118 protein-coding genes (2 of these 118 running past the window's edge) are annotated in these 108,873 nt (G+C 72.1%); 66 read left to right on the forward strand and 52 right to left on the reverse strand.

Annotation, left to right across the window (positions count from 1 at the left end; genetic code table 11):
- From ACQP1N_RS08230 to ACQP1N_RS08240, 3 genes are all read right to left on the reverse strand, one after another.
- Window positions 1-407, reverse strand: partial view of an alpha/beta hydrolase family protein gene (locus ACQP1N_RS08230; protein ID WP_433230161.1) — the 5' end (the start) only. Its footprint begins 721 nt before the window's first position; only the first 407 of its 1,128 coding nucleotides appear in the window; the start codon lies at window positions 405-407; its stop codon lies beyond the left edge, outside the window.
- Window positions 408-494: 87 nt separating this feature from the next.
- The gene (locus tag ACQP1N_RS08235; RefSeq protein WP_067794911.1) at window positions 495-1,154 is read right to left on the reverse strand and encodes a hypothetical protein; all 660 of its coding nucleotides are present in this window, start codon (window positions 1,152-1,154) and stop codon (window positions 495-497) included.
- Window positions 1,155-1,224: 70 nt separating this feature from the next.
- Window positions 1,225-2,031 carry a class I SAM-dependent methyltransferase gene (locus ACQP1N_RS08240; RefSeq protein WP_242608810.1) on the reverse strand — a complete coding sequence of 269 codons (807 nt, stop codon included), beginning with the start codon at window positions 2,029-2,031 and terminating at the stop codon, window positions 1,225-1,227.
- 46 nt (window positions 2,032-2,077) lie between these two features.
- Between ACQP1N_RS08240 and ACQP1N_RS08245 the strand changes: the two genes are divergently transcribed.
- Entirely contained in the window at window positions 2,078-2,410 is a 333-nt protein-coding gene (locus ACQP1N_RS08245; protein ID WP_433232618.1) for a hypothetical protein, read from the forward strand.
- 87 nt (window positions 2,411-2,497) lie between these two features.
- The gene (locus ACQP1N_RS08250) at window positions 2,498-3,355 is read left to right on the forward strand and encodes a polysaccharide deacetylase family protein (RefSeq protein WP_433230165.1); all 858 of its coding nucleotides are present in this window, start codon (window positions 2,498-2,500) and stop codon (window positions 3,353-3,355) included.
- Here the strand turns inward: ACQP1N_RS08250 and ACQP1N_RS08255 are convergent.
- Window positions 3,352-3,621 carry a putative acetyltransferase gene (locus ACQP1N_RS08255; protein ID WP_067794902.1) on the reverse strand — a complete coding sequence of 90 codons (270 nt, stop codon included), beginning with the start codon at window positions 3,619-3,621 and terminating at the stop codon, window positions 3,352-3,354. The two genes, ACQP1N_RS08250 and ACQP1N_RS08255, sit on opposite strands and share 4 nt — an antisense overlap.
- Window positions 3,622-3,733: 112 nt before the next feature.
- Between ACQP1N_RS08255 and fdxA the strand changes: the two genes are divergently transcribed.
- The 10 genes from fdxA (at window position 3,734) to ACQP1N_RS08305 (ending at window position 13,380) form a co-directional block, all read left to right on the forward strand.
- The gene (gene fdxA / locus ACQP1N_RS08260; protein ID WP_067794899.1) at window positions 3,734-4,060 is read left to right on the forward strand and encodes a ferredoxin; all 327 of its coding nucleotides are present in this window, start codon (window positions 3,734-3,736) and stop codon (window positions 4,058-4,060) included.
- A gap of 84 nt (window positions 4,061-4,144) precedes the next feature.
- Window positions 4,145-5,230: a succinyldiaminopimelate transaminase gene (gene dapC / locus ACQP1N_RS08265; protein ID WP_067794897.1), complete on the forward strand. Its 1,086-nt coding sequence runs from the start codon at window positions 4,145-4,147 to the stop codon at window positions 5,228-5,230.
- Window positions 5,231-5,376: 146 nt separating this feature from the next.
- Window positions 5,377-6,003 carry a DUF4178 domain-containing protein gene (locus ACQP1N_RS08270; RefSeq protein ID WP_067794895.1) on the forward strand — a complete coding sequence of 209 codons (627 nt, stop codon included), beginning with the start codon at window positions 5,377-5,379 and terminating at the stop codon, window positions 6,001-6,003.
- Between the two features lie 2 nt (window positions 6,004-6,005).
- Window positions 6,006-6,506, forward strand: coding sequence for a DUF2617 family protein (locus tag ACQP1N_RS08275; RefSeq protein WP_433230170.1), 501 nt, complete (start codon window positions 6,006-6,008; stop codon window positions 6,504-6,506).
- The gene (locus tag ACQP1N_RS08280; RefSeq protein ID WP_067794890.1) at window positions 6,503-6,937 is read left to right on the forward strand and encodes a DUF4247 domain-containing protein; all 435 of its coding nucleotides are present in this window, start codon (window positions 6,503-6,505) and stop codon (window positions 6,935-6,937) included. The genes ACQP1N_RS08275 and ACQP1N_RS08280 overlap by 4 nt, the downstream gene beginning before the upstream one ends.
- Before the next feature lie 10 nt (window positions 6,938-6,947).
- On the forward strand, window positions 6,948-7,388 hold the full coding sequence (locus ACQP1N_RS08285) for a DUF350 domain-containing protein (RefSeq protein WP_433230173.1): 441 nt from the start codon (window positions 6,948-6,950) through the stop codon (window positions 7,386-7,388).
- Between the two features lie 116 nt (window positions 7,389-7,504).
- Window positions 7,505-9,001, forward strand: coding sequence for a polyamine aminopropyltransferase (locus ACQP1N_RS08290; RefSeq protein WP_433230175.1), 1,497 nt, complete (start codon window positions 7,505-7,507; stop codon window positions 8,999-9,001).
- A 77-nt stretch (window positions 9,002-9,078) separates the two neighbouring features.
- Window positions 9,079-10,221, forward strand: coding sequence for an acyl-CoA dehydrogenase family protein (locus tag ACQP1N_RS08295; protein ID WP_433230178.1), 1,143 nt, complete (start codon window positions 9,079-9,081; stop codon window positions 10,219-10,221).
- Between the two features lie 133 nt (window positions 10,222-10,354).
- On the forward strand, window positions 10,355-11,755 hold the full coding sequence (locus ACQP1N_RS08300) for a pyridoxal phosphate-dependent decarboxylase family protein (protein ID WP_067795001.1): 1,401 nt from the start codon (window positions 10,355-10,357) through the stop codon (window positions 11,753-11,755).
- Window positions 11,756-11,772: 17 nt separating this feature from the next.
- On the forward strand, window positions 11,773-13,380 hold the full coding sequence (locus ACQP1N_RS08305) for a xylulokinase (RefSeq protein ID WP_433230181.1): 1,608 nt from the start codon (window positions 11,773-11,775) through the stop codon (window positions 13,378-13,380).
- Here ACQP1N_RS08305 and ACQP1N_RS08310 read toward each other — a convergent pair.
- The 3 genes from ACQP1N_RS08310 to ACQP1N_RS08320 form a co-directional block, all read right to left on the reverse strand.
- Window positions 13,349-14,899, reverse strand: coding sequence for an acetolactate synthase large subunit (locus tag ACQP1N_RS08310; RefSeq protein WP_433230183.1), 1,551 nt, complete (start codon window positions 14,897-14,899; stop codon window positions 13,349-13,351). The two genes, ACQP1N_RS08305 and ACQP1N_RS08310, sit on opposite strands and share 32 nt — an antisense overlap.
- A gap of 15 nt (window positions 14,900-14,914) precedes the next feature.
- Window positions 14,915-16,288, reverse strand: a complete 1,374-nt coding sequence (locus tag ACQP1N_RS08315) for an FAD-binding oxidoreductase (protein WP_067794875.1) — start codon at window positions 16,286-16,288, stop codon at window positions 14,915-14,917.
- 139 nt (window positions 16,289-16,427) lie between these two features.
- Window positions 16,428-17,162: a hypothetical protein gene (locus ACQP1N_RS08320; protein WP_433230185.1), complete on the reverse strand. Its 735-nt coding sequence runs from the start codon at window positions 17,160-17,162 to the stop codon at window positions 16,428-16,430.
- A 194-nt stretch (window positions 17,163-17,356) separates the two neighbouring features.
- Here ACQP1N_RS08320 and ACQP1N_RS08325 point away from each other — a divergent pair, with 194 nt between their 5' ends.
- Together ACQP1N_RS08325 and ACQP1N_RS08330 are read left to right on the forward strand one after the other, a co-directional pair.
- The gene (locus tag ACQP1N_RS08325) at window positions 17,357-19,525 is read left to right on the forward strand and encodes a sensor histidine kinase (RefSeq protein ID WP_433230187.1); all 2,169 of its coding nucleotides are present in this window, start codon (window positions 17,357-17,359) and stop codon (window positions 19,523-19,525) included.
- Entirely contained in the window at window positions 19,525-20,187 is a 663-nt protein-coding gene (locus ACQP1N_RS08330; RefSeq protein ID WP_433230189.1) for a response regulator, read from the forward strand. Before ACQP1N_RS08325 ends, ACQP1N_RS08330 begins: the two co-directional genes overlap by 1 nt.
- A gap of 24 nt (window positions 20,188-20,211) precedes the next feature.
- Here ACQP1N_RS08330 and aac(3) read toward each other — a convergent pair whose 3' ends face one another.
- Window positions 20,212-21,057 (reverse strand): aminoglycoside 3-N-acetyltransferase, encoded by an 846-nt coding sequence (gene aac(3), locus ACQP1N_RS08335; RefSeq protein ID WP_433230191.1) that lies wholly within the window; start codon window positions 21,055-21,057, stop codon window positions 20,212-20,214.
- Window positions 21,058-21,223: 166 nt separating this feature from the next.
- On the opposite strand from aac(3), the gene ACQP1N_RS08340 reads away from it, so the two are divergent.
- The 3 genes from ACQP1N_RS08340 (at window position 21,224) to ACQP1N_RS08350 (ending at window position 23,899) form a co-directional block, all read left to right on the forward strand.
- Window positions 21,224-23,155, forward strand: coding sequence for an RNA-guided endonuclease TnpB family protein (locus ACQP1N_RS08340; protein WP_433230193.1), 1,932 nt, complete (start codon window positions 21,224-21,226; stop codon window positions 23,153-23,155).
- Window positions 23,156-23,269: 114 nt separating this feature from the next.
- Entirely contained in the window at window positions 23,270-23,425 is a 156-nt protein-coding gene (locus tag ACQP1N_RS08345) for a hypothetical protein (RefSeq protein ID WP_157419231.1), read from the forward strand.
- Between the two features lie 126 nt (window positions 23,426-23,551).
- Entirely contained in the window at window positions 23,552-23,899 is a 348-nt protein-coding gene (locus ACQP1N_RS08350) for a hypothetical protein (protein WP_433230196.1), read from the forward strand.
- 567 nt (window positions 23,900-24,466) lie between these two features.
- Here ACQP1N_RS08350 and ACQP1N_RS08355 read toward each other — a convergent pair.
- A complete protein-coding gene (locus ACQP1N_RS08355; RefSeq protein ID WP_067800150.1) occupies window positions 24,467-24,682 on the reverse strand; it encodes a hypothetical protein in 216 nt (71 codons plus the stop codon).
- 156 nt (window positions 24,683-24,838) lie between these two features.
- On the opposite strand from ACQP1N_RS08355, the gene ACQP1N_RS08360 reads away from it, so the two are divergent.
- The 3 genes from ACQP1N_RS08360 to ACQP1N_RS08370 all read left to right on the forward strand — a co-directional run bounded on the left by ACQP1N_RS08360 (window position 24,839) and on the right by ACQP1N_RS08370 (window position 26,192).
- Complete coding sequence (locus ACQP1N_RS08360) at window positions 24,839-25,651, forward strand: helix-turn-helix domain-containing protein (protein WP_433230199.1); 813 nt, start codon at window positions 24,839-24,841, stop codon at window positions 25,649-25,651.
- A gap of 74 nt (window positions 25,652-25,725) precedes the next feature.
- Complete coding sequence (locus ACQP1N_RS08365; RefSeq protein WP_433232621.1) at window positions 25,726-25,854, forward strand: DUF397 domain-containing protein; 129 nt, start codon at window positions 25,726-25,728, stop codon at window positions 25,852-25,854.
- Between the two features lie 17 nt (window positions 25,855-25,871).
- On the forward strand, window positions 25,872-26,192 hold the full coding sequence (locus ACQP1N_RS08370; RefSeq protein ID WP_433230202.1) for a DUF397 domain-containing protein: 321 nt from the start codon (window positions 25,872-25,874) through the stop codon (window positions 26,190-26,192).
- A gap of 272 nt (window positions 26,193-26,464) precedes the next feature.
- Here ACQP1N_RS08370 and ACQP1N_RS08375 read toward each other — a convergent pair whose 3' ends face one another.
- Window positions 26,465-26,914: a MarR family transcriptional regulator gene (locus ACQP1N_RS08375; RefSeq protein WP_067800162.1), complete on the reverse strand. Its 450-nt coding sequence runs from the start codon at window positions 26,912-26,914 to the stop codon at window positions 26,465-26,467.
- Between the two features lie 80 nt (window positions 26,915-26,994).
- Here ACQP1N_RS08375 and ACQP1N_RS08380 point away from each other — a divergent pair, with 80 nt between their 5' ends.
- On the forward strand, window positions 26,995-27,540 hold the full coding sequence (locus ACQP1N_RS08380) for an N-acetyltransferase family protein (protein ID WP_433230206.1): 546 nt from the start codon (window positions 26,995-26,997) through the stop codon (window positions 27,538-27,540).
- Between the two features lie 63 nt (window positions 27,541-27,603).
- Here the strand turns inward: ACQP1N_RS08380 and ACQP1N_RS08385 are convergent, their stop codons facing one another.
- The 5 genes from ACQP1N_RS08385 to ACQP1N_RS08405 all read right to left on the reverse strand — a co-directional run bounded on the left by ACQP1N_RS08385 (window position 27,604) and on the right by ACQP1N_RS08405 (window position 33,013).
- Complete coding sequence (locus ACQP1N_RS08385; protein WP_433230208.1) at window positions 27,604-28,455, reverse strand: DUF6082 family protein; 852 nt, start codon at window positions 28,453-28,455, stop codon at window positions 27,604-27,606.
- Between the two features lie 3 nt (window positions 28,456-28,458).
- Window positions 28,459-29,061, reverse strand: coding sequence for a DUF6879 family protein (locus tag ACQP1N_RS08390; RefSeq protein WP_433230211.1), 603 nt, complete (start codon window positions 29,059-29,061; stop codon window positions 28,459-28,461).
- Window positions 29,054-29,323 (reverse strand): hypothetical protein, encoded by a 270-nt coding sequence (locus ACQP1N_RS08395; protein ID WP_433230214.1) that lies wholly within the window; start codon window positions 29,321-29,323, stop codon window positions 29,054-29,056. Before ACQP1N_RS08395 ends, ACQP1N_RS08390 begins: the two co-directional genes overlap by 8 nt.
- Before the next feature lie 148 nt (window positions 29,324-29,471).
- Window positions 29,472-29,600 (reverse strand): hypothetical protein, encoded by a 129-nt coding sequence (locus tag ACQP1N_RS08400; protein ID WP_433230216.1) that lies wholly within the window; start codon window positions 29,598-29,600, stop codon window positions 29,472-29,474.
- 8 nt (window positions 29,601-29,608) lie between these two features.
- On the reverse strand, window positions 29,609-33,013 hold the full coding sequence (locus ACQP1N_RS08405; RefSeq protein ID WP_433230218.1) for a BTAD domain-containing putative transcriptional regulator: 3,405 nt from the start codon (window positions 33,011-33,013) through the stop codon (window positions 29,609-29,611).
- 207 nt (window positions 33,014-33,220) lie between these two features.
- On the opposite strand from ACQP1N_RS08405, the gene ACQP1N_RS08410 reads away from it, so the two are divergent.
- On the forward strand, window positions 33,221-34,609 hold the full coding sequence (locus tag ACQP1N_RS08410) for an FAD-binding oxidoreductase (protein ID WP_433232624.1): 1,389 nt from the start codon (window positions 33,221-33,223) through the stop codon (window positions 34,607-34,609).
- A 210-nt stretch (window positions 34,610-34,819) separates the two neighbouring features.
- Here ACQP1N_RS08410 and ACQP1N_RS08415 read toward each other — a convergent pair whose 3' ends face one another.
- Entirely contained in the window at window positions 34,820-35,170 is a 351-nt protein-coding gene (locus tag ACQP1N_RS08415; protein ID WP_131732799.1) for a HEAT repeat domain-containing protein, read from the reverse strand.
- A 50-nt stretch (window positions 35,171-35,220) separates the two neighbouring features.
- Between ACQP1N_RS08415 and ACQP1N_RS08420 the strand changes: the two genes are divergently transcribed.
- Window positions 35,221-35,790: a DUF6879 family protein gene (locus ACQP1N_RS08420; RefSeq protein WP_067800178.1), complete on the forward strand. Its 570-nt coding sequence runs from the start codon at window positions 35,221-35,223 to the stop codon at window positions 35,788-35,790.
- Here ACQP1N_RS08420 and ACQP1N_RS08425 read toward each other — a convergent pair.
- Window positions 35,701-36,405 (reverse strand): hypothetical protein, encoded by a 705-nt coding sequence (locus ACQP1N_RS08425; protein ID WP_131732798.1) that lies wholly within the window; start codon window positions 36,403-36,405, stop codon window positions 35,701-35,703. The two genes, ACQP1N_RS08420 and ACQP1N_RS08425, sit on opposite strands and share 90 nt — an antisense overlap.
- 113 nt (window positions 36,406-36,518) lie before the next feature.
- Between ACQP1N_RS08425 and ACQP1N_RS08430 the strand changes: the two genes are divergently transcribed.
- On the forward strand, window positions 36,519-36,800 hold the full coding sequence (locus ACQP1N_RS08430; protein WP_067800181.1) for a hypothetical protein: 282 nt from the start codon (window positions 36,519-36,521) through the stop codon (window positions 36,798-36,800).
- 96 nt (window positions 36,801-36,896) lie between these two features.
- Entirely contained in the window at window positions 36,897-37,163 is a 267-nt protein-coding gene (locus ACQP1N_RS08435) for a hypothetical protein (RefSeq protein ID WP_067800184.1), read from the forward strand.
- 20 nt (window positions 37,164-37,183) lie between these two features.
- Here the strand turns inward: ACQP1N_RS08435 and ACQP1N_RS08440 are convergent, their stop codons facing one another.
- Window positions 37,184-37,894 (reverse strand): polysaccharide deacetylase family protein, encoded by a 711-nt coding sequence (locus ACQP1N_RS08440; RefSeq protein ID WP_433230224.1) that lies wholly within the window; start codon window positions 37,892-37,894, stop codon window positions 37,184-37,186.
- A 31-nt stretch (window positions 37,895-37,925) separates the two neighbouring features.
- Here ACQP1N_RS08440 and ACQP1N_RS08445 point away from each other — a divergent pair, with 31 nt between their 5' ends.
- Window positions 37,926-38,990 (forward strand): MGDG synthase family glycosyltransferase, encoded by a 1,065-nt coding sequence (locus tag ACQP1N_RS08445; protein ID WP_433230227.1) that lies wholly within the window; start codon window positions 37,926-37,928, stop codon window positions 38,988-38,990.
- On the opposite strand, the gene ACQP1N_RS08450 is transcribed toward ACQP1N_RS08445, so the two are convergent.
- The 4 genes from ACQP1N_RS08450 to sigJ form a co-directional block, all read right to left on the reverse strand.
- On the reverse strand, window positions 38,968-39,834 hold the full coding sequence (locus tag ACQP1N_RS08450) for a DMT family transporter (protein WP_433230230.1): 867 nt from the start codon (window positions 39,832-39,834) through the stop codon (window positions 38,968-38,970). The genes ACQP1N_RS08445 and ACQP1N_RS08450 overlap by 23 nt on opposite strands.
- Window positions 39,831-40,724, reverse strand: coding sequence for a DMT family transporter (locus tag ACQP1N_RS08455; protein WP_433230233.1), 894 nt, complete (start codon window positions 40,722-40,724; stop codon window positions 39,831-39,833). The genes ACQP1N_RS08450 and ACQP1N_RS08455 overlap by 4 nt, the downstream gene beginning before the upstream one ends.
- 161 nt (window positions 40,725-40,885) lie before the next feature.
- Window positions 40,886-42,520 (reverse strand): GMC oxidoreductase, encoded by a 1,635-nt coding sequence (locus ACQP1N_RS08460; protein WP_433230235.1) that lies wholly within the window; start codon window positions 42,518-42,520, stop codon window positions 40,886-40,888.
- 170 nt (window positions 42,521-42,690) lie between these two features.
- Window positions 42,691-43,596, reverse strand: a complete 906-nt coding sequence (gene sigJ / locus ACQP1N_RS08465) for an RNA polymerase sigma factor SigJ (protein WP_433230238.1) — start codon at window positions 43,594-43,596, stop codon at window positions 42,691-42,693.
- A gap of 162 nt (window positions 43,597-43,758) precedes the next feature.
- Here sigJ and ACQP1N_RS08470 point away from each other — a divergent pair, with 162 nt between their 5' ends.
- Complete coding sequence (locus ACQP1N_RS08470) at window positions 43,759-45,225, forward strand: MFS transporter (protein ID WP_433230241.1); 1,467 nt, start codon at window positions 43,759-43,761, stop codon at window positions 45,223-45,225.
- Here the strand turns inward: ACQP1N_RS08470 and ACQP1N_RS08475 are convergent.
- The 3 genes from ACQP1N_RS08475 to ACQP1N_RS08485 form a co-directional block, all read right to left on the reverse strand.
- Complete coding sequence (locus ACQP1N_RS08475; protein ID WP_067800210.1) at window positions 45,218-46,489, reverse strand: MFS transporter; 1,272 nt, start codon at window positions 46,487-46,489, stop codon at window positions 45,218-45,220. The genes ACQP1N_RS08470 and ACQP1N_RS08475 overlap by 8 nt on opposite strands.
- Window positions 46,468-47,643: a glycosyltransferase family 4 protein gene (locus ACQP1N_RS08480; RefSeq protein ID WP_067800214.1), complete on the reverse strand. Its 1,176-nt coding sequence runs from the start codon at window positions 47,641-47,643 to the stop codon at window positions 46,468-46,470. Before ACQP1N_RS08480 ends, ACQP1N_RS08475 begins: the two co-directional genes overlap by 22 nt.
- A gap of 67 nt (window positions 47,644-47,710) precedes the next feature.
- A complete protein-coding gene (locus tag ACQP1N_RS08485; protein ID WP_242608923.1) occupies window positions 47,711-48,628 on the reverse strand; it encodes a hypothetical protein in 918 nt (305 codons plus the stop codon).
- A 44-nt stretch (window positions 48,629-48,672) separates the two neighbouring features.
- On the opposite strand from ACQP1N_RS08485, the gene ACQP1N_RS08490 reads away from it, so the two are divergent.
- Window positions 48,673-49,509 (forward strand): 2,3,4,5-tetrahydropyridine-2,6-dicarboxylate N-succinyltransferase, encoded by an 837-nt coding sequence (locus tag ACQP1N_RS08490; RefSeq protein ID WP_067800218.1) that lies wholly within the window; start codon window positions 48,673-48,675, stop codon window positions 49,507-49,509.
- Window positions 49,510-49,566: 57 nt separating this feature from the next.
- Here the strand turns inward: ACQP1N_RS08490 and ACQP1N_RS08495 are convergent, their stop codons facing one another.
- Window positions 49,567-50,241, reverse strand: coding sequence for a 4'-phosphopantetheinyl transferase family protein (locus tag ACQP1N_RS08495; RefSeq protein WP_433232627.1), 675 nt, complete (start codon window positions 50,239-50,241; stop codon window positions 49,567-49,569).
- Window positions 50,242-50,276: 35 nt separating this feature from the next.
- Here ACQP1N_RS08495 and dapE point away from each other — a divergent pair, with 35 nt between their 5' ends.
- Together dapE and ACQP1N_RS08505 are read left to right on the forward strand one after the other, a co-directional pair.
- A complete protein-coding gene (gene dapE / locus ACQP1N_RS08500; RefSeq protein ID WP_067800224.1) occupies window positions 50,277-51,353 on the forward strand; it encodes a succinyl-diaminopimelate desuccinylase in 1,077 nt (358 codons plus the stop codon).
- Entirely contained in the window at window positions 51,350-52,153 is an 804-nt protein-coding gene (locus ACQP1N_RS08505; protein ID WP_067800227.1) for a TIGR00730 family Rossman fold protein, read from the forward strand. Before dapE ends, ACQP1N_RS08505 begins: the two co-directional genes overlap by 4 nt.
- A gap of 77 nt (window positions 52,154-52,230) precedes the next feature.
- Here the strand turns inward: ACQP1N_RS08505 and ACQP1N_RS08510 are convergent, their stop codons facing one another.
- Window positions 52,231-52,989 (reverse strand): hypothetical protein, encoded by a 759-nt coding sequence (locus tag ACQP1N_RS08510; RefSeq protein ID WP_433230247.1) that lies wholly within the window; start codon window positions 52,987-52,989, stop codon window positions 52,231-52,233.
- Window positions 52,990-53,091: 102 nt separating this feature from the next.
- On the reverse strand, window positions 53,092-53,589 hold the full coding sequence (locus ACQP1N_RS08515) for a helix-turn-helix domain-containing protein (RefSeq protein ID WP_433230249.1): 498 nt from the start codon (window positions 53,587-53,589) through the stop codon (window positions 53,092-53,094).
- A 208-nt stretch (window positions 53,590-53,797) separates the two neighbouring features.
- On the opposite strand from ACQP1N_RS08515, the gene ACQP1N_RS08520 reads away from it, so the two are divergent.
- The 12 genes from ACQP1N_RS08520 (at window position 53,798) to ACQP1N_RS08575 (ending at window position 65,737) form a co-directional block, all read left to right on the forward strand.
- A complete protein-coding gene (locus ACQP1N_RS08520) occupies window positions 53,798-54,037 on the forward strand; it encodes a helix-turn-helix domain-containing protein (RefSeq protein ID WP_165488421.1) in 240 nt (79 codons plus the stop codon).
- Between the two features lie 129 nt (window positions 54,038-54,166).
- Window positions 54,167-54,973, forward strand: a complete 807-nt coding sequence (locus ACQP1N_RS08525; protein WP_067800239.1) for a hypothetical protein — start codon at window positions 54,167-54,169, stop codon at window positions 54,971-54,973.
- 9 nt (window positions 54,974-54,982) lie between these two features.
- Window positions 54,983-55,336, forward strand: coding sequence for a hypothetical protein (locus tag ACQP1N_RS08530; RefSeq protein ID WP_433230254.1), 354 nt, complete (start codon window positions 54,983-54,985; stop codon window positions 55,334-55,336).
- A gap of 258 nt (window positions 55,337-55,594) precedes the next feature.
- A complete protein-coding gene (locus tag ACQP1N_RS08535) occupies window positions 55,595-55,825 on the forward strand; it encodes a hypothetical protein (protein WP_067800244.1) in 231 nt (76 codons plus the stop codon).
- Between the two features lie 36 nt (window positions 55,826-55,861).
- Entirely contained in the window at window positions 55,862-56,233 is a 372-nt protein-coding gene (locus ACQP1N_RS08540) for a peptidoglycan-binding domain-containing protein (RefSeq protein WP_067800247.1), read from the forward strand.
- 83 nt (window positions 56,234-56,316) lie between these two features.
- Entirely contained in the window at window positions 56,317-57,447 is a 1,131-nt protein-coding gene (locus ACQP1N_RS08545; protein ID WP_067800250.1) for an enolase C-terminal domain-like protein, read from the forward strand.
- Between the two features lie 31 nt (window positions 57,448-57,478).
- The gene (locus ACQP1N_RS08550) at window positions 57,479-60,652 is read left to right on the forward strand and encodes an FAD-binding and (Fe-S)-binding domain-containing protein (protein ID WP_433230258.1); all 3,174 of its coding nucleotides are present in this window, start codon (window positions 57,479-57,481) and stop codon (window positions 60,650-60,652) included.
- A 111-nt stretch (window positions 60,653-60,763) separates the two neighbouring features.
- Window positions 60,764-61,825: a S1C family serine protease gene (locus tag ACQP1N_RS08555; RefSeq protein WP_433230261.1), complete on the forward strand. Its 1,062-nt coding sequence runs from the start codon at window positions 60,764-60,766 to the stop codon at window positions 61,823-61,825.
- Window positions 61,826-61,915: 90 nt separating this feature from the next.
- Window positions 61,916-62,578, forward strand: coding sequence for a TetR/AcrR family transcriptional regulator (locus ACQP1N_RS08560; RefSeq protein WP_067804878.1), 663 nt, complete (start codon window positions 61,916-61,918; stop codon window positions 62,576-62,578).
- Window positions 62,575-63,486, forward strand: a complete 912-nt coding sequence (locus ACQP1N_RS08565) for an ABC transporter ATP-binding protein (protein WP_067804875.1) — start codon at window positions 62,575-62,577, stop codon at window positions 63,484-63,486. The genes ACQP1N_RS08560 and ACQP1N_RS08565 overlap by 4 nt, the downstream gene beginning before the upstream one ends.
- Window positions 63,483-65,084, forward strand: a complete 1,602-nt coding sequence (locus ACQP1N_RS08570) for an ABC transporter permease (protein WP_067804872.1) — start codon at window positions 63,483-63,485, stop codon at window positions 65,082-65,084. The genes ACQP1N_RS08565 and ACQP1N_RS08570 overlap by 4 nt, the downstream gene beginning before the upstream one ends.
- A gap of 50 nt (window positions 65,085-65,134) precedes the next feature.
- Complete coding sequence (locus tag ACQP1N_RS08575) at window positions 65,135-65,737, forward strand: TIGR00730 family Rossman fold protein (protein WP_242609029.1); 603 nt, start codon at window positions 65,135-65,137, stop codon at window positions 65,735-65,737.
- Window positions 65,738-65,781: 44 nt separating this feature from the next.
- Here the strand turns inward: ACQP1N_RS08575 and ACQP1N_RS08580 are convergent, their stop codons facing one another.
- Both ACQP1N_RS08580 and ACQP1N_RS08585 read right to left on the reverse strand, forming a co-directional pair.
- Entirely contained in the window at window positions 65,782-67,590 is a 1,809-nt protein-coding gene (locus ACQP1N_RS08580; protein WP_433230266.1) for a thiamine pyrophosphate-requiring protein, read from the reverse strand.
- A gap of 34 nt (window positions 67,591-67,624) precedes the next feature.
- Complete coding sequence (locus tag ACQP1N_RS08585; protein WP_067804866.1) at window positions 67,625-68,644, reverse strand: SDR family oxidoreductase; 1,020 nt, start codon at window positions 68,642-68,644, stop codon at window positions 67,625-67,627.
- A 99-nt stretch (window positions 68,645-68,743) separates the two neighbouring features.
- Between ACQP1N_RS08585 and ACQP1N_RS08590 the strand changes: the two genes are divergently transcribed.
- From ACQP1N_RS08590 to iolD, 3 genes are all read left to right on the forward strand, one after another.
- Window positions 68,744-69,217, forward strand: coding sequence for a CBS domain-containing protein (locus tag ACQP1N_RS08590; protein ID WP_433230269.1), 474 nt, complete (start codon window positions 68,744-68,746; stop codon window positions 69,215-69,217).
- Between the two features lie 63 nt (window positions 69,218-69,280).
- Window positions 69,281-70,114 (forward strand): inositol monophosphatase family protein, encoded by an 834-nt coding sequence (locus ACQP1N_RS08595; protein WP_433230271.1) that lies wholly within the window; start codon window positions 69,281-69,283, stop codon window positions 70,112-70,114.
- Complete coding sequence (gene iolD, locus ACQP1N_RS08600) at window positions 70,111-71,967, forward strand: 3D-(3,5/4)-trihydroxycyclohexane-1,2-dione acylhydrolase (decyclizing) (RefSeq protein ID WP_433230273.1); 1,857 nt, start codon at window positions 70,111-70,113, stop codon at window positions 71,965-71,967. Before ACQP1N_RS08595 ends, iolD begins: the two co-directional genes overlap by 4 nt.
- Window positions 71,968-71,995: 28 nt before the next feature.
- On the opposite strand, the gene ACQP1N_RS08605 is transcribed toward iolD, so the two are convergent.
- The gene (locus ACQP1N_RS08605) at window positions 71,996-72,313 is read right to left on the reverse strand and encodes a hypothetical protein (RefSeq protein WP_067804854.1); all 318 of its coding nucleotides are present in this window, start codon (window positions 72,311-72,313) and stop codon (window positions 71,996-71,998) included.
- A 65-nt stretch (window positions 72,314-72,378) separates the two neighbouring features.
- Between ACQP1N_RS08605 and ACQP1N_RS08610 the strand changes: the two genes are divergently transcribed.
- From ACQP1N_RS08610 to ACQP1N_RS08620, 3 genes are read left to right on the forward strand one after another with little or no spacing between them, the layout of a single operon-like run.
- The gene (locus ACQP1N_RS08610) at window positions 72,379-72,807 is read left to right on the forward strand and encodes a hypothetical protein (protein WP_131732992.1); all 429 of its coding nucleotides are present in this window, start codon (window positions 72,379-72,381) and stop codon (window positions 72,805-72,807) included.
- Complete coding sequence (locus tag ACQP1N_RS08615) at window positions 72,804-73,232, forward strand: SRPBCC family protein (RefSeq protein WP_433230276.1); 429 nt, start codon at window positions 72,804-72,806, stop codon at window positions 73,230-73,232. The genes ACQP1N_RS08610 and ACQP1N_RS08615 overlap by 4 nt, the downstream gene beginning before the upstream one ends.
- A 14-nt stretch (window positions 73,233-73,246) precedes the next feature.
- A complete protein-coding gene (locus tag ACQP1N_RS08620) occupies window positions 73,247-73,813 on the forward strand; it encodes a DNA-3-methyladenine glycosylase I (protein WP_067804841.1) in 567 nt (188 codons plus the stop codon).
- A gap of 16 nt (window positions 73,814-73,829) precedes the next feature.
- On the opposite strand, the gene ACQP1N_RS08625 is transcribed toward ACQP1N_RS08620, so the two are convergent.
- Window positions 73,830-74,615 carry an enoyl-CoA hydratase-related protein gene (locus tag ACQP1N_RS08625; RefSeq protein WP_067804838.1) on the reverse strand — a complete coding sequence of 262 codons (786 nt, stop codon included), beginning with the start codon at window positions 74,613-74,615 and terminating at the stop codon, window positions 73,830-73,832.
- A 178-nt stretch (window positions 74,616-74,793) separates the two neighbouring features.
- Here ACQP1N_RS08625 and ACQP1N_RS08630 point away from each other — a divergent pair, with 178 nt between their 5' ends.
- Together ACQP1N_RS08630 and ACQP1N_RS08635 are read left to right on the forward strand one after the other, a co-directional pair.
- Window positions 74,794-74,961, forward strand: coding sequence for a DUF3117 domain-containing protein (locus ACQP1N_RS08630; RefSeq protein ID WP_083946426.1), 168 nt, complete (start codon window positions 74,794-74,796; stop codon window positions 74,959-74,961).
- Window positions 74,962-75,062: 101 nt separating this feature from the next.
- On the forward strand, window positions 75,063-76,523 hold the full coding sequence (locus tag ACQP1N_RS08635; protein WP_067804835.1) for a leucyl aminopeptidase: 1,461 nt from the start codon (window positions 75,063-75,065) through the stop codon (window positions 76,521-76,523).
- Here the strand turns inward: ACQP1N_RS08635 and ACQP1N_RS08640 are convergent, their stop codons facing one another.
- Both ACQP1N_RS08640 and ACQP1N_RS08645 read right to left on the reverse strand, forming a co-directional pair.
- Window positions 76,524-77,165, reverse strand: a complete 642-nt coding sequence (locus ACQP1N_RS08640; protein WP_067804830.1) for a hypothetical protein — start codon at window positions 77,163-77,165, stop codon at window positions 76,524-76,526.
- 3 nt (window positions 77,166-77,168) lie between these two features.
- Complete coding sequence (locus ACQP1N_RS08645; RefSeq protein ID WP_067804827.1) at window positions 77,169-77,834, reverse strand: O-methyltransferase; 666 nt, start codon at window positions 77,832-77,834, stop codon at window positions 77,169-77,171.
- A gap of 173 nt (window positions 77,835-78,007) precedes the next feature.
- Between ACQP1N_RS08645 and sigE the strand changes: the two genes are divergently transcribed.
- The 5 genes from sigE to ACQP1N_RS08670 all read left to right on the forward strand — a co-directional run bounded on the left by sigE (window position 78,008) and on the right by ACQP1N_RS08670 (window position 82,919).
- Window positions 78,008-78,751, forward strand: a complete 744-nt coding sequence (sigE, locus tag ACQP1N_RS08650) for an RNA polymerase sigma factor SigE (protein ID WP_207394223.1) — start codon at window positions 78,008-78,010, stop codon at window positions 78,749-78,751.
- 63 nt (window positions 78,752-78,814) lie between these two features.
- The gene (locus tag ACQP1N_RS08655; RefSeq protein ID WP_067804822.1) at window positions 78,815-79,447 is read left to right on the forward strand and encodes an anti-sigma factor family protein; all 633 of its coding nucleotides are present in this window, start codon (window positions 78,815-78,817) and stop codon (window positions 79,445-79,447) included.
- Window positions 79,448-79,482: 35 nt separating this feature from the next.
- On the forward strand, window positions 79,483-80,586 hold the full coding sequence (locus ACQP1N_RS08660) for a MucB/RseB C-terminal domain-containing protein (RefSeq protein ID WP_433230281.1): 1,104 nt from the start codon (window positions 79,483-79,485) through the stop codon (window positions 80,584-80,586).
- 101 nt (window positions 80,587-80,687) lie between these two features.
- Entirely contained in the window at window positions 80,688-82,463 is a 1,776-nt protein-coding gene (locus tag ACQP1N_RS08665) for a S1C family serine protease (RefSeq protein ID WP_433230284.1), read from the forward strand.
- Between the two features lie 99 nt (window positions 82,464-82,562).
- Window positions 82,563-82,919 (forward strand): sec-independent translocase, encoded by a 357-nt coding sequence (locus ACQP1N_RS08670; protein WP_067805111.1) that lies wholly within the window; start codon window positions 82,563-82,565, stop codon window positions 82,917-82,919.
- A gap of 54 nt (window positions 82,920-82,973) precedes the next feature.
- Here the strand turns inward: ACQP1N_RS08670 and ACQP1N_RS08675 are convergent, their stop codons facing one another.
- Window positions 82,974-84,113, reverse strand: coding sequence for an Mrp/NBP35 family ATP-binding protein (locus tag ACQP1N_RS08675; protein WP_067805114.1), 1,140 nt, complete (start codon window positions 84,111-84,113; stop codon window positions 82,974-82,976).
- A 109-nt stretch (window positions 84,114-84,222) separates the two neighbouring features.
- Here ACQP1N_RS08675 and ACQP1N_RS08680 point away from each other — a divergent pair, with 109 nt between their 5' ends.
- Window positions 84,223-84,678 carry a MarR family winged helix-turn-helix transcriptional regulator gene (locus ACQP1N_RS08680; RefSeq protein WP_084263372.1) on the forward strand — a complete coding sequence of 152 codons (456 nt, stop codon included), beginning with the start codon at window positions 84,223-84,225 and terminating at the stop codon, window positions 84,676-84,678.
- Here the strand turns inward: ACQP1N_RS08680 and ACQP1N_RS08685 are convergent.
- Complete coding sequence (locus tag ACQP1N_RS08685) at window positions 84,675-85,154, reverse strand: DUF1003 domain-containing protein (protein WP_207394226.1); 480 nt, start codon at window positions 85,152-85,154, stop codon at window positions 84,675-84,677. The genes ACQP1N_RS08680 and ACQP1N_RS08685 overlap by 4 nt on opposite strands.
- A gap of 14 nt (window positions 85,155-85,168) precedes the next feature.
- On the reverse strand, window positions 85,169-86,467 hold the full coding sequence (locus ACQP1N_RS08690) for a magnesium transporter MgtE N-terminal domain-containing protein (RefSeq protein WP_067805120.1): 1,299 nt from the start codon (window positions 86,465-86,467) through the stop codon (window positions 85,169-85,171).
- Between the two features lie 152 nt (window positions 86,468-86,619).
- Here ACQP1N_RS08690 and ACQP1N_RS08695 point away from each other — a divergent pair, with 152 nt between their 5' ends.
- Window positions 86,620-87,525, forward strand: a complete 906-nt coding sequence (locus tag ACQP1N_RS08695) for an RNA polymerase sigma-70 factor (protein ID WP_067805122.1) — start codon at window positions 86,620-86,622, stop codon at window positions 87,523-87,525.
- 1 nt (window position 87,526) lies between these two features.
- Here ACQP1N_RS08695 and ACQP1N_RS08700 read toward each other — a convergent pair whose 3' ends face one another.
- On the reverse strand, window positions 87,527-88,027 hold the full coding sequence (locus tag ACQP1N_RS08700) for a hypothetical protein (RefSeq protein ID WP_433230292.1): 501 nt from the start codon (window positions 88,025-88,027) through the stop codon (window positions 87,527-87,529).
- A gap of 40 nt (window positions 88,028-88,067) precedes the next feature.
- Here ACQP1N_RS08700 and ACQP1N_RS08705 point away from each other — a divergent pair, with 40 nt between their 5' ends.
- Both ACQP1N_RS08705 and ACQP1N_RS08710 read left to right on the forward strand, forming a co-directional pair.
- Window positions 88,068-89,006 carry an HpcH/HpaI aldolase/citrate lyase family protein gene (locus ACQP1N_RS08705; protein WP_067805129.1) on the forward strand — a complete coding sequence of 313 codons (939 nt, stop codon included), beginning with the start codon at window positions 88,068-88,070 and terminating at the stop codon, window positions 89,004-89,006.
- Between the two features lie 400 nt (window positions 89,007-89,406).
- On the forward strand, window positions 89,407-90,399 hold the full coding sequence (locus ACQP1N_RS08710; protein WP_131732998.1) for a CPBP family intramembrane glutamic endopeptidase: 993 nt from the start codon (window positions 89,407-89,409) through the stop codon (window positions 90,397-90,399).
- A gap of 22 nt (window positions 90,400-90,421) precedes the next feature.
- On the opposite strand, the gene ACQP1N_RS08715 is transcribed toward ACQP1N_RS08710, so the two are convergent.
- The gene (locus tag ACQP1N_RS08715; RefSeq protein WP_067805136.1) at window positions 90,422-90,811 is read right to left on the reverse strand and encodes an NUDIX hydrolase; all 390 of its coding nucleotides are present in this window, start codon (window positions 90,809-90,811) and stop codon (window positions 90,422-90,424) included.
- Window positions 90,812-90,893: 82 nt separating this feature from the next.
- Here ACQP1N_RS08715 and ACQP1N_RS08720 point away from each other — a divergent pair, with 82 nt between their 5' ends.
- The 4 genes from ACQP1N_RS08720 to ACQP1N_RS08735 are packed head-to-tail and all read left to right on the forward strand — an operon-like array spanning window position 90,894 to window position 93,965.
- Window positions 90,894-91,541, forward strand: a complete 648-nt coding sequence (locus ACQP1N_RS08720) for a DUF6758 family protein (RefSeq protein ID WP_067805139.1) — start codon at window positions 90,894-90,896, stop codon at window positions 91,539-91,541.
- Window positions 91,541-92,407, forward strand: coding sequence for a PHP domain-containing protein (locus tag ACQP1N_RS08725; RefSeq protein WP_067805142.1), 867 nt, complete (start codon window positions 91,541-91,543; stop codon window positions 92,405-92,407). Before ACQP1N_RS08720 ends, ACQP1N_RS08725 begins: the two co-directional genes overlap by 1 nt.
- Window positions 92,408-92,417: 10 nt before the next feature.
- Window positions 92,418-93,125, forward strand: coding sequence for an MBL fold metallo-hydrolase (locus ACQP1N_RS08730; RefSeq protein WP_067805145.1), 708 nt, complete (start codon window positions 92,418-92,420; stop codon window positions 93,123-93,125).
- Window positions 93,126-93,128: 3 nt separating this feature from the next.
- The gene (locus ACQP1N_RS08735; RefSeq protein ID WP_067805148.1) at window positions 93,129-93,965 is read left to right on the forward strand and encodes a RecB family exonuclease; all 837 of its coding nucleotides are present in this window, start codon (window positions 93,129-93,131) and stop codon (window positions 93,963-93,965) included.
- On the opposite strand, the gene ACQP1N_RS08740 is transcribed toward ACQP1N_RS08735, so the two are convergent.
- The 4 genes from ACQP1N_RS08740 to ACQP1N_RS08755 form a co-directional block, all read right to left on the reverse strand.
- Window positions 93,962-94,870, reverse strand: a complete 909-nt coding sequence (locus ACQP1N_RS08740) for an oxygenase MpaB family protein (RefSeq protein WP_433230299.1) — start codon at window positions 94,868-94,870, stop codon at window positions 93,962-93,964. The genes ACQP1N_RS08735 and ACQP1N_RS08740 overlap by 4 nt on opposite strands.
- A 138-nt stretch (window positions 94,871-95,008) precedes the next feature.
- Complete coding sequence (locus ACQP1N_RS08745) at window positions 95,009-95,305, reverse strand: hypothetical protein (protein ID WP_067805155.1); 297 nt, start codon at window positions 95,303-95,305, stop codon at window positions 95,009-95,011.
- Between the two features lie 5 nt (window positions 95,306-95,310).
- A complete protein-coding gene (locus ACQP1N_RS08750; protein WP_217999850.1) occupies window positions 95,311-95,496 on the reverse strand; it encodes a DUF1059 domain-containing protein in 186 nt (61 codons plus the stop codon).
- Between the two features lie 244 nt (window positions 95,497-95,740).
- A complete protein-coding gene (locus tag ACQP1N_RS08755; protein ID WP_433230302.1) occupies window positions 95,741-96,616 on the reverse strand; it encodes an alpha/beta fold hydrolase in 876 nt (291 codons plus the stop codon).
- A gap of 59 nt (window positions 96,617-96,675) precedes the next feature.
- Here ACQP1N_RS08755 and ACQP1N_RS08760 point away from each other — a divergent pair, with 59 nt between their 5' ends.
- Window positions 96,676-97,359, forward strand: a complete 684-nt coding sequence (locus ACQP1N_RS08760; RefSeq protein WP_067805167.1) for a glycerophosphodiester phosphodiesterase — start codon at window positions 96,676-96,678, stop codon at window positions 97,357-97,359.
- 112 nt (window positions 97,360-97,471) lie between these two features.
- Here ACQP1N_RS08760 and ACQP1N_RS08765 read toward each other — a convergent pair whose 3' ends face one another.
- Window positions 97,472-98,938 (reverse strand): DEAD/DEAH box helicase, encoded by a 1,467-nt coding sequence (locus ACQP1N_RS08765; RefSeq protein WP_433232630.1) that lies wholly within the window; start codon window positions 98,936-98,938, stop codon window positions 97,472-97,474.
- A gap of 456 nt (window positions 98,939-99,394) precedes the next feature.
- On the opposite strand from ACQP1N_RS08765, the gene ACQP1N_RS08770 reads away from it, so the two are divergent.
- Entirely contained in the window at window positions 99,395-101,227 is a 1,833-nt protein-coding gene (locus ACQP1N_RS08770) for a serine/threonine-protein kinase (protein WP_433230304.1), read from the forward strand.
- An 87-nt stretch (window positions 101,228-101,314) separates the two neighbouring features.
- On the opposite strand, the gene ACQP1N_RS08775 is transcribed toward ACQP1N_RS08770, so the two are convergent.
- The 6 genes from ACQP1N_RS08775 to ligD (ACQP1N_RS08800) all read right to left on the reverse strand — a co-directional run bounded on the left by ACQP1N_RS08775 (window position 101,315) and on the right by ligD (ACQP1N_RS08800) (window position 105,237).
- Window positions 101,315-101,605 (reverse strand): GlsB/YeaQ/YmgE family stress response membrane protein, encoded by a 291-nt coding sequence (locus ACQP1N_RS08775; RefSeq protein WP_067807631.1) that lies wholly within the window; start codon window positions 101,603-101,605, stop codon window positions 101,315-101,317.
- A 122-nt stretch (window positions 101,606-101,727) separates the two neighbouring features.
- A complete protein-coding gene (locus tag ACQP1N_RS08780; protein WP_242608860.1) occupies window positions 101,728-101,979 on the reverse strand; it encodes a DUF3107 domain-containing protein in 252 nt (83 codons plus the stop codon).
- A 108-nt stretch (window positions 101,980-102,087) separates the two neighbouring features.
- Window positions 102,088-102,717: a TetR/AcrR family transcriptional regulator gene (locus ACQP1N_RS08785; RefSeq protein ID WP_067807624.1), complete on the reverse strand. Its 630-nt coding sequence runs from the start codon at window positions 102,715-102,717 to the stop codon at window positions 102,088-102,090.
- Between the two features lie 232 nt (window positions 102,718-102,949).
- Window positions 102,950-103,141, reverse strand: a complete 192-nt coding sequence (locus tag ACQP1N_RS08790; RefSeq protein ID WP_067807621.1) for a hypothetical protein — start codon at window positions 103,139-103,141, stop codon at window positions 102,950-102,952.
- A 223-nt stretch (window positions 103,142-103,364) separates the two neighbouring features.
- Window positions 103,365-104,273 carry a non-homologous end-joining DNA ligase gene (gene ligD / locus ACQP1N_RS08795; protein ID WP_067807618.1) on the reverse strand — a complete coding sequence of 303 codons (909 nt, stop codon included), beginning with the start codon at window positions 104,271-104,273 and terminating at the stop codon, window positions 103,365-103,367.
- Window positions 104,263-105,237 (reverse strand): non-homologous end-joining DNA ligase, encoded by a 975-nt coding sequence (ligD, locus tag ACQP1N_RS08800; RefSeq protein WP_067807615.1) that lies wholly within the window; start codon window positions 105,235-105,237, stop codon window positions 104,263-104,265. The genes ligD (ACQP1N_RS08795) and ligD (ACQP1N_RS08800) overlap by 11 nt, the downstream gene beginning before the upstream one ends.
- Window positions 105,238-105,348: 111 nt before the next feature.
- Here ligD (ACQP1N_RS08800) and ACQP1N_RS08805 point away from each other — a divergent pair, with 111 nt between their 5' ends.
- A complete protein-coding gene (locus ACQP1N_RS08805; protein WP_433230311.1) occupies window positions 105,349-106,215 on the forward strand; it encodes a Ku protein in 867 nt (288 codons plus the stop codon).
- Here ACQP1N_RS08805 and ACQP1N_RS08810 read toward each other — a convergent pair whose 3' ends face one another.
- The gene (locus ACQP1N_RS08810) at window positions 106,216-108,372 is read right to left on the reverse strand and encodes an MMPL family transporter (RefSeq protein ID WP_433230314.1); all 2,157 of its coding nucleotides are present in this window, start codon (window positions 108,370-108,372) and stop codon (window positions 106,216-106,218) included.
- A 119-nt stretch (window positions 108,373-108,491) separates the two neighbouring features.
- A protein-coding gene (locus ACQP1N_RS08815; RefSeq protein ID WP_433230317.1) for an MMPL family transporter crosses the window boundary here: on the reverse strand, window positions 108,492-108,873 show its 3' portion. It continues 1,769 nt past the right edge of the window; 382 of the gene's 2,151 nt are visible here — the last part of the coding sequence; its start codon lies off the right edge, out of view — the gene reads right to left on this strand; its stop codon occupies window positions 108,492-108,494.

A 108,873-nucleotide genomic window follows, 5' to 3' on the forward strand; every position in this document is an offset into this window, starting at 1 on the left:
ACGTCTTCAAAGGGCAGCCCCAGGGCCTTCTTAGGGTCGCCCTCATACAGCCAGTGGTCCATGGCCGCCGGTGCGCCCTTCACCAGGGCACCTGAGACGACCGATGCCACCTTCCGCACGACGTGCGCATCGTCACCGCCGACGACGGGCCCGAGCAGGGCGCGCCCGTTCTTCCAGACGAGCGCCCATGTTCCCGGGCGCTCCGTCTCCAGCTCCCGCGGCAGCGTGACCGTGCCGTCGCGTGCGTCCACGATGGTGAGCGGGTATTCGGCGGCATGGTCCACCTCGATGGCGACGCCCGCGAAGTACCAGCCGGTACCGCCGAGGGCCGCGCACAGCAGCACGGTGAGCGCGAGGGACACCGCCATCAGCGGGCGGGCGCGGCGGCGGCGCCGTGGGCGGGCCACCGGGGCCGGTGACTCTGGAGCTTCGGTCGGCACGGCATACGAAGTTAGCCCTTCCAGGGGCACCGGCGGCACCTTCAACGAAGGTGATCAGACGCTCCCGATCGCCGACACCAGGCCCAGCGCCAGCACCATGTCCAGGTGGATGAACGTCTCCAGCTTCGCGCCCGGCGGGACGTCCGGGTCCCCGGCGAGCCGGTCCAGGACGGTGAGCGCGCCGGCGCTGTCCAGGTCGTCCGCCAGCGCGGCCTCCGCCCGCGCCGCGTAGTCCCGGCTCATGGGGCGGCCCGGCGAGGTCGCCCACTCCGCGAGCTTGCCGCGCCACGCGTCCAGCCGTGCGCTCGCGGCCGACAGGCGCTCGTCCGACAGTTCCACCGGCTCCCGGTACGCGGCCTCCAGCATCACCAGGCGCGCGGCCAGCGCGTCCGGCGGCTTCACGCCGGTCTCGGCGGGCACGGCCAGGCACAACGCGTCGGCGTCCGCGCCCGAGGAGACGTAGACGTCGGCGTCGGCCAGCGGGTCGTCGAGCATCTCGAACGGCGCGACGCCGTAGTCCGCCCAGGCGCCGTCCGGGGGCACCGGGGTGCTCACCAGCCGGACGCGGCGCCCGGACCGCTGGACGATCCGGCGCAGCAGATCGGCGACCACCAGCGTGCGGTACCCCGCGCCGGGAAGGATCTGGACGCGCAGGCCCGGCCCGGCGGGCAGTGGCTCCGCACGTCCCGTCCGATGGTCGTACAACCGCAGCATGCCCCCACCCTAGGCGGGACGCGGCCGGATCGGAGCGGCCGGATCGGAGCGGGCGGATCAGACGGGCGGGTCAGAGCGGCCGGTCGGACGCCGGCGGCCCGAACGGCGTCGGCGCGGCGCCGTCCGACCGGCGGACGGCCGCGAACCGGAGCCGCACGTAGTCGGCGACCCACCCGGACTCGCGGCGCAGCGCGGGCGCGGCCAGGTCGTTCACCCGGTCGAGCAGCGGGTCCACCAGTTCCGGCGGGACGTCCGCCAGCGCGCGGGCCGCGTAGGCGCGGACCCAGTCGGCGGCGCCGTTCGGGCCCTCGGTCATCCGGGTCGGGCGGTCGGCGTGCTCCAGCAGCCGCAGCGTGAACCCGGCCTCCTCCAGCCTGGTCGCGTACGCGGCCGGGCTCGGGAAGTACCAGGGCAGCTCGGGCTCGCCGAGGCCGAACACCCGCCACGCCGTCTGCATCGCGACGATCAGCTCGGCGCAGTTCCCGGCGCCGCCGAGTTCGCCGACGAACCGCCCGCCGGGCCGCAGCGCAGCGTGCACGCGGCTGATCACGGCGTCGGGGTCGCGGGTCATCCAGTGCAGGGCGGCGTTGGAGGCGACCGCGTCGAAGGAGTCGCCGACGGTGAAGTCGTGGGCGTCTCCGACGACGAAGGAGAGGCCCGGGTGCAGCGCGGTCGCCTGCGCGACCATGTCCGGGCTGCCGTCGATGCCCAGCACCTCGGCGCCGCGCTCTGCGATCTCCGCGGTGAACGTCCCGGTGCCGCACCCGAGGTCGATGATCCGCTCGCCGGGCTGCGGGTCGAGCAGATCGACCAGGGGCGCACCGTGCGCGGAGACATACCCGAAGGCGGAGTCATACGTCGTCACGGCCCAGTTCACTGTCATAATTTATCCGAGAAAGTCCTGCGAGGAGGCGGTCTTGCGCATGGCGGACGTCACGTCCGAGGTCCGGATCGTCGGTGCTGAGCGGCCGGACGGGCTGACGCTGCGCACCGTCGGGCTGTCCGCGCGGGGCCTGCCCGAGGTGCGCGTCGAGGCTCTGCCGCCCTATCTGGGGGACGGCTGGGCGCGCGTCCTCGGCACCCTGGCGCGGCATCTCGCGGCCACCGGGGAGCCGCCGGGGGAACTCGCCCCGGGCGTCGAGGTCCGGTTCAGCACGGCCGACGACGGCGCGCTGATCCTCGCCCCGCCGCCGGGCCGGGACGCCGGGTGGCACCGGGACGTTCTGATCCGGCTCTTCCCCGAGGCCCGGATCTGACCTGCCGCTTCCGGATCTTGGCGGCGTGTGTCACCCAGGTCACGGAGGGTATGAGGCGGGCTGAGACGACACGTTCGGGGGTGCGTGGTGCGGATCAGGAAATTCGCCGTCTTCGGTGCCGGGCTGCTGCTCGTGGCGGGATGCAGCCATGCCGGCGAGCGGCGGGCGCGGACGGCCGGCCAGCAGGCCACGCTGAGCCACCGGCCGCGGGCGGCCCCGCCGCCGGCGCCGCCTCCGCCCCGGAGGATCGACTGCGACCGGGTCGCGTGCGTCGCGCTCACGTTCGACGACGGGCCCGGCCCCTACACGGCGGGCCTGCTCGACACGCTGAAGAAGGACGGCGTGCGCGCCACGTTCTTCATGCTCGGCGAGAACGTCGGCGCCCACCGCGACGTCGTCCGCCGGATGACCCTCGAAGGCCACGAGCTGGCTGACCACAGCTGGTCGCACCCGCAGTTCACCTCGCTGTCGTCCGCCGAGGTCCGGTCGCAGATCCAGCGGACGCAGAAGGCCATCGCGGAGGCGTCCGGCGGGGTGCGGCCCACGCTGATGCGGCCGCCGTACGGGGCGACGGACAAGCGCGTCGGGCGGGCCGTCGGGATGCCGCTGATCCTGTGGAGCGTCGACACGCTCGACTGGCGCTACCACGACGTCGCCCGCAACATCAGGGTCGGGACCAGGGAGCCGAAGCGCGGCGGCATCATCCTGTTCCACGACATCCACAAGACGAGCGTCCAGGCCGTCCCGAAGGTGGTGGAGGGCCTGAAGAAGCGCGGGTTCACGCTCGTCACGGTGTCGGAGCTGCTCCAGGGCAGGACCCTCAAGCCGGGCGAGACCTACAGCGAGCGCCTCCCCGCACCCGAGCGGGTGAAGACGAGCCCGCCGCCGACCGGATCGCCCGCAGGCCCGCCCCGCACGCGCCCGGTGCCCACCGGCTCCGGCTAACCGGCTCCCGGCTCCGCGCGGCGGGGACGGCGGCGCGGCGGCGGCTGCGGCGGGACGACCTTCGCCGCGACCATGGTCTCCTCCGGCACCTCGACCAGCTCACCGGTGCGCCGGCGCACCGTGAGGGTCTTGTTGGACCACGATTCGAGTACGCCGACGACGTCGCTGTACTCTCCCGTAGGCAGGCGGCGGCGCAGCGAGATCCGCTGGCCCACGTCCGCGCCACTGATGGAGACCACCAGCCGCGCGGCGAAGCGGGCTGACATCTGAGGACCCCCGTGTCGAATCGACCGAGCCGTGATGGCAATACTATTCACAGCGAGCTTGCGGTGAGCCGTGACGTGCGGCGGGGCCGGAAATCCGAGAGGAGTCACTGACGTGACCTACGTCATTGCGCAGCCCTGCGTGGACCTGCTCGACAAGGCATGCATCGAGGAGTGCCCGGTCGACTGCATCTACGAAGGGAAGCGTCAGCTCTATATCCACCCGGACGAGTGCGTCGACTGCGGTGCGTGCGAGCCGGTCTGCCCGGTCGAGGCCATCTACTACGAGGACGACGTCCCCGAGCAGTGGAAGGACTTCTACAAGGTGAACGTGGAGTTCTTCGACGACCTCGGCTCGCCGGGCGGCGCGTCCAAGGTGGGGAAGATCGAGAAGGACCACCCGATCGTCGCCGCGCTCCCTCCGCAGAGCCACGACGACTGAGCCGGGCCCCACGCTTTCCGGGCCGTGGTCTCCCTGCTTCGGGAAGGCCGCGGCCCGCCGGGTCTCCAGAGGAGGAACAAGGTCGTGTTCACGTTGCCGGACTTTCCGTGGGATCGGCTCGCGCCCTACAAGGAGCGGGCGCTGGCGCACGCGGACGGCATCGTCGACCTGTCCGTGGGGACGCCCGTCGACCCGACGCCCGAGCCGGTCAGGGAGGCTCTCACCGCCGCGGCCGACGCGCCCGGCTACCCGCAGACGTACGGGACGCCGGAGTTGCGCGAGTCGGTCGCGGGCTGGCTGCGGCGCCGCGCCGGCGTGTCCGGCGCCGACCCGGACGCGGTGCTGCCCGTCATCGGCACCAAGGAACTGGTCGCCTGGCTGCCGACGCTGCTCGGCGCCGGCCCCGGCGACAAGGTCGTCTTCCCCGCGCTGGCCTACCCGACCTACGACGTGGGCGCGCGGCTGGCCGGGGCCACCCCCGTCTCGACCGACGGGCTGCTCGCGCTCGGCCCGGTCAAACCGAAGATCGTCTGGGTGAACTCGCCGTCCAACCCGACCGGCAAGGTGCTGCCGGTCGAGCATCTGCGCAAGGTCGTCGCGTGGGCGCGCGGCCGGGGCGCGCTCGTCGTCAGCGACGAGTGCTACCTGGAGTTCGGCTGGGACGAGGGGAATCCGCCGATCTCGATCCTGCACCCGGACGTGTGCGACGGCTCCCATGAGGGGCTGCTCGCCGTCAACTCCCTCTCCAAGCGCTCCAACATGGCGGGCTACCGCGCCGGGTTCGTCACCGGCGACATCGCGCTGGTCAAGCGGCTGCTGGAGGTCCGCAAGCACGCCGGCATGATCGTCCCGGCGCCGGTGCAGGCCGCGATGACCGCGGCGTTCGCCGACGACGCGCACGTGGACGAGCAGCGCGCACGGTACGCGCGCCGCCGCGCCGCGCTGCGCGCCGCGTTCGAGGGGCACGGCTTCCGCGTGGACCACTCCGAGGCGTCCCTGTACCTGTGGGCCACGGGAGACGAGCCGTGCTGGGACACCGTCGCCCACCTGGCGTCCCTCGGTATCCTCGTCGCCCCCGGCGAGTTCTACGGCCCGGCCGGGGCCCGGCACATCAGGATCGCCTTCACCGCGACGGACGAGCGCGTCGCCGCCGCCGTCGACCGCCTCTGACCCGGGGGCGGCCCGGTCCCGCTCTCGCAACGGATCACCGATTCCCGCGTGCAACCCGTGGTGCATTTGATACGTCTCATCGCGGTATGGGCTTGATAGGCCGCAGTCGATAGGATCCGCTGGTCTGCGCCCATATCGACGAAACGATGGAGGTGTCCGTGGGCGGAACGGCGATAGTGATCCTGCTGGCGCTGATCCTGGTCGCATTGATCGTGCTCATCCTCGTCCTGCTGCGGCGCCGTTCGGCTCCTGCGGCCCCCGCCCCGGTGGTCCCGCGCGACCCGTTCGCCCCCGAGGACCAGGTGGCCGGCGACCCGCGGGCCCTGAAGGCCGGCGACATGGTCGAGTACCTCGGCACCCGCTACTTCGTGCGCGGCTCGCTGCGGCTGAAGGAGGGCGGCTTCACCTGGAGCGAGCACCTCCTCGACGCCGACACCATCGAGGGCACCAAGGTGTGGGTCTCCGTCGAGGAGGACCCGGACCTTGAGGTCGTCTGGTGGACGGAGTACGACGCCGGGGACCTCACGCCCGGTGAGAAGACCATCGTCGTGGACGGCGTGGAGTACCGCCGCGACGAGCACGGCACCGCCGACTACACCAGCGAGGGCACGACGGGCGTCGGCGTCCAGGGCCGGGTCGAGTACGTCGACTACGAGGGCCCGCGCGGGAAGTACCTGTCGTTCGAGCAGTACGGCGGCGGCCCGTGGGAGGCGGGCCTCGGCGAACGCGTCCCGGCCGGATCGATGACGATCTACCCGGGTGGCGGTAGCTGACCTTGCGCGCGACCCTCGACACCCCCTACGCGGACGCGCGCGCCGACGGGCTCTCGTTCGCGCTCGGGCTGCCGCCGCTGGACGCGCTCGCCGTGCTGCCGGCGGAGCGCGCCGGCCTGACCGTGGAGCTGCGCCTGCTCGGCGCGTCCCACCAGGTCATCGCCGGTCCGCTGAGCGAGACGGTGGCGTGCCTGCCCGATGCCGCCGAGCCGCTGCCCGGACATGCCGCGACGCGCGTGCCCGGCTGGGCCTACGAGTTCACCGCGACGACCGCCGCGCACCGTGACGGGACGGCGTTCGCCCGTGCCGTCGAGGCCGTGTGCGCGCGGCTCGCGGACCGCGGTGACGCGCTGACCGGGGCGTTCCCCGGTTCGCCGCACGCCGTCACCGCACTGGCACTGGAAGAGACGCGGGAGCCGGGATTCGGCTGGCGGACCTGGCACGCCTACCCGCAGACCCGGGAGATCGTGATGACACGGAGCCGGCTGGTGAGACCATCGTGAACAGCAGATACCGGGTGGCGGGCGCGGTGCTCGCCGCCGCCGTGACCACCGCGGCGCTCGGCGGCTGCGGCCAGTCGGAGTCGTCGTGGATCGCCGACAAGTACTCCCGGGCGGGGGCGGGCACCTACCGCTCCCCGAAGGCTCCGTACACGGTGGCCTCGGAGATCGGCCGCAAGTTCAAGCCGATCGACCGCGTGGACGACATGGCGGCGATGGGCGCGGCGGGCGGCATCTTCATGCGCTACCCCAATCTCGTCGTCGGCGTGCTGCCGGACGGCGCGGGCAGCCGGATCACGGTCGACAATCCCCGCAGCGGCTACGGCCGCTACTACTCCCATGTCGGCGGGCGCTGGGCGAGCCCCGGAAGCCACGGATGGAACAGCAGAGGCGCCGCGTCGTTCCGGGGCGGCGGCCCAGGGTCGGGCAAATGAGGAGCGGCACATGAACGACGACATCCTTCGGGAGATCGGCGCGACCTTCGCCTACGGGGCGGTCGGGATCGCGCTGATGGCGCTCGGCTACCTGGTGGTGGAGGTGACGACGCCGGGCAGGCTCGGCAAGCAGATCTGGACCGAGGGCAACCGCGGCGCGGCGCTGCTGCTCGCGGTCAAGCTCTTCGGCATCGGCATGATCGTCACGACCGCGATCGTCACCAGTGACAACGACCTGGGCGCCGGCCTGGTCGACACCGCCGTGTTCGGCGCGATCGGCATCGTGCTGATGGTCGTCTCGTTCTTCCTGCTGGACGTGATCACGCCGGGCAGGCTCGGCGCGACGCTCGTCGACGCGGACGGCGGCGGCACCGCCATCCACCCGGCCGGGTGGGTCGTCGCCGCCGCCGACCTGGGCGTCGCCGCGATCGTGGCCGGGGCGGTCTCCTGACGACCCGCGATCTGGACCGGGCCGTCCGGCCGCCCGACCCGGAACCGTCCCGGGCGGACGGGCCGGGAAGGCCGCGCGTCCCGGTACGGTTCGCGCGCACCCTGATCCTCGCGGCCGTGTTCACGTGCGCGGCGTGCGGGCTGGTGTACGAGCTGGCGCTGGTCGCGCTGGGCAGCTACCTGGTCGGCAACTCCGTCACGCAGGCGTCGATCGTGCTGTCGGTGATGGTGTTCGCGATGGGCGTCGGGTCGCTGGCCGCGAAGCCGCTGCAGGGCCGCGCGATCGTCGCGTTCGCGGTCGTGGAGGGCGCGCTCGCGCTGGTCGGCGGCGTCTCCGTGCTGGCGCTGTACGCGGCGTTCGCGTGGCTCGACCTGTACGTCCCGGCGCTGGTGGTGGTGGCGTTCGCGGTCGGCGCGCTGATCGGCGCGGAGATCCCGCTGCTGATGACGCTGCTGCAGCGGATCCGCAGGCAGGACGCGGGGTCGGCGGTCGCCGACCTGTTCGCCGCCGACTACGTGGGCGCGCTGGTCGGCGGGCTGGCGTTCCCGTTCCTGCTGCTGCCGGCGTTCGGGCACATCAAGGGCGCGCTGCTGGTCGGCGTGGTGAACGCGGTCGCCGGGGTCGCGGTGGTGCTGTGGCTGTTCCGCCGCGAACTCGGCCGGGTCGCGCGGGCCGCGCTGGCGCTCGGCATGGTGGCCGTCCTCGCCGTGCTCGGCGGTGTCTACGCGCTGGCGGACGGGTTCGAGGTGTCGGCGCGGCAGGCGCTCTACAGCGACCCGATCGCGGTGGCGGAGCGCACGAGGTACCAGGAGATCGTCATTACCCGGCAGGCCGGGCTCGGCCCGCCGGACCTGCGGCTCTTCCTGAATGGCGATCTCCAGTTCTCCTCGGTGGACGAGTACCGGTACCACGAGTCGCTCGTTCATCCGCTGATGTCCGGGCCGCACGGCCGGGTGCTCGTTCTCGGCGGCGGGGACGGGCTGGCGCTGCGCGAGGTGCTGCGCTACAAGGACGTCCGGAGCGCGACGCTGGTCGAACTGGACCCGGAAATGCTGCGCCTGGCCCGCACCTACGGGCCGATCGCGTCCCTCAACCACCGCTCCTTCGAGGATCCGCGCGTGGAGACCGTCACCGCTGACGCGTTCTCCTGGCTGCGCGGCCTGAACGAGCAGTACGACGCGATCATCGTGGACATGCCCGACCCCGATGACGTGGCCACGGCCAAGCTGTACTCGGTCGAGTTCTACGGGATGGTGAAGCGGGCCTTGGCGCCGGGCGGGCGGATGGTCGTCCAGTCGGGTTCGCCGTACTTCGCGCCCAAGTCGTTCTGGAGCATCCAGAAGTCGATAGCCGCCGCCGGTCTCGCGACCACCCCGTACCACGTGGACGTGCCGAGCTTCGGTGACTGGGGGTTCGTCCTGGCGTCCCCTACCAAGGAACCCCCCGCGCTCAAGCTCGCACCCGACCTCACTGGGCTTCGCTTCCTTGACAGTGCGGTCCTGCAGGCGTCGACGGTTTTCCCCAAGGACCGCCGTGGCCGGGACGTGGAGGTCAACACCCTCGTCCACCCGCGCCTGGTCGAGTACGAGGGCGAGGAGTGGAAGAACGCCTGATCAGGTGGGCACCGACCGGCGGACGGCAGATACATTGGCCCTGTATCAGCACTCACTTACTTGAGGGAGACCGCCGGATGGGACGCGACATCTACACCGACGAGCACCACGCCTTCCGCGACATGGTGCGCTCCTTCATCGAGAAGGAGATCGCCCCCCACCACGAGCAGTGGGAGAAGGACGGCATCGTCTCCCGTGAGGTGTGGCTGGCGGCCGGACGCGCGGGCCTGCTCGGCATCGACATGCCGGAGGAGTTCGGGGGCGGCGGCAACCCCGACTACCGCTACTACGTGATCTTCAACGAGGAGCTGGCGAAGGCCGGCGTCCACGGCCCCGGGTTCGCCGTCCACAACGACATCAACGGCGGCTACCTGCGCCAGCTGTGCACGGACGAGCAGAAGCGGCGCTGGTTCCCCGGCTACTGCTCCGGCGAGATCATCACCGCGATCGCGATGACCGAGCCCGCCGCCGGATCCGACCTGCAGGGCATCAGGACCACCGCGGTCGGGGACGGCGACGACTACGTCCTGAACGGGTCGAAGACGTTCATCTCCAACGGCATCCTCGCCGACCTGGTCATCGTGGTCGCCAAGACCGACCCGGCCGCCGGGGCGAAGGGCGTCAGCCTCCTGGTGGTCGAGCGCGGCATGGCGGGCTTCGAACGCGGCCGCAACCTCGACAAGGTCGGCATGCACGCCCAGGACACCGCCGAGCTGTTCTTCGACAACGTCCGCGTCCCGAAGGCGAACCTCCTCGGTGAGGAGGGCATGGGCTTCATCTACCTGATGCGGAACCTCGCCCGGGAGCGGCTGTCGATCGGCGCGACCGCGCAGGCCGCCGCCGAGACCGCGTTCGAGCAGACCCTCGAATACTGCAAGACGCGGGAGGCGTTCGGGCGTCCCATCGGCAAGTTCCAGCACAACCGCTTCACGCTCGCGGAGATGAAGACGGAGCTGACGGTCTCCCGCGCCTTCACCGACGAGTGCATCGTCAAGGAGAGCGCCGGCGAGCTGACCGCCGACGAGGCCGCGATGCTCAAGTGGTGGAACACCGAGCTGCTCAAGCGGGTCGTGGACCGCTGCGTCCAGCTCCACGGCGGCTACGGCTACATGACGGAGTACCCGATCGCGAAGGCGTACCAGGACGTCCGCATCCAGACGATCTTCGGCGGCACCACCGAGATCATGAAGGAGATCATCGGCCGCGGTCTCGGGGTCTGACCGCCCCGCCCGGGCCCAACGGCACCGGTCAGGGGGGACGAAAGCCCCTATGCCCCGCCGGTGGATCGGTTCCACGATCGTGCCTACGGCGCTCCGTGACGAGGCGGACGCGCGGGAGCGGAGGGCGGCACACGTGACGGACTACCCCTACGCCGGCCGGTTCGAGGTCCACCGGAGGCTCCCCGAGGAGGGGCGGCCCCCGGTGGAGATCCTCGCCGAGCTGCGGGAGATGGCGGCCGGAGAGGACGCCCTCTGGGAGACGGGCAAGGCGTCCGGGACGATCTACTGCGGCGACCACGACCACTACGCCTTCATGACCGAGACGTACGGCCTGTTCGGTCACGCGAACGCCCTGCAGCGGGACATGTTCCCCAGCGCGACGAAGTTCGAGGGCGAGATCCTCGCCATGACCTTCGACCTCATGCACGCCGGCGCCGTCACCGGCACCACGCCGGGCGGGGTGGTGACGACCGGCGGTACCGGCAGCATCCTGCACGCGATGCTCGCCTACCGGGACGCCGCCGCCCGCCATCGCGGCGTCACGCGTCCGAACATCGTCAAGCCGGAGACCGCGCATCCCGCGTTCGACAAGGCCGGGCACCTGTTCGGCATCGAGGTGCGGCGGGCGCCGGCCGACCCCCGCACGACCCTGGTGGACGCCGGGGCCGTGGCCGGGCTCATCGACGCGGACACGATCGCGGTGATCGGCTCGGCGGGCAACTACGGGTACGGGACGATCGACCCGATCGCGGAGCTGTCGGAGCTGGCACTGGCCCGGGGCGTCGGCCTGCACGTGGACGCCTGCCTCGGCGGGTTCATCCTCCCGTTCGGTGAGGAACTGGGCCTGGACGTCCCCGTCTTCGACTTCCGCCTGCCGGGCGTGACCAGCATCTCCGCCGACACCCACAAGTACGGGTACGGGCTGAAGGGCACGTCCACGCTGCTGTTCCGCGACAGCGGGCTGCGCAACGAGCTGTACTTCCTCAACGCGGGGTGGAGCGGCGGGAAGTACCTGTCGCCGGGCATCGAGGGCTCCCGGTCGGGCGGGCTGCTCGCCGCCACCTGGGCGGGGATGGTCAAGCTCGGACGCTCCGGATACCGCCGCCACGCCGAGCGGATCTTCGCCACCGCGCGGCAGATGATCGACGCGGTCCGGTCGCATCCCGAACTGCGGGTGCTGGGCGACCCGACGTTCCTGTTCAGCTTCACCTCCGACGAGTTCGACATCTACCACGTGTACGACTTCATGGCGGGCCGCGGCTGGCGGCTCAACGGCCAGCAGTATCCGAACGCCGTCCACATGGCGGTGACCCGGCCGCAGACCCGGCCGGGGGTCGCCGAGACCTTCGCCGCCGACCTCGCCGCCGCCGTCCGGTACGCCGCCGAGAGGGAGGCGGCGGGGGAGAAGCCCATGTCGGGCGCGGTGTACGGGGGCGTGCCCGGCGGGCTCACCGAGGAGGCGGACGACTTCATCCGGCAGATCATGGCCGGGATGCTCGACACCCAGCAGTCGCTGCCCCCGGCCGCCCGCTGACCCGGCCGGAGCCACCGATGACATCCGTGCCGCAGAAGCAGTACGTCCTCACCGTCGATCTCGGCTCGACCGGGCTGAAGGTCGGCCTGGTCTCGCTCACCGGGGAGATCGCCCGCTGCGAGTTCGCCCTCCTCACCACCCGCCGGCCGGGCGGCGGCGCGTCCACCCAGGACGCGGGGGAGTGGTGGCGGCTGCTCACCGAGGCCGCCCGGCGGGTGATGGCCGCCGGTGCGGTCCGTCCCGACCAGCTCGTCGCGGCGTCGTGCACCGGGCAGTGGGCCAGCACGGTGCCGGTGGACGCGGCGGGCCGCCCGGTCGGCGACTGCCTGCTGTACGACGACACGCGGGGCGCGCCCTACTCCCGGGCCCTGATCGCCGGGCCGGTCGCCGGGTTCGCGCCGCGCAACGCGCTGACCTGGGTCCGCAGGACGGGCGGGGCGCCGTCGCCGTCCGGCGCCGACCCGATCGGGCATCTGCTGTTCCTGCGCCACGACATGCCGGAGGTGTACGCGGCGGCGCGCTGGTTCCTGGAGCCGGTCGACTACCTGACGATGCGGATGACCGGGGTCGCCGCCGCCACGCACGCCTCGATGACGGCCGCCTGGCTGACCGACAACCGGCGCCCGGACGTGCTGCGCTACGACGCGGACCTGGCCCGCCGGGCGGGGGTGGACGCCGGCAGGCTTCCGCCGCTGTGCCCGATCGGCTCGGTGGTCGGCACCGTCACCGGTCACGCGGCCGGCGAACTCGGGGTGCCCGAGGGGCTGCCGGTGGTGACCGGCCTGCCCGACCTGCACGCGGCGGTCTGCGGCGCCGGGACGCTGGACGATTTCCAGGCCCATCTGGCGATCAGCACGACGTCCTGGATCGGGCTGTCGGTGCCGTTCAAGAAGACCGACGTGCTGCGGTCGATCGCCAGCGTGCCGGGCCTGTCGGCCGGCTCCTACGTCGTCGCGAACAACCACGAGACCGGCGGCCGGTGCCTGCAGTGGCTGAACGAGACCGTGCTGGGCGCGCCCGCCACCGGCGACTCCGACTACGAGCGGCTGGTGACCCGCGCCGCCGCCGTCCCGCCGGGCAGCCACGGCGTGCTCTTCACCCCCTGGCTGGACGGTGAACGCTCACCGGTCGACGACCGCGACGCCCGCGCGGGCTTCCACAACCTGTCCCTGACCACGACGCAGGACGATCTCATCCGCGCCGTCCTGGAGGGCGTCGCCTACAACGACCGGTGGCTGCACGAGGCGGTCGAGCGGTTCGCCGGACGCCGCCTCGACCCGATCAGGGTGATTGGCGGCGGCGCCCGGTCCGATCTGTGGTGCCAGATCCACGCCGATGTGCTCGGCCGCACCGTCGAGCGCGTCGCCGATCCGATCAACGCGGGCCTGCGCGGCCAGGCCGTCTTCGCCGGGCTGTCGCTGGGCGCCGTCCGCCGCGAGGACGTCCGGATCGGCGTCGACCGCGTCTTCCGCCCGGACCCTTCGGCCGCGGCGGAGTACGAGCGCCTCTACCGGGAGTTCCCCGGCCTGTACCAGAGCCAGCGGCGCATGTTCCGCCGCCTCGCGCGGGGCCGGGTGCCGGACCCGTCGGGGCTTACCCCAGCGGGGGCACGACCGCCTCGATGAGGTGCGGGCCCGGCTCGGCGATCGCCCTGCCGAACTGGTCCGCGAACTCCTCGGCCGTGCGGGCGCGGGACGCGGGGACCCCCATGCCGGACGCCAGCGCGACGAAGTCGAGGGAGGGCCGCGACAGGTCGACCATGTCCCGGGCGATGGTCCCCGCCGCGGGCGGTGCCGCCATGGCGCCGACGCGTGTCGTCTCCATCGACAGGATCGCGTAGGCGCCGTTGTTGAACACGACGGTGGTGACGTCCAGGCCCTCCCTGGCCTGCGTCCACAGCGCCGAGATCGTGTACATGGCGCTGCCGTCCGCCTCCAGGCAGATGACGGGACGGTCCGGGCGGGCGACCGCGGCGCCGGTCGCGACCGGCAGGCCCTGGCCGATCGCGCCGCCGGTCAGCGTGAGCCAGTCGTGCGGTGGCGCGCCGGCGGTGGCGCCCGCGAGCCACAGCCCGGACGTGTTCGCCTCGTCCGACACGATCGCGCCGTCGGGGAGCAGCGCGCCGATGACGGCGGCGGCGGTCTCCGCGGTGAGCGCCCCGGTCGGGATCTCCGGCCGCGCCGCGGCCTGCCGGGGCGGACGCGCGTCCCCGGCGACCGCGTCGGCGAGCCCGGCAAGGGACTCGGCCGGGTTCGCGCCGAGGTCGTGCACCTGGCAGCCGTCCGGCACCAGGTCGCCCGGAAGATCCGGATAGGCGAAGAACGTCACCGGCCGCCGCGCGCCCGCGAGCACGATGTGCCGGGCGCCCGCCAACTGTGCCGAGGCCATCTCGCCCAGGTAGGCGAGCCGCTCCACCGGCGGGACACCGGCGCCGCGCTCCAGCCGGGCGGGGAACGTTTCGCACAGCACCCGCGCCCCGGTCGCCGCCGCGATGCGCCCGGCGGCCTCCAGCCCCGCGCGCCGGGTCGCGGCCCCGCCGATCAGCACGACGCACGGCTCACCGCCGGTCAGCGCGGCGGCGACCGGTTCCAGCGCGTCGCCGGCCGCCGGCGCGGGCGGCGGGGCGGGCCGGGCCTCGGCCACCGTCCCGCCCTCCGACCAGGCGGCGTCCGCGGGCACGATCAGCGTGGCGACGCCCCCCGCCCGGGCCGCCGCGACCACGTCCGCCGCGGCCGGGCCGACGTCCGCGGCGGTCTGCGGCAGCCGCATCCACGCCGACACCGACCCGGCCACCGTCGCGATGTCCGACTGCAGCGGCGCGTCGAACCGGTGATGGTGGGTGGCGTGGTCACCGATCACCGTGACGACCGGGGTCTTCGCCCGCCGCGCGTTGTGCAGGTTGGCGAGCCCGTTCGCCAGCCCCGGGCCGAGATGCAGCAGGACGGCGGCGGGCCCGCCCGCCATCCGCCCGTACCCGTCGGCGGCGCCCGTCGCGACCCCCTCGAACAGGCACAGCACACCTCTCGCCCGCGGCTCGCCGTCCAGCGCCGCCACGAGGTGCAGCTCGGACGTGCCCGGATTCGCGAACCACACGCCGACCCCGGCGTCCGCCAGCGTGCGCACCATGGCCTGAGCGCCGTTCATCTGCCTCTCCCCAGCTCAGCCGAACAGGACCCCGGGGTTCAGTATCCCGTCCGGGTCGAACGACGTCTTGATCCGCCGCATCAGCTCCACCTTCACCGGATCCTCCAGGGCGCGGAAGTGGCGGCTCTTCTCCCGCCCGATGCCGTGCTCCCCGCTGATCGCGCCGCCGCACTCGACGGCCGCCGCGAGGATCTCGTCCATCACCCGGGCCAGCGCGTCCGCGTCCGGCTGGAACACCGACAGGTGCACGTTGCCGTCCCCGGCGTGCCCGCACCCGCCGATGAGCGCCCCGCGCCGCGCGCCGATCCGCTGGACGGCGGTGAAGAACCCGGCGAGCACGGCGCGCGGCACGACGGCGTCGACGATCGCGTCCGCCCCGGCGCTCCGGGCCGCCCAGAACGCCTTCTCCCGGGCCGTGACCAGCTTCCGGAGGGGCCCGTCCGCAAGGACGTACACGTCGGCGGCGCCCAGGTCCGCCAGCTGCCCGCCGAGCGCCCGGACGTCCTCCTCCAGCCGCTCCGCCGAACGGTTCTCCAGCACGACCAGCAGATAGGCGCCGGCGGTGTCGCGGACCTCCTGCGGCACGCCGAGATCCAGCCCGGCGTTCTGCGTGATCGCCGCCATGGCGAGGACGTCCACGTACTCCAGGACGAGCGGGTCCAGCCCGCCGCCCGTCAGCCGGGGCACCGCCGCCGTGACCGCCTCCACGCGGGCGAACGGCGCCAGCACCCCGGCCCGGTGCGCGAGCCGGGGCCGCAGCCGCAGCGTCGCCTCCGTCACCAGCGCGAGCGTGCCCTCCGACCCCACGATGAGCTGCGTCAGGTCGTATCCGGTGGAGGTCTTCACGTACCGGCCGCCCGTCCGGATCACCTCCCCGGTGGCGAGCACCGCCTCCAGCCCGAGGACGTGATGCCGGGTCACCCCCTCCTTCACCGCGTGCATCCCGCCCGCGTTGGTGGCGATCGTCCCGCCGAGGGTGGCGCCGTCCTCACCGGGAAAGATGGGGTACACCAGGTCCTTCCCGGCGGTCGCCCGGTCGAGTTCCCCGAGTGTGACGCCCGGCTGCACGACCGCGACCTGCCCGTCCGCGTCGATCTCCAGGACCCGGTTCATCCGCTCGAACGACACCACCAGCCCGCCGGCGCAGGGCACCGCCGCACCGGACAGGCCCGTCCCCGCCCCCCGCGCGGTCACCGGCACCCCGTGCGCGGAGGCGACCCGCAGCACGCCCGCGACCTGCTCGGTGTGCGCGGGCAGCACCACCGCGTCCGGCCGCACCCCGGCGACGCCCAGCGACTCGTCCCGCCCGTAGTCCGGGGGCACCGCGTCGCCCGACAGCACATGTTCCGCACCGACGACCTCCGCCAGCGCCGTCCGGACATCCGTCATGGCTTCCTCCCACCGGCAGGTCACGTCGGCAAGTGTGACGCCACCCGCCCGCCCCCGGTAGGGGGACTTCCGGCCCGAACCCGCGGGCCGAAGGTCCCCCGCGAACCGCTCCGCCCCGGGCGGGCGGCCGGAGCGCCGGTCAGCGGGGTGCCAGGACGTCCGCCGGGCGCAGCGCCAGCCACACCCCCACCACCGTGTAGGTGCCCAGCAGCCATGCCGCGCTGACCAGGGTGGCCGCGCCCCCGCCGGCGGCCTGCCCCGCCATCGACACCGGCAGCCACAGCCCGCACAGCGGGAGGTACCAGCGCAGCGGGCCGCGGTAGCGGCCGACCTTCAGCACCGCGATGCCGAGGACCAGCATCCCCAGGTTGGACAGCGGCCAGCACGCGTCGATGATCGCCAGCCAGGGCGGCAGGTCCTCGTACGTGTGGCCCACATACGACATCGAGAGCAGGTTGAACAGGAACGCGCCGGGCGTCAGCGCCAGCACCGCGATCGGGAACGCCCGCCCCTTCCGCGCGCCCGTCCCCCCGGTGTACAGCACGACCAGCGCCAGGCAGAACAGCCCGGCCACATAGCCGAGCCCGGTCACGCAGTCCACCAGCGTGATCCCCTTCTTGACCTCCTCCCCGACGACGACGAGCCCCACCGCCCACACCGCCGCGCCGGCGGCCAGCATCACCCCCGCCAGGCGCACCGCGGCCGCCGTCCGCGGCGCGGGCAGCCCCGGCCCCCCGGAGGCCGCGGGCGCGCCGGCCCGGCCGGCGTCGGCGGCCTGGCCCATGTTGACGAGCCTGCTGCGTTCCACGCGGACCGGCGGCTCCGCCGGGTGCGGGTGTTCCGTGGGGTCCTGTCCCATCGGCCGTATCGACATGCTCACTCCACGATCTTCGGTGCGGCGCCCCCTGCGCCGCGGTACGTCCACCATCGGCGGGGGACGTCCCGGGCGGGCAGGGGCGGCGCGCACTCCGCCGTCCCGGATCTGCCCGGCCGGACCGGGATATCGTCCCCGCTGGTCAGGGGCGCCCGTCCCGGCCCGCGGGACGGCGGGCATGGGATCCTCGGTGCGTGAGAAGACCGCTCCCTGCCTCCCGTTTCCGGTGGTCCGGGCGGTGGCTCACGACCGCGGCGGTGGCCGCGGCCGTCGCCGTCGCCGCGGGCACCGCCGCCGGGTTCTGGCTCGACGCGCTGAACGGCGACGGCCGCCGTCCCGAGCCCCTGGCCTGGTCGGCCTGGGGCTCCACGGTGCCGGGCCTGGCGCTGGCGCTGGCCGGCGCGATCCTGGCCACCCGCCTGCCCCGGCACGTGATGACCTGGCTGCTGGTCGGCGGCGGCGTGCTGGCGTGCGGCAACGGCGTGGCCGCCGCGTACGCGTCGTTCTCGCTGCTGGAACATCGCGGCGCCCTGCCGCTGACCTCGCTCGCCGCCTACATCGGCGGCCGCACCGGCCCCTCGCTCAACCTCATCCCGCCGCTGTTCCTGCTGTTCTTCCCCGACGGGCGGCTGCCCTCGCCGCGCTGGCGGTGGCCGGTGGGCGTCTCGCTGGCCTGCACCGGGCTGGCGCTGCTGTTCGGCCTGACCGCCCCGTGGCGGGTCTTCGTCTCCGCCGAGGGCGAGAGCCCGGACGCCCCGAGCATGGCCGGCCTGGCACTGGACCCGACCACGCCGCCGCTGCCCGACGCCGCATGGCGCACGCTGCTCGGCCTCGTCCTGCCGCTCATCGCCGTCAGCCTGTTCGTGCCGGTCGCGGCGTTCGTCCGCCGGTTCTTCGGCGCCGACCCCGAACGGCGGGCGCAGCTGCGGTGGATGCTGCTGGCCGCGCTGCTGAACCTCGCCCTGATGGCCATCCCGCTGCTCGCGCCGGGGAACTGGGTGAACGACGCCGCGTTCGCCGCCGGGCTGGTGGCGCTGGCCGCCGCCGTGCTGATCGCGGTGTCCCGGTACCGGCTGTACGAGGTGGACCTGCTGCTCGGCCGCACCCTGCTGTACGGGGGGCTGGCGGCCGCGGTGGTCGCCATCGACATGGCCGTGTTCCTGAGCGTGGGCACGCTGCTCGACGAGCCGCTGGCCGCGATCACCGGCGCCGGCGTCGTGGCCGTGCTGTACGCGCCGCTGCGGGCCCGGCTGCAGCGCTCCGTGGACCGGCTGGTGACCGGCCGCGGCGACCCGTACGACGTGGTGTCGGCGCTGGCGCGCCGCCTGGAGGACTCCAGCGGCTCGGGCGAGCTGCTGGTGGAGGTCGCGCAGGCGGTGGGCGCCGCGTTCCGGTCGCCCTACGTGCGGGTGGAGATGAACCGCACCGACGGGCACACCGTCGTCGCCGAGCACGGCACCGCGAGCGCCGGCGCGGTGGTCCTGCCGGTGGCCTACCGGGGCGTGCCGATCGGCCGGCTCACCCTCGTGCCGCAGACCGGGACGCGCCTGTCGGACGCCGACCAGCGGCTGCTGGCCGACGTGGTCCGGCAGGCCGCCGCCGCCGTCCGCGCCACCGCGCTGACCGAGGAACTGCAGCGCAGCCGGGAACACCTGGTCACCAGCGTGGCCGAGGAACGCCGGCGGCTGCGCCGCGACATGCACGACGGGCTCGGCCCCGCCCTGGCCGCCGCCGCCCTGAAGATCGAGGCCGCCCGCAACCTGGCGGCCCGCGACCCCGCCGCCGCCGACCGGACCCTGGCCGACGTGCGCCGCGACCTGTCGGCCGTGCTCGCCGACGTGCGCCGCCTGGTGCACGACCTGCGCCCGCCCGCACTCGACCAGTTCGGGCTGGTCGGCGCCGTCCAGCGGCAGATCAGCCGGTTCGACGGCGCCGGCCTGGCCATCACCCTCGACCTCGGCGCACCGGGCGCCGCCGGCTCCGGCGAGGTGCTGGCGGACCTGCCGGCCGCGGTCGAGGTCGCCGGCTACCGCATCGTCTGCGAGGCGCTGGCCAACGTCACCCGGCACGCAGCCGCGAGCCGCTGCACCGTGCGCCTGGCCGCGCCCGCGGACGCCCTGGAGATCGAGATCACCGACAACGGCCGCGGGATAGCGCCGGACGCCGTCGTCGGCGTCGGCCTGCTCGGGATGCGCGAGCGGGCCGAGGAACTCGGCGGGCAGTGCACGGTGACCTCTCCGCCGTGCGGCGGGACACGGGTGCACGCCGTCATCCCCTACCGCGCCTCGGCGCGGCGGCACGACCACGAGAAACGGGACGCCGGGATAGAGTCGCTGCCGGCCGCCGACCTGGGAGGAGCCTGATGACCGCTGCGGAACGGCCGCGGGTGCTGCTGGCCGACGACCATCCGATCTATCGCGATGGCCTGTCGCTGATGCTGACCTCCACCGGTGCCGTGGAGGTGGTCGGCACCGCGGCCGACGGCGTCGACGCCGTCGACATGGCGCGGCGGCTGCAACCGCACGTGGTCGTGATGGACCTGCAGATGCCCAAGCTGGACGGCATCGAGGCGACCCGCCGCATCACCGGCAGGCACCCCGGCATCGCGGTGCTGGCGCTGACGATGCACGAGGACGACGAGAGCGTCCTGGCCGCCATGCTCGCCGGCGCCCACGGCTACCTGGTCAAGGGCGCCGACCAGGCCGAGATCCTGCGCGCCATCACCGCCGTCGCCAACGGCGAGATCATCTTCGGCCCGGCGCTGGCCGCGCGGGTCACCGCGTACTTCGCCAGGCTCGCCGCCCCCCGCGCCGCCGAGCCGGACCCGTTCCCCCACCTCACCGCGCGCGAACGCGAGGTGCTCACGCTCATCGCCGGGGGCCTGACCAACCGCCAGATCGCCGACCGGCTGTCGCTGTCGCCCAAGACGATCCGCAACAACGTCTCCGCCGTGCTCGCCAAACTCCAGGTCGCCGACCGCACCCAGGCCGTCCTGCGCGCCCGCGAGGCCGGCCTCGGCCCCTGACCCCGCCCGCCGCACGCGCGTTCGTCAGCGGAGTCTGCTCTCGATCCAGGTGACGGCGTAGTCGACGGCCTGCGACGCCTCGAACAGGTAGCTGTCGGCGGCGCCGACCCTGCCCTTCCGGCCGATTCCCTCGGCGAGCATGTCCTCGGCGATGACCGCGAACGGGTCCCGCCCCTCGGGCACCACGGCGGAGTAGTCGAAGGCCCCGTCCTCCGAGTCGATGTCGTGGAAGCGGCGCCAGACCCGCCGGCCGTCCACGAGGACGGGCTGTTCGTAGTCCACGAACCTTTTGCCGGGCGCCTCGGCGAGCGCCTCCGCGTGATGCAGCAGCGTCATGGTGTCGAGAGGAGCGCCCAGCAGCAGGACCCGGCCGTTATGGGCCACCAGCCGCGCGAGCGGGCTGTCCGCGCCATGGGGGTCGTCCCACGGATGGTCGGCGGTCAAGTCGGCCGCCGCCGCTCCCAGGGCCGCGAAGCTGACGTCCGGGTGCCGGCTGCGCACCGCCCCCGGCCACCGGCGCAGCGCCTCGGGGAGACGTCCGTTGCTGTGGTCGGCCTCGCTGAGACCGGGGTCGTAGGCGGGGTGCTCCGCGCGCAGGGCGTCCTGCCAGGGCTGAGGCCAGGTGACGAAGTCATAGGGCGGTGCGTCGTTCCAGCCGCAGTACGTCATGAGCGTGCCCCGCGGTCCCACCACGTCACCGAGCGCGCCGATGACGGTCTGCGGCCCGCCGGCCACGTAGCCGATGGCGGACATGCGGGTGTGGAACATGACCGCGTCGCCGCGGCCGAGGCCGAGCGCTTCCAGGTCGCGGCTGATCCGGCTCCGGGTCACCGGCCCGCCGGAACCGGCGAGCAGGCTCATCTCGTCCATGATCGCGATCATAGGCGGGACCGTCCGGCCGGAGCGCGTTCCCTTCCGGTTGGACGAGATCCGGGAAAGCTGGGTTTAATCGGCCGAGTAAATGATCATGGTGGAGAGGGCGAGGACAAGCGCAGAATCGTGCTTCTTCCGATGTCGGCCGCGATGGTGGTGGCCGGTGAAGCGCCGGGGTGTCAAGCACGTGCGGCTGCTCATCGTCGGGGGCGTCCACCACCTCACCGAGCCCATCGTCTGGGACTACTCCCCGAAGGGGTCGAGCGTCGTCTTCGACACCGCCTCGGGCACGGGCCGCGTCGTCTTCGACGGGTCGCGGATGAACACCGCGCGGGCCGCCCGCTACCCCGGCGAGACGACCTGCGCGACCTACCTCCTGTGCATCAAGGCCGGGTACGGGAGCTTCACCATCTCCGGCAAGACGTTCCAGAACGCCCCGAACGGGATCAGGCTGAAGGGCAACACGAATATCACCATCACCGGGAACGTCTTCAAGAATCTGAGCGGTTCCAAAGGGTACGGCGGAATTCACACGGAGAGCTCCTCCGGGCTGAAGATCAAGAACAATCTGTTCTCCAAACTGAAGAACTCGGGCAAGATGCACGGCATCTACCTCGTCCGGACTTCGAGGAGCACGATCTCCGGCAACAGGTTCGAGTACGTGACGGGCGACCCCGTCCGCGTCCGCGTCAGCAGCAACAACCTCGTCAGCGGCAACAAGTTCTATCGCTCGGGCTCCTACGCCACGTTCAGCGAATGGCGGGACACCACGAAGGGTGAGGGGTGCGGCAAGGGCAACGTCTTCAGCATCTTTCTAGTGAGGAACCCCGGCCCATCGGGGCCGGGAGGAATCGCTTCCCTGGTGCGCGGCGCGTCGGCGCCGCCTCGCCGGGTTCCCCGCATGCTGGGGAACGTAATGGTAATGTCACGGATTGTGAAACTGGTGGTGCAGGTGAAGCTGCTGCCGACGCCTGAGCAGGCGTTGGCGCTGGAGGCGACCCTGCACGCCGTCAACGTCGCCGCCACCCGGGTGTCGGCCGTGGCCTTCGACAAGTTCGGGCTTCGGTGCCGCGAGACGCCGCTGCGGCGGTTGTGTTACGCCGAGTTGAAGGCCGCCGGGCTGGGGGCGCAGGCCGCGCAGCATGTGATCAAACGGGTCGTGGACGCCTACACCGCCCTGCGGGCCGGTATCCGCAACGGCAATCTCGGCGGCCCGGCGTCCCGGCGGCGCCGCAAGGCCGAGTCCAAGCCGGTCGTGTTCCGCCCGGACGCGGCGCACACTTTTGACGACCGCAACCTGTCGTGGCGGTTGGACGCGGGCACCGTCAGCATCTGGACCGTTCATGGCCGGTGTAAGAACCTGCGGCTGGCCTGCTCGCCCGAGCAGGCCAGGACACTGGCCGCGCACCGGCACGGCGAATCGGACCTGGTCCACCGGGACGGCATGTGGTTCCTGCTGGCCACCTGCGACATCCCCGAACCGGACGTGTACGAGCCCGCCGACTGGATCGGGGTGGACCGCGGGATCGTCAACCTGGCCACCACCAGCGATGGCGACAACCATCAAGGACGACGCCTGGGCCGGTACCGGCGGTGGCAGGCCCGCAAGCGGGCGGAGATCCAGGCCAAGCGGACCCGTTCGGCGGCCCGGCTGCTGAAGAAGCGGGCGCGGCGTGAGGCGCGGCACGCCCGGCATGTCAACCATAAGATCTCCAGGCAGGTCGTCGCCGTCGCGGCACGCACCGGCCGCGGAATCGCGCTCGAAGAGCTGGGTGGGATCCGCGAACGGGTCACGGTTCCTCGCGACCAGCGGGCGCGCCTGTCGTCCTGGCCGTTCCACCAGCTCGGCGAGTTCCTCGAGTACAAGGCCCGCCGTGCCGGTGTGCCGTTCCTGCAGGTGGATGCGGCCTACACCTCGCAGCGCTGCCCGCGCTGCGGCCACACCGCCAGGAACAACCGTCCCTCGCGGGACCATTTCTGTTGTCGCCGGTGCGGTCTCGCTGGACCCGCCGACGTCGTCGCCGGGGTCAACGTGCGTGACCGCGCGCGCTCGGCGTGGGTATTCGTCAACATGCCCGCACCGGCCCCGGCATAGCCCCGGAACCTGGTGGATGCGACCCGTGACCGCCCCGCCGTAGCGGGCAGTCGGGAGCGTGAACAAAGCCCACAAGGACCCAGCTGACAAGCGCGGTCCTTCAGGGCCGAGTAGTTGACCAAGAACATTTACGGCAACAGCTACGGCAACAAGAAGAAGCCCATGATCCTTTGGGGCGGTAAGGGCAGCCCGCCGGTCTGGGGCAAGTGCTCCACCCCGTCGATCAAGAACGGCGGCGGCAACAAGTACAGGACCACCAAACCCTGGTAACCCGCCCGCGCGCCCGACCTCTGGGGACCTCACGCCCGCGTCCGGGCGTGGGGTCCCTGCCGTAGGTCGCGGGCGCCCGGACATCATGGTCGCTGTCCGACGTGCCGAGACAGGGAAGACGATGCGGTGATCCCGATTTACACGACCGATGGCGTCCCGATCGCGAACGCGGGACCGGTAGAGCGCGCCTGGCCGGTCTGGACGGACGAGGCCGAGATCGGGCACGGCCTCGACCGCCTGGCGTACCAGGCGGCGCAGCAGGGCGCGCACGCCATTGTGGCGTTGAAGATCACCGCCTACTGGGTCCCGGCCGGGGACACCTACTTGATGCCCGGCAGGACAGTGCAGGACCTCATCCCCCGCGCACGGCACGTCCTGTTCGGCACCGCCGTCCTCCTCGGCGCTCCCGAGCCGTCCCGCCACCACGTGTCGGCGTCCGGCGAGGACAGTCCCGGGCTGGGGCCGGTCGCGTAGGAGCGACGCCTGCCTGCGCTCCCGGCGGCTGCGCAGGCAGGTGGGGTCGCTGGAGGAGCGGCAGCCGTTACGGGGGAGTTGGACGTGGCGACTGCGCGGGCGCGTGTCGTGAGGTGGGCGTTCGCCCGGAATGGGCGGCCCCGGAACGGTTGCCGGTCGGGGGGACTGTCGGCGGCCTGCGCTCAGAGGGTGGGAGCGCAGGTACCGGACGGCAACCGCTCCGGGAGTTCAATGGCGCTTCACTGTCGGAAGCCGCCTGGGAAGCGGCGTGTTGCCCTCCCCCCACCCAGAGGGCAACACGCCGCTGGTCAAGGAAGCCAGCAGGCTGGCTGATGTCTACCGGCTACGTTCACTGGCGGCGTGTTGCCTTCATCGGCGGTCGGCCGGATAAGGGCAACACGCTGCGAGTGAACGCGAACCACGGTGCCGACTTGGGGAAGGTATGTCGGCATTAGCGGTGTTTTCCGGTGTAACTGTGGTCGGTGATTGCCATGCCGACGAAGAGGGCCAGCAGCCAGATTGCGAAGAATGCGAGGAGTGAGGCGCCCGTGATCGCCAGTTTGGCGATCACAGCGTGCCCTCGATCTCACGTTGGTTGGCGAGGGCCTCGCTGAGCAGCTCGTACGTGTCCTCGACGAGGGTTTCGCATAGGCCGTAGTAGATCTCCTTCTGGGTAAGGGGACGGCCGAGACGAGTGGCCAAGAGACATTCCATCGTCGGCGGCCGGCGGATGCGCCAGAACGGGTACTGCTCCTGAAGACGTGCGAGTTCTCGATCGTTCACGGGTCGGGGTTCCCTGCGAATTGGTCCGGCGTTTCGCAGGAAAGCCTTGCAGGGAAGAGTTACTCTGAGCCACGAACCGCTCACCCCCCGATGAGCACCCCCCAATGAGTCAGGCGCCGCCCCCGAACACACGGGCCGACACCCAGGAGACCCCCGATGGCACCCTCACGCGACGCTGCCCCCTCCGCCTACCAGGAGGTGTTCGTCAACGAGTTGCGTGCGAGGCGCGAAGCGTCCGGCCTCTCCCGGAACAAGCTCGCGGCGGCGTTGGGCTGCACGCCCCAGTGGATCGCCAAGGTCGAGACCTTCGAGAAGCCCCCGTCCGAGGGCCTCGCCGACGACCTCGACACCTACTTCCAGATGGGCGGCGCCTTCCGTCGCATGTGGGAGAAGCATGTAGAGGCGCGGAAGCATGGTTTGATTCCCAACGGCTTTCGGCCACTGGCTGAAGCGGAACCCGAGGCTTCGCACATCAGCATCTACGAACCCCTGCTGCTCACAGGTCTCCTGCAGACGGAGGAGTACGCACGCTTTGTACTTGGTGCGGGAATGCGTACGGACCAGGTGGAGGAGTTGGTCGCGATACGTATGGAGCGGCAGGCGATCCTGCGAAGGGCAGACCCGCCATGGATGTTCGTACTCATCCGCGAAGCGGTCATACGGGATCTCAGATGGGAATTTCGGACGGACCAGTGCAAGCGCCTGCTGGAAGTCATGGACCATCCCAAGATCGCGCTTCAGGTCATCCCTACAGATGCTGCAGTGTTTCAGCCGTGCGGATTTCAGTTGCTTGGGTTTAAACAAGCACCGGATGTTGCGTACGTGGACGGAGTGGGGCGACACGGTCAGGTGCTCACGAACCCACGCGATGTTCAGGAACTTGCCATACTGTTCAACGTGATCCGGACTGCCGCGCTGTCGGGTGCGGAGTCCGAAAACCTGATCCGTACGATCATGGAGAGCACGTGAGCACACTGGATCTATCGTCCGTCCGTTGGCGCAAGAGCTCTAGGAGCGACTCCGAGGGGGGCGCGTGTGTTGAGGTGGCAGCACTTGCCTCGGTTGTCATCGTGAGGGACTCGAAGGATCCGGATGGGCCAAAGTTGACCTTTGGTCGCGTGGCGTTTGGTGCGCTGGCGCGGGACATCCGTGCCGAACAGTACGACCGCTAACCAACGCTGGAGGTCGCATGGGTATGTCCATCCCCTCGTCCGTCCACTGGCGCAAGAGCTCGCACAGCGACCAGGAGGGCGGCAATTGCATCGAAGTCGCCTCGTGGCGCAAGAGCAGCCGGAGCGACGCGTCCGGCGGAGATTGCGTTGAGGTGGCGTCCTGGCGGAAGAGTTCGCGGAGCGACTCATCAGGTGGCAACTGCGTTGAGGTCGGCCGGGGCGTCTCTGTCGTGGCGGTGCGGGACTCGAAGGATCCGGACGGGCCGATGCTGACCTTCGGGCGGGCCGCCTTCGGGACGCTGGCGCGGGACATTCGCGCGGGCCACTACGACGAGTAGGCGACCCCCTGCGACACCTGGAGGGCCTCACGTCCACGATCGGGCGCGAGGCCCTCGCCTTCCCGCCGGCCGAGCCCGCCGCCTGAACCCGCGCGAACTCCTCATCGGTGAACCGCACGAGCGGCTGAGACTCCGGCCCGTCCCGCACGTCGCGGCGCCTCATCGCCGGGGCCGCTCCCCGCCGGGCAAAGGTGCTGACAGGGCCATGCTTCCGCCAGGAACCCCGCCCCGAGCACGACGCGTCGAAGACCGCGGGACACCGGCCTTCGGTCTCATCGATCCGGCGCCTGGGAACGCAGGCGGTCTGCGTGCCGGGTCTGGTTGTCCAGCGCGCGATGCAGAAACGTCTCGATGATCTCCAGCTCGGCGAAGGTGAACCGGCGCAGCTCGGCCAAGGCGTCGGTCACGATCGGCCCCCAGATCCCCTGGCCGGCCGTGTGAGCCTGGTCGGTCAGGTGGACCAGGACGCGGCGCCGGTCCGCCGCGTCGCGGACTCGCCGGGCCAGGCCGGCCCGCTCCAGCCGGTCGATGGCGGTGGTGGCCGCGCCGCCGGTCAGCCCGGCGGCGGCGGCCAGCTCGCTCGCGGTCAGCGGGCCACGGGCGGTCAGCCGGCTCAGGCACCGCAGGTCGGTGCGGTTGACACCCAGGCGCCGGGCCGCCAGCTCATCGATCAGATCGGTGGCGTCCTGAAGCTCCTGGACCGCCCTGGTGATGGCGCCCATCCTCATTTCCTTTGACAATCTAATCCTTAGATAGTTAAATTAATGAGCTCGACCAAGTCTAACCTCCGAGGGAGACCGCCGTGCCAGATCACCCGCTGCACCTGCGACAGGCGACGACGAGCGATGTTCCGGCCCTGCTGGCGCTGATGGACTCCGTCCTGAAGTGGCTGGTGGCCCAAGGGCGGCCCCAGCAGTGGGGAACGGTGCCGTTCTCGCAGCAGCCGGGTTTCCCCGACCGGGTCGCCGACTGGACCTCCCAAGGCGTCATCACCATCGCCGAGCGAGACGGCGAATGCGTCGGGCTCCTGGCCGCGGCGCCCATGGTCCCGCCGCGCATCCCCGCCGGTGTGGTCCCCGACGGCTCGATGTTCATCCACACCGTGATGACCGACCGTGGCTCCGCCGGCCGGGGCGCGGGCTCGGCCCTGCTGACCCACGCCGAGCATCTCGCCAGAGCACACGGCGCCCCCGCCCTGGCCCTGGACCACTGGGCGGGCAGCCCCGAACTCGGACGCATCTACGACGAACACGGCTACCTCCCGGTCGCCGAGTACACCGACGAGCAAGACGGAGACACCGTCCGCAACCTCGTGCGCGTTCGGAATCTCGATAGGCCCCAGGCGTAAGGGGCAATGCCCCGCGCCCCCGTATGCGGGCGGACTGGCGAACGACATGCGCAAGTGTGCGGATCACGCCGTTTTCTCGCTCGTGTCCTGGGCTGGATGCCCTCGTGCGGCGGCTCCCGTCCGTCCGGTGTGAGGATGGCGCCGATGCCGAGCCCGGGTGCCGCGAGGTGTCCGAGCTGTCCGGACGACCCGGTGAAGCACGTGCGCGAGCAGGGCGGCGGCCGAGCCCAGCGCCGCACCGAGCAGAACCCCACGGTGACGGCGGATCACTGATTCCCGCCGCCTCCCCAGATCGGGCAGAGGCGGCCCCTGCGCTTCCGCTGCCTGGTACATCTCGTCCACGATCCGGTGGAAGCGGCGTTCCCGGCGCGTGGCGGAAGTGGCGATGCGCGTCTGCCGGGCCTTGGCCCAGAACCGGCGCGCGGGCTCGCCTTTGAACAGCGTGGATGCGACCACACGCAACAGGCGCTCGTCCATCGTCTTCAACTCGAAGGACATCTGCCAGTTCGAGAAGATCAGGTTCACATAGATTTCCTGGAGGTCCGCGTCGGTGTCGTGGCCGGGGGGAAGGGGACCCCAGGCCCGGCGGTACAGCGGGTTGTCCAACGCCATCTTCAGCAGTTCGAGATGTGCCAGCCGCTGGCCCTGCTCCCGATTCACCTTGGTGTCGCGTGCTTGGAGAACCAGCGTTACCACGATGCCGGCGAGAGCGAACGCCGACAGCAGCGCGGAGGCCGCGCCGTAGGTCTGCCCGATGAAACTCAGCCGTTCCCAACGGGTCGCGTCACCCTGGAACAGGCCGAGCGCGACGGGGGACGCCCCGACCAGCCCGACCGCGAGCACGATGAGGAGGACCAGCAGGACGGTCAGCCCGGTACGCCTGCCGCCGCCCCCGGTGAACCGCGTTCGCGCCACGTCTCAATGCTGCGCGTGCGGCGGTGGCAGCGGCGCTATCTCCCGGGCGAAGTAGGAGGCGAAGTCCTCGCCGCCGTCCCAGAGCGCGGCCATCTCGGTCCGGCACTCGTCGATGACCTTCGGGTCGACGATCCGCCGGGCGCCGTTGTGCACGCCCGCCCGGTCGTAACGGACCTCGTACAGCGCCGCCGTCCCGAGGATGACGACCTCGGGCAGGAGCCCGTCTTCCTCACGGTCGCGGACGGCGTCCGCGTCCACGACGCGGATGCCCTCACCCGCCTCCGCCCGGACCCGCAACGCCTGCATCTCCCACTGGAGGTAGGGGGTGACCGGAAGTTCGGCGACACGAACTCTCCGGTACTCGAAACCTACGTTCTTGAACCGCTGCCGGAGTGCGTCGAGTCCCTGGGCCTCGATTTTCATCGCTTCGTCCCAGTCGCCGCACATGAACGCGCGGTAGCTGGCATCGCCCTCTTCCTGGAAGGTCTGCCGCCTTTCGAGCTTCCAGAAGTAGTCCTTGATGTCAGTAAAACGCGACTTGGCGTCGGACGCGTATTCTTCTGGGGTGAGGAAAGCGGCGGGGAGATTCGGTACTCGATCAAGCATCTGGGATGTCCGATTTGGCGGCTATGACCAGGTTGCGGGGCAAGATGACGATCCGCTCGTCAGGACCGACGCTCACGCCCGCGGGTAGCTGATCGCGATAAACCTCGGTCAGGTCGCGGCCTATGGCGGCCACGTCACCGTTGGACAGCTCCCACAAGTCCGGACACGTCATGTCTTCCTTGGTGTCACCCAGCTCATGTGGTGACTTGCCCAGCCGCCGCGCGAACCGCGCGGCGGGATCGGCCCCCCACATCCTCGCCATAGCGCCCCGATCGTCCGTGACAGCGGTTCAATCACAGGGTTCCATGAACATCTTATTTCAACAATGTTCCGGCCCGCTGACGCATTTTCGGTTCTGGGAATCCCGCGATTTCGGATTACCACTGGAAGATATGTCGCGTGGGCGGTCTCTAGTGGTGGCGGACGTGGTGCCGAGCCGGTTCGAGGATCTGATCCCGGTGCCGGAGGGCGTACGGAATATGAAGGCGCAGGTCGTGCCGTTCGCGGCGGGCGGGCAGCCGGACCGCCGTGTCGTTCAAGGGGCTGCTCAGGGAGTTCGGGGGCCCGGGGCCGCGGCGGCGTGTGCCAGGTGCTCCGCGGCCGTGTCCGGGCGGCCGAGCCGCCGGGCGAGCTTCGCCAGGACGGCGTGGGTGGAGCCGGCGCAGGCCAGCGCCGAGCCGACGACCTGGAGCCGGTCCCGGTACGGGTACAGCAGCCGGTACATGGCCGCCGGGTCGGGGGTTCCGAGAACGGCGGCGATCTCGCCGAGCTGGCCGTGTTCGAAGTCCGAGGCCCAGGTCTGCTCGCGCGGCAGCCGGTCCAGGCCCCAGCGGCGGAGCAGATGCCGGGCGCGCTCCCGCTCGCCCGCGTCCAGCAGCGCCAGGACGGCGGTGGGACGCAGCGCCGTGTTCTCCGCCCGCGGCGCCGCGGCGAGGAGCTCGTCGAGCCGGCCGGGGACCCGCCCCCTGACCCGGTCCAGCACGGTGAGCTGCATGAGGCGGGCCCATTGCCCGCCCCACACGCTGGTCCGGCTGTGCTGCCGGTGCGCCTGCTCGATCAGTTCGAGGGCCGTGTCGTCGTCGCCGCGGAAGATCGCGTACCCGGCCTGCTGGTAGGTGTGCTGGACCTCCAGCTCGGTGATGCCGAGGGTCTGCACCATGTGCCGGGTCCATTCGAGGCCGTCCTCGTACTCGGCGATCCGGCCGAACTTCAGCTGCACCGAGAGCAGGTGCATGCGCGCGATCACCTCGGTGGCGGCCGGCAGCCCGGCGCCCGCCAGCGCGAGCGACTCCTCCAGCGCGGCGATCCTGGCGGGCTCCCGCTCCGGGACCCAGGAGGCCATGACGTAGTTGTTCAGCGTCCGGCCGCGCAGCTCCGGGTCGCCGATCCGGCGGGCGATCTCCACCGCCTCCTCGGCCAGCCGTTCGCCCTCCGGGCGGTCGGGCCCGTAGTACAGCTCGACGGCCAGGGTGCCCAGCAGCTCGGCCCGCCGGCGCGGATCGCGCGTCTCGGCGATCAGGTCCCGCAGCAGCGCGACGAAGCCGGGGTCGACGGTGCCGTAGGGGCGCCAGTTCCACAGCGTCACGCCGCCGAGGACGGACACGGCGTCGGCGAGCCGCTCCCGGTCCCCGGCCCGCCGGGCGATCTCCACCGCCTCGTTCAGCACCGCGTCGGCGCCGCGCACGTCGCCCGCCAGCCGCAGCTCCCCGACGAGGGTCATCAGCGTCCGGTAGCGGCGGTCCTCCCCGTCCCCGCCCGGCGGCAGCACCGCCAGGGCCCGCTCGCGGTGCCGGGCCGCCTGGTCGAACGCGAGCCGCCTGCACGCCTCGTCGGCGGCCCGGGAGCAGGTGCGGAAGGCGGGCTCGGACGCGGTGCCGCCGGCGGCGTGGAAACGGTGCCGCGCCAGGTCGTCCAGGCGGCCGTCCCCTCCGTGGACGGCCTCGATGGCGTCGGCGAGGAGCGCGTGCAGCTGCGTCCGCTCGCCCGGGGCCAGCCGCGCCGACAGCGCGTCCCGGGAGATGTCGTGGACGAACCGCCACCGCCACGTCTCCTCGTCGTGCCGGAGCAGCCCGCTGTCCAGCGCCGGTTCCAGCGCGGTCACGACCTGCGCCGGGTCCATCCGGACGGCGTGGGCGAGGATCCCGATGTCGATCTCGGCGCCCGCGAGCGCCGCCAGCCGCACCAGGACGCGGGTGCGCTCGGGCAGCCGCTCGAAGCGGCGCTCCACGACGTCCCGGACGGTGGCGGGCACCTGCGGCCGGGAACGCCCGTCCACGTCGTCGTGGAACCGGAGCAGCTCGGCGAGGAAGAACGGGTTCCCGCCGGTGCGCTCCCGCACCGCCGCCGCGTCCGGCAGGCCGTCGCAGTGCCCGCCGAGCAGGGCCTCGACCTCGGCGACGGAGAGCCCGGACAGCGGGAGCCGGTGGACGGCGCGCTCGCGTCCCAGCAGGGCCAGCGTGTCCTCCAGCGCCGCCGGGTCGAGCGCGTCGGTGGACCTGCACGTCGCCACGATGCCGCACGGCAGGCCGCGCAACCGCCCGATGAGCAGCCGCAACGCCTGCAATGATCCCGCGTCGGCCCATTGCAGGTCGTCCAGGACGAGCAGCAGCGGGCCGGTGCGGGCGGCCCCGACGACGGCGCGGGCGATGGCCTCCAGCAGGCGGAAGCGCTCGATCGCCAGGTCCTGGGTCCGCGTGGCCGCGCGGTCCCCGGCGAGGCCCGCCGGACGGCTCTGCGCGCCGCCCGCGAAGGGGGGCCGTTCCACGCCCAGCTCCTGGAGCACCTGTTCCCAGAGCCAGAAGGGCGGGGCGCCCAGGTCCTCCACCGCCCGCGCCCATACGACGTTCATGTGCCGTTCGCGGGCGATCCACGCGGCGGCCTCGGCGAGCGTGGTCTTGCCGATCCCCGCCTCGCCCTCCAGCAGCACCATCGTCCCGGTGCCCCGGCGGGCGGCCTCGATCCCGGCCCGCAGCTCGCCGAGCTCGCGTTCGCGTCCGACGAGTCCCGGCACGGAGCCCGCTGCCTGCTCGTCCGGGGGCACCGCAGGCTCGGGGGCCGTCCGCCCCGTGCTCGCGGACGGCCCAGGCCGCGCGACGTCCGGCGGGATCCGCGCCTCCGGGACGGGGGCCGCGGTGGCGACCTCGCCGAGCGAGGGGTCGCGGCGCAGGATCGCGCTCTGCAGGCCGGCCAGCTCCGGCCCCGGGATCAGCCCGAGTTCCTCGTCCAGCAGCCGGCGGCAGTCCTGGTACGCCTTCAGCGCGTCCGCCTGCCTGCCGTCGCGGTAGGCGGCGAGCATGAGCCGCGCCCAGTACCGCTCCCGGAGCGGCTGTTCGCGGACGAGCGTCTCGGCGGTCGCGGCGGCCAGGTCCGGGCGGCCGCATCCGAGCAGCGCGGCGGCCCTGCAGTCCAGCGCGCGCAGCCGCAGCTCCATCATGGCCTCGGCGTGCCCGGCCAGGTCGGGGTCCTCGGCGACGTCGGCGAAGGGACGTCCGCGCCACAGCGCCAGGGCGCGGTCCACGGCCTCCAGCGCGGCGGCGTGGGCGGCCCGCTCCACCAGCCGTTCGCCGTCCGCGACCAGGGCGGCGAACAGGCCGGTGTCGACCTCGCCGTCCGCCGCGTCCAGCAGGTACCCGGGCGGACGGGTCACGATCGCGCCCGTGGCCGTGCGGGTCCTGCGGGACGGGTCGAGCAGCCGCCGCGCCTGGGAGACGTAGACCTGGAGCGTTCCCACCGCGGAGGCCGGGGGGTCACCCGACCACAGCCGGTCGACCAGCCGGTCGACCGACACGACCCGGCCGGCGTCCGCGATCAGCAGCGTCAGCAGCGCGCGCAGCTTGCCCGATCCCACGACGATGGGCGTGCCCGCCGCGTCGGTCACCTCCAGCGGCCCCAGTACCCGGAACCGCGGCACCCCGGCGGTGGCACCGGACTCCCGCTCGAAATCGCCTTCCACCCGCCCCCGCTGTGGTGCCCGTGTCCCTGTGCCGGCCTGCCCGGTCGCCACTTAAGGACGGCTTGTGTCCGGCCTTAACGGCGCCGAACAGGCCAAATCTAACCCACCGCAAAGGGTGCCCCAAGTGGTGCCTGCGAGAACGGATGTGCCGCCCGCCGCTCGGCACCGCCGAGAAGATCCCAGACAGGAGAGATCACCGTGACCACCATGTCCCTCCCGGACCTCGACGGCCTTCGTCAGCAGGTCTCCGGCCCGGTCCTCACCCCCGGCGACCCCGGCCTCGACCGGGAGGTCGCGCCGTTCAACCTGACGATCCGGCACCGTCCCGCGGTCGTCGTCGGCGCGACCGGAGCGGCCGACGTGGCGGCGGCGGTCGGGTTCGCCCGGCGGTACGGGCTGCCCGTCGCCGTCCACGCCACCGGGCACGGCTCCGTCGCCCCGGTTGCGGGGGCCCTGATCGTCAACACCGGCCGCATGCGCGGCCTCACCGTCGACCCGGCCACCCGGACCGCCCGGGTCGAGGCGGGCGTCACCTGGGCCGAGGTGATCGAGGCCGCCGCGCCGTACGGGCTCGCCCCGCTCTGCGGCTCGGCCCCCTCCGTCGGCGCCGTCGGCTACACGCTCGGCGGCGGCCTCGGACCGATCGCCCGGACCTACGGCTTCGCCGCCGACCACGTCCGGTCCCTGGAGGTCGTGACCGCCGACGGCCGCACGCGGATCGCGGACGCCGGCACCGAGCCGGACCTGTTCTGGGCCCTGCGCGGCGGCAAGGGCGACTTCGGCATCGTCACCGCCATGACGATCGGCCTGTTCCCGGTCGCGAGCCTGTACGGCGGCGGGATCTTCTACGCCGGCGAGGACTCGGCGCGGGTCCTGCACGCCTACCGCGCGTGGTCCCGCGACCTGCCCGAGTCGACCACCACGTCCGTCGCGCTGCTCCGGCTGCCGCCGGTGGACGAGCTGCCGCCGCCGCTGCGCGGCCGGTTCGTCGTCCACCTGCGCGTCGCCCACGTCGGCGACCAGGCCGAGGGCGAGCGGCTGCTCGCGCCGATGCGGTCGGCCGCCCCGCCGATCATCGACATGGTCGGCATGATGCCGTACACCGCCATCGGCGCCATCCACAACGACCCGACCGACCCGATGCCCGTGTGGGAGCGGGGCGCGCTGTTCCGCGAGCTGACCGAGGACGCCGTCCAGGCCCTGGTGGACGTGGCCGGACCGGGCGCCGAGGCCCCGCCGCACATGGTCGAGGTGCGCCATCTCGGCGGTGCGCTGGCCCGCGCACCGCAGGTCCCCAACGCGGTCGGCGGACGGGACGCCGCGTACTCGCTGCTCGTGCTCGCCCCGCCGCCCCCGCAGGACATGGCGGCCCTGGTGCGGCCGCTCGGCGAACGCGTCATCGACGCCGTCCGCCCGTGGACGACCGGCGGTGCGCTCCTCAACTTCCAGGGTGCGGCCACCGCGCCCGAGCAGGTCGCGGCGGCCTGGCCGCCCGACGTTCACCGGCGGCTCACGGAGCTGAAGGCCGTCTACGACCCGGCCGGAATGTTCCGCTTCGGCCACTCCATCGGCATCCCAAACCCCACCGCCGACTAACGGCCGCCGAACGGCGATCGTCCTGGAAGAGCCCACCCGCCCCTTCCAGGACGAAATGCCCATCGCCCCGACTCCCACCTCATCCAAGTGAATCACCGAGCGCGCGGCGTGCCACCACACCGGCGCGGGCGGGGAACGACTCCCTGACGGACTGGGCCACTACCGCATCCGTAACGTGGTGTGGTCGTCCCCGCCCGTCAAGGCGAAGGTTCATGGGCCGCCGGTGGAGAAGCCGACATAGATCTCGATGTCCTCGATCGCCTGCTCCGCATATCCCGCGATACGTGGATCGTTCATCGCTGAACGGAGTACGGGGAGCGCCCGATCGATATCAATCGACTTGTGTATTCTTGCGATATGCCCCAGGCAGGTCATGGCCGTGGCGCGGACTTGCCAAGACGGATGGTCTTTCAGCGTCAGGCACTGATCCTGTACCCATGTTCCATCTTCGTCATGGAGTGCGAGACCCACGAGCGCCTCCTGAACCGCGTCGTCATCACCATCGGTGAGTGCCCGTTGCAGTTCGTCCCGCCGCGCGGGCGGCACGTCCGCGTACTCCATCAGAGTATTTTGCCCTTCTTGTTCACGAGCCCCGCCCGCCTCCCGGCACGATGCCTCTGACCCGTCCCCACTTCCGGTATACGGCCTACCGGCTGGAGGCGCTGCAGCGCTATGACGTCTCCTACGAAAAGGAAGAGTTCGCGCTCTTCCTGGCCGGGCAGGCGCGTGGGGGATTCCCGGGGATCGCCGACTGGATCGAGGGAAACGTGCGGCCCGCGAAGAAGGCGGGGAAGCGCATGCACCGGGTGCATGTCGTCGAGGAGCCCCTTTCCGACTACGTCCGGTTCGAATGCGCCTGGTCCTACGAGCACACCGTCCCGGCTGGGGAGGATGTGCGGATCATCCCGGTCGGCCGTGGCGAGTGGCCGGAAGGCATCCCCCGCCGTGACTACTGGCTCTTCGACTCCTGCCGCTTCGTCACGATGCATTACGAGCGGGATGGAGCGTTCGCGGCGGCGGAGATCATCGATGACCCCGAGGAGATCGTCCAGGCGAACCACTGGCGGGGTGTTCGTTGTAGTGGTGACACGTCAGCATGGGTGCCAAGTTCTGCCGCCGGGTGCGTAGCAGCGCGGTCCCGTATAGCCCGGCCCGGCTCCGCCGCCGCCGGCCTTTTCTGAGCTTCTCGGCCGCTTTATATGTTCGGGCTTGTCCTTGGGGATGTCTACCTTCCATTTCTTCTTGTCATGATAAAGCGTTACCCTGCTGCCGTCGTCGAGTTCGGGTGTGCAGAAATTGATGGTGCCGTTCTCCTGGCCTCCCGGCGGGATGTCGTGCTCAAGGTCCAGTGAGTCTGTGCTGGACCACACTGTCTGACCTGCGGCGTTCACCAGGGTGAAGGGGTTCGGGAAGTTGAAACCCGTGCTCAGATGGATAGGGGCGTATCCATGGTTGAATACCTTGACGCGCGCTATTACGCAGTTCTCGCCGTCGACTTTGCCGCCTTTCGCGGAGATGACGGTGTAGCTTACGGCATCCTTGGCCGGCTCTTGTTCCTCGACGGGTGCCGGCAGTGTTCGGGGATCGTCATATGTGTAGTCATCATTACCGGCGGCCATGCAGCCTGCGATGAGCACAAAAATCCCCAAAAGGCAACCGCAGCCAGTGCCCAGTGTTGAATAATTGTCTTTGGAGCTCATTTTGAAGTGTGGGTCGGTGACCTTGAAGTCGGGCCGCCACCTGAGCGGATGCCCCTGGAAGTGTCGATGAGTGTTGTATGTTAGCGTTGTCAACACGCTGAAATCTATACCGAGACGCTCACATTACATGTAACATGCCGGGCATGGGCGTGAAGGTGTACGGAGAGGACGTTTGAGGACGCCGTCGAAAGTGCGTTGATCGCGCACGGATGGGCGCGGGGCGAGCCGGGAACTACGACCGGGAGCTGGGGCTCGGCACGGCGGAGCCGGCGGTGTTCCTCGTGCGGACGCAGCCGGAGCAATGGGAGCGGCTGCGCGGCGCCTACGGGGAGGACCCGGCGCGGCCGTTCGCGCGGCTCGTGGGCAAGGAGATCGGCGTGTGGGGCGCGCTGGACGTGCTGCGCACCGGTGTGAAAGACAAGGGCATCCGATTCCGGCTCGTTTACTTTCTGCCCGCGCACACCCTCGCGGCGGGGACGCTGGACGACTAGAACGCGAACCGGCTGACGGTGACGCGGTAGCTGCACTACTCGGCGGACGAGCCCGGTAAGTCGGTCGATCTGACGTTCTTCGTCAACGGGATCCCGGTGGCGTCCGCCGAGCTGGAGAACGCGGCGACCGGACAGACCGTCGCCGACGCGCGCAGGCAGTACCTGCACGTGGAGGACGCGGATGCGAAGGCGGGCAAGATTCCGTCCTTCAAGCCGTTCGCGGTGCACACGCAGCCGCTCATCTTCCCCCGCTACCGCCAGTGGCACGCAGTGAAGTCGCTGATCGCGGACGCGCGGGAGAAGGGCGCGAGGGCGGAGAAACGGGTGGTGGCTTCACATAGAGGGCGTGTGGTGGGGGAGTAGTAGCCGTGTGACGGCGGTTGTCAGGTGGGGACCCCGTGGTCGCGCAGGGGGCCGAGGGTCAGGCCGGTGGCGCGGCAGCCGGCCACGACCTCGGGCAGGGCGGCCAGGGTGGCCTTCCAGGCGCCGGGTGCCGAGGTGACGTCGCTGTCGTGCAGGAGGAGCGTTGCGCCGCCCCTGAGGTCCGGCGCGAGGGTCTCCAGCACGGAGGAAGGGGTGGCGGAGGCCGTCCAGTCTCTGCCCCAGGCCGTCCACAGGACGGGACGCAGATCGCTGCGGCGGGCCGCGAGGAGGGCCTCGGTGCTCAGGGCGCCGTATGGGGGGCGATACCAGGACGGGGTCACGCCGCAGACGTCCTCGATGAGGTGGACGGTGCGGCGGATTTCGGTGGTGACGCGGCCTGGGCGGGTCGTCAGGGGGTTGTCGTGGTGCCAGCCGTGGACGGCGATCTCGTGGCCGCCCGCGACGATGCGGCGGCCGGCGGACGGGTTGCGGCGGAGCATCGTGCCGAGGACGAAGAACGTCGCGTGGCAGCCGAGGCGGGCGAGTTCGTCCAGGAAGAGGGGTGTCGAGCGGGCGTCGGGGCCGTCGTCGAAGGTGAGGGCGACATGGCGGGGGCCGCCGCGGCCGGCGAGGCGGGGCGTCAGCCGGCGGACCGGGGGGAGCCAGGTCACCGCGGGCAGGGTGTGCCCGAGGAGGACGGCGGCCAGGGCGGCGGGGACACGGCACGGCATGCGGACAGTTTCACCGGGGGGAGAGCAAGCGATGGGCAAACGAGTGTTAATTCTGACGGCGGGCATGGGGGCCGGGCATGACGCGGTCGCGGCGGAACTGGCCCGCCGGATGACGGCGCAGGACGTCGAGGCGTCCGTCCTGGACGTGCTGGACCTGGTTCCGCTGCGGCTCGGGCACGGGCTGCGGCGGATGTACGCGGGGATGGTCCGGTCCGCGCCGTGGCTGTACGAGGGGATCTACCGGTCGTTCTTCGTGTCCCGCCGTCCGCCGCCCGCGTCGCCGCTGACGGCGCTGATCGCGGCGCGGCTGGAGCGGCGGTTACGGGAGCCGGCGCCGGACGCGGTCGTGTCGACGTTCCATGTCGCGGCGCAGGCGGCCGGGCGGCTGCGGGACGCGGGGCGGCTCACCGTGCCGTCGCTGGTGCTGGTCACCGACTTCGCCGTGCACCGGATGTGGCTGCACGCGGGCAATGACCGCTACCTGTGCCCGGACGAGCGGTCCGCGCGGACGGTGCTGGAGCGGACGGGCCGTCCCGCGACCGGTCACGCGCCCGTGGTGCGGCCCGAGTTCCGGCGGGCGCGGCGTGCGGGGGACCGGCTGCGCACCGTGGCCGGGGCGGCGCCGGACGACCGGCTGGTGCTCGTTTCGGCGGGTGCGTGGGGAGTCGGGCGGGTCATGGAGACGGCGCGCGGCCTGGCGGCGTCCGGGCGGTATGTCCCCGTGGTGCTCTGCGGGCGGAACGAGCGGCTGCGCCGCCGGGTCGGCGGCGTCGCGCTGGGCTGGCGGGACGACATGGCGGAGCTGATGGCGGGCGCCTACGCGCTGGTCGACAACGCGGCCGGGCTGACGTGCCGGGAGGCGTTCGCGTGCGGGCTGCCGGTGATCTCCTACCGGCCGATTCCCGGCCACGGGCGGGACGGCGCCGTGGCGATGGCACGCGCCGGGCTGAGCCGTTACGCGTGCTCGCCCGGCGAGCTGGTCGAAACGCTCGACCGGCTCAAGGACGAGGCGGTGCGCAAGAGGCGGATCCGCAGGGCCGGTGCGCTGTTCGACGCCGTCCCCGCCGAGCGCGTCATCCGCTCCGTGCTGGGGTGACGGTGTGCTCCTCGTGCAGCAGGGGGGAGCGGGCGATCCCGATGCTGCCGGCCAGGATGAGCGCGACGCCGATGACCTCCGGGACGATCCACGGGCCGCCCCGGACGTGCTCGTCGAACAGCAGGAGGCCCAGCATGATGCTCGCGACCGGGTCGGTCACCGTGAGCGCGGGCTGCACCGCGACGAGCGTGCCGGCGTGCAGCGCGCTCTGCAGCATCATCAGGCTGGCGAGGCCAGTCAGCGCCATGGCGTAGATCGGCCAGGACGTGAGCGCGGTGACGATCCCGTCCGCGAAGTCCTCGGTGACCTCCTTCATGAACGCGGCCGTCAGCGCGAACCCGAGCGAGGTGGTCACGCCCAGCAGGACGGCGCGGACGGGCCCGCTGATGAACCACGCCGCCGCCACCAGCCCGGCGGCGCAGCCCAGCGTGCCCGCCACCGCGATGATCCAGGCGGCGCCGCCGGGCTTGCCCTGGCCCCCGGACGGCGAGGCGGCGGACAGCAGCACGGCGAGGCCCACGGTGAGCAGCAGGACCGCCGCCCAGGGGACGCGCCGGAACCCGCGCGGCGGCAGCCAGGCGATGAGGATCATGGTGAACGGCAGTTCGGAGGCCAGGATCGGCTGGACCAGCGCGAGTCCCGCCTGCGACAGCGCCGCGGCCTGCAGCAGGAACGCGATGATGAGCGCGGCGATGCCGCCGAGCCACAGCGGGCGGCGCAGCATCTCCAGGATGAGGGCCGGGCTGAACGTCCCGGCGGGCGCGGTCTTGGTGGCACGCCGCTGCAGCACGGAGGCGAGGGCGTTGCAGGCGCCGGTCAGCACCCCGAGCAGGACGGCGATCAAGGGCTTCTCACCCCATCCGCTGACACGGCCACGCGCTCGCCCGGTTTGCCCAGGTACGGCGAGCGGCCGAGGACGATGATGCCCGCGACCATCGCCGCGAGCCCGAGCGTCTCCAGCGCGAGCCGGGGCGGCGAGACCCGTACCTGCTCCCCGAAGATCGCGATGCTGAGCGCGATGCCGGTGAGCGGCTCGGCCGCCGTGGTGGCGGGCAGCGAGATCCGCAGCGGCGCCGCGTCGAAGGCGCTCTGCGCGAACAGCAGCCCGAGCGCCCCGATGACCAGCAGGCCGTAGGGCTGCCAGGTCAGCAGCGCGGGGGTGAACCCGTGGTCGACGCGGAGCAGGACGCTGCGGGTGAGCGTGTCCTCAAGCCCGTAGAGCAGCCCTGCGCCGCACGCGAGCAGTATCGCGCGGACGCGCAGGTCCCGGTGCAGGCCGCCGACCGCGCACAGGGCCGCGAGCAGCAGCACGGCCGCCCCGGCCGCCCAGCGGAACGACAGCGCGCCGGGCGCGGTGCCGCCCCGCGGCAGCCCGACCCCGAGGAACAGCGCGACGCCGCCGGTGAGCAGCAGCGCCCCCTGCCATTCGGTGCGGCCGAGCCGCTCCCGGTAGATCACGTGCGCGGCGAACAGCGCGAAGATGAGATTGGTGGTGAGCACCGGGGTGACCTGCGTGACGTCGGCCATGTTCAGCGCGGCCGCGAAGATGATCTGCCCGGTGATCATCGAGCCGATGCCGGCCAGCCACAGCCGGCTGCGCAGCAGGTCCAGCAGCAGCCGCGGGTGCAGGATCTTCTTCAGCGGCTCCCGGAAGGCCGCGTGCTGCTGCGCCACGAACCCGAGCCCGATGAAGCACGCCGCCACCACGGCGATGGCCATCCCGAGAACGCTCATCCGAACCCACGATCCCCCCGGCCGGTCCGTCAGGGTCCGCCCCTACCCGAGGGGCGCGGACCGAACCGGACATCGTCCCCGGACGAGGCCGGATCCCGGCTCCGCGCGGGCGGAGAAGTCCGGCCACACGCGCCCGTGGCCGGATTTTCCGCGGCGCGTGGTCACAGGTCGGTGGTGATGATCTTCTCGATGTTGCGTTCGGCGAGGGCGGTGATGGTGACGAACGGGTTGACGCTGGTGTTGCCGGGGATGAGCGAGCCGTCGATGACGTAGAGGCCGGGGTAGCCGGGCAGGCGGCCGTAGTTGTCGGTGGCCTTGTTCAGGACGGCGCCGCCGAGCGGGTGGTAGGTGAGGTGGTCGCCCCAGATCTTGTAGGCGCCGAAGAGGTCGGTCCGGTAGACCGTCCCCTCCTTCTGGTTGATCTTGTCGAAGATCGTCTTGGCCATGTCGATGCTGGTCTGCTTCCAGGCCGTCTGCCAGTTCAGGTCGGCCCGTCCCGTCGCGGCGTTCCAGGAGAACTCGCCCCGCCGCGGGGTGTTGGTGATCGCCAGGTAGAAGGAGGCGTAGGTCTCGATGCCGGTGGGCAGCGGCGCGATCTCGGCGAACGCGCCGCCGGCGTCCCAGTTGTCGATGCCGCCGGTGGGCATGGACGACTGGAGGCTGCCGGTCGGGTCCCACATGTGGTTGGCGCGGCCGCACATGACGTTGCCGTTCTCGCCCCAACCCTTGCCGATCTCGCCGTTCAGGCCGGGCAGCGCGCCGGTCGCCTTCAGCTTGACCAGGAGCTTGCTGGTGCCGACGCTGCCGGCCGCGAAGAACACCCGGTCGGCGGTCACGGTCTTGGTCGCGGTGGTGGCGCCGGTCGTGTCGATCTGCTCGATGACGACCGTGTACCCGCCGCCGGACAGGGGCGACACCGACGTCACCTTGTGCAGGGGCGAGATGGAGACGCGGCCGGTGGCCTTGGCCTGCGCGAGGTAGGTCTGCTGCAGCGACCTCTTGCCGTAGTTGTTGCCGTAGATGACCTCCGCTTCCAGTGCCGACTTCGGCACCGCGCCCGCGGCCTCCTGCTTCATGTAGTTGAAGTCGTACACGTTCGGGACGTAGACGAACTCGAACCCCGACCGCTGGGCGTGCTTCCGCCCGACCCGGGCGAACTGGTAGCAGGCGGTGGTGTCGAACCAGGTCCGGTCGATCTCGTTGACGCCCAGGCCGGCGTTGGCGCGCGGGTAGTACACGTTGTACATCTCGTCGGCGTTCACCGAGGGCAGGATCGCGGCGAACCGCGACCGCTTCGGAGTGACCGCCATGCCGCCGTTGACGAGCGACCCTCCGCCGACGCCGCGGCCCTGGTAGACGGTGATGCCGGGGAACTCCTCGGCGTCCAGGATGCCGGTGTAGCGGGGGACGCCCTTGTCGAGCGGGTAGCCGAGGAAGTTGCTGAGCGGCTGTTTCGTCCGGGTCCGCAGCCAGTAGGACCGGTAGTCGGGCGTCCGGGTGTTGGCGAAGATCTTGCCGTCCGAGCCCGGCGTGTCCCAGGCCATGCCCATCTCGACCATGTGGACGTCGACACCCGCCTGGGCGAGCCGCAGTGCGGCCACGGAGCCGCCGTAGCCGGTGCCGATGACCAGGGCGGGCACGCGGGCGCCGTCCCCGATCGGCCCGGCGGCCGCCGGGGCGGCGGACGCACCGGTCCGGCTCATCAGCCCCAGCCCCAGAATGGAACCGGTTCCGACGAGGAATCCGCGGCGCGATACGCGGCCGGGTTCTCGTTTGGGCATGGTGAAGTCACTCATGCGTGACCTCCCTCACTGGTGCGGAGAATGGAACAGGTTCTATATGGCTGTGAAAGGGAAGTCACTAGCTACTCAAAAGTAACTTTCTTGTCGTCACGCACCTGTGTTACCAGGTCACGGACGGTTAACCAAGTGCTTGCTTGGACATCGGCGCCGGGTGCGCGCCGCCCCTAGACGTCCTCGATGTGGGCGAGCTTGTCGGGGTTGGTGACGGCGTAGATGCCGCGGATGCGGTCGCCGTCCGGCCCTAGGTCGAGCACCATGACGGCGAACGGCGCGTCCGCCTCGAACAGGACCGCCGACGGGTCGCCGTTGACCGTCCGGTACCGGATGTCCAGGTTTTCGGGGCCGCGCGTGGCGGTGCCGGCGATGACGCGCCCCACCTTGTCGGCGCCGTGGATCGGGCGGAGCGCCGCCGCGCGCTTGACCTTGCCGCCGCCGTCCGTCCACAGCATCACGTCCGGCGCCAGGAGGTCCATCAGCGAGTCCAGGTCGCCGCCCAGGGCCGCCTGGAGGAACCGCTCCGTCACCTGCCGCTGCACCTTCGGGTCGGCCTGGTAGCGGGGACGGCGCGCGTGGACGTGCTCGCGCGCCCGGTGCGCGAGCTGCCGGATCGCGGACGGGCTGCGGTCCAGGATCGGCGCGATCTCGGTGTGCGCGTACCCGAACACCTCGTGCAGGACGAACACCGCCCGCTCCAGCGGCGTCAGCGTCTCCAGGACGACGAGCAGCGCCATCGAGACCGTCTCGGTGCGCTCGGCGGACTCGTCCGCGCCCGCCTCGCTCACCAGCGGCTCGGGCAGCCACGGCCCCACGTACGCCTCCCGGCGGCGGCTGATCGCGGCCTGCCGGGACAGCGCGGTGTTGACCGCGACCCGCACCAGGTAGGCGCGCGGGTTCTCGATCTCGCCGGCGTCGCCGTCGCCGCTGCGGGCCGCCCACGCGAGCCACGCGTCCTGCAGGACGTCCTCGGTGTCGGCGACGCTGCCCAGCATGTTGTAGACGACCGAGAACAGCAGCTCCCAATGGTCGGCGAACACGCTTGTCGCGGTCTCCCCGGCGATGTGCTCCGGCATGGCCCGTCCTCCCGTGCGCTCACCCCTCAGAGAGCCCGCACGCCCGAAGTGTGACATCCCCCGGCGGAATGTGATGTGGACCTCATCCGTGGGCGACGGCGTCACACTCGGGGCCTTTCACCGCCTCCTGGGTCACGAAACCACATGGACTCGGAGGACCTCATGGCGAACTCGCAACCGTCCTTCCTCGCGACCGGGCGCGGCAAGCTGACGCTGACACTGCTGTGCACGATCGCGTTCCTGGACTTCATCGACGCCTCGATCGTGAACATCGCACTGCCCGCGATGCGCAGGGCTCTGGACTTCTCCCTCCAGGACCTGCAATGGGTGCCGTCCGGCTACCTGCTGACCTACGGCGGGTTGATGCTGCTCGGCGGCCGGCTCGCCGACCTGCTCGGCCGCCGCCGTGTCGTGGTGACCGGCACCGTGCTGTTCTCGCTGTCCGCGGTCATCGGCGGGCTCGCCACCACGCCCGGCATGCTGATCGGCGCGCGGCTCGCGCAGGGCGCCGGTGCCGCACTGATGCTGCCGGGCACGCTGTCGATCCTGACCACGATGTTCAAGGAGGGCGGCGACCGGGGCAGGGCGCTCGGCGTGTGGGGCGGCGTCGCGGGCGGCGCGTCCGCCGCCGGGGTGCTGCTCGGCGGGCTGCTGACGGAGGGGCCCGGCTGGCGCTGGGTGATGCTGGTGAACGTCCCGGTCTGCGTCCTGGTGATCGCCGGGCTGTTCCTGCTCGTCGAGGGCGACCGGCGCACCGCGCGGCTCGCGAACTTCGACGTCCTCGGCACGGTCCTCGTCACCGGCGGGATGCTGCTGCTCGTGTTCACCCTGGTCAAGGCGCCGGAGGTCGGCTGGGACGCGGCCCGCACGATCGGCGGCCTCGCCGGGTCGCTGGTCCTGCTGCTCGCGTTCCTGTTCAACGAGCAGCGCGGACGCAACCCGCTGCTGCCGCTGTCGATCTTCCGCATCCGGGGGCTCGCGGCGGCGGACGTCACCCAGCTCGTCGCCGTCGCGGGCATCGGCTCGATGTTCTTCTTCCTCAGCCTCTACATGGTGAACGTCCTCGGTTACTCGCCGCTGGAGACCGGCTCGGCCTACCTGCCGCTCTGCTTCGGCGTCGCCGTCGCCGCGGGCGTCTCGTCCCGGCTGCTCACCAGGATCGGCACCCGCCCGCTGATGGTCTCCGGGCTGCTGCTCGCGGGAGCCGGCGTCTACTGGCTGTCGCGCATCCCGGTGGACGGCTCCTACCCGACCGACCTGCTGCCCGGCCTGCTGATCAGCTCGCTGGGGCTCGGTGCCGCGTTCGTGGCCGTCACCACCGCCGCCAACGCGGGCGTCCCGCCGGACCAGGCCGGCCTCGCCGCCGCGCTGCTCAACGCCTCCCAGCAACTCGGCGGCGCGCTCGGCCTGGCGATCTTCACGGCGGTCGCCACGTCCCGCACCAACGCCCTGCTCGCGGACCGGACACCGGTGCCGCAGGCCCTCACCGCCGGGTTCTCCCGGGCGCTGCTGGCGTGCGGCGTCTTCCTGGCCGCCGCGGCCGCCGTCGCACTGCGCGCCGCGAACAGCCACGGTGAGGCGGCCGAGGCCGAGATCGCGCCGGACCTCGAACCCGAACCCGTCAGGTAGCCGACATGTTCGCCGTGCCGGGGGGACGGATGAGGAACGTGCCCGCCACCACCACCAGGCCGGACACCGCCAGCACGAACTGTGCCGGTGCCAGGCCGAGGGGGGACGCGCCGGCCTCCGTCAGGAGGTCGGCGGCGGCGCCCGACAGCAGCGCCGCCAGCGCCAGCCCGAACCGCAGCACGGCGTGGAACGCGGTCAGCGCCAGGTTGCGCTCCACCCCGTCGAGCGCCTCCTGCAGGTAGGTGATGCCGCCCACCAGGGCGCTCGTCGCGGCGGCGCCGAACACCACCGCCCCGGCCAACGACCAGGCGACCGACCCCACCAGGCCCATCGACGCGATCACCACGCCCTGCGCGGTCGTCCCGAGCTTGATCTGCGTCATCAGGTCGCCCGCCTTGCGGTGGACCAGCAGCAGGCCGGTGAGCGCGCCCACCCCGAACAGCGCCACCAGCGCCCCGAACTCGACCGGGCCCGCGTCCAGGACGTTCCTCACGAACACCACGCCCAGCGAGAACAGCGCGCCCAGCCCGAGCGCCACCACCGCCACCCCCGGCAGGACGCTCCGCACCACCGGAAGCCTCAGCGCCTTGAGGAAACCGCCCCGCGCCTCCCGCTCGGTGTGCTCCATCCGCCGCTTCTCGGCCGGACCCGGCCCGAGATCGGGAATCGACCGGATGGCGAGGTAGGAGACGAGGTAGGTCACGGCGTCCAGCCAGAAGACGACGACGTACCGCCAGTTGCCCTCCCAGCCGGCGATGCCCGACACCCACTGCAGCAGGCCGAACGCGCCCGCGCCCACCGGGATCATCCCGTACGAGGTCGCCATCGTGATGCCGTTGGCCAGCTCCAGCGTGGCGGTGTCGTGCTCGCCCTCGTTCTCCTCGATGAGGAACGGGATCGCCGCGTCCCGGGCCGGCAGGAACACCAGCCCCACCACCTCGATGAGGAACGCCCAGAAGTACACCCACCCGAGCCACGGCACGAGCGGCAGCGCCACCGCCATGCCCGCCTGGACCAGGTTCGACCACAGCATCACGCCGCGCCGCCGCCACCGCGTCACCACCCGCGCCGCCACCGGAGCGCCCACCGCGGACGGGAACAGCCGCAGCACCAGCACGCCGCCCACCGCCGTCGTGGAGCCGCTCAGCTGCAGGACGAAGTACATCAGCGCGAGCGTGCCCATCCAGTCGCCGAACGAGGAGATCGTCTGCCCGACGATGAGCCGCCGGAAGTCCCGGCGGCTCAGCTGCTCCCTGAGTCCCATACGGGCTCCATCCCCGGACTCGCGTACCGCGACGGCGCATCGGGATAGGAATCGGACAGCAGGGCGGCGAGCGTCGCGGCGGCCGTGTCCCAGCTCCAGTGCTCGCAGGTCCACCGCCGCCCGGCCGCGCCCATCGCGGCGGCCCGCCCGGGGGAGGCGAGCAGCCGGTGCAGGGTGAGCGCCAGCTCGTCCGGCCGGGTCGCGTCCACCAGGACGCCCGTCCGCCCGTCGAGCAGGGACGCGGGGCTGCCGCCCGACCGCCCGACCACCACCGGCAGCCCCGCCGCGGACGCCTCCAGCACCGACAGGCCGAGGCCCTCGGTCTGCAGCCCGCGCCGGTCGTCCCGGCACGCCAGCGCGAACACGTCGGCGGCGGCGTAGTAGCGCGGCAGGTCCGCCACGGACACCGGGCCGGTGAGCGTGACCGTCCCGGGGCCGTAGCTGTCCGCCAGCTCGGTCAGCCGGTGCCGCATCGGGCCGTCCCCGACGATCACCAGCCGCGCGTCCGGGCGCCGCCGCACCACGTCCGCCCACGCGCGCAGCAGCATGTCATGTCCCTTGCGGCGGACGAGCCGGGCCACGCTGAGCACCACCGGCCCACCGCCGAGCCCGTGCCGCCGCCGCACCGCCGACCCGTCCAGACCCGGCCGGAACCGCACCGTGTCCACCGCCCCCGCCAGCCGCACCAGCCGCGTCCGGTCCCCGACGGCGCCCGCCAGCTCCGGCAGCGTCGCCTCGGACAGATGGGTGAGCGTGTCGAACGACCGGGCCGCCGCCCGCAGCGCCGCCCGCGTCGGCGGCGCCCGGAACCAGCCCAGCTCCTGCCCGTGCGCCGACCCGACCAGCCGCCGCACCCCCGCCGCCCGCACCAGCGGCGCGTACATCCCGAACGGCGCCGCCGCCGTGATCCACCCCGCCTCGACCCCGTACCGCGCGACGATCCGCCGCAGCCCGCGGAACAGCAGATACCCGTGCCGCCGCACCACCGGGAAACCCAGCCCGGCGTCGAACTCCGCGGCCCCCGGCCCGGCCGGCGCCACCACGACCATCCGCTCCGCGGGCAGCCGCCGCACCAGCTCCCAGGTGAACGTCTGCACACCCCCGGCCTCCGGCGGAAAGTGCCCGGTCAGCACCAGGGTCCGCGGTATCTCCATGCGGTGACGACTTCCCGTGAGGACGTGAGCCAATCCTGCTGCGGGTCCCGTCAAGGCCCCTCGGTGCTCAGTGGACGATGACGGCGTCGGGCGGGGCCGCCTTGTCCTGCGTCCAGCCGTCGTGGCCCGCGTCGGCCTGCCAGTGCTTTCCGGCGTACCGGACCTCGGTCAGCCCGTACGCCTGCGCGTGCGTCACCGCCCACGCCGCGACGGCCCAGCCCGCCCGCGGGTTCGTGACCTTTACCGCGTTCCAGGATTCGGGACGGGACGGGGCGCCCTGGGTGAGGGGGCTCGGGCCGCCGACCTTGAGGCGGCTGCCGAACGCGCGGCGCATCTCCCGGATCGCCTCCGGGCGGCGGGACGCGGTCTTCTTGCCCGGCGGGTACCAGCAGCGCGCCGTGGCCGGCTCCCGTCCGGTGAACGCCGCCGCGAGGAGCTTGCCGTCCCGCTCGTGCTGGGCGTAGGCGCTGCCGTCCGCGCTGCGCTGCACCCGCTGCGCCGCGTCGTGCAGGTCACGGTCCAGATAGTCCTTCACCTTGACGAGGGCGTCGAAGAACTTGCTGGTCGACTGGACGGGGTCGCGGAGCTTGTCGGGGGAGCCCCAGCCCTGCGACGGGCGCTGCTGGAACATGCCCACCGAGTCGCGGTCGCCCCCGGCCAGATTGTGGATGTGCGACTCCTGGATCGCGGTCGCGTACGCGATCACCGCGGCGCGCTCGGGCAGCTGCTTGCGGAACGCGACCGCGGCGATGGTGGCGGCGTTGGCGCCCTGCTCCAGGTCGAGCGGCATCGTCCCCTGGCTCGTGCGCACCTCGCAGCCGGATCCGTGCAGATACGGCCGGACCCGGTCGAACAGCACGAACCCGCCGACGGCCAGCAGCATCACGCCGACGGCCAGGCCCACCGCCCAGCGCAGGCCGCGGCGGCTCCCCCCGCCGTCCGCCCCCTCCTCGGGGCGCTCCTTCAACCTCGCCCAAACAGCCACGCGAAGAAGGTACCGGGGAATGGCCCCCAGTAAGCTCATGAGGCATGACCGAAACGTTCAGCAGCCCGATCTCCGGCGGCATCGACGAGCTGTGGGAGCGGCGCGCCGACCTCACCCCGGACGACGCCGACGCGCGCGCCGCCATCGTGGCCGCCGTCGACCAGATCGACACGGGCGAGGCCCGCGTCGCCCGCATCGACCCCGCGACCGACGACGTCGTCGTCGACGAGCGCGCCAAGCGGGCGATCCTGCTGAGCTTCAAGGTTCTCGGCATGGCCCGCGCCCAGGTCGGCGACTTCCGGTACCACGACCGCATCCCGCTGAAGAGCCGGCTGGACGGCGTCCGCGTCGTCCCCGGCGCCATCGCCCGCTGGGGCGCCTACCTCGCGCCCGGTGTCGTGCTGATGCCGTCCTTCACCAACATCGGCGCCTACGTCGACTCCGGCACGATGGTCGACACGTGGGCCACCGTGGGCTCCTGCGCGCAGATCGGCAAGAACGTCCACCTGTCCGGCGGCGTCGGCATCGGCGGGGTGCTGGAGCCCCCGAACGCCAAGCCCGTCGTCATCGAGGACGAGGCCATGATCGGCAGCCGCTCGATGATCGTCGAGGGCGCCCGCGTCGGCCGCGGCGCCGTCGTCGGCTCCGGCACGAACCTGTCCGCGTCCATGCCCGTCATCGACGTCGAGACCGGCGAGGAGATCAGCCGCGGCCGCATCCCCGACTGGTGCGTCGCCGTCGGCGGCACCCGCTATAAGGAGTTCAAGGGCGGCACCTTCGGCCTCCCGGCCGTGCTGATCCTCAAGCGCCTGGAGGAGGGCCGGCGCCACGACAAGGCGTCCCTGAACGACATCCTCCGCGACCACGGCATCAACACCTGACGGAGTGCCCCCCCCCGGCGGCGTGCCCCCTGCCCGGGGCGCGCCGTGCGGCAGGCGTCAGGGGGGCGGGATCTCGGTGATCTTGAGGGGACGGGCGGTGAGGACGGCGGCGGAGGCGGCGTAGCCGGGGCCCGGAGTCAGGTCGGCCAGCCGGACGTCGGGGACGGCCGCCTCGCCGTCCCAGGCGAGAACCTCGGCGGGAGCGTCGGGGGCGGAGACGTGGATGTCGGTCATGGGCGCGGCCAGGCCGTGGCCCGTCGCCTTCAGGAGGGCCTCCTTGCGGCTCCAGTAGGCGTGGAAGCCGCGTTGCCGGTCGGCCATGGCGGCGAGGGCCTCCCGCTCGCGGGCGGTGAGGACCATCTCGGCGAGCCGGTCGATGTCGCGGTCGCTCTCCCGCTCCACATCCACCCCGACCTCGGCGCCCTCGGCGAGGACGAGCACGACGCGGTCCCCGGAGTGGGAGAGGGAGAAGTTCAGTTCGCTGCCGGGGAGGCGGGGCTTGCCGTGCTCACCGCCGCAGTGCGGGCAGCCGGTGGTGAAGCGGATCGCCTCCGGGGCCAGCCCGGTCGCCTCGGCGAGGACGGTGCGGGCGAGGAAACGGCCGGTGACGAAGCGGGCCTTGTCCTCGGGACGCAGGAAACGGTCGTAGCGGTCGCGTTCCCGGTCGTCGAGCAGGGCGTGCATCGGGGGCTCGTCCACCGGGACCGCCCAGCGGACGGCGCACTCAAGCATCTCCACGACTGCGATGATAGATAGCCTTGCTGCCCATGCGGCTTGATCTCTTCTCAGATGTGGCGGAGCTGACGGCGGCGATCGTCGACATCGAGTCGGTGAGCGGCGCGGAACGGGTCCTCGCGGACGCCGTGGAGGAGGCGCTGCGGGCCCTTCCGCACCTGGTGGTCGAGCGCGCGGGCGACAACGTGGTCGCGCGCACCGAGCTGGGGCGCGGCGAGCGGGTCGTGCTCGCCGGGCATCTCGACACCGTGCCGCTGAACGGCAACCTTCCGTCGCGGGTGGAGGGCGACCGGCTCTACGGGTGCGGCACCACGGACATGAAGAGCGGCGTCGCCGTCGCGCTGCGGCTCGCCGCCACCGTCACCGAGCCGACCCGTGACGTCACCTATGTCTTCTATGAGTGCGAGGAGATCGAGGCGGAGCGCAACGGGCTGCGGAAGCTGGCGGCGACGCGTCCCGAACTGCTCGCCGGGGATTTCGCCGTGCTGATGGAGCCGACGGGCGCGCTGATCGAGGGCGGCTGCCAGGGCACGATGCGCGTCGAGGTCACCGCGAAGGGGGAGCGGGCGCACAGCGCCCGCGCCTGGACGGGGTCGAACGCGATCCACTCGGCCGGGCGGATTCTCGACGTGCTGCGCGCGTACGAGCCGGCGCGTCCGGTTGTGGACGGCCTCGAATACCACGAGGGCCTGAACGCCGTGTTCATCTCGGGCGGCGTCGCAGGGAACGTCATCCCGGACGAATGCGTCGTCACCGTGAACTACCGGTTCGCGCCCGACAAGTCGCCGGCCGACGCGGAGGCGTATCTTCGGCGAATCTTCGCCGGCTTCGAGGTGACGGTCACCGATGCCGCGTCCGCCGCGCGGCCTGGGCTGACGCATCCGGCCGCCGCCGCGTTCGTCGCGTCCAGCGGGGCCGGCGTCCGCGCCAAACTCGGCTGGACGGACGTCGCCCGCTTCGCCGAACTCGGCGTCCCGGCCGTCAACTACGGGCCCGGCGAACCCACCCTCGCCCACACCAGGGACGAGTACGTCGAGATCCCGCTGATCGCCGAGTGCGAGCGACGTATGCGCATGTGGCTGGCCGCTCCTACTACCGTGGCCCCATGACTTTGGATGCGAATTCCCCGGCGCGGCGTCAAGGACCGGCCATGCTGCGGGGACGGGCCGTCCCGCAGACCACCACCGACCAGCGGCTGCTGGACACCCGCGGCCCGGTCGACTGGGTGCACGCCGACCCCTGGCGCGTCCTGCGGATCCAGGCGGAGTTCGTCGAGGGCTTCGGCCTGCTGTCCGAGCTGCCGAAGGCGGTCAGCGTCTTCGGCAGCGCCCGCACCAAGCCGGACTCGCCGGACTACAAGCTCGCCGTCGAGATCGGTGCCCGGCTGCACGAGGCCGGCTACGCCGTCATCACCGGCGGCGGCCCCGGGATCATGGAGGCGGCCAACAAGGGCTGCGACGAGAGCGGCGGCCTGTCCGTCGGGCTCGGCATCGAGCTGCCGTTCGAGCAGCGGCTCAACGACCACCTCGACATCGGGCTGGAATTTCGCTACTTCTTCGTCCGCAAGACGATGTTCATCAAGTACTCGCAGGCGTTCGTGGTGCTGCCGGGCGGTTTCGGGACGCTGGACGAGCTGTTCGAGGCGATCACCCTCGTGCAGACCAAGAAGATCACCCGGTTCCCGATCGTGCTCGTCGGGACGGACTTCTGGGGCGGCCTGATCGACTGGGTCCGTTCGACCATGCTGCCCTCCGGGAAGGTCTCCCCGTTCGACCTCGACCTGATCCACCTCACCGACGACCCGGCCGAGGTCGTGGAGGTCGTGGTCGAGGCGCACATCGCGGCCGAGCGGCGGCTCCGGGAGGAGCAGGCCGCCGTCGATGCCGCCGCGGAGGGCGCCGGCGAGTGATGCCTCCCCCGATGCGACCGGAAGGCCCCGGTGCCCTCCTTTGGACCCGGGGCTGAACACCCTCCAGGTTGGTCGTTCTATCGACGCGGGGACGGGTTACGGCCGCGCAGAGAGGCGTGGGCCGGGGGCCAGGCCGGCCGCCTGTCGACGTGCCGGACGTGAGACGCGGGTCGTGAACGGATGGTGACGGTGTTCAGGTCGATGTGCGGGAGTGCGGTGGACATGACGGCGGCCGGCAGCATGATCGTGGCGGCCGGTGCCGCGGCGGCGGAGAGCCCGGCCGTGCCCTTGACCACGAGGTTGCCGGGGAAGAGCGCGCACAGGCTCAGCAGGGGGATGGCGGACAGTTCCAGGAAGCCGGCCGGGCGGTGCTTCTTGGCGTTCTCCCGGAGCATCCGCGCCGCGCGTGACACCTGGCCGCGGCGCAGATCCCGGTTGAGCACGATGATGGTGCGGCCGCTCTGCTCACGCAGGTAGCCGAGGAGGCGTCCCGGCATCCGGGCCCGCGCGAACGGGCCGATCCGGCCGCGCGGCGCGGCCGCGGTCTGCAGGTGGCGCCACACCTCCCCGGCCCCCGCGTCCTCCTCGTCGTCCGCCGCGTCGGCGTCCTCGCTCTCCTTTCCGCATTCGGTTCCGCTGATGAGAATAAGGGTGGGGTTCTCGGGGATGAGCGATACCGTGAGACACTGCCAGCCCCGAACCGACCGGAACGCGCGTTCCAGATCGAGGGGCGGGTTCCACTGCTGTGTCACCGCGAGTTGGGTGCGCAGTTTCGCGTTCTCCCGGGTCAGACGGTCGATGGTCTCTTTGAGGCGCTGTACATCAGGAAAATCCATGACGTCTCCCGATCGCGTCCGTCGCGTCGTCCGCGCCCCCGGCAGCACGATGCTCAGGCAGGAACTGGGTTGCAAATTCGCTTGCTACCCAGTTTGACGACGCTATATGTCGTCGGCCCGCTGCTGGCGATCTTGCTGGTTTTCGAGAGACCTGGGAACCGGTCGCATGCGTTTGAGCAGCACACCTGTCACGGCCGCCCATTTATCCTCATCATCGGCGAGGGATTTCGGCGCGTCCCAAATGAAGCGTAGGAACGGGTCGCCGGCCACCTCGTCGGGATAGCCGCTCTCCTGGGCGCGTTCGGCCGCCGGCGCGGCGAGGGAGGCGGTGTCCGCGGGGACGGGTTCGCCGCCTTCGAGAATCGCGCGGAAGCTGCCGCGGCGCCAGCCGAGCCGGTCCTCCAGAGGGATGATGACGCGGTCGGTGTAGTCCCTGCCGCGGCCGGTCTCGATCTTGTTCACCACCGACAGCGAGGGCCCGCCCTCGGCGGCCAGGCTCGCCTGCGAGCCGAAGCCGAGTTCGATCCGGCGCTGCCGGACCATCTGCCCGAGCCTGCGCCATGCCGCAGGCGGGTACTCGGGCTCGTCGAGATCATTCAACGTGATCAGGCTCCTTCTGTGTCGCGGGGTGACGGCCTGACACGGTGCGTAAGTGTAGCGGAACAAAACGGACTTTGAGGAGTCGTAACGCGTTTTGGGGGGTCGGCCGTCCCTGGCTTCCACAACGAAGTGCATCGGATAACACATGTCATGGTTAAAACGCGTCTTGAAGCTGCGAGACGCACAGAGATGCGTTACTCTTTCGGTCATGTCGAGCTCTCCAGGCAGCGAGATCCCCGTGGAACGGCTTCTGTACACGCCGCAGGAAGCCGCAGAGATGACGTCGTTCACCCGTGACTGGCTCGTGCGGGCCGCAAGCCGGGGGGAGATACCGCACCGCCGATACGGCAAGCGCCTGTTCCGGTTCGCGCACGAGGACCTGGAAGCGATCAAGGACATGGGCGCCTGCCCGGCCGAGCCGGCCGAGCGCTGGGACCGCTCGAACTGATCCCCACGGGTGGACGGCCGCCCGCGACGGCCGTTCCTGACACGCCCCGCCAGAAGGACTAACACGTATGAACACCGCACCACCCTCTCCCCGCGCCGTGCCCGGCGCCCCCCTCCCCGGGGGTGCCGGATGAACTGGCTCAGCCAGGGCACCATCGACGGCCTGGCCTCCTCCATCGCCGAACACGAGGTCGCCATCGAACGGGCCCACGAGGAACTCGAAACGCACCGCAAGGCCGCGTTCGAGGTCATGGAGATCTTGCATCGGCACCAGGGGCTCGCCGCCGAGGCGAAGTTCCTCCTCACGATCGCGCACGGCACCGCGCCCATCCCGTCCCCCGGCGAGATCCGCGAGGTCGCCACCGAGGAGGAGGGACTCGGCCTGGCCATCGGCAGCATCCGGATGGCGCTGCCGCCGGACGCCACCCCCGCGCAGTTCGGGCACCTCGCCGAGTCGATGCGCGCGCTGTACGCGGCGGCGCACGTCGTCGCCCTGCACGCGGACGAGCGGGCACGGGCCGGCGGCCCGCCGCCGGCCGTACCGGAGCCGGAGATCCCGTCCTGCGCGCCCCGCGCCTTCGCCTCGCTCATGGGCTGCCTCGTCTGCGTGGACAACGCCGACGGCACCCGGGACATCGGCCTGCTCAGCTCCGTCGAAGGGGGGCAGCTCACCCTCCTGGACGAGGACGGCGTCCCCGCCGCGTGGCCTTTGCTGGACGAGGTCCTCGCCGTCCGGCCCTGGCCCCCCGCCGAGGAACTGGAAGGGCAGGAGGCCGCCGTCCAGGACGGTTCCGAACCGGGCCCGGCGGCGAACCCCCCGGCCGGGCACCGGGAGCCGCGGCCGGAGATGGCGCAGGCCGGGGCCGGGCCGCGGGCCGGCGGTGCGGTGTCGCTGGTCCGCTGGAACGGGCAGGCCGAGAGCGCCGCCGGAATGTGAGGAAGAGCGGTGAGCGGAGAACATGCCTGGGCCACCGTCCTGACCGTGACGATCGCGCTGACCGCGCTGACGTTCGCCGTCCAGCGCCGGCGCAGTCTCTACCGGAAGGCGGCCGACACACTGGCGCAGCTCGGCCGGGCGGAAAAGGCGGTTCGGCTCATCGCCGCGCAGCGCGACGAGGCGGTCGCGGCGCAGAACCGGGCCGAGGCGCTCGAATCGGCCGCGCTGCGCGAACACCGCTCGCTGACCGAAGCCTGTTTCGACCTCGCCAAACGCTGGGAATCGCTGCCCCCCGAAAGCTCCCGCGCGCACGCCGAGCAACTTCGCAGGGTCGCCCGGCTGCACAGCTGGGACCTGCACTGAAAAGACCTGCACCGAAAAACCGCTGAAAGCGACGTCGTCTCCTGATTGGGGGAGAGGGAGGCGACCTCCCCGGGGGCGGGTCTCGGATGGGGGAGGAGATCCGCCGTCACCGGCGGCCACGCCGTCCACACCGGCGTGGCCGCCGGCCGTCCCGTCATTCCCCTGAACCCGGCCGTTCCAATCCCCCGGCCGCCTCAATCCCCAGGCCGTTTCTTCCCCTGGCCATTTCGAATTCCAATGGACGGTAGTGAGCAACACATGACCTTGCACGAACCCAACGTCGCCCCCCTTTCTCTCCTGGAGCCCTCCGACCCGGCCTACGGAACGGACGCCGCACTCCCCCTGCCCTCCCCCGGACGTTCGCGGCTGTGGACGGAGGTCGCGCTGATCCTCTGCGTCATCGCGCTGGCGCTGCTCGGCGCCCTCGTGATCGGTGTCGAGATGTCCCGGCTGTCCGCGGCGCCCGGGATCTGCCTGGCGCCGCGCTGATGCTCCGCAGGTGATGAGTACGAAGGGTGGATTCCAATGAACAATGACGTGATCAAGGCGAGTGTGACGTCGTCCGAATACGCCGTGCCGGTCCAGTGGGCGCCGTGGCTGCAGCGGGGGCTCGGCGGCAAGCACCGCCGGCCGCGCCGCAACCTCGTTCAGATGATCAAGGGCATGCCGGCCTTTCCGCGCCGGACGCTGAAGTACGACGGCCCGGGCACGCCCATCATGAACGGGATGGACGTCGAGCGGTGGCAGCGGCAGGCGTGCAAGAAGGGCTACACGCTGCGCGTCGACGGATGGTACGGGCCGCGGTCCTGCAAGGTCGCCAAGTGCCTGCAGGAGCGTGCGGGCATCACGGCCGACGGTGAGATCGACGCCTTGACGTGGGCCGCGACCTGGAACTGAAGCCCGCACGCAGGACCCCTCGGCCGTGTTCGTTTCGGCCCCTCTCCCCGCGGTAGTAGACGCACGTGGGAAGGGAGGGGCCGATGCGCGTGGGGGGCGATGCGCGGGTCGAGGACGTCGGGGTCCACGCCTTCGAGGTGCCCACGGACGGGCCTGACGGCCTGGAGGAGGACGGCACCCTCCGGTGGGACTCGACGACCATGATCCTCGTGGAGGCGCGGGCCGGCGGGAAGGCCGGGATCGGCTACACCTACGGTGACGCCTCCGTCGCGGCGTTCGTCCGGTCGAAGCTCGCTCCCGTGGCGCGGGGCGCCGACGCGCTCGCCCCGGCCGCGGTGTGGGAGCGGATGTTCGCCGGCATCCGCAACGCCGGGCGTCCCGGCGTGGGCGCGATGGCGGTGTCCGCCGTCGACATCGCGCTGTGGGACCTGAAGGCGCGGCTGCTGGACGTCCCGCTGGTCACGCTCCTGCCCGCGTTTCACGACCGCGTCCCCGTCTATGGCAGCGGCGGCTTCACGAACTACCCGCTGGACCGGCTCACCGCGCAGCTCGGCGGCTGGGTCGGGCAGGGCATCCCGCGGGTGAAGCTGAAGATCTCCCGGCGGCCGGCGGAGGACCCGCGGCGGCTCACCGCCGTCCGCGACGCGATCGGCCCGGACCCCGAGGTGTTCACCGACGCCAACGGCGCCCTCACCCGCAAGCAGGCGCTGTACTGGGCGCGGCGGCTCGCCGAGGAGTGGGACGTCCGGTGGCTGGAGGAGCCGGTGAGCTCCGACGACACGGCCGGGCTGCGGCTGGTGCGCGACGAGGGCCCGGGCCGGCTGGAGGTCGCGGCGGGCGAGTACGGGTTCGTCCCGAAGGACTTCGCCGACCTCCTCGACGGGCCGGCCGTCGACTGCCTGCAGGCCGACGTCACCCGCTGCGGCGGCGTCACCGGCCTGCTGCAGATCGCCGGCCTGTCGGCGGCGCGGCAGATCGACCTGTCGGCGCACTGCGCGCCCGCGGTGTCGGCGCACGCGTTCTGCGGGGTGAAGCGCCTCCGCCACCTGGAGTACTTCCACGACCACGTCCGCGTGGAGCACCTGGTCTTCGACGGGAACCTCAGCCCGGCGAACGGCGCGCTCCGCCCGGCGACCGACCGCCCCGGCCTCGGCCTGGAGGTCCGGTGGGCCGACGCGGAGCCGCATCGGGTGTACGGCGCCCGCGCGGCCTGACCGACGACTGAACGAATGGGGGACGACGCACATGGTGAGGCTGCAGACCGCCGAGACGCGGCAGGTCCCGGCGAAGACGGCTCCGTCGGTTCCGGGGCCGCCGCGCGGACGGCAGGTGATCGAGGTCGGGAAGCTGGCCCGCGCCCTGCGCAAGGCGGTCGAGGGCGAGGTCCGCTTCGACGCCGGGTCGAGGGCCATGTACGCCAACGACGCGTCGAACTTCCGGCAGGTGCCGATCGGCGTGGTGGTCCCGAAGACGCTGGACGACGTCGTCGCCGTCCACCGCGTCTGCAAGGAGTACGGGGCGCCGGTGCTGAACCGGGGCGGCGGGACGAGCCTGTCCGGCGAGACCGTCAACTACGCGGTCGTCATCGACCACTCCAAGTACCTCACCCGGATCGGCGAACTCGACGTGGAGAACCGGCGGGTGACGTGCGAACCGGGCGTCATCAACGAGGACCTCAACCGGCATACCGGCAAGGCGGACCTGGTGTTCGGGCCCGATCCGTCCTCGCACTCCCGGTGCGTGATCGGCGGCAACATCGGCAACAACTCGTGCGGCATCCACTCCGTCCAGTCTCAGCTGTACGGGCCTGGGCCGCGCACGTCCGACAACGTCCACGCCCTTGAGGTGGTCACCTACGGCGGCGACCGGTTCTGGGTGGGGGTGGACGAGGAGAAGGACCTCGACGGCATCATCGCGGCGGGCGGACGCAAGGGCGAGATCTACGCGGCGCTGCGCGACCTGCGCGACCGGTATGCCGATGCCATCCGCGCGGGGTTCCCGCCGGTGGCGGAGATGCCGCGGCGGGTGTCGGGCTTCAACCTGGACGAACTGCTCCCGGAGAAGGGGTTCAACGTCGCCCGCGCCCTGGTCGGCACGGAGAGCACCTGCGCGACGGCCCTCCAGGCGGTGCTGCTGCTCACCCCCGCGCTTCTGCAGCGGACGCTCGTCGTCGTCGAGTACCCCGACATCGCCGACGCCGCCGAGCACACCGGCGAGATCATCGAGAGGTTCCGGCCGATCGGGCTGGAGGCGCTCGACCACCGGCTCATCGAGGACCAGCGGCAGCAGGGCAAGAACCTGCCCAACATCGAGGAACTGCCCCTCCAGGACGGCGGCGCGTGGCTGCTGGTCCAGTTCGGCGCCGACACCGAGGAGGAGTCGGTCGGCCGGGCCGCGGAGTTCACCGAGTGGCTCATCGGCGAGAAGGGCTACGACCGCGGGCGGATCGTCACGGCCAAGAGCGCGCAGGAGGGCGGTGCCAGCGGGAAGCTGTGGGCGATCCGCGAGGCGGGGCTCGGCTCGACCGCGTTCCCGCCGGGCAAGGACCACTGGCCCGGATGGGAGGACTCGGCGGTCCCGCCGGCCAGGACGGGAGAGTACGTCCGGGCGCTGCGCCGCGTGATGCGCGGGCACGGCATCGACGGCGCCATGTACGGGCATTTCGCGCAGGGCTGCATCCACTCCCGGATGAGCTTCGACCTGCGCAGCGCCGAGGGCATCGCCCGCTACCGGAGGTTCATGGAGGACGCCGCGGACCTCGTCGCCTCGTTCGGCGGGTCGGTGTCCGGCGAGCACGGCGACGGGCAGCAGCGCGGCGAACTGCTGGAACGCCAGTACGGGCCGGAGCTGATCCGGGCGATGCGCGAGTTCAAGCGCATCTGGGACCCGGACGGCAAGATGAACCCCGGCAAGGTCATCGACGCCTACCGGCTGGACGAGGACCTGCGGCTCGGCGCCGACTACAACCCGCCGCGTCCCGCGGTGAAGTTCGCCTACGAGCAGGACGGCGGCGACTTCGCGCACGCCGCGCTGCGCTGCATCGGCGTGGGGGAGTGCCGCGTCCCGCACGCGACCACCACGATGTGCCCCAGCTACCAGGTGACGCGCGAGGAGAAGCACAGCACGCGCGGACGGGCCCGGCTGCTGTTCGAGATGCTGCGGGGCGAGGTCATCACGGACGGCTGGCAGTCCAAGGAGGTCGCCGAGGCGCTCGACCTGTGCCTGGCGTGCAAGGGCTGCACCAACGACTGCCCGGTCAACGTGGACATCCCCACGTACAAGTCGGAGTTCCTGTACCACCACTACAAGTCGGCGCGGCGGTGGCGTCCCCGGTACGCGTACGCGTTCGGGTTCATCGACCAGGTGGCCCGGATCGCCTCCCGGATGCCGGAGGTCGCGAACTTCGCGATCCGCACGCCCGGCCTCGCCCGGCTGGCCAAGCTCGCCGCGGGCATCGACCGCAGGCGCCCGCTGCCGCGCTTCGCGCCGATGACGCTGCAGGAGTGGTTCCGCCGGCGCGGCGGGACGGCCAACCCGTACGGGCGGCCGGTCGTGCTGTTCCCCGACACGTTCAACAACCACTTCCACACCGATGTCGGCGTGGCGTGCGTGGAGGCGATCGAGGCGGCCGGCTGGCAGGTGATCATGCCGGAGCGGCACGTGTGCTGCGGCCGTCCGCTCTACGACTACGGCTTCCTCGACATGGCCGAGCGCTACCTGCACGACGTGCTGGACGTCCTGCGCCCGTACGTGCGGGCCGGGACGCCGGTCGTCGGGATGGAACCGAGCTGCCTCGCCGTCTTCAAGGACGAGCTGACCAAGCTCCTCCCGCACGACGACGACGCCGCCCGGCTCGCCGCGCATTCGCACCACTTCGCCGAGTTCTTCCAGGCGTACGACATTCGTCCGCCCACGCTGCCCGGCGGGGGCAAGGCGCTGCTCTGGGGGCACTGCCACCATCGCGCCACCGGCGGCGTCGACCCGGACGAGAGGCTGCTCGAACAGATGGGGCTGGAGACCGAGAGCCTCAAGGGCGGCTGCTGCGGCCTGGCCGGCTCGTGGGGGTTCGAGAAGGGCAAGTACGGCATCTCGATGGACTGCGGTGAGCAGGCACTCCTGCCCGCCGTGCGGGACGCCGACGACGCCACGGCCATCGTCGCGAACGGGTTCTCCTGCAAGACCCAGATCGAGGACGCCGAGACGGGACGGCGGGCCCTGCACGTCGCGCAGCTCATGCGGCTCGCCCGGGAGAGCGACCGTCCCCTCGGCGGGCGGCCCGAACGGGCGCGGCGCACGCGCGGGCCCGCTCCGCCGCCGGCCCGCCGCGCGGCCCGCGTCGGCGCGGCCGTCGCGGCGGGCGCGGCCACGGCGGCGGGGATCGGTCTCGCCCTGGGCAGGCCCGCGCCGAGGCGCGGGTGAGCCCGGCGTGTTCCGGCGGTGCCCCGCGATCATGCAATGACGCCGCCAAATCGTGACCTCGTCCACGGCTTGGCCGCGGCTGAGGGGAACCGTCCCTTCTGGAGGTGGAGCGTGGACAGGAACGCGAAGGTCGGGGCCTGCGCGGCGGTGGCGGCGGGAATGCTGGCGCTCACGGGATGCAGCGGCGGCGCACAGCAGGCCGCGACGCCGACGGCGAGGACCTCGGCGCCGGTCGGCGGATCGGTGTCGGATCTGGAGCAGCAGTACGAGAAGGTCGTGGCCGCCGTGCTGCCGTCGGTGGTGAAGATCCAGACCGACAAGGCGGAGGGGTCCGGTGTCGTCTACGACGACCAGGGCCACATCGTCACCAACGCGCACGTGGTCGCCGGCGCGAGCAAGATCCAGGTGACGGCGGCCAGCGGCGGCGCCACGCTGAACGCCGCCCCGGTGGGCGAGTTCGCCGCCGACGACCTGGCCGTCGTCAAGGTGAGCGGCGGGAACCTCAAGCCCGCGTCGTGGGGCGACTCCGGCAAGGCGAAGGTCGGGCAGATCGTCCTGGCGATGGGCAACCCGCTCGGCCTGGCCGGGAGCGTGACCAACGGGATCGTCTCCGCGCTGCACCGGACGGTCACGACCAAGGGCGAGGGCTCCTTCCAGGGGTCGACGATCGCCGACGCCATCCAGACGAGCGCGGCGATCAACCCGGGCAACAGCGGCGGCGCCCTGGTCACGCTGAACGGGCAGGTGATCGGCATTCCCACCGCCGCCGCGTCCGACCCGCAGGTCGGCGGCCCGGCGGCCGGGATCGGCTTCGCGACGCCGAGCAACACCGTCAAGCTGATCGTCCCGCAGCTGATCGAGAAGGGGAAGGTGTCGAACTCGGGCCGGGCCGCGCTCGGCGTGGTGGTCCGCACCATCGTCGACCCGCAGAGCGGGCAGGGCTCGGCGGTCGCCGTGGTGCAGGTCCAGAAGGGCGGCGGCGCCGCCAAGGCGGGCATCCGGCCGGGCGAGCTGATCCTGTCGGTGAACGGCACCGCGACCCCCGACCAGACGGCGCTCTCGTCGGTGCTCGCGAACCTCAAGCCGGGCGACACGGTCAAGGTCGAGATCCAGCGGCAGGACGGTTCGAAGAAGACCGTCCCGGTGACGCTCGGCCAGCTCCCCGGCGGCTGAGCCCACCCCCCGGGACCGATTGACAGCGTCCTGTACGGGAGTACAGTGTACATTCGTATAGGACGCTGAACATTGGTACAGGGGGTGGGGATGGCCGAGCGAGCCGACGACCTGACCGGACGGGCCCGGATCAGGGACGCGGCACTGCTGCAGTTCGCGGAGCACGGCGTGAAGGGCGCGACGATCCGCGGCATCGCCAGGGCCGCCGGTGTCTCGCCCGCCCTCGTCCAGCACCACTTCGGGACGAAGGAGGCGCTGCGCCAGTCCTGTGACGAGTACGCCGTCGAGGCCATCCGCGAGATCAAAGAGGAGTCGCTGAGCGGGGGGATGTCCGATCCCGGGTTCCTGGCGATCGCCATGCGGACGGCCCTGCCCATCCAGCGCTACCTGGCCCGTGCCCTGACCGACGGGTCACCCGCCGCGATGGCGCTGTACGACGAGGTGGTCGCGTACACCGAGGAGGTCCTCGAAGCCGGAAGACCCGGGGTGGCCAAGCCCCGGACCGACGACCTGCACGCCTACGCGGCCGTCATGACGGCCATGAGCTTCGGCGTGATGGTCCTGCACGAACACCTGTCCCGGGCCCTGGGCGCCAACACCCTGACGGCCGAGGGCTACCCCCGGATGGCGCTCGCGATGCTGGAGATCCTCGACGACGACCTCATGTCGCCGGAACTGAGCGAGCAGGCACGCACCGCCCTGAAGAACATGCTCGCCGCCGGCGGGCAGCCCCCCCACAAGGAGAAACGGTGACCGCGAACACGCCCCCGATATCCGTATCCGGCCTGGTCAAAACCTTCGGCCGGACGCGTGCGCTGGACGGGCTCGACCTGACCGTCCAGGCCGGAGAGGTACACGGCTTCCTCGGCCCGAACGGCTCGGGGAAGTCGACCACGATCAGAATCCTGCTCGGCCTGCTGCGCGCCGACGCGGGCACCGTCCGGCTGCTCGGCGGCGACCCCCGGCGGGACGCGACCGAGCTGCACCGCCGGCTCGCCTACGTACCCGGCGACGTGACGCTGTGGCCGAACCTGTCCGGCGGCGAGGTGATCGACCTGCTCGGCCGGATGCGCGGCGGGCTGGACCGGCGCCGCAAGGCCGAACTGCTCGACCGGTTCGAGCTGGACCCGCGCAAGAAGGGCCGCGCCTACTCCAAGGGCAACCGGCAGAAGGTGGGCCTGGTCGCCGCGCTCGCGTCCGACGCGGAACTGCTGCTGCTGGACGAGCCGACCTCCGGCCTCGACCCGCTCATGGAGGAGATCTTCCAGGAGTGCGTCCGGGAGGAGCGGCGCGCGGGCCGGACCGTCCTGCTGTCCAGCCACATCCTGTCGGAGGTCGAGGCGCTCTGCGACCGGGTGACGATCATCCGCAAGGGCGTCGCGGTGGAGTCCGGGACGCTCGCCGAACTGCGGCACCTGACCCGCACGTCCATCGACGCGGAACTGGCCGCCCCGCCGGACGGGCTGGCCACGCTGCCCGGCGTGCACGACATGCAGATCGATGGCACCACCATCAAGTTCGAGGTGGACACGCCGCAGCTCGACGCCGCGCTTCGCAGGCTGACCGAGATCGGCGTCCGCAGCCTGATCAGCCGTCCGCCGACGCTGGAGGAGCTGTTCCTCCGCCACTACAAGGACGAGCTGCAGGAGGCCGGGCTGTGAGCGCGCTCACCGGAACCGGCGGGCTGATCCGGCTGATCCTGCGCCGCGACCGGTTCCTGCTGCCCACCTGGGTCATCTGGATCGCCGTGGTCCCGCTCGGCTTCGTCGGGGCCACCGAGAGCCTTTACCCGCAGGCCGCCGACCGGCTCCAGTACGCGCGGACGACCGGGAACAACCCGACGTTCCTGGCGCTGTACGGGCCGCTGTACGACACCGATCTCGGCAGCATCATCGCGCAGCGCTCCGGTTTCATCCCCGTGGTGATCGGGCTGATCAGCGCGCTGACGGTCGTCCGGCACACCCGGACCGAGGAGGAGGCGGGCCGCCGCGAACTGCTCGGCGCCACGGTGCTCGGGCGCGGCGCCGGCCTGGCCGCCGCGCTCATCGTGACGATGGCGGCGAACCTCGTGTTCGCCGCGCTGCTCACCGCCGGGATGACCGCCCAGGGCCTCCCGTTCGCCGGGTCGCTGGCCTTCGGCCTGCAGATGGCCGCGGCCGGATGCGTCTTCGCGGCGGTCGCGGGCGTCACGGCACAGCTCAGCGAGGGCGCGGGCGCGGCCCGCGGAACGGCCCTCGCCGCGGTCGGCGTCGCGTTCGTGATCCGGATGGCCGCCGACGTCGGCGGCGCGGGCAACTCCCTGTCGTGGCTGGGCTGGGCGTCCCCGCTCGGCTGGACCAACCGGATGCGCGCCTACGACGGGGAACGCTGGTGGACGCTCGCGCTGGTGGCGGCGTTCATCGCCGCCCTGGTGGCCGCCGCCGGGGCCCTGTCGGAGCGCCGCGACCTCGGCGTCGGCGTCCTGCCCCCGCGTCTCGGGGCGGCCGAAGCCCCGCGGCGGCTGTCGGGGCCGTTCGGGCTCGGCTGGCGGCTGCAGAGCCGTTCGCTGTACGGCTGGCTCGCCGGGTTCGTCGCGCTGGGCGTGGTCTACGGCGCCGTCGCAGGGGGAGTCGAGGACATGGTCAGGGACAACCCCGACCTGCGGGAGATCTTCGCCCGCATCGGCGGGAGTTCCGCCATCACCGACGCCTACTTCGCCTCGGTGATGAGCATCCTCGGCATCATCGTCGCGGCCTACGCGGTGTCGGCCACACTGCGGCTGCGCACCGAGGAGACCGGGCAGCGTGCCGAACCGCTGCTCGCCACGGCGACCGGACGGCTGCGGTGGGCGTCGAGCCACCTGGTGTTCGCGCTGCTCGGGCCCGCCGCCGCGCTGGCCGCCGCCGGCACCGCCGCCGGGCTGGCGCACGGGCTGGACAAGGGCGACGTCGGCGGGGTGCTTCCCCGGGTCCTCGGCGCGGCGATGGCGCAGCTGCCCGCCGTGTGGCTGGTCGGCGCGATCGCGCTCGCGCTGTTCGGCCTGGCGCCCAGGTTCACCGCCGCGGCCTGGGCGGCGGTCGGCGTGTTCGCGCTGATCACACTGTTCGGGGCGAGCCTCAACCTGGACGAGCGGGTGCTGGACGTCTCGCCGTTCACCCACGTCCCGAAGATCGGGCAGGACTTCACCGTCACGCCGCTGGTCTGGCTGGTGGCGCTCGCCGCCGTCCTGTCCGCCGCCGGCATGGCGGGCTTCCGCCGCCGCGACCTTTCGGCGCACTGAGCCGTCAAAAGCATTGAGCCGGTGGGGCACTGAGCCGTTAGATTGACCCGGTGACGACCCCCAAGTCCCTCGCGGTCTGCGTGTTCTGCTCGTCCAGCGGCAAGATCGACCGCCGCTACCGTGACCTCGCCGCCGATGTCGGCACCGAGCTGGCCCGGCGCGGCCACAGCCTGGTCAGCGGCGGCGCCCAGGTGTCGTGCATGGGCGCCGTCGCCCGCGCCGCGCGGGCCGGCGGCGCCCGGACCGTCGGGGTGATCCCCGACGGCCTGGTCAGCGTCGAGATCGCCGACGAGGACAACGACGAGCTGATCGTCACCTCCGACATGCGGACCCGCAAGGGCGAGATGGACCGGCGCAGCGACGCGTTCCTCATCCTGCCCGGCGGCATCGGCACGCTGGAGGAGCTGTTCGAGGTGTGGACGGCCCGCGTCCTCGCCATGCACGACAAGCCCATCGTCATCCTCGACCCGACCGGCGTGTACGGCCCGCTCCGCGAGCTGATGAAGGGCCTCACCGAGCAGGGCTTCGCCCGCCCCAAGATCTGGGACGCCATCGGCTGGACGGCCTCCGTCCCCGAGGCGTTCGACCTCCTGGAGCGGACGCAGCCCCGCATCGGGTTCTCCCCGGAGGACTACGCCGAGGCGGAACTGTGACCGCCGGCCGGGCCACCGCGGGCCGGCGGCGCCCGCCCCCCTGATCAGGCTTCGTGCCTGCGGCCGGGCATGTTCTCGTACATCTCGGTGAGCTTCTGCCGGAAGCCGCGGGCCGCCATGCCGGCCCGCTGCGGGTCCTTGAGACCGGCCTTGACCGCCTTCTTCGCCTGCTCCTTCATGATGTGCGGCGGGATCGGGGCGATCTGGTCGTCCACCACGAACTCCAGAATGACGGGCCGGTCGCCGGCGAGCGCCTCCTTCCAGGCGTCGGTGACCTTCTTGGGCTTGTCGCAGTAGATGCCCTTGAGGCCGCACAGTTCGGCGAACTCGGCGTACGGGAAGTCGGGGATGTGCTGCGAGCCCTCGAACTTGGGGTCGCCGCCCATCGCGCGCTGCTCCCAGGTGACCTGGTTGAGGTCCTGGTTGTTGAAGATCGCGAAGACCAGCGGCGGGGAACCGGCCAGCCGGTCGGCGTAGCGTTTGACGGTGAGCATCTCGTTCATGCCGTTCATCTGGAAGGCGCCGTCCCCGACGAACGCGATCACCGGGCGGTCCGGGTAGGCGAACCGCGCCGCGATCGCGTACGGGACGCCGGGCCCCATCGTGGCGAGCGTCCCCGACAGCGACGCCTTCATCCCGTCGCGGAGCTTGACGTGCCGCGCCCACCAGTTGGTGGCGGACCCCGAGTCGGCGGTGAGGATGGCGCCGTCCGGCAGCAGCGGCGACACCTCCTGCGCCACCGCCTGCGGGTTGATCTTGCCCTCGAAGCTCTGCCCGGCGCGCTTGCGCATCACCGTGTTCCAGGTGCGGACGTTCTCCTCGATCTCCTCGCGCCAGGAACGGTCCTTCTTGCGCTCCAGCAGCGGGATCAGCTCGCGGAGCGTCTCCTTGGCGTCCCCGACGACGTGCGCGTCCATCGGGTAGCGGATGCCGATCATGCGGCCGTCGATGTCGATCTCGACGCCCTTGCAGCTGCCCTCGTCCGGCAGCCACTCCGCGTACGGGAAGCTCGTCCCGATCATGAACAGCACGTCGCAGTTCATGATCATCTCATCGCTGGCCTTGGAGCCGAGCAGGCCGATCGGGCCGGTGACGAACGGCAGGTCGTCCGGCAGCACCTCGCGGCCGAGCAGCGCCTTCGCCGCCCCCGCGCCGAGCAGCTCGGCGGTCTCGACCAGCTCGGCCTGAGCGTCCGCCGCACCCTGGCCGACCAGCATCGCGACCCGCTGCCCCTCGTTCAGGATCTGGGCCGCCTTGTGCAGCTCCTCCTTGTTCGGCAGGACGCGCGGCCGGCTCCACCCCACGCTGGAGTACACCGAGCCGTGCTCCTTCGGCGGTGACGGGACGGCCTCCGCCTCCTGGACGTCCTCCGGGATGATGATCGTCGCGACGCCCCGGGTGGTCAGCGCCGTCTTGAACGCCCGGTCGATGACATGCCGCGCCTGCCCCGGCTCCATGACGACCTGGCAGTACTCCGACACGTCCGAGAACAGGTTCTCCAGGTTCACTTCCTGCTGGTAGTGCGTGCCCTGCGAGAGCCGCTTCTGCTGCCCGACGATCGCGACGACCGGCTGGTGGTCCAGCTTCGCGTCGTACAGGCCGTTCAGCAGGTGGATCGCGCCCGGACCGGACGTGGCCGTGCAGCAGCCGACCTCGCCGGTGAACTTCGCGTGCCCGCACGCCATGAACGCGGCCATCTCCTCGTGCCGCGTCTGGATGAACTCCGGTCGCCCCTTGGCGCGGTCGAACGCGCCGAGCATCCCGTTGATGCCGTCGCCCGGGTACCCGTAGACCCGCTTCACACCCCACTGGGTCAGCCGCTGGAGAACGTAGTCGGCAACTTGCTGCGCCATTGGTCTCTCCTTCGTCGTGATGTCGTCGCGCCCGTCAGCGCCGCAGCAGCCTGGCGGCGCCCACCGCCGCGCCCGCGGCGGCACCGGCCGTCGCGGCCCCCACCAGGTACTTGTGCTGCCCCGCCCACAGCTGCGGGCTCGTGCGGTGCGCCCGCTCGTCGAACCGGCCGTGGCCACCGTGATCGGAGGTGTCGTCGGCGGGCTCCCACAGGTTCGCGGGACGGCCGGGCCGCGCGTCCTCGTCGGTGTGCTGCGACGCGAAGCCCGTCCGGGCCAGATAGCGGTCCAGCAGGCCGGCCGCGACCCTGTTGCCGAGGATCGTGCCGACCGAGCTGGCACCGACCCAGTACTCGCGGCGCGCGGGATGCTCGGCCGCGTACAGCAGCGCGTTCGCCGCGATCTCCGGCTGGTAGATGGGCGGCACCGGCTGCGGCCGCTTCGCCAGCCGGGAGAGCACCCAGTCGAACTGCGGGGTGTTCACCGCCGGCATCTGCACCATCGTCACCTTCACGCCGCTGCCCTCGTGCATCAGTTCCGTCCGCAGCGACTCGTGGAAACCCTTGAGGGCGTGCTTGGCGCCGCAGTAGGCGCTCTGCAGCGGAATCCCCCGGTACGCCATCGCCGACCCGCACTGGACGATCACGCCGCGGTCGCGCGGCATCATCCGCTTCAGCGCGGCGCGGGTGCCGTTCACGTACCCGAGGTAGGTGACGTCGGTGGTGCGCTCGAACTCCTCCGGCTCGATCTCCCAGAACGGTGCGAGCACCGAGGAGAACGCCACGTTCACCCACACGTCGATGGGGCCCAGCTCGTCCTCGGCCTTCTGCGCGGCCTGCTCCACCCGGTCGCGGTCGGCCATGTCGACGCCGATCGGGAGCGCGCGGCCGCCGGCCGCCTCCACATCGGCGACGGCTCCGTCCAGGCCCTTCTCACCACGGGCCAGCAGCGCGATCGCGGCACCGCGTCTCGCGAACGCCACCGCGGCGGTGCGGCCGATCCCGCCGCTGGCGCCCGTCAGCACGACGACGCTGTCCTTACCGAGCCTGTGCTTCATCACACCCCCACGGCATCTGGATCCGGGACAGAGACCCACTGCCCGTGTCAAGGGCGCTGTAACGCGGGCGGCCGGGCCGTCCTCGGATACCGTCGAGATGTGCGTGCCCGTGAACTCGCCGTCGAGTACCCCACAGTGACACCGGCCGATTCCGCGCTGGACGCCGCCCGGCTCCTGGCGGGCCAGGGGCTGCCCGGCCTCGTCGTCGTGGACGCCAGGCGGCGCGCGGTCGCGGTGATCCCCGCCTCGCGGCTGCTGGGCCGGATCGTCCCGCCGCACGTCCGCGACGATCCGACCCTCGCCCGCGTCTACGACGAGCGTCACGCCGACCTCCTCTGCGCCAGGCTCGCCGACCGCACGGTCACCGACCTGCTGGAGGACGAGCGGACACCGTTCCCCGTCGTCGGCCCCGACGCCACCGTGATGGAGATCGCCAGCCTCATGGCCGACGCCCGCAGCCCCGTGGTGGCCGTCTCCGACGACGAACACCGCCCCGAGAAGGGCGCCCTGATCGGCGTCATCACCACCGTCCACCTGCTGACCCGTCTTCTCCCGGCGTCCGGCGACGCCTGACCCGCGGGCGGCCCGCCGCCGCCGGCCCGCACCCGCCCGGCGGCCCGTCATCGAAGGAGCCGCATGAACGCCGATGTCCCCGCCTCGCGGGAGCTGGCCGCGATCGCGGAGCTGGCCGCCCGCGCCACGGGGGACCTGCTGCGGACGGGGTTCCGCTCGCGTCCCGAGGTCGACCTCAAGCACGACATCCACGACCCCGTCACCGTGCACGACCACGCGGCGGAGGAGACGATCCGCGAGGTGCTCGCCGAACACGCCCCCGGCTGCGTCGTCATCGGAGAGGAAGGCGGCCGGCAGGGGACGGACGGGGACCTGTGCTGGTACGTCGATCCCATCGACGGCACCGCGAACTTCGCCGTCGGCCTGCCGTTCTTCTGCACGTCCATCGGCGCCGTCGCCGGCGGTGAGGTCGTCGCGGGCGTGGTGTACGACCCGGTACGGGACGAGATGTTCAGCGCGTCGCTCGACGGCGCGACCTGCAACGGCGAGCGGATCGAGAGCAGGGGCGCCGCCCGCGACGAGACCGCCGTGGTCGCCACGTCCTACCCCAGCGCGCGCGACCTGCGCGACGACCGGGACGAGGTGCTGCGGCGCTTCGGCCTGATGGTGGACGCGTTCGCCACGGTGCGCAGGCCCGGCAGCGCCGCGCTCGCCCTCGCGCACGTCGCCGCCGGCTGGACCGACGTCTCCTTCGACCCGCGCCTCAACACCTGGGACCTCGCCGCGGGCCTGCTGCTGGTCCGGCAGGCGGGCGGGACGTACCTGCCGCTCGGCGGCAGGCCCGGTGCCCCCGACCACGAGGCCCCCGGCTATGTGGCGTGCGTGGGCGGGTTCGACCTCGCCGGGTCCGTCATGACCGAGGTGATCGGCCTGTCGTCGGCGGGGAGCGGGGCATGAGCACGAGGCTCACCACCGGGCAAGCGGTGATCCGTTTCCTGGCCGCGCAGCACAGCGAGCGGGACGGTGAGGAGCGGCGCTTCTTCGCGGGCTGTTTCGGCATCTTCGGGCACGGCAACGTCGCCGGTCTCGGCCAGGCCCTGCTGGAGCACGCCGACGACTTCCCCTACTACATGGCCCGCAACGAGCAGGCCATGGTGCACACCGCGTCCGGCTACGCCCGGATGAACGACCGGCTGTCCACCTTCGCTTGCACCACCTCCATCGGCCCTGGCGCGACCAACATGGTGACCGGTGCGGCACTGGCCACCATCAACCGGCTGCCCGTCCTGCTGCTGCCCGGCGACATCTTCGCCACCCGCCGCGCCAACCCGGTCTTGCAGGAGCTAGAGGACGCCCGGTCCTACGACGTGTCGGTCAACGACTGCTTCAAGCCGGTGTCGAAGTACTGGGACCGCATCAACCGTCCCGAGCAACTGCCCAGCGCGCTGCTGGCGGCGATGCGCGTCCTGACCGACCCGGCCGAAACCGGCGCCGTCACCCTCGCGCTGCCCCAGGACGTGCAGGCCGAGGCGTACGAATGGCCGGACGAACTGTTCGCCCGCCGTGTCTGGCGCATCCCCCGCCCCGTGCCCGAACCGGCCGCGCTGCGGGACGCCGCCGCCGTGCTCGGGGCCGCCGAGCGCCCCCTCATCGTGGCGGGCGGCGGGGTGATCTACTCCCGTGCCACCGGCGACCTGCGCGCCTTCGCCGAGCAGACCGGCATCCCGGTGGCCGAAACCCAGGCGGGCAAGGGCGCCCTGCCGTGGGACCACCCGTGCGCGGCCGGCGCCATCGGAGCGACCGGCACCACGGCCGCCAACGCCCTCGCCCGTGACGCCGACGTCGTCATCGGCATAGGCACCCGCTACAGCGACTTCACCACCGCCTCCCACTCCCTGTTCGCCGGCCCGTCCGTCCGCTTCGTCAACATCAACGTGGCCCGCCCGGACGCGGTCAAGCTCGCCGGCATCCCGGTCGTGGCCGACGCCAGGGAAGCCGTCCGAGCTCTCGGCACGGCCCTCGGGAGCCACGTCGTCCCGGCCGCGTACCGAGAACGGGTCCGGGAACTCACCGGACGCTGGAACGCCGTCGTCGACGAGGCGTTCGGGGGGCGGCATGCCGGGCCGCCCGCGCAGGCGGAGATCATCGGGATCGTCAACGCGGAGTCCGGCCCCCGGGACGTGGTGGTGTGCGCGGCCGGGTCCATGCCGGGCGACCTGCACAAACTGTGGCGGACCCGCGACCCCGAGGGCTACCACGTCGAGTACGGCTACTCCTGCATGGGGTACGAGATCGCCGGCGGCCTCGGCGTGAAGATGGCCGCCCCCGACCGCGAGGTGTTCGTCCTCGTCGGCGACGGCTCGTACCTGATGATGGCGCAGGAGCTGGCCACGGCCGTCGCCGAGGGCGTCAAGCTGATCGTCGTGCTCGTCCAGAACCACGGCTACGCGTCCATCGGCAACCTGTCGGAGAGCGTCGGCGCGCAGCGGTTCGGCACCCGGTACCGCGCCCGCACCGCCACCGGCCTGGACGGCGACCTCCTCCCCGTGGACCTGGCCGCGAACGCCGCCAGCCTCGGCGCCGACGTGCTCCGCGCCGAGGACGCCGGCACGTTCCGGGACGCGCTGCGCAAGGCGATCACCTCCCCGCGCACCACCGTCGTCCACGTGGAGACCGACCCGCTCGTCCCCGCGCCCGGCAGCGAGGCATGGTGGGACGTGCCCGTCGCCGAGGTGTCGGCGCTGCGGCCCACCGCGCAGGCCCGCGCCCGCTACGACGACGACAGGAAGACGCAGCGCCGCCACCTGTGAGACCTGACCTTGGCGCCGGCCCCGCGGTTCAGGCGAGGCCGCGGCGGGCGACCGCCGGTGGCCGGGTGCCCCGGATGGAGGCCACCATGTCGAGCACCTGGCGCATCGCGTCCGCCTGCGACTCCGGCACGCGGAACAGTGCGACCCCCAGCCACGCGTAGACGGACGCGGCGGCGAGCAGCCCGGGATCGGGCTCCCGCGCGTCCGTCTCCAGCGTGACGAGCACGGTGCCCCCGGAGGCGGCGAGCCGTTCCACCCGGCTCGCGGGGGGCGCCGTGCCCGCGTCCACGGCACCGTCCGGAACCGGCGCGTCCGGTGGAAGGACCATCCACTCTTGCATCCCCATGCCGCCAAGCGTGGCACGATCGGAGTCAGGGGATCGTCCTTCAGGGGGACGCGGGAGATCGGAGCGTGATGGTGGTCGTGGTGCTCGTCCTGGCCGGCGTGGCCGTGCTGGGCGCCGTCGTCGTCCTCGCCATAGGCCGTGGCGGCGAGCTTGCCGAGACCCATCCCGACTATCCGCCGCTCCAGGTGGACGACGAAGGCCGTCCCGTGCTGGGGCCGGAGGGCTCCCGGCCGCGGTTCCCCGCGACGATCTGGGGCTACCAGATGCAGGTGACGGACGAGGCCGTACACCGCCTTACCGTGGCCTTGTACGAGCGTGACGCCCGCGTGGCCGACCTTGAACGGCAATTGCACGATCTCCGCAAGCGCGTCGGGGACAGGGAACCGGCCATCGGTGCCTTGCACGGCCTCGAAGAGCCCGATCACGGCGTGCTCCTGCGCAAGGAGACCGTCCCAGGCGAGGACGAACCCCGCACCAAGGAGGACTACTCGTGAGCTATGTCGCCGTCCATGCCGAGGCGGTGTCCGGCGCCCCCGCCGAACGCGTCTTCGACGTCCTCACCGACTGGCCGCGCCACGCCGAGTGGATGCCGTTCACCAGCGCCGAAGGCGGCGACAAGGCCGGCGACGAACTCCGGGCGCGGACGGGCATCGGCCCGGTCGGCTTCCTCGACACCATGATCATCACCGACTGGCGGGACGGCCGCCGCGTCGCCGTCCGGCACACCGGCCGCGTGGTGCGCGGTGAGGCGTGGTTCAAGGTCGTCCCCGAAGGCTCGGGCAGCCGCATCATCTGGGCGGAGCGCGTAGACCTTCCCCTGGGACCCCTGGGCCGCGCCGGATGGCTTGCGGCGGGCCCGGTCGTGAGGGCGTTCATGACCCTGGGGCTCCGCCGGCTGGCCGCACTGTCGCAGGCGTGAGGTAGAACGGCCGGGTGAGCACCGCGATCCTCGGCGAGGACGGGCTGGCACGCTGCCCGTGGGCCCTGTCGGCGCCCGACTACATCGCCTACCACGACGACGAGTGGGGCCGCCCGGTCCGCGACGACCAGGGGCTTTACGAGCGGCTCTGCCTGGAGGCGTTCCAGTCCGGCCTGTCGTGGCTGACGATCCTGCGTAAACGGGAGAACTTCCGCGCCGCCTTCCACGGTTTCGACCCGGAGAAGGTCGCCGCGTTCGGCCCGGACGACGTCGAGCGGCTGATGGCCGACGCCTCCATCGTCCGCAACCGGGCGAAGATCGAGGCGGCGATCGGCAACGCCCGCGCCGCACTCGACCTCCCCGGCGGTCTCGCCGCGACCGCCTGGCACTACGCGGACCCGGGCGCGCCCGCCCACGCGGACACGGCCGACGTCCCCGCCTACACCGACGCCTCCAAGGCCCTCTCCAAGACCTTGAAGAAGCACGGCTTCCGCTTCGTGGGCCCCACCACGGCCTACGCCCTGATGCAAGCCTGCGGCCTGGTGAACGACCACCTGACCGGCTGTGCCTTCCGCCAGTGACGGGGTCGGCGAGAACCTAGCGGCCCTCGAAGACCGGCTGCTCCTTCTTCAGGAACGCCTCGGTCGCGTTGTGGTGGTCGCCGGTCTTCTCGCACTCGTCCTGAAGCTCCGCCTCCCGTTCGAGCGCGGACGCCAGGTCATGCGTCGCCGCGTGGTCGAGCGCCGCCTTCACCGCGCCGTAGGAGACCGTCGGGCCGGCCGCGAGCCGCCGCGCCAGCTCCACCGCCGCCGGGGCCAGCTCGTCCGCCGGGACGACCCGGTTCACCAGCCCCATCTCCAGCGCCCGCTCCGCCTTCACCGGCTCGCCGAGCAGCAGCAGCTCGGCGGCCTTCGCGCGGCCGACCAGGCGCTGCAGCGTCCACGACATGCCGCTGTCGGGGGCGAGGCCGATGCCGGTGAACGCGGTCGCGAACCGGGCCCTGTCGGACGCGACGATCAGGTCGCAGGCGAACGCCAGCGACGCGCCCGCGCCCGCCGCCACCCCGTTCACCGCCGCCACCACCGGCTTGCGCATCCCCGCGAGCGCCAGCACGATGGGGTTGTAGTGCTTGCGGACCGTGTCGTCCAGCCCCCGTCCGGCGGCGAGGTTGCCGGCGTGCTCCCGCAGGTCCTGCCCCGCGCAGAACGCCCGTCCCGCCCCGGTGAGGATCACCGCGCGGGCGGCCGGGTCGGCGGCGGCGCGCACGACCGTGGCGCGCAGCAGCTCCTTCATCTCGACGGTCAGCGAGTTCATCCCGTCCGGGCGGTTCAGCGTGATCGTTCCCACATTGTCGGTGACGTCGTACAGCACGGTCTCAGGCATCGTCGTCCTCTCGAAATTCTTCGCAGATCTTCCCATCTTCCGATCTGGAGGCTGATCGTTACCACTTCGCGCCCGGAAGACGAGATAATGGACCACTACTGATGACGCGGATGCGACACGCGGCCACGCGGCCAATGGTGTGCCAGGCCGCGGCCCTACTCAGGAAGGGGATGCACGCATGGCGGCGATGAAGCCGCGGACGGGAGACGGTCCGCTCGAAGTGACCAAGGAGGGACGCGGAATCGTCATGCGAGTCCCCCTCGAAGGCGGTGGCCGGCTCGTGGTCGAACTCTCCGCCGACGAGGCCAAGGAGCTCGGCGAGGCCCTCAAGGGCGTTGTGGGCTGACGGCTCCACCGCTCCCGGCTTGTTGGTGACGGTCCCGGCGACGCCGCCGGGGCCCTTGCCATTTCCCTATCCAGAAAAGTCCTGTCAGGGGGATCGGCACCATGCCCATCGAGACCCGCGTCCACGGCGCCGGCGGCACCGTCTCGCAGACTGCGGCCGACCTCGGAGCCGAGGTGGTGGCGGTCCCCGTCCGCACCGGCCCCGTCGCCCCCGCGGCGGAGGTCGCCGGATCGCTGCCGTTCACGCTGGACGAGCTGCTGGCGCTGCACAGGGCCAAGGGCGAACCGGGAGAGATCACCGCCACCCAGGTCCGGATCGGCGACCGGGTCCGGGAACTGCTGCTGTACGGGGTGGGCGAGGCGGCCCCGGCCGACCTGCGCAGGGCCGGCGCCGCGCTGGCCCGCCGCGGCAGGGGCCGGACGGCGCTCGTCGCGGGCGTCCCCGCCGGGGACCTGTCCGCGTTCGTCGAGGGCGCGCTGCTCGCCTCCTACGAGTTCAAGATCGGCGCCCCGTCCGCCCGCAAGGCGCTCGGCACCCTCGCGGTGCTGACCGAGGCCGGGCCGCGGGCGGACGCCCCGGCGATCGACCGGGGCACCGCGCGGGCGCGGGCCACCGCGCTGGCCCGCGACCTGGCCAACACCCCGTCCGGCGAGAAGGACCCGTCCTGGCTCGCGGGCCGGGCCGAGCAGGTCGCGAAGGACGCCGGGCTCACCGTCCGGGTGCGCGGCGAAAAAGAGCTGATCGAGGGCGGTTTCGGGGGCCTGCTGGCCGTCGGCGGCGGTTCCGCCAGGCCACCCCGGCTGATCGAGCTCTCCTACGCGCCCGATGAGCCCGCCGACCGGCATGTCGTGCTCGTCGGCAAGGGCATCACGTTCGACAGCGGCGGCCTGTCGCTGAAGCCGAACGACAACATGAAGACGATGAAGACCGACATGGCGGGCGGCGGCGCGGTCATCGCCGTGATGAGCGCGCTGCGCGGTCTCGGCGTCCGCGCCCGCGTCACCGGGCTCGTCGCCGCGGCGGAGAACATGCCGTCCGGGTCGTCGATGCGTCCCGGCGACGTGATCACCCACTTCGGCGGGACGACGTCCGAGGTGCTGAACACCGACGCCGAAGGGCGGCTCGTCCTCGCCGACGCGCTCGCCTACGCCGACGCCGAACTCGCCCCCGACGTGGTCGTGGACATCGCCACCCTCACCGGCGCGGCCAAGGTCGCGCTGGGCCTGCGGCACGCGGCGCTGTTCGCGAGCGACGACGCCCTCGCCGCCGCGCTGACCCGGGCCGGGACGGTGGCGGGCGAGCCCGTCTGGCGGCTCCCGCTCGTGGCCGACTACCGCGCCGCGATCGACTCCGACGTCGCCGACATCAACAACATCGGGCGCGGCGGCTACGGCGGCGGCTCCATCACGGCGGCGCTGTTCCTGCGCGAGTTCGCCGGCGACCGCGCCTGGGCGCACCTCGACATCGCCGGTCCGGGACGCGCCACCGCCGACGACGCCGAGATCACCCGCGGCGCCACCGGCTTCGGCGTCCGCCTCCTGCTCGACTGGCTGACGGCCTGATCACTTCGTCCGGCGGTCGATCACCGGGACGCGGCGCCGCCGCCGGGCCTCCTTGACGATCTGCGGGAGCGTCGCGTCCCAGCCCGGCTCCACCGCGAAGCACCACGGGACGGCAGCCGCGGTGGACGGCACGTCCCGCATCGTCAGCGCCACGAGCGCCGGCCGCCGTGACGTGCGCGCCATCTCCGCCAGTTCCGGGGACGGCAGGAACACCAGGTAGTCCTGCTCGCCCCGGCGGGCGCCGGCCACCCCGCGGCGCAGCGCCGTGATCGCGGCCACCTCGTCCCACGGCAGCGCACGCCCGGACGCGCGGGGCAGCGGCCAGCGCGCCGGGCGCCGCACCCCGGCGGCGTCCAGCTCCAGGACGGGGCGGCGCGCCAGCATCCCACCGGCCGACACGAGCAGGCCCGCACCGAACAGGACGAGCCCCGCCACCCCCAGCACCATGAACGTGACGCTTCCCACACCGGCGCCCCGCACCGCGCCGCCCGCGATGAACCCCAGCGACGCGACGAACAGGATCACGAACGCCACCAGCCGCCAGACCCCGCGCCACGTCACCCGGCTGCGCACCGCGAACACCTCACGCGCCTCCGCGCCGGGCCGCCGCCCTCCGCTCCGGCGGCGCTCCGCTCCGGGCATCGGTCAGGCGCGCCTCACCGCGCAGAGCAGGCCGTCGCCGACCGGGACGAGCAGCGGGACGAGCCGGTCGTCCTCGCGGATCACCCGGTGCACCTCGCGGATCGCCTCGGTCTCCGGGTCGCGGTGGTCGGGGTCGGCGACCCGGTCGTGCCACAGCGCGTTGTCGAACGCGACCACGCCGCCGGGCCGCAGCAGCCGCAGCGCGGCCGTCAGGTAGTCGGGGTACTCCCGCTTCGCCGCGTCGCAGAACACCATGTCGTAGGCGCCGTCGGTGAGCCGGGGCAGCACCTCCAGCGCCGGCCCGCTGATCATCCGGGTGCGGAAGCCGGACAGGCCCGCCTCCCGGTACGCCTGCTTCGCCAGCCGCTGGTTCTCGGGCTCGATGTCCACGGTCGTCAGCACCGCGTCCGCGGGCATGCCGCGCATCAGCCACACGCCGGACACGCCGCAGCCGGAACCGACCTCCACGACCGTCCGCGCGCCGATCAGTGCCGCGAGGAAGCGCAGCGCCGCGCCGCCCGCGGCGCCGATCGGCGTCGCCCCGACCTCCTCGCCGCGCCGCCTGGCGGCCAGGAGCGGCTCGTCTTCGGGGAGGAAATCCTCCACATAGGCCCGGGTGGCCTGAATGGCGTCGATGGCTGCCTCCTTGCGGGACCCCCGCTGCCTCATGCTGGAAAGACCATATCGTTGACAGGGAACCGACTGGAGTTTCAGCGCGTTGTAACCAACGGAAGGGTGAGTGACGCAAGCACCGAGTCGGTCCAGAACCGCCCCAGCCCAGGCGAGACCGTGCCGTTCCAAGGCGAGAACCTTGGCTCAGGAGAGAGGAACAGCCCGGCACCATGGGAGTCGCAGCACTGAGTTTCAGAAGCGCTGTGGGGGTCGGCCCCAGGCAGGGCCTCGGTAATGCCGCGCGCACCCGCGAGAACGCCCCCGAGGCCGAGTGGGCACCACCGTCGTGGGACGAGGTCGTCCGAGAGCACTCCGCACGCGTCTACCGGCTCGCCTACCGGCTGACCGGTAACCAGCACGACGCCGAGGACCTCACCCAGGAGGTCTTCGTCCGCGTGTTCCGCTCGCTGTCGAACTACACGCCCGGGACGTTCGAGGGCTGGTTGCACCGCATCACCACGAACCTGTTCCTCGACATGGCGCGGCGGCGCCAGCGGATCCGTTTCGAAGGGCTCGCCGACGACGCCGCCGAACGCCTCCAGGGCCGCGAGCCGACCCCGGCGCAGGCGTTCGACGACAGCAACTTCGACGCCGACGTGCAGGCCGCCCTCGACGCGCTGGCCCCCGAGTACCGCGCGGCCGTGGTGCTGTGCGACATCGAGGGCCTGTCCTACGAGGAGATCTCGGCGACGCTCGGCGTCAAGCTCGGAACCGTGCGCAGCCGCATCCACCGGGGACGGGCGCAGTTGCGCGCCGCGCTGGAGCACCGCGCGCCCACCCGGCGCCGGCCCGGCACCAGGAACGAACACCGGGCGGCCGAGGCGCTGAACGCCGCCGAGGAGGGCGAGACGGTGGCGCGGGCGGGGGGCCTGCGCGCGGCGGGCGGCGCACTGCCGCAGCCGGACGGCGTGTAAAGCTTTCCTCAACGCGCGCGGGCGGGACCGCGCGCCGGACCGAACGGAAACGACGGAGGCGGCGTGAGTTGTCTGGGGGAGCGTCTGACCGCGCTGGTCGACGGTGAGCTGGGCCATGAGGAGCGCGACCGCGTGCTCGCCCATCTCGCCGGGTGCGCCCGCTGCAGGGACGAGGTCGCCGTGCTGCGCCGGCTCAAGGGGCGCCTGCGGGGCCTGTCCGAGCTTCCCGTCACGGACGGCACCGACGATCTTCCCACCCCCGACTTCCTGACCCGGCTGCGGTCCCTGCCCGCGTCCGCCGAACCGCTCGCGTCCGCCGGTGCCCCGCCGCGGGGGGCGCCCGCCGGCGCGCCGCCCCCGCAATCCGCCCGGCCGCTTCGATCACCGGCCCGTCCCGTCCGGACGCCGCGCGCCGGGCATCCGCGTGCCGGGCATCCGCGCGGCAACCGCCCGCCCGGCCGCGCCGTCGCCGTCCAGCCGCATCCACGCCGCCGCTACCTGGTCGTCGGCGCCGCCACCCTGTTCCTCGGCCTTGGCACCGCCTCCTACGTCGCGGGCGGCCGGCAGGACGCGCCGACCGTCACCCCCGCCTTCGACCGGTTCGCCGTCGAGCACGCGCTGAACTCCGGTGACGCGCCGGTGACCGACCCGCTCACCGACCCGGTGTACCAGGTCAAGGTCTCCCCGGGGCCGTGACCGCGCCGGCCGCGATCCACGTGAGGCGGCGTCGCGTGAAAGGGCACGGACGGCGCTGCGCCGTCCTGGCCGGCGCGCTCGCGGGTGCGCTGGCGCTGGCCGGGCTGCTGTCCGGCGACCCGGCCGCCGTCCGCCGGCTCCGCAGCGACCCGGCCGCCGTCGGCCTGCTGCACGCCGCCACCGACGCCGCCCGCCGCGTCCCCTACGAGGGCCGGCGCTTTCTCACCACGTGGAACCACAGCAAGTCCGCCACATCCGAGGTCACCGTGACACACCGGCCCGGTGAGGGCATCCGGTACCGGTCGGCCGCCGGCGGGGCCGGCTACCGGCCGGAGACCGCCGCCGGCGGCACCACCGGCTTCACCGCGCGGACCCTCGCGCTGCTGACCCGCAACTACGCGGTGGTCCGCGGGCCGGACACGGCGATCTGCGGCCGGCGGGCCCGTGTCGTGGAGGCGCGCCGCGCGGACGGCAGTCCCGCCGGACGTTTCTGGCTCGACCAGGAGACCGGCCTGATGCTGCACCGGGAGCTGATCGACGCCACCGGCCACCCGGTGATCGTCACCGGGTTCAGCGAGATCAGCTTCACCGTGCCGGCGGCGGAGCCGGTCCCGGTCGCCCCGCCCCGCGGCGGTCTCCTCCGCTTCCCCGGCTCCAGCGTCGGCGACCCCGTGCAGACCGCCGGACCGGAGACGGCCGAGAGCGCGTGGGGGGAGCGGCTGGACGGTGCCGGGATCGCCGGGCTCCGCGGCCGCGGCTGGCCCCTCCCGGAGGTTCTGCCGGGGCGGCTCACCCTCTACGACGTCCGGCGGGAGAGGGGCGGCGGCGCCGTCCACCTCAGCTACTCCGACGGCCTCGCCGCCGTGTCGGTGTTCGTGCAGCGCGGTACGCTGGACGAGCGCGGGATGGCCGGCTGGCGGAAGACCGTCCGCGGGGGCCGGACGGTGTACCGCCGCGAGTCCCTGCGGCGCTGGGCCGTGTCCGCCGGGAAGGGCTACGTCTACACGGTGCTGACCGACGCGCCGCAGAGCACGGCCGAGGCCGTCGCGATGAACATGCCGCGCGGCTCCGAGCCGTTCGGGAGGCGCCTGACCCGCGGCGCCCGCCGCCTCGCGGGCAAGGTGAACCCGTTCGACTGACCCTGGATGATCGTGTCCTCTAAGCTCTTATGCTCGCCACATGCCTCACGGGGCAGCATGGGCACGGATGATGAGGACCATGCTCGGTAGGAGAGATGGGGATGACGGAAGACAACCGCGGGCCGGTCAAGGCGCCGTCGGAGGACGACGAGGTCGCCTCCGGCCGGGAGCCTGAACGGCAGGAGGCGGCGGCTCCTCCCGAGACGGTGACCGACCAGGAGATCCCGCTGGACCGATCGGCGGACGACCCCGAGCCCGCGGCGCGGCCGGCGGCCGGCGCCGCCGCGGACGACCCGGAGCCCGAGCCCGGCCGCGACGGCGACCGCCTGGTGGCCGGGGGCTTCGCGCCGCCGGACGGCCCGCTCGGGAACCCGCCGGACACCAGCGAGGACGTGCTCTCCCACGCGGCCCCCAGCGACATGGGGCCGCAGGAGGTGCCGCTGCAGGACGCGCCGCCGCGCGACATGCCGCCGCCCCCGCCGCCCGTCCAGCTCGACAAGCCCGTCGCCGACGACCGGCCGCGGCCCGGGTTCGTCCCGCACGGCCAGGAGCCGCCGCCCGCGCCGGGCGGGCCGTACGGCGGCTGGCCGCAGCAGTCCCACCAGGGCCCGCCGCCGCCCGCGGGCGGGAGGCCGCCGATGGGGCCGCCGCCGGCGCCGATGGGGCCGCCGCTCGGCGGTCCTGGGCCGCGCCCGATGGCCGGCTACGGGATGCCGCCCGGCGGCGCCGGGCCCAACTGGGCGCCCGTCCCGGCGATGCCGCCCGCCTCGCGCGGCGGCCCGGGCCTCGGGCTCCTCGCCGTCATCGCGCTGATCGTCGCGCTCGTGGCGGGCGCGGTCGGCGCCGGGATCGGCGTCATCGCGACCAACGACGACGACGGCGGCGGCTCGGTGAGCCTCGGCGGCAGCAACAGCAGCGACACCAAGGTGCAGGCCCGCCCACCGGACTCGGTCGCCGGCGTCGCGCAGCGGGTGCTGCCGAGCGTCGTCATGATCCGCGTGCAGTCCGCGCAGGGCGAGGTCGGCGGGACCGGCTTCATCGTCAACGGCGGCTACGTCGTCACCAACAACCACGTGGTGGCCGGTGCCGGCGGCGGGCAGATCCAGATCGTCTTCAACGACAAGAAGACGCTGCCCGCGACCGTGAAGGGCGCCGACCCGAGCTCGGACGTCGCGGTGCTCAAGCCGGAGGGCCAGCACTCGCTGCCGCCGCTGCCGGTCGGCGACTCCAGCAAGATCGCCGTCGGCGACCCGGTGATCGCGATCGGTTCCCCGCTCGGCCTGCAGGGCTCGGTCACCACCGGCATCGTCAGCTCGCTGAACCGGGCCGTGCCGACGCGGGGCGAGGGCGGCGCCGACGCGTCCTACCTCAACGCGATCCAGACCGACGCGGCGATCAACCCCGGCAACTCGGGCGGACCGCTGGTGGACGCGCAGGGCCGCGTGATCGGCATCAACACCGCGATCGCGACGCTCGGCGGCCAGTCGCTGAACGGCGAGACGCAGAGCGGCAGCATCGGCCTCGGCTTCGCCATCCCGATCAACCAGGGCCAGCGGGTCGCCCAGGAGATCATCCGCACCGGTAGCGTCCGCAAGGCCAAGCTCGGCGTGCTGCCCGACCCCCGCTACCAGCAGGGCGGCGCCCGGATCATGCCGCAGCCGGTCAACGGGCAGGACCCGGTGACCAAGGGCGGCCCGGCCGACAAGGCGGGCCTCAAGCCCGGCGACGTGATCACCAAGGTGAACGACAAGCCGATCGAGGACGCCACCGACCTGATCGCGCAGATCCGCAGCCGCGCCCCCGGCGACCGGGTCACGATCACCTACGAGCGGAACGGCAAGGAGAGCACCGCCCAGGTGACGCTGGGCGCCGACTAAGCCGGCACGGATGTTCAGGCCGGGTTCATCCCGGCTGGGGATACGCTGAGGGGGACCGGCCCGCTAAGGGCCGGCCCCCTGGCTGCTTGTGGAGGACGGGTGTTCGACGTCGGACTCGGTGAGATGGCGGTGCTCGTCGTCCTCGCCCTGGTCATCTTCGGGGACAAGCTGCCGCAGGCCGCGGGGCAGGCGGGACGGATGCTGCGGCAGTTCCGCCAGATGGCCGACAGCGCCAAGGCGGACCTGCAGGAGGGGCTCGGGCCGGAGTTCAAGGACTTCGACATCAACGACCTCAACCCGAAGACGTTCGTCCGCAAGCACCTGCTGGAGGACGACGACACCTACCAGGCCAGGAACGGATCCGGCCTGTTCGACGACGAGCCGTCCCACACCCCGTCCTACGCCCCCACCCTCGACCACGGCGAACGCCCGCCCTTCGACACCGAGGCGACCTGAGCGCACACGAGAAAAGGCCCCGCCGGCGTCCGGCGGGGCCTTTCCCGTCGTGTGTCAGCGGCCCTTGGGGGTGATGCCGAGGGACATGCCGGCGAGGCCGCGGCTGCGGCCGGCGAGCCTGTCGGCGATGGTGCGCAGCTCCTTGGCGGCGCCGGCGTCGGGGTCGGCGAGCACCAGCGGGACGCCGTTGTCGCCGCCCTCGCGCAGGCGCGGGTCGATCTGCACCTGGCCGAGCATGGGCACGCGGGTGCCGAGCGTCCGCGTCAGCGCGTCCGCGACCGTCTGGCCGCCGCCCTCACCGAAGATGTGCTGCTGCTCGCCGCAGTGCGGGCACGCCAGGTACGACATGTTCTCGATGACGCCGACGACCTGCTGGTGGGTCTGCGCCGCGATCGCGCCGGCCCGCTCGGCGACCTCCGCGGCGGCCTGCTGCGGGGTCGTCACGACGAGGATCTCCGCGGACGGCAGCAACTGCGCGACGGAGATCGCGATGTCGCCGGTGCCCGGCGGCAGGTCCATCAGCAGGATGTCGAGGTCGCCCCAGTAGACGTCGGAGAGGAACTGCTGCAGCGCGCGGTGCAGCATCGGCCCGCGCCACACGACCGGCTGGTTCCCGGCGGTGAACATGCCGACCGAGATCACCTTCACCCCGTGCGCGGACGGCGGCATGATCATGTCTTCGACCTTGGTGGGCGCGCTGTCCACGCCCAGCATCCGCGGCACCGAGTGGCCGTAGATGTCGGCGTCCACGACGCCGACCTTGCGGCCCTGCGCGGCCAGCACGGCGGCCAGGTTGACGGTCACCGACGACTTGCCGACACCGCCCTTGCCGCTCGCCACCGCGTACACCTTGGTCAGCGAGTTCGGCTTGGCGAACGGGATCTCCTTGGCCGGCTGCCCGCCGCGCAGCTTGGTCTGCAGGTTCTTGCGCTGCTCCTCGCTCATCACGTCCAGCTCGACGTGCACCGAGGTGACGCCGTCGAGTTCGGAGACGGCCTCCGTGACGCGTTTGGTGATGGTGTCCTTCATCGGACATCCGGCCACGGTCAGGTAGACGCCGACGCGGACGGTGCCGTCCGCCTCGATGTCGATGTGCTTGACCATGTCGAGCTCGGTGATGGGCTTGTGGATCTCAGGATCGTTCACCGTGGCGAGAGCCTCGGTCACCCGCTCGGTCGTCAACTGGGAGGCCATACGCCCATGGTATGGACCCGAAGCCCTCACCTGCCAATCAGGGTGTCGGGCCTCACATGCCGGGTGCGTCTCCATCGCGCCCGGCACCGGCCCGCCGTACGATCGGTCCGTGACTAGCGGTACCCTCTCGGCCGCCGAGCTGGTCGTCTGGCGGACGATGCTGCGGGCGCAGGCGCGGATCTCCCGCCGCCTCCAGGCCGACCTGCTGGCCCGGCACGGCCTCGCGCTCGGCGCCTACGACGTCCTCACGCACCTCGGCGAGGTACCGGGCGGGCGGCTGCGGATGAACGACCTCGCCGACCGCGTCCTGCTGTCGCGCAGCGGCCTGACCAGGCTCGTCGACCGGATGCAGCGCGACGGGCTGGTGAGCAGGCAGTCCTGCGCGGACGACGCCCGCGGCCTGTACGCGGTCCTCACGGCCGCCGGGCGGGACCTGCTCGCCGCCGCCACCCCCACCTACCGGCAGGGTGTCCAGGACTACGTGCTCAGCCGCCTGGACGAGTCCGACCTGCGCGCCCTCGGGCACATCCTGGACAAGCTCGCCGACGAGAAGATCCCCGCCTAGGGGAGGTGCTCCTTCGCGTCCTGTTCTTTGATGATCTGCTGGAGCTCGGAGCGCAGGAAGTCGCGGGTGACGACCTCGCTCAGCGCGATCCGCAGCCCGGCGATCTCCCGGGTCAGGTACTCGGTGTCGGCGATGCTGCGGTCGCTGCGGGTCCGGTCCTGCTCGTACTGGACGCGGTCCCGGTCGTCCTGCCGGTTCTGCGCGAGCAGGATCAGCGGTGCCGCGTAGGACGCCTGGAGCGACAGCATCAGCGTCAGGAAGATGAACGGGTACGGGTCGAACCGCAGGAACGGCGGGGCGAACACGTTCCAGCCGAGCCACACCGTGACGAACACGGTCATGTAGACGATGAAGCGGCCCGTCCCCAGGAACCGCGCGATCCGCTCCGACAGCCGTCCGAACGAGTCGGGGTCGTAGTGGATCCGGGGCAGCAGCGTGCGGCGGATCTCCCGCGGCTGGTCCAGGCGCGCGGTCATCGGGCGTGTCGTCATCATGTCGTCCCCCGCAGGGCTTCTTCCTCGGGATCGGCGGGCCACTCGGCGCTCGTGTCCATCGCGGTCTCCCGCCAGTCCTCGGGCAGCAGATGGTCGAGGACGTCGTCGATCGTCACCGAGCCGAGCAGATGCCCGTTCTCGTCCACGACGGCGCCCGCGACCAGGTTGTAGGTGGCCAGGTACCTCGCGACCCCTTGCAGCGACAGTGTGGGACGCAGCGGGTCCAGTTCCGTGTCCACGATGCCGCTGACGAGCGTCGGCGGCGGCTCGCGCAGCAGCCTCTGGAAGTGGACGGTGCCGAGGTAATGGCCGGTCGGTGTCGCGGTCGGCGGCCGGCACACGTACACCTGCGCGGCGAGTGCCGGGTTCAGGTCGGGCCGGCGGATCAGCGCGAGCGCCTCGGCGACCGTCGCGTCCGGCGGGACGACCAACGGATCGGTGGTCATCAGCCCGCCCGCCGAGTGGTCGGGGTAGGTGAGCAGCCTGCGCAAGGGCGCCGCCTCCCGCGGTTCCATCAGCGTCAGCAGCCGCTCCCGCTGTTCGGCCGGCAACTCGCCGAGCAGGTCGGCGGCGTCGTCGGGGCCCATCGCCTCCAGCACGTCGGCGGCCCGGTCCACGTCCAGCTTGCCGAGGATCTCGATCTGGTCGTCCTCGGGCAGTTCCTCCAGGACGTCGGCGAGCCGCTCGTCGTCCAGCGCGACCGCGACCTCCGTGCGCCGCTTCTCCGGCAGTTCGTGGACGATGTTGGCGAGGTCGGCGGGTTTCATCCGCTCGAACGCGGCGATCAGCCCGGCGGCGCCCTGCCCGTGCTCGACGGCGGAGAACCCCTCGACGGCCTCCCAGTCGACGACCAGGCTCTCCCCGCGTTTGCGCAGGCCGCGTCCCGTCCGGCGGCGGACGGCGACCTTGGTGACCAGCCAGTCCCGGGTGCGGGTCGGCTCCATCGCCACGTCCACGACGGAGACCGGTTCGCCCGAGTCGCGCAACCGGACGGTCCGGTCCAGCACCTCGGCGATGACCAGCGTCTCCGACTCGCGTTTCTGGAACCTGCGCACGTTGAGCCGCCCGTCGAAGACGATCGCGTCCGCCTCGATCACCGTCACCCGCGTGATCGGCAGGAACACCGCACGCCGTGACGCGACCTCCACCACCAGCCCGAGCACCCGCGGCGGTCGCGGCACCAGCCGCAGCGCGACCACGACATCGCGGACCCTGCCGACCTGGTCACCGGCCGGATCGAACACCGCGACGCCCGCGAGCCGGGCGGTGAACACCCGTGTCGGAGCTCCGCTCATGGCCAGGACAGTACCCATGATCGCTCCGCCAACCCGGACCCGGCATGTCACATCGGACTCTTCGGGCATCGCTGTCCGGGGGACGCCCCCGCACCGCCCGCCGGGAACGCCGGTCATGTCACATCTCCTGCGCCGGTCTCGTCTAAGAGGGCATGAAAGGGTTGACGACGATGACGGACGTCTTCGAGGAGCACCGGAACCTGCTGTTCTCGGTGGCCTACCGCATGCTCGGCACGGTGGCCGACGCCGAGGACGCCGTGCAGGACGCCTGGCTGCGCTGGTCGTCGGGCGACCGGTCCGGCGTGGCCGAGCCCAAGGCGTATCTCGTCCGGATCACCACCAATGTCGCGCTCGACCGGCTGCGGTCGGCGCAGGCGCGGCGCGAGACGTACGTGGGGCCGTGGCTGCCGGAGCCGATGCTGACCTCCCCGGACATCGCCGAGGACGCCGAACTGTCGGAATCGGTGTCGATGGCGATGATGGTCGTCCTGGAGACGCTGAGCCCGCTCGAACGGGCCGTCTTCGTCCTCAAGGAGGTCTTCGGCTACCCCTACGCGGAGATCGCGCGGGCGCTGGACCGCTCGGAGGCGTCCGTGCGTCAGCTCGGCACCCGGGCCCGCAAGCACGTGGAGGCGCGGCGTCCCCGCTTCGAGGCCGGCGGCGCCGAGCGGCGCGCCGCGACCGAGCGGTTCCTGGACGCCATGCTCGGCGGCGACATCAACCGGCTCATGGAGGTCCTCGCCCCGGACGTCGCGCTGTGGACGGACGGCGGCGGCAAGGTCAAGGCGCCCCGCCGGGCGATCTTCGGCGCCGACAAGGTCGGCCGCTGGCTCGCCGCGGTCCACGGCCGCCCCTACAAGGGCGTCGAGCCCGCCGACATGGGCGTCCGGCGCGTCGACATCAACGGCGAACCCGCCCTCGTCCTGGACGGCCCGAACGGCCCGATCAGCACCATCACCGCGGACGTCGACGCCTCCGGCCGGGTCCTGGCCATCCACCTGGTCGCCAACCCGGACAAGCTCCGCTCCGTCTCCGAAGGCCGCCGGCTCCCGATGTGACCTACCGGTCGGCCTGCCGGCGTTTGCCGCCGAACATGCGCGGCGGCGCGCCGGCGGTCGTCGCCGGCGTCGGGACCGGGCGGACGGTCGCGTACCCGTCCTCCGCCTCCACGATCTCGTCCGCCGGGGTCAGCCGGACGATCCACGACTCGGTCGTCCACCTGTCCACCTGGCCCTCGTGGGCGCGGGCGTTCAGGCGCTCCTTCGCGAGCAGCGGCGTCACGGCGTCCCACAGCTCGGAGCCGGGCCGCACCACCTCGGCGTCGGCGACGAAGGAGATGAGCCGCCCGCCCTTGTCCTTGCTGCGGATGATCACCGTCACGTGCGCGGACTCGGCCAGCCCCGGCAGCGGCTGCTCGCCCTCGCCGCCGGTCAGCACGTAGGCCGAGCCGTCGTACCACACATGCCAGGCGGCCCGCGGCTGCGGCAGGCCGGGCAGATCCAGCCACAGCAGGCCCGATTTCTTGGCCGCTTCCTCCACCAGCGCCCTGTTCAACCCCATATCCCGGAGGATCTCACACCCGAGTGGATAGCATCCGGCCATGCGTTCTCGACGTACCACCCTCGCGGTCCCGGGCAGCAGTCCACGCTTCATTGAGAAGGCGCAGGGCCTCCCGGCCGACGAGATCTTCCTCGACCTGGAGGACGCTGTGGCGCCGTCCGCCAAGGAGGACGCCCGCAAGACCGTCGTCGCCGCGCTCAACGACGGCGACTGGTCCGGCAAGACCAGGGTGGTGCGCGTCAACGACCTGGACACGCGCTGGGCCTACCGGGACGTGATCGAGGTCGTCGAGGGCGCCGGCGCGCGCCTGGACGCGATCATGCTGCCCAAGGTGGCGGACGCCACCCACGTCCAGTGGCTGGACCGGCTGCTGACCCAGATCGAGCGGGCGATGGGCCTGCCCGTCGGCGGCATCGGCATCGAGGCGCAGATCGAGGACGCCCGCGGCATGGTCCACGTCGACGCGATCGCCGCGTCCTCGCCCCGGCTGGAGGCCCTCGTCCTCGGACCGGGCGACCTCATGGCGTCCCTCAACATGAAGACCCTCGTCGTCGGTGAGCAGCCGCCCGGTTACACCGAGGGGGACGCCTACCACCACATCCTGATGCGCATCCTGATCGCCGCCCGCGCCAACGACCTGCAGGCCATCGACGGGCCCTACTTCAACATCCGCGACGTGGACGCCTTCACCCGCGTCGCGCAGCGCTCCGCCGCCCTCGGCTACGACGGCAAGTGGGTCCTGCACCCGTCCCAGATCGAGGCGGGGAACGCGGTGTTCTCCCCGTCCCAGGAGGACTACGACCGCGCCGAGCTGATCCTCGACGCCTACGACGACTCCCTCCGCTACGGCCGCGGCGCCGCCCGGCTCGACGACGAGATGATCGACGAGGCGTCCCGCAAGATGGCTCTCGTCATCGCCGCCAAGGGCCGCGCCGCCGGCCTGGCCCGCACGAAGCGCTTCGAACCGCCGGGGAACTGACGCACCCTACGATTCGTCCTGGTAAGCGACGGTTCACGGGGAGGGGTCAGCGGTGTCAGAACCAGCGGAGAGTAACGGCTGGACGCCCCCGGACCCGGGCCTCCCGCCGTCCGGCCCCGGCGGGCCGCACTCCCCGCGGCGGCCCGAAGAAGCGGCCCAGGCCGCAGATCGGCCCCGGCCGCCGAACCCGGCATGGCCGTCCGGTGACGGCCGGCCGTCCGACCCGGGCAATCCGTATGCTCCGCAGCAGCCCTCCGGATGGCCGCGGCAGTACGAGGGGTACGGGGTCGCGGCCGGACATGTGCCGGGGACGCCGTACTGGGAGGGGGCGCCGGGGTATCCGCAGGGGTGGGAACCCGGCCTTTACGGGGCGGGGCCCCCGGTCAAGCGGGCTCGGACGGTGGAACTTCCGGAGGGGCGGCCGTTCCACCAGGTGGCGCGCAATGAGGCGCACCGGTGGTGGCGGCCGCTGGTGGGGAGCCTGGCGATCCTCGTCATCGGGATGGGGCTGGCGATCCTGCTGATGCTCGTCGGGGCGATCGTCCAGGCGGTGGTCACCGGCGACGCCCCCGACACCGGGACGGGCGTCGACTCGATCTTCGGGAACAAGACGGCCGACCTCGCGTTCAACCTGGGCTCGCTCGCGCTGTTCCTGCCGGTGGCGCTGGGCGTGGCGTGGCTCGTCCAGCGGCGCCGGCCGGGCACGCTGTCGTCGGTCGAGGGACGGCTGCGGTGGCGCTGGATGCTGGTGTGCTCCGGCCTGGCGGTCCTGTTCTGCGTCGTGTCGTACGGGACGTCGATCGTGGCGGCCCTCGCGCTGGACGAGCAGTCGAGCGGTGCCGAGCACTGGGTCGGGTGGGGGAGGTTCCTGGCCCCCGCGATCGTGATCGTCCTGCTGGTGCCGTTCCAGGCGGCGGCCGAGGAGTACGTCTTCCGCGGCTGGCTGCTCCAGGCCGTGGGCGCCTGCACGCTGGAGAACGCGAGGGGACGGGTCGGAAGAGCGTTCAGCACCGTGTTCCGCACGCCCTGGCCCGGCATCGTGGTCGGGTCCGCGCTGTTCACGGCCGGGCACGGCTACACCAGCTGGGGGATCCTCGACATCTTCCTGTTCGGCGCCATCGCGGCGTGGCTGGCCGTGCGGACGGGCGGGCTGGAGTCCAGCATCGCGCTGCACGTGTTCAACAACCTGATGGCGTTCCTCCTCCCGGCCGCGGTCGGCAAACTGGACATGGAGCAGGGCAGTGTGCCGTGGCAGGCCGTGGCCGCCGACGTGATCCCGATGCTCCTCTACGCGCTGGCGGTCGTCTGGCTCGCACGGCGCATGCGGCTCCGGAACGTCACGGCCGGGCACGACGCGCCGGCCGAGGCACCCGGGCCGGTCCCGGTGTCATAGGCCCGGTGTCATGGGCCCGCCGTCACAGCAGGCCCCACAGCGCGAGCGCGTCGAGGAGCCCCGGCGTGACCGGGAGGGCGCGGAGGTCGTCCGGGGCCGCCCAGCGCACGTCGGACGCGTCGTCGCCCGCGCGGAGCGTCCCCCCGGTCACGGTCGCCGTGTAGTCGTGGATCTCGTAGGTGGCGCCGTCCGGCCCGGGACGTTCGACGGTTCCGGCGAGGGCGCCGACGAGGACGTCGAGTCCGGTCTCCTCCTTGATCTCCCGCGCGACGGCCTCCGGATCGTTCTCGCCGGGCTCGACCCGCCCGCCCGGAATGGACCACAGGCCCTCCCCGGGCGGGCGCCCGCGCCGCACCAGGAGGAGGCGCCCGTCACCGTCGTGCACGATGCCGCCGACGCAACGTATTCGCATGACCCCATTTTGTCGCGCCTTTTCCAGGCGGCGGCCCCGCTGCCTTGACGATTCGGGATGTTGCCGCGCAGTGTGGAGTGTCATGAAGGCGGAGCCCACGTGCCCGCGCTGCGCGGGCCCTCTGCGCGCGCCGAGTCTCTGGTCCAGCGACTGGAACTGCGACGTGCACGGCGCCGTACTGCCGAGGCAGCCGTCCAAGCGGCCGGGACCGGACGGGCTGGCCGCCGTGCTGCGCGACGCGAAGATCCCCGTCTGGACGCCCTGGCCCCTTCCCCCTGCCTGGCTCATCACGGGATTCGCCGCGGTCGGAGACGAACGCTCGGGCGCGCGGGCGACGGCCGTCGCGCTGTCCGGGCCGGGGCTGCTGCACGGCCCCGCCGACATGGTGCTGATCGCCGAGGAGCCGGGAATCGGGCTCGGCGCTCACTATGCCGGTCTTGACGGGGCCGATCCCGGCGAGGGGTTCGACCGGAGCCCCCCGCACGTGAAGCTCGACGTCAGCGGGCCGTCCGGGGCCTGCGGGCATTCCGTCTCCCTGTGGGCGGTCGGCACCGAACCCGACCGCGCCGTGTACGTCGGCGAGGCGATGGGCAACTGGCTGTGGGTGGTGCTGTGGCCCGCCGAGGCCGGAGTCCTCATGCTGGAGAGCCAGAAACTCCTCGACCTGCGCGAACCGGGCATGGAGCTCGATCTCCCCTACGGCGCCCACAGCCCGCGGCTCGACGACTGATGCGGATCGACCTGCACAGTCACAGTGACGTGTCCGACGGCACCCGGCCGCCCGCCGAGGTCGTCCGGCGGGCACGGGCGAACGGCCTGGACGTCCTCGCGCTGACCGACCACGACACCGTCGCCGGATGGGACGAGGCCACCGCCGCGCTCCCGGACGGCCTGACGCTCGTCCCCGGCATCGAGCTGTCGTGCCGGCAGGACGGCCGCAGCCTGCACATGCTCGGCTACCTGTTCGACCCGGAGCATCCGCCGCTCGCCGCCGAACTGGTCCGCATCCGCGGCGACCGCGTGATCAGGGCGCAGGGCATGGTGGACCGGCTCCGCGACCTCGGCGTGCAGGTCGGCTGGGACACGGTCCGCGCGCTGGCGAAGGGGGAGGCGGTCGGACGTCCGCACATCGCGCGCGCCATGGTGGCGGCCGGCGCGATCACGACACCGGACGAGGCGTTCACGCCCCGGTGGATCGCGCAGGGCGGCCGCGCCTACGTCGAGCGGTACGCGCTGGACCCGGTGCGGGCGATCCGGCTCGTCCGGGAGGCCGGGGGAGTGTGCGTGCTGGCGCACCCGCGGGCGCGGCGCCGCGGATACGTGTTCGAGGACGGGGTGATCGAGCGGCTCGCCGCCGCCGGGCTCGCCGGGATCGAGGTCGACCACCCCGACCACGCCCCCGAGGACCGCGCTCACCTGCGCGACCTGGCCGCCGCGCTCGGCCTCGCCGCGACCGGGTCCAGCGACGACCACGGGGCGCTGACCGGCGACCGGCTCGGCGCCGAGACGACCGCGCCGGACGCCTTCGAGCGGCTCGCGGAGGCCGCGTCCGGCGGTGATCTCCGTGTGCCGGATCGGGGTCGCGAAGCACGGTAGGGTGCGTTGCGTGGACGCGCGCATCGAACAGGTGGTGACGTCGGGGACGCTCGCCCTGGACGACACCGAGTACGACGTCGAGAACAACACCTACATCGTCGGTGACGACGACGAGGTCATCGTGATCGACCCGGCGTACGACGCCGAGACCATCCTCAATGAGGTCGGCGACCGCGAGGTCATGGCCGTCATCCTGACCGACGGCAACGAGCACCACCTCAGCGTGGTGCTGGAGGTCGCCGCCGCCGGTGAGGAGGACGAGGACGACTGGGCCCCGATCGCTTTGCACCGCGCCGACCGGCTGCTGTGGCGCGACTACTTCGGCCGCCTCGCCAAGGAGGAAGAGGACGAGGACGACGCCAAGGCGCTTCGCTCCCTCGAACCCGACATCTGGCTGGAGGACGGCGGCGTCTTCGAGATCGCCGGGGCCCAGCTGGAGATCGTGCACACCCCGGGCCACACGCCCGGCGCCGTCTGCGTGATCAGCGAGCAGCTCGGCCTGCTGTTCTCCGGCGACACCCTGCACCGCGGCCGTCCCGGCTCGGTCGGCGGCGTCTACGAGGACCTGCGGGCGCAGCTCAACTCGATCGGCGCGCTGCTGACCCCGCTGCCGAAGGACCTGCGGATCCTGCCCGCCCAGGGCGAGGAGACCACGGTCGGCGACGAGGACGCCCGCTGGGAGACCTGGGGCTCGCTGGCCCAGGAGAGCGACGACTGACCGATGCCCGGAGCGGAGCAGTTGGGCTTTGACGGGATGCCCCGGCGGCTGTACGCGTGCACGCCGTCGCGGCTGAACACGTGGCTGGACTGCCCGCGCCGCTACCGGATGACGTACCTCGATCGTCCGATGCCGCCGAAGGGGCCGCGGTGGGCGCACAACAGCGTCGGCGTGAGCGTGCACAACGCGCTCGCCGGCTGGTGGCGGCTGCCCGCCGGTGAACGCACCCCGGAGGCCGCCGGGCGGCTGCTGGTCCGGGGCTGGCTGACGGACGGTTTCCGCGACGAGGCCCAGTCGGCCGAGTGGCGTGAACGGGCCCGGGAGATGACCGAACGGTACGTCGCGGGCCTCGATCCGTCCGACGAGCCGATCGGCGTCGAACGCACGGTCGCGACCCGCACCGACCGGATCGCCGTGTCGGGACGCATCGACCGGCTGGACGCCCGCGGTTCCGAACTCGTCGTCGTCGACTACAAGACGGGCCGGCACGTCCTCACCGCCGACGACGCCCGGGGCTCCCTCGCTCTGGCGATCTACGCGGTGGCGGCGGCCCGCGTCCTGCGCCGCCCGTGTCACCGGGTCGAGCTGCACCACCTGCCGTCCGGCGAGGTCGCGGTGTGGGAGCACACCGACGAGTCGCTGGCCCGCCACCTGCGCCGCGCCGAGCAGATCGCCGCCGAGGCCGCCGCCGCGGACGAGGCGTACCGGGGCGGCACGGGCGAGGAGCTGTTCCCGCCGCGTCCGGGCAACCTGTGCTCGTGGTGCGACTTCGCCCGCCACTGCCCCGAAGGCCGGGAGGCGGCCCCCCGCAAGGAACCCTGGGCGGCTCTCGTCCCCTAGGACGGCGTGAGGGCCTTCCTCGCGGGCCACCGGCGCGGGTCCCGGAGCCCGTACAGGCCCCTGCTCAGGTCGTAGCCGTCGGCGGCGAGCCGCTGCCGGGCGCGTTCCAGCATGTCGCGGGTGTTCTTGGCGAACGCGTAGTCGTGCAGCCGCTCGGGCATCGAGTTCATCGCGAGCCGGAACGACTTGAGCGCCGCCGTCGCCGCCGGCCGCGGTACTTCGGGCAGCGCCCCGTACATCCTGCGGGCCCAGTCCGGCAGCGAGTAGTAGCAGAGCGCACCGAACGGGAAGTATCCCGGCTTTCCGGGCGTGAGGAACCTCAGGTTCTCCGGCATCGCCGGCCACATCAGGAACCTGACCGTGGCCGCCGCCTCTTCGGTGACGCGCAGCCGGGGCCGCATCTCGGCGAAGTAGGCCTCCATCTCGGCGACGCTCCCGGGGACGTCCTCGGCGTGGAGCCCCACATACGTCGCGGTGTGGCGCTGCTCGTCCAGGTACTTGTCGGCCATGGCGCCGGTGAGCGGCAGCCCGGCCCGCCGCGCCACCTCCAGATAGGAGTAGACCTCCGCGCAGTGCACCCACAGCAGCAGCTCCGGCTGGTCGAGCCGCTCCTTCTTGCCGGTGTCGTGGTTCAGGATGCGCAGGCTCCGGTGGATCTGCCGGACGCGGTAGGCCAGCTCGTCGATCTCCTCGTGCGATCCGAACGTGGCCATGCCCACGAAGTCGGCGGTGCGCTGGAGCCGCCCGAAGGGATCCTCCTGGAAGTTGGAGTTCTGCCACACACCCCACATCGCCATGGGGTGCAACGCCTGGAGCATGAGGCCGCGCACCCCGCCGACCCACATGGACCGGTCGATGTGCACACGCCACGTGACACTCTCGGGTGGCTGGACGGTCGCCGACATACACACCTCCGCGCGACAAACTGCGGTAAGTGTGTCATTACACGGAGATGCCCGCGACACCGCCCCCCCACCTGCCGGGCGAGGCCCGGAGCTCTCAGAGCCCCGGGCCTCGCCCGGCATCCCCGGCGGATCCCGGGTTCACAGTGAATCGTCCCGCACGACCTCCAGATTCAGGAACCGCGGATCGTCACTGCACAACGCCCGGATCTCCTCGGCGATGCGCCGGGTCTCGGGCAGGTCGCTGTTCCGCATCGCCGCGTCGTAGGACGGGAACTCGACGATGTCCACGAAGTGGGACGGGCGGTCGCGGTCCCGGGTGTGCATTTCGTGCGTCGCTGTGCGCTTGCCCTCGGTCGCGGTCGTCCACTCGTCGAACAGCCGGTCCAGCTCCTCCCGGCGGTCGGTCTCGTACTCGATGATCTGCACGAAGCTCATGTGTCTCACCCCTGGGCTGTCGCCTGCTCGTCCTTGAGGAGGTCGCGGATCTCCTTCCGCAGTTCCGGCGTGTCAGTGTGCCCGTGCACCGAGGCCGCGTGCTCGGCGGCGGCGCGGACGACCTCGTCCTCCTCGCCGCTGATGGTGAGCGTGCAGCCCGACTCGCTCGGCATGTCCCTGCAGTCGGCCACCTTGCGCATGGTTCCCCCAGGCAACGTTCCCGCCGCACCACCACATCCGGCACTTCAATCGTGACATATGCCCACGTCAGCGTGAAGACGTGTGCTCACCCGACACGGGGCCGATGTCGCGGTTTCCACGTCCACCTCCGGGATGTGGTGCTCAAGGAGGAGGCGGGCGTAGGGCTCGCACTGGACGAGGTCCGGCATGACCCCACCACAAGGTTTCGGTGCGTGGCTTTGTGGTCGCTTACCGTTAGTTGAAGGTGTGCTCCGCGTCGTTCCAGAAGGTGCGAAGGGCGGTGGCGGTGGTTTCGGGGGCGTCCCAGGCGGGGGAGTGCGCGGCGCTGGGAATGACGACCTTGGACGCGTTGAGGCGCTCGGCCATCACGGCCTGGACATCGGGTTCCCAGACGTCGTCGTCCTCGCCGTACAGGACGAGGGTGCGCAGGCCGGAGTCGGCGCAGTGCTTGGCGAGTTCGTCGACGCGGTCCGGGGCGGTGAGGATCTCATCCGCCATGCAGGCGAGGCCCTGCTCGGAGTTGCCGAGCGTGCGGGCCTTGAGGAACGCGATGATCTCGCGCTGGACGCCGCGGCCCGTGTAGTCGGGTTCGAGGGCGAGCATCCAGATCTGCTCCATGCCGAGCTCGGGAATGGCGTCGCGGAGGGCGCGGGCCTTGGCGGCGGCCTGGCCGGTGACGGCGGACGGGCCCGAGCTCATCAGCGTGAGCGAGGCGGGAAGCGCTCCGGACAGGACGGTCTCGCGGCACACCAGGCCGCCGAACGAGTGGCCGACCAGGTGGACGGGGTCGGGGCCGAGGACGTCCAAGAGGGCCGCCATGTCCTCGCCCAGGGCGGCACGGGTGTAGGCGGACGCGTCGTCCGGCCCGATCGACTCGTACTGGCCGCGCATGTCGACGGCGATGACGCGGCGGCCGGACGCGGCCAGGGTCTGCATGACGGCGAGGAAGTCCTCCTTGCTGCCGGTCAGGCCCGGGACCAGCAGCGCGGGAAAGCGTTCGGGCACGCCCGAGCCCGGGAGGGCCTCCAGGGCGGCGAAGGGGCCGCGGGAGGTCTCGATGGTCGTACGGCTCGCGCCGGGGGGCAGACTCAGAAACCGGGGCGTACTCACAGGGAACCAGCCTAGTCAACGGACATCAGTGAAAAAGTTTCGGTGGTAGCGTCACCAGCGTGCCTTCCAAGCCGGCCATCTCCGCGCACCGCCGGGACGAGGCGGGCCTCACCGGGCTCCGTGAGGCCGCCGAGTCGGGTGCCGAGTACGTAGAGATCGACATCAGGCGGACCGGTGACGGACGCCTCGTCGTGCACCACGACCCGCAGGTCGGCGGGCTCCGCCTGAACCGGCTGCCCTACGCGCGCGTCCAGGACCTCGCGCCCCGGCCCGTCCCGCTGGTCAGCGAGGCCATGGAGATCATCGCGGGCCGCGCCATGGGCCATCTCGACCTCAAGGAGCGCGGCTGCGAGCACGAGACCGTCGCGCTGGCCGTCGAGGCGTTCGGCCGGGACGGCTTCGTCGTCACCACCCGCGAGGTCAGCTCGCTGTTCGAGATCAAAAAGAGCTTCCCGGGGGTGCGGACGGCACTGTCGGTGGGACGCAACCTGTGGGAACGCGGTGTCGCGCACGACTTCGCGCCGCTGCGTCTCGTCCACCGCGCGGGCGCCGACATGGTCGCACTCAACCACCGGCTCGCCCGCGTCGGCGTCCTGCGGCAGTGCGGTCGCGCCGGGATACCCGCCATGATCTGGACGGTCAACGCCGAGCCGATCATGCGGCGCTTCCTCGGTGACCCGCGCGTCGCCGTCCTCATCACCGACCACCCCGGGACCGCCCTGAAACTCCGGGACCAGCGTTAGCCGCGGCCCCGTCACGGCGCAGGTAATCCGCACGCCGCCGCCACGGTCATGTCATGCCCGTGACGGCGTATGCGGGGTCACCTGCGCCCGCGGGGCGCCCGGCCCGTGGGGATCAGGCCGTTTCGGCGGTTTCGGCCGCGGTGCCGGTCGTGGGCTTGCCGGCGCGGGTGCGGCGGCGGGTCCGGCTGCGCTTGCGCTCGGTGGCGACCGCGTCGACGACGCTCGCGTCCGCGGCGGCCTCGGCCTCCGTCGCGGTCGCCTCGACGGGCTTGCCGGCGCGGGTGCGGCTGCGGCTGCGGCGGCGCGGCCGGGGACGTTCCCGGTCCCGGTCTCGGTCGCGGTCCCGGTCGCGGACGTGGCTGCGGGCCTTGCCGGTCTCGCCGATGTCCTCCAGTTCCTCGGCGTCCAGCCCGGCGCGGCCGTGCCGCTGCTCCTTCGGCAGCGTCCCCTTCGTGCCCTCGGGGATGCCGAGCGTCGCGAAGAAGTGCGGGGACGTCGAGTAGGTCTCCTCCGGGTCGCCGAACGGCAGGTCGAGCGTGCCGTTGATCAGCTTCCACCGGGTGAGGTCGGACCAGTCGACCAGCGTGACCGCGACGCCCCTCTTGCCCGCGCGGCCGGTCCGGCCGATGCGGTGCACGTAGGTGTCGGCGCTGTCGGGGCACTCGTAGTTGACGACGTGGGTGACGTCGTCGACGTCGAGGCCGCGGGCCGCCACGTCGGTGGCCACCAGCACGCCGATCTTGCCGCTGCGGAACGCGCGCAGTGCCCGCTCGCGCTGGCTCTGGCCGAGGTCGCCGTGGACGGCGGCGGCGTCGAAGCCGCGCTGGGACAGGTCGGCGGCCACCCGGTCGCAGGCCCGCTTGGTCTGGCAGAAGACCATGGTCAGCCCGCGGTCCTCCGCCTGCAGGAGACGGGCCAGCATCTCCGGCTTGTCCATCTGGTGGGCCTGGAAGACGTGCTGGACGACCTGCGGCGTCGCGTCCGACTCGGTGGGCGACTCGGCCCGCACGTTGGTCGGGCGGGTCAGGTACCGGCGCGACAGCGCGACGATCTCGCCCGGCATCGTGGCCGAGAACAGCATCGTCTGGCGCTGCGCCGGGATCCGCTCGATGATCCGCTCGATGTCGGGCAGGAAGCCGAGGTCGAGCATGCGGTCCGCCTCGTCCAGCACCAGCACGCCGATCTTGGACAGGTCGAGGTGCTTCTGCTTCACGAGGTCGAGGAGCCGGCCCGGGGTGCCGACGACGACGTCGACGCCCTCCCGGAGCGCGCTGATCTGCGGCTCGTAGGCGCGCCCGCCGTACACCGACAGGACGCGGGTACCGAGCTTGCCGCCGGCGACGAGGAGGTCGTCGGTGACCTGGAGGGCCAGTTCACGGGTCGGCGCGACGACGAGCGCGCGCGGCTTCTTGCCGCCGTGCTCGATGCGCTGCAGCAGCGCGGCGCCGAACGCGAGGGTCTTGCCGGTGCCCGTGCGGGCCTGGCCGATGATGTCGTGCCCGCCCAGTGCGATCGGCAGGGCGAGTTCCTGGATGGGGAACGCTTCGACGATGCCCTCTGCTTCAAGGGCGTCTGCTATCTCGGGGACGACCCCAAGTTCACGAAAGGTAGTCAGGGCTTTCAGCCTCCAATATGCGGGGTCTCCGCTCCCGGGTGCGGCGCGGCTCGCCGACGTGACTCCGTCCTTGCGGACGTGTCCGCCGTTCCAGTGGCCGCGCGCTCGCGCGGGAGGGACCAGCCGTTGCTCAAATCTCTCGGCGACCGCAGTCAGGGGTTGAAAGCAGTCACTCACTGTGGCTGCGTGCGGTCACACTCCGCGACGCAGTGTACCGACCGTCCGTTGCATACACCAACAGCGATCACTGCACCTAACGTTTCCACGGTTTCGTCTATTCCATGCCCCGTCCGCCAGGCATTATCCGCCGCAGGCGGAGACGCTCCCCGCCACCAGGCCGGGCCCGCCCGGTCGGCCACATCCGGACAGCCCGCGCCCGGACGAGCGGCGGCCGCCACGATGAGCGCGCAGAGTTAGCTCATGAGCGATCCGTCCCCCGCCGAAACGCCGCCGTGGAGCGTCGAGGGCTTCACCGAAGTCCGCGAACTGGGGGCGGGCGCGCAGGGCCGGGTGGTGCTGGCCCGGCACACCGGCTCCGGCACCCCGGTGGCGATCAAGTACCTGAACCGGCTGGACGGGGACGAGCGCGCGATCGAGTCGCTGCGCGCCGAGGCGGTGATGCTCGGCCGGGTGGCCGACCCGCACGTCGTCCGGCTGTACCGGTTCGCGAGCGCCGGGCGAGGGGTCGCCCTCGTCATGGAGGCGGTGAACGGGGTCTCGCTCAAGCGGATCCTGGCCGAGCACGGCGCCCTGGAGCCGGAGGCGGCGCTCACCGTGCTGAAAGGGTCGCTGCTCGGGCTCGCCGCCGCGCACCGGGCCGGCGTGGTGCACCGCGACTACAAGCCCGCGAACGTCGTCGTCCGGGCGGACGGGCTGAGCAAGCTGATCGACTTCGGTGTCGCCGCGCTCGCCGGGGACGGCGGCGGGTCGGGCACCCCCGCCTACATGGCCCCGGAGCAGTGGGAGCGGCGTCCCGCCTCCCCGGCCACCGACGTGTACGCCGCGACCTGCGTGTTCTACGAGTGCATCACCGGGAGACGACCCTACGCCGGCGACCTGGCCGCACTCGCGGGCGCCCACCTGCGCGCGCCCGTCCCGGTGGACGAGGTACCGGAGGCGCTGCGCGACCTGGTGGCGCGGGGCATGGCCAAGTCCGCCGACGACCGCCCGGCCGGTGCCGCCGGCTTCGTCGCCGAACTCGACGCCGTCGCGTCCTCGGTCTACGGGGCGGACTGGGAGGGGCGCGGCGTGCGGGCGATGGCGGGCGCGGCGGTGGCTCTCGCCGCCGTCTTCCCGCTGGTGGCCGCGGGTCTGGCCCCCGCCGGCGCCGCCGCGGGTGGCGCGGCCGCGGGTGGCGCCGTCGGCGGCGGGGCCGCGGCCGGGGGAGTGGCGGCCGGGGGAGGGCTGTCCACGGCGGTCGCGGCGAAGGCGGCGGCGGCGGTGATCGCGGCCACCGCGGTCGCCGCCGGAGGCGCGGGGGTGTACGCGGCGAACTCCGGCGACGGTGCGGAGGGTGCGAACACGCCCCCGGTCCTGCGGGTGCGGCCGGTGTCGTTCACCCGCACGACGAGCGGCCCCGCCACCCGGGTGACGGCCCGGGTGCCGCAGTTGACCGGACTCTCCGGCGGGCTGGCGGGCAGGGTCAACGCGCTCGTCCGGGCGCCCGCCGAACGCTGGGCGGAGACCGCCGGTTCGGACATGTCCGCCTTCAGCCAACGGGACGACCCGGCGAATCCCTTCACGGGCAAGGTCGACTACGACGTGGGGCTCGGCGGACCCAGGCTCTTCTCCGTCCGCTACACGTTCGGCGGGACGGTCATGACGCGCAACACGCCCGCGGTGCAGATGGTCACCGTCGACCTGACCACCGGCCGGGCACTGGCGGGCCGTGACCTCCTCCGCGCGGACGCGCTCACACGGCCGGGCATGAGCGCCCTCACCCGGCTGCTGGCCGAGTACGGGCCAGGCCACGGAGCGCTGTGCGAGGGCCCGTTCTGGGACTCCTCAGGGCGCGGCTACACCAACGTCCCGCCGGGCGCGACGGACCTGACGCCCGGGCTTGTCGCCGAGGGCGTCCTCTACATGCTGCCGACGCGCGCGGGGATCGACTTCTATCCCCCGGTGTCCCGCATGGGCTACTCGATGGCATGCGGCCGGGCCTGGCGGGCGTTCCACATCCCCTACCGGCGGCTCGGACGGTTCGTCCGGCCGGAGGTCTTCCGCGCGGCCGGCGCGCCCGTGCCGTCGCCCTGAGGGGCCTGGTACGGGCCTTCCCGGGAACGGGGAAGGCCCCCACCTGGCAGGAGGGGGCCTTCGGATCGGGGGTGGAGGTGCGCGGTGTCAGAACGTGCCGCGCCGCGTGCGCCAGCCGCTCTTGCGGCCGCCGTGGCCGCGGGTGTTCAGCCCCGTGAGCGCGGCCACGCCGAGCGCGGCGATCACGATCGCGAACACGAAGGCGATGACGGAGCCCGCGCCCAGCGCGTCGGCAACGACACCGCCGAGGACGGCGCCGGCGATCCCGACGAGGATCGTCAGCAGCACGCCGATCGGGTTGCGGCCCGGAACGAGCAGCCGGGCGAGGGCCCCGATGACGGCACCGACGACGATGAACCAGAGGATCGTCGTGAGCATGTCGATCAACCATTCCTTTCCGTGGGCCGGTGAGCCCGTGAACGGTGACCGGTATGCCCCCTGTACCAGTTTGAAACAAAGCGCAGGTCAAGGCCGGTTCGAGCCGGACCGGACCGGCACGCCTACTGGCTGGCGAAGCCCACGCTGCGCTGCTCGTCCTCGGCGATCTCCAGGTAACCGACGCGGCCGGCCGGGATCATGATCCGCCCGGACCGCCGGTCCTTGAGGACCAGCACCCCGTTCGGCTCGGCGAGCGCGGCCGCCAGCGCGTTCTGCACCTCGTCGGCCGACTGCGCGGTGTCCACCACGAGTTCCTTGGGAACGTTCTGCACCCCGATGTGAACCTGCAACGCGCTGCTCCCGTCGTCCGTCACGTCCCGCCGACCACCGGCGGGTCACGCCTCCGATGGTCGCACGGAGATCACCCGATCCGCCGTCCCCCCGTTGTGCCGAGGGTGAACGCCGCCGCTGCGGGTACCGCGTCAGCCTTGGTCGGACGTGCGGGGGAAACCGGAGATGCCGCGCCAGGCGAGCCGGGCGATGATCTTCTCGGCGGTGTCCTTGGGGATCGCGCGGTGCTGGGACAGCCAGAACCGGGCGCTGACCTCGGCCATGCCGACCAGGCCCATGCCGAGCAGGTGCGCCTCCTCGGCGGGGGCGTTGGTGTCCTCGGCGATGACCTGGGCGATCATCTCGGCGCACTGCTGGTTGGCGCGGTCGACGCGGGCCCGGACGGGCGCCACGTTGCGCAGGTCGGACTCGAAGACGAGCCGGTACGCCTCGCCGTCGCCGGCCACGAAGTCGTAGAAGGCCTGCATGCTCGCCTGAACGCGCAGCTTGTTGTCCGTGGTGGACTCCAGCGCCTCACGGACGATCTTCACCAGGGCCTCGGCGTGCTCGTCCAGCAGCGCCAGGTACAGCTCCAGCTTTCCCGGGAAGTGCTGGTAGAGCACGGGCTTGCTGACGCCTGCGCGTTCGGCGATCTCGTCCATCGCCGCAGCGTGGTACCCCTGCGCGACGAACACCTCCTGGGCCGCGCCGAGCAACTGCCTGCGGCGCGCCAGCCGTGGCAGCCTCGTGCCACGGGGGCGGGCGTCCGGGGTCGCGGTCACCGTACTCTCCGATCACCGATCGTCGCGACGGAGGACAGTGTCCGCCGCGGGGGAACAATTTCATCATCGTACGCGCGAGTAACCACGCCGGTCACACAACGGCCGCCGTTGTTCCTTCGCGCGGGTCAGTGTATTCCCGCTGGGACCGGTGACAGTATTCCCGCTGGGACCGATGACACCCGCACACGAGCTTTCCGGAAGCCTCGTCACCTGCGGGCGGAACCGGCCCTGGTCACCGGTAGTCGTCCTCGTCCACCGGCACCTCGCGCCACTGCTCGGCGGCGTCGGCCTCGTTGACCTCGTCCGGCAGCGGGCCGCCGGCGGTGCCTTCGTCGGTCTCGTCGAGCGCGGCGCGCTGCTCGGCGGCGTCGGCCTCATTGGCGTCGTCGGGGGCGGGCTGTTCCAGGTCGCCGGTCTCGCTCATCTCGGATCCTCCTCAGCAGTGCCGCCGCGCAGCCGTTCCACCGGGCTCCGCGGCGATGTCTCGGCGGCCTCGCCACGGGCCGGGAACACGGGGACGACGCCGGCGTGCAGTTCCATCCTGCCGCGCTCGCAGGCATCCACCGCCGCCCGCGCTGTCGCGGCGAGGTCGTACCCGGCGGCGAGGAAGTCTATGCGGGGCTCTGCGACAACTGGTTCAGGGGAAGTCAGGGCAGCGGCTGATGGTCCTTCAGAAGCGGCTTGAGAAGGTCGCCGTGCTTGTCCACTCGAGTGAGGACCTCGTCCGGTGAGAACATGAGGGCGCCCGCGCTCTTGCAGGACTCCAGCTCGTCCCAGGTGACGGGTGTCGAGACGGACGGGCGGTCCGCCGCGCGCAGTGAGTAGGGGGCGACGGTCGTCTTCGCGGGATCGTTCTGGCTCCAGTCGATGAGGACCCTGCCCCTGCGCAGCCGCCTCTCCATCTTCGCGACGATGAGCCGGGGATGCTCCTCGGCGAGACGCTGCGCCGCGGCCTTGGCGTACTCCGACGTCCGCTCGGCCTCCTTGGGCTCTTTCACGGGGACGTACAGGTGCAGGCCCTTCTTGCCGCTCGTCTTGGCGTAGGACTCCAGGCCGTCCTCCGCGAGCAGGCCGCGGAGCAAGCACGCGACCTTGCACGCCTCCACGATGGTGGCGGGCGCACCCGGGTCCAGGTCGAAGACCATCAGGTCGGGGGCGTGCACCTTGCCGCGTGGCCCGACCTTCCACTGGGGGACGTGCAGCTCCAGCGCCGCGAGGTTCACACACCACACGAGCGTGGGCAGGTCGTCGATGACGACGTAGTCGAGCGTCTCGCGCCCGCGTGTGCTGCCGGGGCTCGGCACGGTCACGGTGCGGACCCAGCCGGGCGTGTGGGAGGGGGCGTTCTTCTCGAAGAACCAGTCGCCGTCCACGCCGTCCGGCCAGCGGACGCGGGTGGCGGCACGGTCCTTCAGGTGCGGCAGCATCACCGGGGCTATGCGCGCGTAGTAGTCGATGACCTCGCCCTTGGTGAAATCCGGATAGAGGTTCTTGCCGAGGTTGGACAGCGACAACTGCCGTCCGTCCACCTCGACGGTGGTCCTCTTACTGCTCACTCGTGACCTCCAGGGGGTCCTTGTCGTCACGGAGCCCCCGCCAAGACGGGAAACGCAGACGGCCGTCCCCGGTGCGGGAGCTGTAGGCGACCTCCCCGACGAGCCTTGGCTCAACCCATTGGGCGTCCTTGGCGAACTCGCGGGGAACGGGCTCGTCGTAAGGGCTTGTCGGACGGCGCAGCGGCCACAGCATCTCGTACAGCTTGTCCAGGGCGCGGTCGGTGAAGCCCGTCCCGACATGGCCGACGAATCCCAGCAGGCCCTTCACGTCGTACTCGCCGAGGAGGAGGGACCCGACCCCGCCCTCGCGTCGTCCCTGGCCGGGCTTCCAGCCGCAGATGACGACCTCGCGTGTCAGGAAGTTCTTCACCTTGCGCCAGAAGTCGACGCGGCGCCCGGGACGGTAGGGCGAGTCGAGCCGCTTGGCGAGGACGCCCTCAAGGTGCTGCTCGCGGGTGAAGGCGAGCAGTTCCTCCACCTGTGACCGGTCGCCGCCGTGCAGGTACGGGGGCACCTCCACGGGGCCGGTGCCGGCCAGGTCCAGCTCGGCCAGCAGCGACCGGCGGTCGGCGTACGGCATGTCGTACAGGACGTGCCCGTCCAGGTACAGGACGTCGAAGACCACGTACCGGACGGGGACGAGGCGGATCAGCCGGGAATCGGGGTGCTGGACGTGCATCCGGCGCTGGAGGCGCCCGAAGCTCGGCCGTCCCTCGTCGAAGGCGACGATCTCGCCGTCCAGGACGACGTCATGGTCCGGCAGCAGATCGGCCAGCGCGGACAGTTCCGGGTAGCGGCCCGTCACGTCGCCGCCGCGCCGGCCGCCGGCCCGGACGCCGTCCGCGGAGACGTGCGCGAGCACGCGGACACCGTCCCACTTCAGCTCCAGTCCCCAGTGCTCGCCGTCGGAGGGGAGGTCCCCGGTGATGGCCATCATCGGCTCAACGGGCCACGGCATGGTCATATCGCCGTCTTACCCGGTCCCGCCCCGCAGAAAAGGATCAAGAGCTCGTCCTGGCACAAATCGCAGGGGCTGTGACGCTAAGAGCGAGAATGTGCGGGGTAAGGACGGACCATGCGGAGTATCTGGAAGGGCGCGATCTCGTTCGGGCTGGTGACGGTCCCGGTGAAGCTCTATTCGGCGACCGAGCAGAGGGACGTCGCCTTCCACCAGGTGCACCGGGAGGACGGCGGGCGCATCAGGTACAGGCGGGTCTGCACGCTCGACGGCGAGGAGGTGCCGTACTCCGACGTCGCCAAGGGCTACGAACTGCCGTCCGGCGAGATGGTCGTGCTCACCGACGAGGACTTCACCGACCTGCCGCTGTCGTCCAGCCGCCGGATCGAGGTCCTGCAGTTCGTGGAGCAGGAGGAGGTCGACCCGATCTACTTCGCGAAGTCCTACTACCTGGAGCCGGACGGGCAGGGCGCCAAGCCTTACGTGCTGCTCCGCGACGCGCTGGAGAACTCCGGGCAGGTCGCCATCGTGAAGGTCGCGCTGCGGCAGCGCGAGTCGCTCGCCACGCTGCGCGTCCGCGAGGGCGTCTTCGTGCTGGAGACGATGCTGTGGCCGGACGAGGTCCGCACCCCCGACTTCCCGTTCCTGGACGAGGACATCGAGCTCCGCAAGCAGGAACTGTCGATGGCGACGTCACTGATCGAGTCGATGGAGGGCGAGTTCGACCCGGCGGAGTACAAGGACGCCTACCGGGAGGCGTTGCAGGCGGTCATCGACGCCAAGATCGAGGGCAGGGAGGTCACGCGGCCGTCCGAGGAGGGTGCGGAGGAGCCGGCCGCCGACCTGCTGAGCGCGCTGCGCGCGAGCGTCGAGGCCGCCAAGAAGAGCCGCGGGGAGAGGGCGGGCGCGGCCGGCGAGGGCCGGGAGCCGGCGGCGCGCAAGCCGAAGGCGGCCGCGCGGAGCCGCGGCCGCAGGTCGGCCTGATCAGCCCACGGGCGCCGGCCTGGACGGCTCCTCCGGCGGCGGGGCGGGGACGCTCTCGCGGATGCCGTACCGGCCGTAGAGGCGGGCGAGGGGACCGGGCGCCCACCAGTTCACCCGGCCCATCAGCCGCATCATGGCGGGCACGAGCAGCGCCCGGACGATCGTCGCGTCCATCAGGATCGCGATGGCCATCCCGACGCCGACCATCTTGATGAAGGTGATGCCGGAGGTGGCGAACGCGCCGATCACGATGATGAACAGCAGCGCGGCACTGGTGATGATCGAGCCGGTGCGCTGGACGCCCGCCGCCACGGCCGTGACGTTGGAGCCGGTCAGGTCGTACTCCTCGCGGACGCGTGACAGCAGGAACACCTCGTAGTCCATCGAGATGCCGAACAGCAGGACCAGCATCAGGATCGGCATCGCGGGCGCGATGGCGCCGAGCGCGGTGAAGCCGAGCAGGCCGGACAGGTGCCCCTCCTGGAAGATCAGGACGATGGCGCCGAACGTGGCCGACAGCGACAGCAGGTTCATCACGATCGCCTTCAGCGGCAGGACCACCGACCCGAACGCCAGGAACAGCAGCACGAACGTGGCGCCGCCGACGAGCAGCGCGAGCCACGGCAGCGTCCCGCCGAGACTGGCCAGTTCGTCGACGACGTCGGCGGCGGCCCCGCCGACGTGCACTTGCGCGCCGGCCGGCGGCGGGACGTCCCGGACCCGCTTGACGAGGTCCCGCGCGGCGCCGGAGTACGGGTCGGCATCGTAGCGGAGCGCGATCCGCGTCGTGGCGCCGGCGCTGCCGGTCACGGCCGTGTCGGCGGCGCCGGGGAGCGCGGCCAGGCGCTCCCCGTACGCGTCGATCGCGGCCCGGTCGGACGTGCCGGTGACCACCGCGTCGATCGGGCTGGTGGCGTTGCGGGGGAACCGCGTCTCCAGCGTCTCGGCGACGGCTCTGGCGTCGGTGCCGGCCGGCAGTGCGGCGGCGTCGACACCGCCCCAGTTGATGCGCAGGAACGGGCCGCCGAGCGCGGCGAGCAGCGCCACCGTCGTCACCGCGTAGACCACCGGACGGCGCATGACGCTGCGGGCGACCCGTCCCCACCAGCCGCGCGACGGCCTGCGGCCGCGCAGCACCGACAGGGCGTTGACCTTCGGGCCGAGGACGGCGAGCAGTGCGGGCAGGACGGTCAGCGCGCCGATCATGCACACGAACACGGTCGCGATGCCGCCGTAGCCCATGGAGACCAGGAAGTTCTGGTCGAACAGCAGCAGCCCGGACAAGGCGACGGCCACTGTGACTCCGGAGACGGCGACGGTGCGTCCGGCGGTGGTCATGGTGGCGGCGAGGGCGTCCTCGGTCGAGGTCCCGTCCCGCCGGAGTTCCTCGCGGAACCGGCTGACCATGAACAGCCCGTAGTCGATCGCGAGTCCCAGGCCGAGGAAGGTGGTGATGTTCACCGCGAAGATGGACACGTCGGTGACGTAGGTGAGCGCGTGCAGGGCGGTGAACGAGCCCAGGATCGCGATGCCGCCGATCAGCAGCGGCAGGCTCGCCGCGACCAGCCCGCCGAAGATCAGCACCAGCAGCACGAGCAGGATCGGCATGGCGATGGTCTCGGCGCGCGGGATGTCGGCGGCGACGCGGTCGTTGATGGCGGCGGAGGTGCCGACCGTGCCGCCGGCCTTGGCGGTGAGCCCGCCGCCCACGTCGGTCAGATCGCCTTTGACCGCCTGGTAGGCGGCGTCTCGCGCGGCCTCGTCGGCTCCGGCGAGTTCGAGGACGGCGTAGGTGGCCTTCCGGTCCTCGCTGACGAACTGCGGTGACTCGGTCGTCCAGTAGGTGGCGGTGCCGAGGACCTTGCCGGGCGGCAGCGCGGCCAGTGACCGTTCGACCGAGGCCCGGTAGGACGGGTCGTCGACCGTTGTCTCGCCCTGGTAGAGGATCACGACGTCGGTCGCGTCCCGGCCGAGGTCCCGTTCGGCGATCTGTGCCGCCTTCGCGCTCTCGCTGCCCGGCGTCTCGAAACCGCCGGAGGAGCTGAGCGCGCCGAAGACGCCCGTTCCCCAGAGGCCGGCGAAGACCAGCAGTGCGCCCGCGGCGGCGAGGACCCACCGGCGCCGCCGGTGCACCCAGCGGCCCCATCGCTCGAACATCCGTCGTCCCCCCACCGCGGCCTCCGGTGATACCGATAAGCAGGGTAAATTACGATTTGTAGTGGTTTGACCTAGTTTGGTGGTCGGCGGCCCCGGGCCGCCGACCACCGGACGCCGGGTCAGGCCGCGGACTCCAGCCGCGCCCGCGGCGCCGCGGGCGAGTCGCCCTCGTGGATGCCGTACCGGCCGTAGAGCCTGGCCAGCGGGCCGGGCGCCCACCAGTTGGCACGTCCCATCAGCCGCATCGTCGCCGGCACGAGCAGCGCCCGGACGACGGTCGCGTCCATCAGGATCGCGATGGCCATCCCGACACCGGTCATCTTGATGAAGGTGATGCCGGAGGTGGCGAACGCGCCGATCACGATGATGAACAGCAGCGCGGCGCTGGTGATGATCGAGCCGGTGCGCTGGACTCCGGTGGCGACGGCCGCGGTGTTCGAGCCGGTCAGGTCGTACTGCTCGCGAACCCGCGAGAGCAGGAACACCTCGTAGTCCATCGAG

This window comes from Actinomadura formosensis, from assembly GCF_050948385.1.
Classification (GTDB): domain Bacteria; phylum Actinomycetota; class Actinomycetes; order Streptosporangiales; family Streptosporangiaceae; genus Spirillospora; species Spirillospora formosensis.

What these genes read in the sequence shown, in the direction of transcription:
- ACQP1N_RS08540 (WP_067800247.1), top strand. Translation starts at nt 55,862, where the DNA reads ATGAACAATGACGTGATCAAGGCGAGTGTGACGTCGTCCGAATACGCC.
- ACQP1N_RS08605 (WP_067804854.1), bottom strand. Translation starts at nt 72,313, where the DNA reads ATGGGGATGCAAGAGTGGATGGTCCTTCCACCGGACGCGCCGGTTCCG.
- ACQP1N_RS08715 (WP_067805136.1), bottom strand. Translation starts at nt 90,811, where the DNA reads ATGCGAATACGTTGCGTCGGCGGCATCGTGCACGACGGTGACGGGCGC.
- ACQP1N_RS08330 (WP_433230189.1), top strand. Translation starts at nt 19,525, where the DNA reads ATGACCGCTGCGGAACGGCCGCGGGTGCTGCTGGCCGACGACCATCCG.
- ACQP1N_RS08805 (WP_433230311.1), top strand. Translation starts at nt 105,349, where the DNA reads ATGCGGAGTATCTGGAAGGGCGCGATCTCGTTCGGGCTGGTGACGGTC.
- ACQP1N_RS08585 (WP_067804866.1), bottom strand. Translation starts at nt 68,644, where the DNA reads ATGAAGCACAGGCTCGGTAAGGACAGCGTCGTCGTGCTGACGGGCGCC.
- ACQP1N_RS08360 (WP_433230199.1), top strand. Translation starts at nt 24,839, where the DNA reads ATGGCACCCTCACGCGACGCTGCCCCCTCCGCCTACCAGGAGGTGTTC.
- ACQP1N_RS08630 (WP_083946426.1), top strand. Translation starts at nt 74,794, where the DNA reads ATGGCGGCGATGAAGCCGCGGACGGGAGACGGTCCGCTCGAAGTGACC.
- ACQP1N_RS08595 (WP_433230271.1), top strand. Translation starts at nt 69,281, where the DNA reads ATGAACGCCGATGTCCCCGCCTCGCGGGAGCTGGCCGCGATCGCGGAG.
- ACQP1N_RS08725 (WP_067805142.1), top strand. Translation starts at nt 91,541, where the DNA reads ATGCGGATCGACCTGCACAGTCACAGTGACGTGTCCGACGGCACCCGG.
- ACQP1N_RS08560 (WP_067804878.1), top strand. Translation starts at nt 61,916, where the DNA reads ATGGCCGAGCGAGCCGACGACCTGACCGGACGGGCCCGGATCAGGGAC.
- ACQP1N_RS08640 (WP_067804830.1), bottom strand. Translation starts at nt 77,165, where the DNA reads ATGCCCGGAGCGGAGCGCCGCCGGAGCGGAGGGCGGCGGCCCGGCGCG.
- ACQP1N_RS08745 (WP_067805155.1), bottom strand. Translation starts at nt 95,305, where the DNA reads ATGAGCTTCGTGCAGATCATCGAGTACGAGACCGACCGCCGGGAGGAG.
- ACQP1N_RS08810 (WP_433230314.1), bottom strand. Translation starts at nt 108,372, where the DNA reads ATGTTCGAGCGATGGGGCCGCTGGGTGCACCGGCGGCGCCGGTGGGTC.
- ACQP1N_RS08505 (WP_067800227.1), top strand. Translation starts at nt 51,350, where the DNA reads ATGACTTTGGATGCGAATTCCCCGGCGCGGCGTCAAGGACCGGCCATG.
- ACQP1N_RS08700 (WP_433230292.1), bottom strand. Translation starts at nt 88,027, where the DNA reads ATGGGGTTGAACAGGGCGCTGGTGGAGGAAGCGGCCAAGAAATCGGGC.
- ACQP1N_RS08370 (WP_433230202.1), top strand. Translation starts at nt 25,872, where the DNA reads ATGGGTATGTCCATCCCCTCGTCCGTCCACTGGCGCAAGAGCTCGCAC.
- ACQP1N_RS08285 (WP_433230173.1), top strand. Translation starts at nt 6,948, where the DNA reads ATGAACGACGACATCCTTCGGGAGATCGGCGCGACCTTCGCCTACGGG.
- ACQP1N_RS08775 (WP_067807631.1), bottom strand. Translation starts at nt 101,605, where the DNA reads ATGCTCACGACGATCCTCTGGTTCATCGTCGTCGGTGCCGTCATCGGG.
- ACQP1N_RS08420 (WP_067800178.1), top strand. Translation starts at nt 35,221, where the DNA reads ATGCCTCTGACCCGTCCCCACTTCCGGTATACGGCCTACCGGCTGGAG.
- sigJ (WP_433230238.1), bottom strand. Translation starts at nt 43,596, where the DNA reads ATGCCGGAGCACATCGCCGGGGAGACCGCGACAAGCGTGTTCGCCGAC.
- ACQP1N_RS08685 (WP_207394226.1), bottom strand. Translation starts at nt 85,154, where the DNA reads ATGACCGCGCGCCTGGACCAGCCGCGGGAGATCCGCCGCACGCTGCTG.
- ACQP1N_RS08440 (WP_433230224.1), bottom strand. Translation starts at nt 37,894, where the DNA reads ATGCCGTGCCGTGTCCCCGCCGCCCTGGCCGCCGTCCTCCTCGGGCAC.
- ACQP1N_RS08490 (WP_067800218.1), top strand. Translation starts at nt 48,673, where the DNA reads ATGACCGAAACGTTCAGCAGCCCGATCTCCGGCGGCATCGACGAGCTG.
- ACQP1N_RS08480 (WP_067800214.1), bottom strand. Translation starts at nt 47,643, where the DNA reads ATGGAGATACCGCGGACCCTGGTGCTGACCGGGCACTTTCCGCCGGAG.
- ACQP1N_RS08390 (WP_433230211.1), bottom strand. Translation starts at nt 29,061, where the DNA reads ATGCTTGATCGAGTACCGAATCTCCCCGCCGCTTTCCTCACCCCAGAA.
- ACQP1N_RS08310 (WP_433230183.1), bottom strand. Translation starts at nt 14,899, where the DNA reads ATGAACGGCGCTCAGGCCATGGTGCGCACGCTGGCGGACGCCGGGGTC.
- ligD (WP_067807615.1), bottom strand. Translation starts at nt 105,237, where the DNA reads ATGACCATGCCGTGGCCCGTTGAGCCGATGATGGCCATCACCGGGGAC.
- ACQP1N_RS08525 (WP_067800239.1), top strand. Translation starts at nt 54,167, where the DNA reads ATGAACTGGCTCAGCCAGGGCACCATCGACGGCCTGGCCTCCTCCATC.
- ACQP1N_RS08455 (WP_433230233.1), bottom strand. Translation starts at nt 40,724, where the DNA reads ATGAGCGTTCTCGGGATGGCCATCGCCGTGGTGGCGGCGTGCTTCATC.
- ACQP1N_RS08690 (WP_067805120.1), bottom strand. Translation starts at nt 86,467, where the DNA reads ATGAGCGGAGCTCCGACACGGGTGTTCACCGCCCGGCTCGCGGGCGTC.
- sigE (WP_207394223.1), top strand. Translation starts at nt 78,008, where the DNA reads ATGGGAGTCGCAGCACTGAGTTTCAGAAGCGCTGTGGGGGTCGGCCCC.
- ACQP1N_RS08375 (WP_067800162.1), bottom strand. Translation starts at nt 26,914, where the DNA reads ATGGGCGCCATCACCAGGGCGGTCCAGGAGCTTCAGGACGCCACCGAT.
- ACQP1N_RS08445 (WP_433230227.1), top strand. Translation starts at nt 37,926, where the DNA reads ATGGGCAAACGAGTGTTAATTCTGACGGCGGGCATGGGGGCCGGGCAT.
- ACQP1N_RS08665 (WP_433230284.1), top strand. Translation starts at nt 80,688, where the DNA reads ATGACGGAAGACAACCGCGGGCCGGTCAAGGCGCCGTCGGAGGACGAC.
- ACQP1N_RS08395 (WP_433230214.1), bottom strand. Translation starts at nt 29,323, where the DNA reads ATGGCGAGGATGTGGGGGGCCGATCCCGCCGCGCGGTTCGCGCGGCGG.
- ACQP1N_RS08695 (WP_067805122.1), top strand. Translation starts at nt 86,620, where the DNA reads ATGAAAGGGTTGACGACGATGACGGACGTCTTCGAGGAGCACCGGAAC.
- iolD (WP_433230273.1), top strand. Translation starts at nt 70,111, where the DNA reads ATGAGCACGAGGCTCACCACCGGGCAAGCGGTGATCCGTTTCCTGGCC.
- ACQP1N_RS08675 (WP_067805114.1), bottom strand. Translation starts at nt 84,113, where the DNA reads ATGGCCTCCCAGTTGACGACCGAGCGGGTGACCGAGGCTCTCGCCACG.
- ACQP1N_RS08625 (WP_067804838.1), bottom strand. Translation starts at nt 74,615, where the DNA reads ATGCCTGAGACCGTGCTGTACGACGTCACCGACAATGTGGGAACGATC.
- ACQP1N_RS08430 (WP_067800181.1), top strand. Translation starts at nt 36,519, where the DNA reads ATGGGCGCGGGGCGAGCCGGGAACTACGACCGGGAGCTGGGGCTCGGC.
- ACQP1N_RS08635 (WP_067804835.1), top strand. Translation starts at nt 75,063, where the DNA reads ATGCCCATCGAGACCCGCGTCCACGGCGCCGGCGGCACCGTCTCGCAG.
- ACQP1N_RS08495 (WP_433232627.1), bottom strand. Translation starts at nt 50,241, where the DNA reads ATGCTTGAGTGCGCCGTCCGCTGGGCGGTCCCGGTGGACGAGCCCCCG.
- ACQP1N_RS08270 (WP_067794895.1), top strand. Translation starts at nt 5,377, where the DNA reads ATGGAGGTGTCCGTGGGCGGAACGGCGATAGTGATCCTGCTGGCGCTG.
- ACQP1N_RS08645 (WP_067804827.1), bottom strand. Translation starts at nt 77,834, where the DNA reads ATGAGGCAGCGGGGGTCCCGCAAGGAGGCAGCCATCGACGCCATTCAG.
- ACQP1N_RS08255 (WP_067794902.1), bottom strand. Translation starts at nt 3,621, where the DNA reads ATGTCAGCCCGCTTCGCCGCGCGGCTGGTGGTCTCCATCAGTGGCGCG.
- ACQP1N_RS08580 (WP_433230266.1), bottom strand. Translation starts at nt 67,590, where the DNA reads ATGGCGCAGCAAGTTGCCGACTACGTTCTCCAGCGGCTGACCCAGTGG.
- ACQP1N_RS08790 (WP_067807621.1), bottom strand. Translation starts at nt 103,141, where the DNA reads ATGAGCGAGACCGGCGACCTGGAACAGCCCGCCCCCGACGACGCCAAT.
- ACQP1N_RS08535 (WP_067800244.1), top strand. Translation starts at nt 55,595, where the DNA reads ATGACCTTGCACGAACCCAACGTCGCCCCCCTTTCTCTCCTGGAGCCC.
- ACQP1N_RS08770 (WP_433230304.1), top strand. Translation starts at nt 99,395, where the DNA reads ATGAGCGATCCGTCCCCCGCCGAAACGCCGCCGTGGAGCGTCGAGGGC.
- ACQP1N_RS08235 (WP_067794911.1), bottom strand. Translation starts at nt 1,154, where the DNA reads ATGCTGCGGTTGTACGACCATCGGACGGGACGTGCGGAGCCACTGCCC.
- ACQP1N_RS08320 (WP_433230185.1), bottom strand. Translation starts at nt 17,162, where the DNA reads ATGTCGATACGGCCGATGGGACAGGACCCCACGGAACACCCGCACCCG.
- ACQP1N_RS08475 (WP_067800210.1), bottom strand. Translation starts at nt 46,489, where the DNA reads ATGGGACTCAGGGAGCAGCTGAGCCGCCGGGACTTCCGGCGGCTCATC.
- ACQP1N_RS08295 (WP_433230178.1), top strand. Translation starts at nt 9,079, where the DNA reads ATGGGACGCGACATCTACACCGACGAGCACCACGCCTTCCGCGACATG.
- ACQP1N_RS08520 (WP_165488421.1), top strand. Translation starts at nt 53,798, where the DNA reads ATGTCGAGCTCTCCAGGCAGCGAGATCCCCGTGGAACGGCTTCTGTAC.
- ACQP1N_RS08415 (WP_131732799.1), bottom strand. Translation starts at nt 35,170, where the DNA reads ATGGAGTACGCGGACGTGCCGCCCGCGCGGCGGGACGAACTGCAACGG.
- ACQP1N_RS08720 (WP_067805139.1), top strand. Translation starts at nt 90,894, where the DNA reads ATGAAGGCGGAGCCCACGTGCCCGCGCTGCGCGGGCCCTCTGCGCGCG.
- ACQP1N_RS08410 (WP_433232624.1), top strand. Translation starts at nt 33,221, where the DNA reads ATGTCCCTCCCGGACCTCGACGGCCTTCGTCAGCAGGTCTCCGGCCCG.
- dapE (WP_067800224.1), top strand. Translation starts at nt 50,277, where the DNA reads ATGCGGCTTGATCTCTTCTCAGATGTGGCGGAGCTGACGGCGGCGATC.
- ACQP1N_RS08735 (WP_067805148.1), top strand. Translation starts at nt 93,129, where the DNA reads ATGCCCGGAGCGGAGCAGTTGGGCTTTGACGGGATGCCCCGGCGGCTG.
- ACQP1N_RS08550 (WP_433230258.1), top strand. Translation starts at nt 57,479, where the DNA reads ATGGTGAGGCTGCAGACCGCCGAGACGCGGCAGGTCCCGGCGAAGACG.
- ACQP1N_RS08545 (WP_067800250.1), top strand. Translation starts at nt 56,317, where the DNA reads ATGCGCGTGGGGGGCGATGCGCGGGTCGAGGACGTCGGGGTCCACGCC.
- ACQP1N_RS08460 (WP_433230235.1), bottom strand. Translation starts at nt 42,520, where the DNA reads ATGAGTGACTTCACCATGCCCAAACGAGAACCCGGCCGCGTATCGCGC.
- ACQP1N_RS08315 (WP_067794875.1), bottom strand. Translation starts at nt 16,288, where the DNA reads ATGACGGATGTCCGGACGGCGCTGGCGGAGGTCGTCGGTGCGGAACAT.
- ACQP1N_RS08245 (WP_433232618.1), top strand. Translation starts at nt 2,078, where the DNA reads ATGGCGGACGTCACGTCCGAGGTCCGGATCGTCGGTGCTGAGCGGCCG.
- ACQP1N_RS08705 (WP_067805129.1), top strand. Translation starts at nt 88,068, where the DNA reads ATGCGTTCTCGACGTACCACCCTCGCGGTCCCGGGCAGCAGTCCACGC.
- ACQP1N_RS08740 (WP_433230299.1), bottom strand. Translation starts at nt 94,870, where the DNA reads ATGTCGGCGACCGTCCAGCCACCCGAGAGTGTCACGTGGCGTGTGCAC.
- ACQP1N_RS08510 (WP_433230247.1), bottom strand. Translation starts at nt 52,989, where the DNA reads ATGGATTTTCCTGATGTACAGCGCCTCAAAGAGACCATCGACCGTCTG.
- ACQP1N_RS08305 (WP_433230181.1), top strand. Translation starts at nt 11,773, where the DNA reads ATGACATCCGTGCCGCAGAAGCAGTACGTCCTCACCGTCGATCTCGGC.
- ACQP1N_RS08470 (WP_433230241.1), top strand. Translation starts at nt 43,759, where the DNA reads ATGGCGAACTCGCAACCGTCCTTCCTCGCGACCGGGCGCGGCAAGCTG.